This window comes from Klebsiella sp. JN_Kp126 (assembly GCF_033843325.1).
GTDB classification, from domain to species: Bacteria; Pseudomonadota; Gammaproteobacteria; order Enterobacterales; family Enterobacteriaceae; genus Klebsiella; species Klebsiella michiganensis.
This window is the reverse complement of sequence record NZ_JAWXQV010000093.1, coordinates 1-98691: the sequence shown is the minus strand read 5'-3', so window position 1 is coordinate 98691 and position 98691 is coordinate 1. Positions and strand designations below refer to the sequence as shown.

Here is a 98691-nt window from a genome sequence, read left to right as displayed (position 1 = left end):
CATCGCTGAATCCCGCTGACCCGGCGGGCTGTAAGCCGTTGTTCCGTGTCAGTGGGAGCGCATTATAGGGAGTAATTCCGAAGTGACAAGGGGAAATTTCAAAAAACTTTTCGTTCGCTCAACTTTCCATCACCAGGGTGATTTAACGCGCTATTTGCTGGTCATTTGCGCAATTTCCCGCGCAAATCTGCCCACCTGCTGCCAGTCGGTATACACCACTTCTTTAGTGACATCCGTTTCGCCGCCGGTCATCTTCATAATAAGGCGAATCATAAACCGATCGTACCAACGATAGCGTGGATAGCGGAGCGCGCCGGCAAACACCGCGCAGTGCTGCGGCTGCCACGGCGAGTTAAGCAGAAACTTGCGGGTGTAGCTGTTGGTCTGCGGCGTTCGTTTTTCTGGCTTACGCGCGACGAGGTTGACCGAGAAAAAGGCGCCCGGTAGCGCCTGCAGCGACTGAAGATGCGTTTTTACAAACCGTTCTAAGGCGGGATGAAAATGACCATAGCGGATTGATGCGCCGATGACGACACGATCGTATAAGGGCCACTCCACTTCATTGGTGCGGTTGAGATCGATCGTGTCCGCATCAATCCCCTGCTCTTTTAATTCAGATGCCAGATAGGAGGCGATTTCACGCGTCTGTCCGTCGCGGGTAGAAAAGAGAATCAAAGTTTTCACAGGCACTCCTGTTATTCGCGCCAGAAAGTCGGAGTAAATAGCACCAGCAAGGTGAACACTTCCAGACGACCAAACAGCATATTAGCAATCAAGATCCATTTTGCGACAGGGTTCATCGTCGCAAAGTTATCCGCCACCACGCCCAGCCCAGGGCCAAGGTTATTCAGCGTCGCAACGACCGAAGCAAAGGCCGAGAAATCATCCACGCCGGTGGCGATAATCGCCAGCATACTAATGATAAACACCAGCGCATAGGCGGAGAAGAATCCCCAGACGGCTTCCAGGATACGTTCCGGCAGCGCGCGGTTCCCCAGTTTAATACTGTATACCGCGTTAGGATGTACCAGCCGTTTAAGCTCACGGTTACCCTGCTTGAAAAGCAGAAGAATACGGATAACCTTCAAACCACCGCCAGTCGACCCGGCACAGCCGCCGATAAAAGCCGAACAGAGGAGGAGGACCGGTAAAAATAGCGGCCAGCGCGCAATGCTGTCGGTCGTGAAGCCCGCCGTTGTCGCCATCGATACAACCTGAAAGAACGCCTGATTCACCGTCATGAGCGCCGAACTGTAGACGTCATGCAGCCACAGCACCAGGGTACATACCACCACCAGCGTGAGCTGCACGCCGATGAACATGCGGAATTCGGGATCGCGCCAGTACACTTTCAGGCTACGCCCGCTGAGTAATGAAAAGTGCAGGCCGTAGTTACAGCCCGATATCAGCAAGAAAATCGCAATAATGGAGTTAATCGTTGGGCTATTAAAGTAGCCCACGCTGGCGTCATGGGTGGAGAATCCGCCAATCGCAATCGTCGAGAAGCTGTGCCCGATGGCGTCGAACGCCGGCATGCCGGCAAACCACAGCGCCAGCGCACAGGCCACCGTCAGTAAGACATAGATAAGCCACAGCGTTTTCGCCGTCTCAGCAATGCGCGGCCGCATCTTGTTATCTTTCAGCGGCCCGGGCATTTCCGCCCGATACAGCTGCATCCCCCCGACGCCCAGTATCGGCAGTATCGCTACCGCCAGCACGATGATCCCCATCCCGCCAAACCATTGCAGCATCTGACGATAGAAAAGAATGGCGTGGGGTAACGAATCTAACCCAACCAGCGTGGTTGCCCCGGTCGTTGTCAGACCCGAGAAGGATTCAAAGAAGGCATCCGTAATGCTCAGGTTGGGCTGTTCAGAGAAGATAAAGGGCAGCGAACCGACGCTTCCGAGCACCGTCCAGAACAGCACGACGATGAGAAACCCTTCGCGGGATTTCAGTTCCCCCTTCTCACGACGGTTGGGCCACCACAGCAGCGAACCGATCGCCAGGGCAACGAAAAAGGTCTGGGTAAACGCCCGCCCCGCACCATCGCGATATATCAGGGCTATTAATCCCGGGAGGATCATTGTCCCCGAAAACAAAATGACCAGCAGTCCAACGATTCGGGTTATCGCGCGAAAATGCATCTCTGGCGCTTCCTTTGATATGCAAAAAAATCAGGTGGGGATTATTCGTCAATCTTCAGTAATTGCAACGAACCGCGACTAAAATCAGCCAGTTTTGCTGAAAATAGCGCCACTTCAGCCTGAGGAAGCGCCACGCGCAGCTGAACAGACGCTTGATATTCGCTTTCGACAATTTTCCCTGAGAACTGAGCCAACAGCGTTTCAATCCCGGCCAACTGCCCGTATTCACACTGCAAAGTATACGCGGTCAGCGGCGTCTTGCGCTGTGTTGTCAGCAGCGCAAGCGCCTGGTGCACGCCGCCGCCGTACGCTTTGACCAGGCCGCCGGTGCCCAGCAGAATACCACCGTAGTAGCGCACGACGACAGCGGTTATCTCGCCGACGCCGCTACCCATCAGCTGCGCCAGCATCGGTTTACCCGCCGTCCCCGCCGGTTCGCCATCGTCGGAAAACCCCAGCTGCTGCGAGTCATTCGGAGGCCCGGCGACCCACGCCACGCAGTGGTGACGGGCATCCGGGTGATCCGCCCTGACTGACTCGACAAACGCCTTTGCCGCCGCTACGCCGTCGGTGTGCGCCAACAGCGTGATAAAGCGGCTCTTTTTGATCTCTTCCACAAAGGTGGCCGGCGCGGCCGGTATCAACCAGCTTTCCATTACGCCAGTTTCAGATCGCGCGTCATGTTTTCAATACTGTTTTCGTGGATCACGACGTTGTCTTCAATACGAATACCGCCAAACGGTTTCAGCGCTTCAATTTTCTGCCAGTTGAAGTGTTTGCTGAACTGCCCTTCGCGCCACGGCGCCAGCAGCGATTCAATAAAGTAGATGCCCGGTTCAATCGTCAATACCATCCGCGGCTGCAGTACGCGCGTGCAGCGCAGGTAAGGATATTTTGCCGGCGCGGCCAGATGGGTACCCGAATCATCCTGCATAAAACCCGCGACATCATGAACCTGCAGACCCAAAGGATGACCAATGCCGTGCGGCATAAACGGTCCGGTCAGGTCGTTTTCCACCATCGCTTCTTCGCTCATATCTTTGACTATCTGATGTTTGCGCAGCAGTTTGGCAATACGCTGATGGAACTGGACATGATAATCCACGTAGCTCACGCCCGCCTTCATGGTGCTAATCAGCGCCAGCTGTTCCTCATTAACGTCTTTAATCAGTTGAGCATAGTCACTATCGCCATGCGCCGCCCAGGTACGCGTCAGATCCGCCGCATAGCCGTTATATTCCGCGCCCGCATCCAGCAGGAAGCTGCGCAATTCCGCCGGCGCGCGATGATCCAGCTTCGTATAATGCAGCACGGAGGCATGTTCGTTCAGCGCCACAATGTTGCTGTACGGTACATCGGTGTCGCGATGGCCGGTCGCGGTCAGATAGGCCTGGTTGATATCAAGCTCGCTCATCCCGGAGAGGAACGCTTCATGAGCGGCCTGATGACCGTTAACCGCTGACTTCTGCGCTTCGCGCATGCAGGCCAGCTCATAGTCAGTTTTATAAGAACGATAGTAGTGCAGATAATCGATCGCCCCTTTCGGGTTGATTTTATCCGCCGCGATATCTAACCCCAACGCACGTTCCGGCACCGGCCCGATATAGGCAATATTGCCGCGCGCGGCGGGCAGCTGGCTGCCGATACCATCCGCTTTCGGCAGGGCAATCACATCCACCTCTTCGGTCCAGAATGAGGTCGGCAGCGGTTCCACGTTATGCCAGTAGTCGACCGGCAGATAGAACCACAGTTTGGGTTTGTTGACGCCGTCCACCAGCAGCCAGCAGTTAGGGACCTGCGTAACCGGCACCCAGGCTTTGAACTGGGGATTGACCTTGAACGGATACGGATGATCGTCAAGGAAGACGTTGACCAGTTCACCGGAGTGGATCAGCAGGGCATCCAGCTTAAAGCGGGCCAGAACATCGCGGGTGCGTTCTTGTAAGGTAACGATATGATTTTTATAGAGACCGGCAAGGGATTCCATCATTTATCCTTTGATTTTATGAGATCGTGATGCTTCGCATCTTAGCACAATGACCTCAAACGGGGTGATCTCTACCGGGTGTGATCCGACCAGCATTTATTTAAAGTCTTATTTGCAATTTCTTAACATAAAATCCACACTCCGTCTCATCTGGTACGACCAGATCATATTGCTGGATTCAGGAGACTGACATGCTCTACAAAGGCGACACCCTGTACCTCGACTGGCGGGAAGACGGCATTGCCGAACTGGTATTTGATGCCCCCGGCTCGGTCAACAAGCTCGATACCGCAACCGTAGCCAGCCTCGGTGAAGCGCTGGACGTACTCGAAAAACAAAAAGATCTGCAAGGGCTGCTGCTACGCTCCGAGAAAGCCGCTTTTATTGTCGGCGCGGATATCACCGAATTTCTTTCTCTGTTCCTGGTTCCCGAAGAACAGCTCAGCCAGTGGCTGCATTTCGCTAATAGCGTATTTAATCGCCTGGAAGATTTGCCGGTTCCGACCATCTCCGCCGTCAACGGCTATGCGTTGGGCGGCGGCTGCGAATGCGTGCTGGCGACCGATTATCGCCTGGCGACGCCGGATCTGCGCATTGGTCTGCCGGAAACGAAGCTGGGCATCATGCCGGGCTTTGGCGGCTCGGTGCGGATGCCGCGGATGCTTGGCGCGGACAGCGCGCTGGAAATCATTGCCGCCGGTAAAGACGTTGGCGCCGAACAGGCCTTAAAAATCGGCCTCGTCGATGGCGTGGTTAAGCATGAAAAACTGATCGATGGCGCGGTCGCGATTCTTCGTCAGGCTATTAAAGGCGACCTGGACTGGAAGGCGAAGCGCCAGCCGAAGCTGGAGCCGCTGCATCTGAGTAAAATTGAAGCCGCGATGAGTTTTACCATCGCCAAAGGCATGGTGGCGCAAACCGCCGGGAAGCACTACCCGGCCCCGATTACCGCCGTTAAAACCATCGAAGCCGCCGCCCGCTTTGGTCGCGAAGAAGCGCTGGATCTGGAAAATAAAAGTTTCGTCCCGCTGGCGCATACCAACGAGGCGCGTGCGCTGGTAGGTATCTTCCTTAACGATCAGTACGTCAAAGCAAAAGCGAAGAAGCTGACGAAAGATATCGACACGCCAAAACACGCGGCCGTGCTGGGCGCGGGAATTATGGGCGGAGGCATTGCATACCAGTCAGCCTGGAAAGGCGTGCCGGTCGTCATGAAAGATATCAACGACAAATCGCTGACGCTGGGCATGACCGAAGCGGCCAAGCTGCTGAATAAACAGCTTGAGCGCGGCAAAATCGACGGTCTTAAGATGGCTGGCGTCATTTCTACTATTCAGCCAACCCTGGATTACGCCGGCTTTGAACGCGTGGACGTCGTGGTCGAAGCCGTTGTTGAGAATCCGAAAGTGAAAAAAGCGGTGCTGGCGGAAACGGAAGACAAAGTCCGCCCGGATACCGTGCTGGCTTCGAATACCTCCACCATTCCCATCAGCGAGTTGGCCAGCGTACTGAAGCGCCCGGAAAACTTCTGCGGTATGCACTTCTTTAACCCGGTGCACCGGATGCCGCTGGTCGAGATCGTTCGCGGCGAGAAAAGCTCGGACGAAACCATTGCGAAAGTGGTCGCCTGGGCCAGCAAAATGGGCAAAACGCCGATTGTGGTCAACGACTGCCCCGGTTTCTTTGTTAACCGCGTGCTGTTCCCCTACTTCGCCGGTTTCAGCCAGCTGCTGCGCGACGGCGCGGACTTCCGCAAAGTCGATAAAGTGATGGAGAAGCAGTTTGGCTGGCCGATGGGCCCGGCCTATCTGCTGGACGTCGTTGGCATTGATACCGCGCATCACGCGCAGGCGGTCATGGCGGCGGGCTTCCCGCAGCGGATGCAGAAAGATTATCGCGATGCGATCGATGCGCTGTTCGACGCTAACCGTTTCGGCCAGAAAAATGGCCTCGGCTTCTGGCGCTACAAAGAAGACAGTAAAGGTAAGCCGAAGAAGGAAGAGGATACCGCAGTCGATAGCCTGCTGGCGGAAGTCAGCCAGCCGAAGCGTGATTTCAGCGATGAAGAGATTATCGCCCGCATGATGATCCCCATGGTCAACGAAGTGGTGCGCTGTCTCGAAGAGGGCATTATCGCCACCCCGGCAGAAGCCGATATGGCGCTGGTTTATGGCCTGGGCTTCCCTCCGTTCCACGGCGGCGCGTTCCGCTGGCTGGATACGCTCGGTAGCGCAAAATATCTCGATATGGCCCAGCAGTATCAGCATCTCGGCCCGCTATACGACGTGCCGGAAGGATTGCGCAGCAAAGCGCGTCATAACGAACCGTACTATCCACCGGTTGAGCCTGCCCGTGCGCCAGGCGACCTGAAAAAGGCTTAAGGAGTCACAATGGAACAGGTTGTCATTGTCGATGCAGTTCGTACCCCGATGGGCCGTTCAAAGGGCGGCGCCTTTCGCCACGTGCGCGCGGAAGACCTCTCCGCGCACCTGATGCGTAGCCTGCTTTCACGCAACCCATCCCTTGAAGCCAGCACGATTGACGATATTTACTGGGGCTGCGTTCAGCAGACTCTGGAACAGGGTTTCAATATTGCCCGCAACGCGGCGCTGCTGGCGGAAATCCCGCATTCGGTACCCGCCACTACGGTCAATCGGCTGTGCGGTTCCTCCATGCAGGCGCTTCACGACGCGGCACGCATGATCATGACCGGCGACGCCAGCGTATGCCTGATTGGCGGCGTAGAGCATATGGGCCACGTCCCGATGAGCCACGGCGTAGATTTCCATCCGGGCCTGAGCCGTAACGTCGCCAAAGCCGCCGGAATGATGGGGCTGACGGCAGAAATGCTGGCGCGCCTGCACGGCATCAGCCGCGAGATGCAGGACCAGTTTGCGGCTCGCTCCCACGCCCGCGCCTGGGCTGCGACGCAATCCGGCGCATTCAAAGCGGAAATTGTCCCAACCGGCGGTCACGACGCCGACGGCGTGCTGAAGTCTTACAGCTACGACGAAGTGATTCGCCCGGAGACAACGGTTGAAGCGCTGGCCGCGCTTAGACCCGCTTTCGATCCGGTAACCGGAACCGTGACGGCGGGAACCTCATCCGCCCTCTCCGATGGCGCCGCAGCCATGCTGTTAATGAGCGAAAGCCGCGCCCGCGAGCTGGGCCTGAAGCCCCGCGCTCGCGTGCGTTCGATGGCTGTCGTCGGCTGCGACCCGTCAATAATGGGCTATGGTCCGGTTCCCGCGTCAAAACTGGCGCTGAAAAAAGCCGGGCTCTCCACCAGCGATATCGATGTGTTCGAAATGAACGAAGCTTTTGCCGCGCAGATCCTGCCGTGCATTAAAGATCTGGGACTGATGGAACAGATCGACGAGAAGATCAACCTCAACGGCGGCGCGATCGCCCTGGGTCATCCGCTCGGCTGTTCCGGCGCACGCATTAGCACCACATTGATCAACCAGATGGAGCGCAAAGACGCGCAGTTCGGCCTGGCGACGATGTGTATTGGTTTAGGTCAGGGTATCGCGACGGTATTCGAGCGGGTTTAATCAAAGAGTCATCTCAAAGCCATTGGTGCCAGAACAAGGCGGCAAGTGAATGAATCCCGATGAGCTTACATATAGTAAGTGATTCGGGTGAATGAATGCAGCCAACGCAGTTATGGTGACAATGGCGAAGAGAGAGGGTTTAGTTGCCGTTCTTCCCGCCTGTCAGGGGCGGGTTTTTTATTTCCGCTATTCGGTTATTATCACCGGATACGTCACGCTCATTAAGGATAATGAAGAGTCATGAAAATAATCCCCATCATTTTTTTGCTAACGACGTTCCCTGCCGCAGCGCTCGCCAGCGAACAGGATAACGCTCAGGCCTGCCTCTCATGGGGGATCGGTAAAATGGCGCAGGATCCGCAAAGCGAGCGGTTCAAGGATCTGACCGTCACCGATATCACTACCGAACGCTATGATGAGAAGATAGGCAGCCAGCATATCGCGACGCAGCTAGCCGCCACGCTGGAAAAAGAAGGGAACCCGGTAGGGAAAATGCTCTGTTTGCTGGAAAACGAGCGACCGCTGTACGTTTACTTCAGCGATGCCCGGTAACAACAGCATCCGGGCCAAAAGCCCGGATGCCGGCAGAGCGGCTATCAGATAAACGCAAAGGCATCGCCAAACAGGCGATCTTCGCGCGCGCCGCGCTCGTTGCAGAACAGGTCGCGGGCAATTTTCGCCATCTCGAAGCGGCCAGCGATATAGATATCATGCTCGCCCAGCGTACCGTAATCCTGCAGAACCGCCGTGAGTACGGTTCCGGTACGGCCACGCCACTCGGCGTCAGGCTGCTCAACAACGGGTTCGACGCGCAGGCCCGGATGCTGCAGGCTTAACGCTTCGAGCTCGGCCAGGTCATAGAGATGTTTCGCTTCGCGCCCGCCCCAGTAGATGGCGATATCGCGATTCGGATTGCGCGCCAGCGCGGTGAGCAGAATCGAACGCACGTAAGAGAAGCCCGTTCCCCCGGCGATTAAAATCAGCGGGCGTTCTTCGTCATCGCGCAGCCAGGCTTCGCCATGCGGCATATCGACCTCGATTTGACGCTCTTTCAGGATCCGATCCATCACTGCCATCGCATACAGGTTCAGTTCAGATGCACCGATATGCAGTTCGATAAACTCCTGTTCCGACGGCGTGGAGGCCATCGAGAATGGGCGCTTATCGCGTTCGTCCATCACGACCATCAGATACTGACCGGCACGGAAGGAAAACGCCGCTTCCGGCACTAATCGAACGCGATACACAGTATCGGTAATCGCCTCCACCGAGGTCACTTTACAGCTTAAGGTTGTCATGCGTCCCCTCTGTCGGGTCTATTGTGCAAAACAGCGGCGTAGCCCCGCTTACTGTTATTTGAAGATAGCCAGTTCATCCCAGATGGCGTCGACGCGCGCCGTCACCTCAGGATCTTTCTTGATCGGACGACCCCACTCGCGCTGGGTCTCTCCAGGCCATTTATTTGTGGCATCCAGCCCCATTTTTGAACCCAAACCGGAAACCGGTGAGGCAAAATCCAGATAATCAATTGGCGTATTTTCTACCAGTACCGTATCACGCGCCGGGTCCATACGGGTAGTAATCGCCCAAATCACATCATTCCAGTCGCGCGCGTTGACATCGTCATCGCAGACAATAACGAACTTGGTATACATGAACTGGCGGAGGAACGACCAGACGCCCATCATGACGCGTTTCGCGTGACCGGCGTACTGCTTCTTCATCGTGACGACCGCCAGGCGATAGGAACAGCCTTCAGGCGGCAAATAGAAATCCACGATTTCAGGAAACTGCTTTTGCAGAATGGGGACGAACACTTCGTTCAGCGCAACGCCCAGTACCGCCGGCTCATCCGGCGGACGCCCGGTATAGGTCGAGTGATAGATGGCATCTTCACGCTGAGTAATGTGGGTAACGGTAAAGACCGGGAAGTTATCCACTTCATTGTAGTAGCCAGTATGGTCGCCATAGGGGCCTTCCGGAGCCATTTCTCCGGCTTCAATATACCCTTCCAGCACGATCTCCGCGCTGGCGGGCACCTCAAGATCGTTAGAGATGCACTTCACGACTTCGGTTTTGGTGCCGCGCAGTAGCCCGGCAAAAGCGTATTCGGAAAGGGTATCCGGAACCGGAGTCACCGCCCCGAGAATGGTTGCCGGATCGGCGCCCAGCGCGACGGAGACCGGGAAACGCTCGCCAGGACGCGCCGCGCACCACTCCTGGAAGTCCAGCGCGCCGCCGCGATGCGATAGCCAGCGCATAATCAGCTTGTTCTTGCCAATCAGCTGCTGGCGATAAATGCCCAGATTCTGCCGCTCTTTATGCGGGCCGCGGGTCACCGTCAGACCCCAGGTGATCAGCGGCGCGGCATCTTCCGGCCAGCAGGTCATGATCGGGATACGGGTCAAATCAACTTCATCACCCTGAATGATTTTTTGCTGGCACGGCGCTCCGCGCAGACGCTTAGTCGGCATATTCAGCACCTGTTTGAACTGCGGCAGCTTATCAAACAGATCGCGGAAGCCTTTTGGGGGTTCCGGCTCTTTCAGGAATGCCAGAAGCTTACCCACTTCCCGCAGAGAACTGACATCCTCCTGCCCCATCCCCAGCGCGACTCGCCGCGGCGTGCCGAAAAGATTACACAGTACCGGCATGGCGTAGCCCTTGGGATTTTCGAATAGCAGCGCCGGACCGCCAGCTCGCAAAGTGCGGTCAGCAATTTCGGTGATTTCCAGGTGAGGATCGACCGGCAGGGAGATCCGTTTCAATTCCCCCTGCTGCTCCAGTAATGTCAGAAATTCGCGTAGATCGTGGTATTTCATGGAGTTGTTATTGACCTCTATACAGGCGGGTGATTATACGGCGTTCGCCGGAGCTATGCTGTATTTTTGTTAAATTAGCGTGAAAGAACGCTGAAATTTAGTTTTCACCCGCAATGATTTCGCGATCGTACCGGGCTTTTGTTATGCTTGCAGCTAGTAGCATTGGAAAGAGTCATTATGCAAGCCTGGTACTTACTTTATTGCAAACGTGGGCAGCTTGAACGAGCCCAGGAACACCTTGAACGGCAGGCCGTCAATTGCCTGATGCCAACGATCGAGCTGGAAAAAATCGTCCGCGGTAAACGCACGACGGTCAGCGAGCCCCTGTTCCCAAATTATCTGTTTATCGAGTTCGACCCGGAAGTGATTCATACCACTACCATCAGCGCCACGCGCGGTGTGAACAGTTTTGTGCGTTTCGGCGCGCTGCCCGCTATCGTGCCATCTGCCGTCATTCATCAGCTTTCCATCTACAAACCGGAAGGTATCACCGATCCTGAAACGCCGCACGAAGGCGACAGCGTGCTGATTACCGATGGCGCTTTTGAGGGTCTGCAGGCTATTTTTACCGAACCGGACGGCGAAGCCCGCTCGATGCTGCTGCTGAATCTGCTTAACAAGCAGGTGCTCCAGAGCGTTAAAAATACTGACTTTTATAAAATCTGACGGCGCTTAAAAACCCACGCCAAAAAGCCTTCTGACGTTAGCATCAGTCACGTCTTCCAGCCATTGCGCCTCCTCCCCACGCCATTGCGCGATGCGGGTCAGAATATGCGGCAGGTAGGCGGGCTCATTGCGGCGAGAAGCGGGTTTTGGCAGCATATCTCGCGGCAACAGGTACGGCGCATCGGTCTCAATCAGCAGGCGCTCTGCCGGAATATCGACCAGCAGCTCTCGCAGCTCCAGCCCCCGACGCTCATCGCATACCCAGCCGGTGATACCAATAAATAAACCGTGCTCCACGCATTCGCGCATCTCTTCGCGGCTACCGGTAAAACAATGCACAACGGCCCCCGGGAGCTTATCAAGCCAGGGCACCAGCAGGGCCAGGAAGCGCTCGTGCGCATCGCGGCAGTGCAGAAATACCGGCATCGACAGCTCCGCGGCCAGCGCCAGCTGAGCGCTAAACGCCGCTTCTTGCTCCTGAGGCGTCGAAAAATTGCGGTTGAAATCCAGCCCGCACTCACCCACCGCAACGACTTCCGGCTCGCGAGCCAGCGCATAGACCGCTGCCGCCGCCGAGTCCGTCCAGCTGCGACTGTCGTGGGGATGAACGCCGGCCGTTGACCAGCACCCGGAATAACGGCGCGCCAGCTGCTGCGCCTGCGCGCTTTCATGCAGGTTGGTTCCCGTCAATAGCATCCCGCTGACGCCCGCCGCCCGGGCCCGGGAAACCACCTCGTCGCGATCGCGGGAAAACTGCGAACTGGTCAGATTTACGCCGATATCAAACATCATCGCTCCCATACGGCAACCGCCCTGGCGGGCGGTTGAACGTTATTCTTCTTTGCCCTGCGCCTCTTCGGCAGCGGCATCCTCATCACGCGTCAGGCGTTTACCGGTATAGAACCGCGCGAAGAAGACTCCAACCTCAAACAGACAGTACATCGGAATTGCCAGCAGGGTTTGCGAGAACACGTCCGGCGGGGTCAGCAGCATCCCGATGACAAAGGCGCCAACCAGTACATAGGGGCGTTTCTTACGCAGATCTTCCGGCGTGGTGACGCCCATCCAGCACAGCAGCACGATGGCCACCGGAACCTCGAATGAGACGCCAAAGGCGATAAACAGCGCCATCACAAAGTCGAGGTAGCTGCGAATATCGGTAGAGACCTGTACACCTTCCGGCGCCGCATGGGTCAGAAAACCAAACGCCAGCGGGAAAACGACGAAGTAGGCAAAGGCCATGCCGATATAGAACAGCAGCGTACTGGAGACCAGCAGCGGCATAACCAGCCGACGTTCATGCTTATACAGCGCTGGCGCCACAAAGGCCCAGACCTGATACAAAATGACCGGGACCGACAAAATTATCGATACCATAAAGGTCAGCTTGATCGGCGTGAAGAAAGGCGAGGCCACATCCGTGGCAATCATGGTCGCACCGACCGGCATCTGCCGAATCAGCGGCGCGGAAACCAGCTGATAGATATCGTTGGCGAAATAGACTAACGCCAGGAAAATCACCAGAATCGCAAGAATGCTGTTGATCAAGCGCTTGCGCAGCTCAATCAGATGCGTAATTAGCGGTTGAGTATCGTCTACGCCCATTTTTACTGTTTATCACTCGGTACAGGGGAGGAGGAATCGGAAGCCGACACGGCAGCTTTCACTTTCGCTGCCGGGATTTCACTCTGCGAAGCGGGGAGTTCTTCAGACACGGAGTCAGGCGCATGCTCTGGCGCACTGGCCTGATGTTCAGCCGTCGCTGGCGTCACGTCCTTGCGCTGCTCTTCACTCCCTTTTACGACCGGGTTGTGAATGGTATTGGCTTCGTCGCTGGCTTTTTCAGGATCGTGGGCGGAGTAGGATCGCTTCATAGATTCAGCCGCTTCACGCAGTTCATCCATTGAAGCTTTTAGCTCGGGCGTCAGGTTGTCCAGGCTGGCCTTTTCCACCTTTTTAAGGCTTTCCTGAAACTCCTGCAGTTTTAATTCCTGGGTAATTTCATTTTGTACGGTAGCCGCAAGCGACCGCAGCGTGCGGATCCAGCTCACCACCGTCTTTACCGCTACCGGTAGTCGCTGTGGCCCCAGAACGATGAGGCCAATCACGAATACCAGCAGCAGCTCACTAAAACCGATATCGAACACGAATTATACCTGCTCTTTGTCGTGGCGTTTAGTCTCGTCTTTCTTTGCATCATCCGGCTTATCAGCAAGGGTCTTCGCCGCGAAATCTGCATCCGGCGCGGAGGATTTTTCCGGTTTCTCTTCGTCGCTCATGGCCTTTTTAAAGCCTTTGATCGACGCCCCTAAATCTGAACCGAGCGAGCTCAGCTTTTTTGTCCCAAAAAGCAGAACCACGATGACGACAACAATGAGTAACTGCCAAATACTGATACCACCCATACACATTCCCCTATGACAGATGATGAATTATTAGGACGCATTATACACATTATGCGCAGTGATAAAGGCGGCCGCCGTCAGTTCGTCTTTCGCCAGCCGATAAGCCAGGTTACGACCCCAGCGGCCATCAGCCAGCCTGGCATCATGCCCCACTCGGGACGATGAATGAATAGCAGCGTACCACTCAGTAATAAAACCGCGCCTATACCGAACAAATAGCGGGACTGACCCTGGCGCACGTGCCGCACCTGGATGTCGCGCACGATGGTATCGACGCTATTCTGCAGCTGCTTGCTTTGCTGCAGGCTCTGGTAAACCAGCTCCGGTATTTCCGGCATTCTTTCGATCCAGAACGGCGCTTTTTCTTTAAACGCCCGCACCAGAGCCGGAATGCCCACCTGATCTTTGATCCACGATTCAAGGAACGGTTTCGCCGTTTTCCACAAGTCTAACTGAGGATAGAGCTGGCGACCTACACCTTCTACGTAAAGTAATGTCTTCTGCAGCAGAACCAGCTGCGGCTGCACTTCCATATTGAAACGTCGCGCCGTATTAAACAGGTTCAACAACACGTGGCCAAACGAGATTTCCGCCAGCGGTTTTTCAAAGATAGGCTCGCAGACGGTACGAATAGCAAACTCGAACTCTTCAACGTTGGTATCCGCGGGAACCCAGCCGGAATCAACGTGCAGCTCCGCAACTTTGCGATAATCGCGGTTGAAGAAGGCAATGAAGTTCTCCGCCAGATAGCGCTTATCCTCTTTGTTCAGCGAACCGACAATACCGCAGTCAATACCAATGTACTGCGGATCTTCCGGATGATGACGACTGACAAAAATATTGCCCGGATGCATGTCGGCATGGAAGAAGCTGTCGCGGAAAACCTGCGTAAAGAAGACCTGCACGCCACGCTCGGCCAGCAGCTTCATGTTAGTCCCCTGCGCTTCCAGCGCGGCGACGTCGGACACCGGGATCCCGTAAATCCGCTCCATCACCATCATGCCTTCGCTACAGTAGTCCGAATAAACTTCCGGGACATAAAGCATTGGGCTCTCGTCGAAGTTGCGGCGAAGCTGGATAGCGTTAGCCGATTCACGCAGCAGGTTGAGCTCATCCAGCAGCGTTTTTTCATATTCGCGAACCACTTCCTGCGGGCGAAGGCGACGGCCGTCCGGTAACAGACGCGGCACCCAGCGGGCAAGACGGTAGATGAGCTTCATATCCGCTTTGATAACCGGCACGATATCCGGGCGGATCACCTTAATGACCACCTCTTTACCGTTCTCTTTCAGACGCGCGGTATGCACCTGGGCAATAGAAGCGGAAGCGAGCGGTTCAACAGAGAAGTCATCAAACCAGGCTTCTACCGGCAGGCCGCCCATGGCTTGCTCAATCTGCTTTTTGGCCTGCAGACCGTCAAAGGGCGCGACGCGATCCTGCAGCATGGCCAGCTGATCGGCAATGTGCGGCGGAAACAGGTCGCGACGGGTCGAGAGCATCTGGCCAAACTTGATCCACACCGGCCCCAGTTCTTGTAATGCGAGGCGCAGTCGCTCGCCAAGAGGACGATCTTTATGGCGGTTGGGCATCCAGAACAGCATCCGCCGCCAGATTCGCAGCGGCAGCGTGATACGCATTTTGGGAATGAGCTCATCAAGCCCGTAGCTCAAAAAGGTGTGGACGATAAAATACAGGCGCCGTAATTCTCCTGGCGTCATTTGCCCTCCAGCGTGTCCAGCCGTTTTTCCAGCGCGGCCAGGGTTCGTTCTACCGCAGCGGTTTCCTCTGCAAACCAGGCCAGCTCCAGCGGCCCCGGCGCCAGGCGCCACTCTTCGGTAATCGCTTCCGCGACATAGCGCTGCTGGCGTTGAGCGCCATGCAGAAGAAAGCGAGCGCCGCCGCGGAATACTTTACTAAAGCCTTCCGCAACCACATCACCGGTATACGGGGCGAGCAGTTCAGCCGGATCGAACTCTGCCAGATCGCACAGCGTGACGGTATTTTGCACCACCTGCAGGTCGCCCTGCACTTCAAGATCGCCGCTACGAATCAGCGCGGTAAGCTGCTGGCGATTGCGCAATTGCGGAAGCACGCTAAGGCGGGTACGTACAGTGCAATCAGCCTCACCTTCCCACGCGCCCAGCACGTCCAGCTGATGTTCGCTAAAAACCAGCACCACAGGATCGGAAAGCTCTTGCAGCTCGATGCGCAGCACTTTCCCCAGCAGGCGCTGGCGCGCGGGTTTCAGCGCCCGATCGCGCCAGAGGAAGGTGTTAAGGACCGTCTCAAGACCGGCGGTAACCAGTGGTTTGAAAGGCATAGCGTCCCTCCTGTCAGAACTTATATCCGCGGTGTAGCGCAACGATACCTGCCGTCAGGTTGTAGTAGTCGACGCTTTCAAACCCTGCGTCCTGCATCATGCCTTTCAGCGTGTCCTGATCGGGATGCATTCGAATAGATTCAGCAAGATAACGATAGCTTTCGGCATCTTTAGCAACCAGCTCACCCACGCGCGGCAGGATATGGAAGGAATAGGCGTCGTAGGCTTTACTGAGCGGCTCAATAATCGGTTTTGAGAATTCCAGCACCAGCAGGCGGCCGCCCGGCTTTAATACGCGATACATTGAGCGCAGCGCTTTTTCTTTGTCGGTCACGTTACGCAGACCGAAAGAAATCGTAATGCAATCAAAGGTGTTGTCTGCAAAAGGCAGCGCTTCAGCGTTTGCCTGGACGTATTCCACGTTGCCGACAATACCAATGTTACGCAGCTTTTCGCGGCCCATTTTCAGCATAGAGTCGTTGATGTCCGCCAGCATCACGCGGCCGGTTTCACCCACCAGGCGAGAGAATTTCGCCGTCAGATCGCCGGTACCACCAGCCAGATCCAATACGGTTTGCCCGCGGCGGACGCCGCTGCAGTCGATGGTGAAACGCTTCCACAAACGATGAATACCGAACGACATCAGGTCGTTCATTACGTCATATTTTGCGGCCACAGAATGAAATACATGCGCCACCATGTCAGCTTTCTGCTCTTTGGCGACAGTCTGAAAGCCAAAATGCGTCGTTTCTTGTGAATCCTCAACCATCTCAATGCCTGCTTGCTTATCAAGAAAATGTTCGTTGAGTGTAACAGGTTTAGCGCACTTCCCATACGCTTCAACGTGGCCGGGAGCCGCCCCCAAACATGGCAGTAGCCGTAGGATCGGATGAAATATCGTTATCTTCCGGCGGGTTACCCCCCTGCGCAAGGCGGTATTCTTCATCCTGGGCCGTCGCCTGTTCAACTAACTCAGGATTAATCTCACGCTTAACCTCCACGCCCAGCTCACGGAATGATTCCGCCTGTACCAGCAGGTTACCTCGTCCGGAGGCGAGCTTTTTCATCGCCTGGCGGTAGTTATCCTGAGCTTTATCCAGGCCCTGTCCGATGGCGGACATATCATCGACAAACAGGCGCATCTTGTCATACAGCCGCCCCGCTCTTTCGGCAATTTTCTGCGCGTTACGGCTCTGATGCTCATAGCGCCAGAGATTGGCGATAGTCCGCAGCGCCACCAGCAGCGTGGTTGGGCTCACCAGCATGATGTTGTTCTTCAGCGCTTCGCTAATGAGTTCTGGCTGACGATCGATAGCCAGCAGGAAGGCGGGCTCCACCGGGATAAACATCAGAACATAGTCGAGCGAACGCAGCCCCGGCAGCTGCTGGTAGTCTTTACGCCCCAGCAGGCGCATATGGTTGCGTACCGAAGCGATATGCTCCTGCAGCGCCGCTTCACGGGTGTAATCATCTTCGGCGTTGAAATAGCGCTCATAGGCCACCAGGGTCATCTTGGCATCGATCACCACGTCTTTCCCCTGCGGTAAACGGACAATCACATCGGGCTGCATCCGCGCGCGGTTGTCCGTTTCGATGCTGACCTGGGTCTGATATTCATATCCTTCCCGCAGTCCGGACGCTTCCAGCACGCGGGTCAACACCACCTCGCCCCAGTTGCCCTGGGTTTTGTTATCGCCTTTGAGCGCGCGCGTCAGGTTTAGCGCCTCCTGGGCCATTTGCGCATTCAGCTGCTGAAGATTGCGGATTTCATGGGCCAGAGTATGGCGCTCCCGCGCTTCCTGGCCAAAGCTATCCTGCACCTGCCGACGAAAGCCATCCAGCTGTTCGCGAAGCGGCGTCAGCAGGCCGTGCAGGCTCTGGCGATTCTGCTCATCCACCCGCCGGTTGCTGTGCTCAAAAATGCGATTTGCCAGATTCTCAAACTGTTCGCTAAGACGCTGCTCGCTGTTCACCATCTGGCGAATTTTGTCTTCCGCATGCAGCTGAGTGGCTTCAAGTCGGGTGGTCACTTCGCGAAGATCGGCTTCCAGCGAGGCGTTGATATCGCGCAGGCTGCGCAGTTCGTTATTGAGCAGTTCACACTCTTCTCGCCAGTGTGACTCCTGCACCAGACGTTGGCGGGCCGCGCTCAGCTCAATATCCAGCTCGCGCCGCTCATCGATAAGATCGGCGCGAATTTGATCGGCGTGCGCTTTGGTCGCCAGCCAGCCGACAATCAGCCCGACGGCCAGCGCCACAACGGCACTAATAATAATTGAGATATCCACAACGCCCCCTGCGGCAACGACTTACGGCACAAAATAGAATTGTGCTGTACAAACGTCCAGTTTGAAAGGGTTTTCCTGCGAGGCGCTACGCAAAAAAGAAGGGCCGGAGAGTCCGACCCCTGGCAGAAGAAAGGGTAACTACAGCAGGCGGCGCGCCGCTTCCACGACAATTTTCACCGCGTGGCTTTCGGTTTGCTTCATGGTTTCCGCGTTCGGAATTTCCTGCTGGGTACGGTTGACGATAACTCCGGCAACCATCCCGGCGCGCAGGCCCTGGCTGGCGCACATCGTCAGCAGCGTGGCGGATTCCATTTCATAGTTCATCACGCCCATCGCCTGCCACTCTTCCATCGAGCCTTTAAAGCGGCTAACAACGCGGCCGGAGAAGGTATCGTAACGTTCCTGGCCCGGATAGAAGGTGTCGGAAGAGGCGGTGACACCGATATGGGTGGTCGCGCCGATAGACTTAGCCGCTTCAACCAGCGCGGTAGTACATTCAAAGTCAGCCACCGCCGGGAACTCCATTGGCGCAAAGTGCAGGCTTGCGCCGTCCAGACGGACGGACGCGGTCGTCACCAGAACGTCGCCGACATTAATATGCGGCTGAATGGCGCCGGTGGTGCCGATGCGCAGGAAGGTACGGATGCCCAGCTGGGCCAACTCTTCCACGGCGATAGAGGTCGATGGGCCGCCGATACCGGTAGAGCAGACAATCACTGCTTTACCATCCAACTCAGCGCGCCAGGTGGTGAATTCACGGTGAGATGCCAGCTTAACCGGCTTATCCATCAGCGCGGCGATCTTTTCCACACGCTCCGGATCGCCAGGGACGATAGCCAGCGTAGCCCCTTGTAAATCGTTTTTGGTGAGGCCGAGATGAAAAACATCAGACTTGGACATAAAAAACTCCTCTGTGGGTCGAATTATCAGCAGAAGCAAAACGGTACTTTACAGAAGCTGTCGGCTCAATTTTGTGACCACAATCACCATGAATGAAATTCATTGCAATAACTTTCCATAAAAGAGTGATATACATCACATTAACAAGCTAAATCGCAGAAGCCTGAACAAAAGATAGCCTGTTTCGGGCACTGTGTTTGATTAACGTCCTGTCCAGAGCAGCTATAGTTATTGATGCGCTAATAAATTGAGGGTACGGAGAATACCATGACGACAATTAAGCAAACCGGCTTTGCACCTGCAGCCACGCCGCACGCCTCAACTGCCGTTCACACATCAGATGAGAACATCGTCTCCGGGGAGACATCCATCCCTTCACAGGGAGACAACATGCCGGCGTTCCATGCTCGCCCGCGCGGCGTCGACGGTCCGCTGCCGGTCGTTATCGTGGTCCAGGAAATTTTCGGCGTGCATGAACATATCCGCGATATCTGCCGCCGTCTGGCAAAGGAGGGGTATCTGGCTATCGCACCGGAACTCTACTTCCGCCAGGGCGATCCTAATGATTACAGCGACATCCCTTCTCTGTTCCAGGGACTGGTCAAAAAGGTGCCGGATTCTCAGGTGCTGGCCGACCTCGATCACGTGGCCAGCTGGGCCTACCGCCACGGCGGCGATGCCCATCGCTTGCTGATTACCGGCTTCTGCTGGGGCGGGCGTATTACCTGGCTGTACGCTGCGCATAATCCGCAGTTAAAAGCCGCCGTCGCCTGGTACGGCAAGCTGGTCGGCGAGAAAACGCTGAATTCGCCGAAGCATCCGGTCGATATTGCCGTCGATCTTAACGCGCCGGTGTTAGGGCTTTATGGCGCGAAAGATGACAGCATCCCGCAGGACACGGTGGAAACGATGCGTCAGGCGCTGCGGGCGGCCAACGCCACGGCGGAAATCGTGGTTTACCCGCACGCCGACCACGCTTTTAATGCCGACTATCGCGCCAGCTATCATGAAGAGTCGGCAAAAGACGGCTGGCAGCGGATGCTGGCCTGGTTTGCGCAGTATGGCGGTAAGCGCGGTTAACGATCAGCTATTGCCGATATGGCGGCTCACCATCCCGGCAATAGTACCGTCCGCTATCCAGGAAGAGAGGCGGCGGCAAATAAATTCATAGTGCTGCGTCGCATTGCGCGGTACGCATATCGCCTGGTGTATCTGGCTAAAGCTGTCGGTCAGAACGCGAAACTGCGGATTCTCCTGCGCAGCTTTCTCCAGAGGCTGGCGAATACCGGCCACCCAATCGCCTTCGCCGTTGATAAATGCCTGAATAGCCTCCTGTGAGGTGGCGTACTGGCGCATCGTCGCATGCTGCAGCGTGCGAATCAGATACAGCTCGTAGGCCGCGCCTTTGCCCACGTTAATTACCACGCCTGCGCGGTCCATCTCCTGAACCGATTGAATCTGGCTCTCTTTTTTCACCATCAGCGAGCTTTCGATAGTGACGTAGGATGGCGTAAAGCGAAGCTTATCTTCCCGCGCCGGGTCGATAGCCAGAAAGGCGATATCCCATTGATCCTGCAGCGCCGCGTCCACTACCTGCCCGGCCGTCGGCCAGGTCACAAACCGCGCTTCGCGCTGGCTCTCTGCAGCCAGTTTCTTTGCCAGCTCGACGGTAATCCCCCCCGGAGACCCATCCGGCAGCAGTGTCGTAAGCACCGGATTACCCAGATTAATGGCAAAACGCAAATACCCTTTTTGATCGTGGTGTTCAATCATCTTTCACCTCAGGAGAGTTATCACAGCTTCGGTTCAGGGAACGCTTAACTGTAGTCAAAGACATCCGTCCTGAGCAACAGCCGGGAGCGGGTGGACGTTGTCCAGACGCTGCCGCCTCACGCCGAACAGTTCTTCGCATTCGGTTTTGCCAGCGAAGAGAGGAAACCAAAAAAGGAGGCCGGGGCCTCCCACAAGTGTGATTTATATTACGCCTGGCGCAGGTTTTGCGCGGCCTTGACCATGTTGGCCAGCGCGGCGCGCGTTTCCGTCCAGCCGCGGGTTTTCAGGCCGCAGTCCGGGTTCACCCACAGGCGCTCTGCCGGGATACGCTGCGCGGCTTTTTCCAGCAGCGCTTCAATCCACTCCACGCTCGGCACGTTCGGGGAGTGAATGTCGTACACGCCCGGCCCGATTTCATTCGGGTAGTCGAACGCTTCGAACGACTCCAGCAGCTCCATATCAGAGCGCGAGGTTTCGATGGTAATCACGTCCGCATCCAGCGCGGCGATGGAATCCATGATGTCGTTGAACTCGCAATAGCACATATGGGTGTGGATCTGCGTGTCGTCTTTCGCCACCGCGGCATTGATACGGAAAGCTTCCACCCCCCATGCCAGATACGCATCCCAGTCGCTACGCTTCAGCGGCAGGCCTTCCCGCAGGGCCGGTTCGTCGATCTGGATGATACCGATACCGGCGGCTTCCAGATCCGCCACTTCATCGCGCAGCGCGAGGGCTATCTGTTTCGCAATCGTTTCACGGCTGACGTCCTCACGCGGGAAGGACCAGCAAAGAATGGTCACCGGGCCGGTCAGCATGCCTTTTACCGGTTTGTCGGTCAGGGACTGAGCATATTTTGCCCACTCGACGGTGATCGCCTCCGGGCGGCTGATATCGCCGATGACCACCGGCGGTTTGACGCAGCGGGAGCCGTAGCTCTGTACCCAGCCGTTCTGCGTGAAAATAAAGCCGTCCAGGTGTTCGCCGAAGTATTCCACCATATCGTTACGCTCGGCTTCACCGTGTACCAGCACGTCCAGCCCCAGTCGCTCCTGCTCAACGATCGCCTGCTTAATGTGTTCGGCGATGCCGGTGCGGTAGCGGTTAGCATCGAGATTGCCCTTTTTGAAGTCCAGGCGCAGGCCGCGGATCTCGGTGGTCTGGGGGAAGGAGCCGATGGTGGTGGTTGGCCAGGCCGGCAGCTTAAAGCGGGCGCGCTGCGCTTCGGCGCGAACTTCGTAGACGCTTTGACGCTGGCTGTCCTGAGCGGTAATGGCCGCCAGACGCTTCTCTACCGCAGCGTTGTGCACGCGGGTTGACTGGCGACGTGCCTGGATCGGCGCGCTCCAGTCAGCAATCGCCGCGGTGTCGCCGCTGTTCAGCGCATCGCGCAGCAGCGCCAGCTCCCGGCATTTTTGCAGGGCGAAGGCAAACCAGCTCTTCACTTCGGCATCGAGCCGCGTTTCCACGTTCAGATCGATCGGGCTGTGCAGCAGGGAGCAGGAAGAGGCTACCCACAGTTCACGTTTGCCGACGATATCTTTAACCTGCGCGTATTTCTCGCTCAGATCGGCGCGCCAGACGTTGCGGCCGTTGATCAGCCCCGCGGAGAGCAGCCAGTCGGCAGGCAGGCGCTTATGCAGTTCGGCGACATCGTCCTGGCCGTGGACCAGATCCACATGCAGGCCCTGTACCGGCAGTGCGGTAATGGTGTCGAGGTTATCGGTAATGCCTTCAAAGTAGGTAGTCAGCAGCAGCTTAAGCTGACCGCTAAGGGCCGCGTAAGCCGGTTTGAAGGCATCCAGCCACGCCTGCGGCAGCTCGAGCACCAGCGCCGGTTCATCAATCTGCACCCACTCAACGCCGCGTTTTACCAGCTCCGCCAGCACCTGCTGGTAAACCGGCAGAATATCGTTCAGCAGGTTCAGACGATCGAACGACTCGCCTTTCACCTTACCAAGCCACAGATAGGTGACTGGCCCAAGCAGGACGGGCTTCACTTTGTGGCCCAGCGCCAGCGCTTCGTCCACCTCATCCAACAGCTGGTTCCAGCTCAGTTTGAACTGCTGGCCCTTCACAAATTCCGGCACTATGTAGTGGTAGTTAGTGTTAAACCATTTGGTCATTTCCGCCGCCGCGGCCGGTTCGCCGGTCGGCGCGCGGCCGCGGCCTATGCGAAAAAGGGTATCGATATCAACGGAGCCGTCTTTGTTCTGATGACGAGCCGGCACGTTGCCAAGCCACAGGCTGGTGGTCAGAACATGGTCGTACCAGGCGAAATCGCCCACCGGTAGCAGGTCAATGCCCGCCTGCTTCTGCTGTTCCCAGTGGCGAGCGCGCAGTTCGCGGCCAACGGCCAGCAGTTCTTCGCGGCTGGTATTGCCCGCCCAGTAGCTTTCTTGCGCTTTCTTCAGCTCGCGGCGCAGGCCAATGCGAGGGAAACCGAGGGTGTGGTTAATAATTGTCATTTTTTGAGCCTCATAATTGCAATCCGAAAGATTTCGGATTTAGGGAAGGCGGCAAACTTGCTCATCCCCAGGAGCTTACTGAAGTAAGTGACTGGGGTGAGGAAGTGCAGCCAACGCTGCCATAAATTCGAAAGATAAAGGATTTAGACGTCCAGATGTTTACACATCCATAATTGGCAGTTACTGTATATTCCTCAAGCGCAAATTATTCATGCCGAAGTGAAGGACTTTCATGATCGAAATTAAACACCTGAAAACGCTCCAGGCGTTGCGGAATAGCGGCTCTCTGGCAGGCGCGGCGGCGGCCCTGCACCAGACCCAATCCGCCTTGTCCCACCAGTTCAGCGATCTGGAACAGCGCCTCGGCTTCCGTCTGTTTGTACGTAAAAGTCAGCCGCTGCGCTTTACGCCGCAGGGAGAGATCCTGCTGCAGCTGGCCAATCAGGTCCTGCCGCAAATCAGCCGCGCCCTGCAGGATTGCAATGAGCCGCAGCAAACCCGGCTGCGTATCGCCATCGAATGCCATAGCTGTATTCAGTGGCTCACTCCGGCGCTGGAGAGTTTCCGCGCCCGCTGGCCGCATGTAGAGGTGGACTTTCAGTCCGGGGTGATCTTCGACCCGCAGCCGGGCCTGCAGCAGGGCGAGCTGGATCTGGTGATGACCTCCGATATCCTGCCGCGCAGCGGCCTGCACTATTCGCCAATGTTTGATTTCGAAGTGCGCCTGGTGATGGCGCCGGATCATCCGCTGGCGACAAAGGCGCGCATCGCGCCCGAGGATTTAGCGACTGAAATGCTGCTGATTTATCCGGTCCAGCGCGCACGTCTGGATATCTGGCGTCACTTCCTGCAGCCTGCCGGGATTAGCCCGCAGCTGAAGAGCGTCGACAATACGCTGCTGTTAATTCAGATGGTGGCGGCGCGAATGGGCATCGCCGCCCTGCCGCACTGGGTCGTGGAAAGCTTTGAGCGCCAGGGCCTGGTGGTGACCAAAACCCTGGGCGAGGGACTGTGGAGCCGACTGTACGCCGCGGTGCGCGACGGCGAGCAGCGCCAGCCGGTTACCGAGGCGTTTATTCGCTCAGCGCGGAACCACGCTTGCGATCATTTACCGTTTGTGCGGAGTGCGGAGCGACCCAGCGTCGATGGACCCATAGCGAGGCCAGGATCACCAGAGCGCCAATAATAAAGCTCGGCCAGCGGGGCTGCGTCTGCCAGATGGCCAGGTTTACCAGCAGCCCGGCAGGCACGTGCATATTGTTCATGATGCCGAGCGTACCGGCATCCACCTGGGTGGCGCCGTAGTTCCACATAAAGTAACCAATCCCGGATGCCGCCACGCCAAGAAAGGCCAGGATGCCCCACTGTAGCGAAGTTTCCGGCATTTTCTGCGCGTTACCCAGCATCGACCAGGCAACCGCCGCTACCAGAAACGCCCCGATGTAGAACCAGGCGAAGGCGTTATGCTGCGGCATCGGACGCGTTTCCATCAGGCGCTTGTACCCCACCATGCCAATCGCGAAGCTGATATTGGAGAGTTGAACCAGGATCAAACCGGTCCAGAAATGGTTGGTCACCTGGTCATAACGGATGATGCCCGCGCCGATTACCGCCAGCAGCGCGCTGCAGGCGTAGCCCCAGCGCAGGCGACGGCGGCTCATCACATCGTAAATCAGCGTGATATAGAGCGGCGTCAGGACGGTAAACAGCAGAAGCTCCGATACCGTCAGGTACAGATAGGCCTGGAAACTCAGCATATACATAATGCCGAGCTGCATCGCCCCCACCAGCATATACAGGCCGATGGTTGACAGGCTCTGCCCGCGGGTGCGCAGGAAGGGCAAAAACACCAGCGCCGCCAGGCCAACGCGCGCCAGCACCGCAAAATAGCTGTCGACGTGGCCTGCCAGGTATTCGCCATACAGGCTAAAGGAAAAGGCCCACAGAATGGTGGTGATAATCAGTAGCGCCACAATGAATGTCTCATAGAGTAAAGAACACGCATTGTAGCGGAGTGATAGGTTGACGACTGCTCGTTAATTAAACAATCGTCAATCTTTTTTAGTCAAGATAGAGTTTACGCAGGTAGTGGGGAACGGCGTCATCGACGTTGCTGCCAATCACTTCCAGCTCAGGATGCAGGTCTTTCAGCCGCTGGTGCGCGTTGGCCATAATGCAGCCCTTGCCCGCCATTGACAGCATTTCCGCATCGTTCATACCGTCGCCGAAGGCGATACACTCTTTCAGGCTATAGCCGAGCATCTTCGCCACGGCCTCCAGCGCATGCCCTTTCGACACGCCGCCCGCCATCACTTCGAGGCAGGTAACGGTAGAGAAGCTCACGTTCACCCGATCGCCCCAGCGGGCGTTGATCGCCTGCTCCAGCGGCAGCAGATGCTCATGCTTATCGCAGGTGAAAAAGACTTTGCTGATCCCTTCAGGATCCAGCTCGCCCGGCTCGTACAGCTTGTAGTTAAACACCGCCTCTTTGAAGAAGCGCATCTCTTCCGGACGATGGCGATTCATATACCACTCATCTTCGCGATAGACGTTGGTCACAATCGCCGGATCGTTACGCATCATTTCGAACAGGTCGGCGGCGATATCGCGGTCAAGGTTGTGGGCGAAGATCTGCTTCCCTTCGCTATCGTGCACGCGAGCGCCGTTCGAGGTGATCATATAGGATTTAATGCCGAGATTATCGCGAATTTGCCCAACATCGATATAGTGGCGGCCGGTCGCGAACACGAAGTTGATACCGCGTGCGGTAAGCAGCTTCAGCGTCTCTTTGGCGTAAGGAGTTAAGCAGTGATCGGGAGAAAGCAGCGTGCCATCTAAATCAGACGCAACAACCTGGTACATAAAAATTTTAACCTCTAAGCAGGGCGACGAGCGTTTCGCCGGATTAAGTGTGTCGACCAAAAAAATCGACGATAGCGTTTAGCGCGACCGAGCGCATTGCGTCCTTTTCAAAAAGGATCTCATGGTATGCCCCTTCTATGACAAACGGCTTATCCCCTTCACAGGGATGACCGCCAGCGGCGCGAAGTTCACAGTAGCGATCGTGCATACGGTTATCGACCACCCGCTCTTCTTCCGCCTGGAGCAATAATGTTGGCGTGACGTCTTTCTCCGCACCGGCCAGCACCTCTTCGCCGGCGAGGATCCCCTCGCGCACCCAGTGGAACGTCGGCCCGCCGACCCGCAGCTGCGGCTCATCGGCGTAAAAGCGCAGGTTGCGGCGATAGCGTTGACGGCTGTGCGTCAGTACGTTAACCGCAAAGGGCAGCGCCCGCCAGCGGCCGGTACCGAGGGCATACTCTTCACGAATGCGCTGATGGCCCTCAGCCCAATCGAGAATATGGCGCACCATCCAGTCAGGCAGGCGCATAACGATGCCGAACATCGGCGCACAGAGCGCCATCGCGTCGCAATGCTGGTGGTAGCGCTGCAAAAATAGCGTCGCAATGGCGCCGCCCATGGAGTGGGCCAGTATAAACCGTTTCCGCCAGCGTCCGGGCGCCACCTGCTGCTGCCAGAACGCGGCGAGATCGTCGACGTAATCGCTGAAATTAACGACGTGCCCGCGGTGGGTATCTGAAAGCATGCGTCCGGAGCGCCCCTGGCCGCGATGATCGATAATCATCACGTCAAAACCGCTGCGGAAAAGATCGTAAGCCAGTTCGGCGTACTTAACGTAGCTTTCAATGCGACCCGGACAAATAACCACGACCCGGTCATGACTTTTGGCGCAGAAGCGAACAAAGCGCACCGGAACGTTATCCACGCCCGTAAATTCAGCCTCTTCCCGCTGACGCCAGAAATCGGTCAGTGGCCCCATGGTAAAGGCCGCAAACGCGTTTTCTCGTGTTTCCCAGTCCTTTTGCTGCAAAAACATCGGGCTTACACCCCTGATAACCGCTGAAAATCGTTTTTTTATCGTGCATCACACAATGCTTACACAATAGCGTATTGTGGCATAAAAACAGACAATCAGGGAGTTTCTCATGACGTTCGAGTGGTGGTTTGCCTATCTGCTGACATCTCTTATTCTCAGCCTGTCGCCGGGATCCGGGGCGATAAATACCATGACCACCTCAATCAACCACGGTTATCGCGGCGCGGCGGCTTCTATTGCCGGGCTACAGACCGGGCTCGGCATTCATATCGTGCTGGTGGGCGTTGGCCTGGGTACGCTTTTTTCCCGTTCGCTGTTGGCCTTTGAAATCCTGAAATGGGCGGGCGCCGCTTATCTTATCTGGCTCGGCATTCAGCAGTGGCGAGCCGCGGGTTCTCTCGATCTGAATACCCTTGCGCAAGCGCAGAGCCGCGGCAAACTCTTTAAGCGCGCGGTGTTCGTCAACCTGACCAACCCAAAAAGCATCGTGTTCCTCGCCGCGCTCTTCCCGCAGTTTATCGTACCGCACCAGCCCCAGGTGATGCAGTACCTCGTGCTCGGCGTCACCACCATCGTAGTCGATATTATCGTGATGATTGGCTACGCCACGCTGGCGCAGCGCATCGCCGCGTGGATCAAAGGGCCCAAACAGATGAAGGCGCTAAACAAGGTTTTTGGATCGCTGTTTATGCTGGTCGGCGCCCTGCTGGCCTCCGCGCGCCACGCCTGATGGATGGAAGCACGCTCGCAAATTATCGTTAGCTTTGCGGGTATAGCGACATCCTCAGCCGAGCAGGCGGGCAAAGAACAAAGATAATTTTTTTGCCCGCTGTTGAACTCGCAGCGCCAGTGCCAGAATGCCGCCAGATTCTCTTCTTCATGGACGAAAACGATGGCGGAAGCGGCAACCCCTCACGATGCGGTATTCAGAACTTTTCTCTCCCGTGTGGAAACCGCACGGGATTTTATCGAGATCCATCTGCCCCCCTCACTCATGCAAATTTGCAAACTGGATACCCTACGCCTTGAGTCAGGAAGCTTTATTGAAGATGATCTGCGCCCCTTCTACAGCGATATCCTCTATTCTCTGGAAACGACCAGTGGTTGCGGCTATGTTCACGTTCTGATTGAACATCAAAGTTCGCCAGATAAATTAATGGCGTTTCGTTTAATGCGCTATGCCATCGCTGCTATGCAGCGGCACATAGAAGAAGGGCATAAAACGCTACCTCTGGTGATCCCGATTCTTTTTTATCAGGGACGGCGAAGCCCCTATCCCTGGTCGCTGGACTGGCTGGAGAACTTTGCCGATCCGGATACTGCGCGCCAGATTTACTCCACCGCCTTTCCGCTGGTGGACATCACCGTTATTCCCGATGACGAAATCATGGAGCACCGGAGTATGGCGGCCCTGACGCTGGTACAAAAGCATATATGGCAGCGCGATATGGCCGAGCTCGTCGACAAGCTCACCAGCCTGCTGTTGCTGGAACAGATGAGCAGACAACAAATTACCGTACTGATAAAATATATGGCCCAGGCGGGAGAAGAGCAGGATGTTCGGCCGCTATTATATGAGCTGGCACAGCGGGTGCCGCAACATGGAGGTGTACTGATGACTCTGGCAGAAAAGTGGCTTGAGGAAGGTATGCAGAAGGGCATTAAGGAAGGCATAAAAGAGGGCATAAAAGAGGGCAAACGCGCTGCGCTTCTTAACGTCGCAAAGGCCATGCTCGAGCGGGGCATTGATACTACTGCGGTTATGGAAATGACCGGTCTGACGTCCGACGATTTGCAGCAGCTGCGTCATTAATATCCGGCCCGCCCATAACCCTTGGGCGGGCCGCAGAACGCTTAGCGCGAAATAATCAGGTGAATACCAAACCCGGCAAACAGAGTACCGGCAATGCCGTCGATCCACTTCGCCATCCGCTGATAGCCGCGGCGCATGCCCGGTAGGGCGAACAGGCTGGCGACCACCGTAAACCAGGCCAGCGTCTCCAGAACAATCAGCAGGAAAATCCCCCAGCGCGCGCCGGAACTGACGCTGTCGCCGACAAACAGCGAGAACACGGAGCCAAAATAGATAATCGCTTTTGGGTTAGCCAGATTGGTCAGCAGCCCTTTCAGGAAGCTCCGGCCGCTGCGCGCCAGTTCGACCTGAGGCTCTACCGCCGCTGCCGCTTCGCTTTTTTTCAGCGCGCCGCGCAGCATCTGGAAACCCATCCAGCACAGATACAGACCGCCGCCGACCATAATAATGGTATGCAGCCAGGCCATCTTCTCGATAATCAGGTTCAGGCCGAGCAGCGCTACGCCCGCCCATACCATTACTCCGCAGGTGATCCCCAGCACGCCCATCATCGCCTCTTTGCGGGAGCGGCTAACGGCGGTTTGTGAAACAAAGAAGAAGTCCGGGCCAGGACTCATCAGCGCAATGATATGCACCAGCGCCACGGTGAAAAAAAGCGTCAACATAATTAACTCGCAGGGAAATAGTCAGGACGAAAACTATATTTACACTTTTTCGTCTGGCTGACTACTCATCATCGCCATCCACGTGCGCGCGGATCAGGGCCATAAACTCTTTACCAAAACGCTCGAGCTTACGCGTGCCAACGCCGTTGACGCTGAGCATCTCCCCGGCCGTCAGCGGCGTTTGCTCAGCCATTTCAATTAGCGTCGCATCGTTAAACACCACGTAGGGCGGGATATTCTCTTCGTCGGCAATCGCCTTACGCAGTTTGCGCAGCTTGGCGAACAGCTTGCGATCGTAATTACCGCCAAAGGATTTCTGCATCGCTTTCGGCTTCAGCGCCACAATACGCGGCACGGCAAGCTGTAGCGTCACGTCGCCGCGCAGGACCGGACGCGCGGCCTCGGTAAGCTGTAGCGCAGAGTGCTGGGCTATATTCTGCGTAACCAGGCCTAAATGAATAAGTTGACGGATCACGCTGACCCAATGCTCGTGGCTCTGTTCGCGCCCAATGCCGTAGACCGGCAGCTTGTCGTGCCCCATATCGCGAATACGCTGGTTATTGGCGCCGCGCAGCACTTCCACCACGTAGCCCATACCAAAGCGCTGATTGACGCGGTAAATCGTCGACAGCGCCTTACGCGCGTCCATTAAACCGTCGTACTGTTTCGGCGGATCGAGGCAGATATCGCAGTTGCCGCAGGGCTCCTGGCGCCCCTCGCCAAAGTAGTTGAGCAGCACCAGACGGCGGCAGGTTTGCGCTTCGGCAAAGGCCCCCATCGCGTTGAGCTTATGGCGTTCAATGTCCTGCAGCGGCCCGGCGGGTTTCTCCTCAAGGCAGCGTCGGAGCCACGCCATATCCGCCGGATCGTAAAACAGCATCGCCTCGGCAGGCAGCCCATCGCGCCCGGCGCGCCCGGTCTCCTGGTAATAGGATTCAATATTGCGGGGGATATCGAAATGCACCACAAAACGGACGTTCGGTTTGTTGATACCCATACCGAAGGCTACCGTCGCCACCACGATTTGCAGGTCGTCGCGCTGGAATTTCTCCTGCACGTCGGCGCGGATATGGTTTTCCAGCCCGGCGTGATAGGCCGCGGCGCTGATGCCGCGGCTTTGCAGGCGAGCGGCGGTGTCTTCCACTTTTGAGCGGCTATTGCAGTAGATAATGCCCGACTTACCGCGCTGGTCCTGCACGTAGCGCATCAGCTGATCCAGCGGCTTAAACTTCTCCATCAGCATATAGCGGATGTTGGGTCGGTCGAAGCTGCTGACCTGAATGAGCGGGTCGTTTAGATCCAGCAGGCGAACAATGTCGCGACGCGTCGTGTCATCGGCGGTAGCGGTCAGCGCCATAAACGGGATTTGCGGTATCCGCTGGCGCAGCTGCCCTAACGCGGCGTATTCCGGACGGAAATCGTGCCCCCACTGGGAAATACAGTGCGCCTCGTCTACCGCCACCATCGACAGATTCCAGTGCGTAAGATGCTCAAGGAAGTTATCCAGCATCAGGCGCTCCGGGGCGATATACAGCAGGCGAATCTGCCCGCTGCGGCAGCCGGCCATCACCTCCTGCTGCTGCTCCCGGCTCTGGGTTGAGTTCAGGCACGCCGCCGCCACGCCGTTAGCCAGCAGCTGATCGACCTGGTCCTTCATCAAGGAAATAAGCGGCGACACCACGACGGTGAGACCGCCCAGTACCAGCGCCGGAACCTGATAACACAGCGACTTGCCGCCGCCGGTTGGCATCACCACCAGGCAATCGCGCCCGGCCAACGCCGTATCGATAATGGTTTCCTGGCCCGGGCGAAACTGCTGGTAGCCGAAGGTCTCTTGTAAAACCTGCTTAGCCAGCGATTCCTGATTCAATACTTCCGCCTGCGCCACGTTGACCCCATATGCCTGAAAAGAAAACAGGCGCTATTTTCAGCGCCTGAGAGCCAGAGTGCAACGATTAAAACAGATCGTTGAGCATCAGCCCGACGCCGACGCGGGTCTGATTGAAGTTATAATCGATGAGCGACTCGCCATAACCGCTATAGACCTGAGTATAGACGCGCACGTGTTTGGTGATCGGATAGCTCACCCCAAGCTCGGCGCCGCCGTAGCCGGTATTCCAGTTATATTGCCCCTGGGCGCTGAGGATGGCGTCGCCCAGCTGATAGCCCACTTTCAGCCGGTAATACCCCATATATTTGGTGATATCCGGATTATCGTCGGTGCTGCCAATCACGTACCAGGGCTTCACCTCAACCAGCCAGTTGCCGTTTTGCGCCATCAGCCGGGTATAGAGGCGGTTCCAGCTGCGGGAGGTGGGATCGGAACGGCCGTTAGAGTCGTGGTTATAACCCATCTCAACGTCGCGCAGCGTCCAGCCGGCGAACGAGTAATCGGTCGCAAACCCGAGGAACAGCTGCGGCTCATAGTTGGTTTCGCGAAACGGCGCGGACTCTTTGCTGTTGGAGAGCTGCCACCAGGATTTTTGCGTATAAGAAGCGCCCAGCAGCGAATTCTCACCGAGGATCCCTCGCCACAGCGGAAACGCCAGGCTGAGCTGGAACTTCACTTCATCTTTACGCGCATTTTCGGCCCAGTCGTAGCTCCGAATCGCTTCTTTATTGAGATCGCTGGTCCACGTATAGAGCAGATAGTTGCTCTCGTAGGGATAGAGCAGGAACGGATTATCATGGTCCTGTAACAGGTTGGCGATAATGCTCCCGCGAACGACCGGAGCGTCGTGGACCTGTTTATTCACCGGCGCGTCCTGCGCCAGAACGCCGGCCGGAAGCGCAACAAGCGCCAGCAGGCAGGCCAAAGAGATACGCATTGCTGTTCTCCTGGATGGATATTTATTATTTCTGTTTAACCCAGGCAGCATTCTACCTATTTATGCGGCATCTGACCTGTTATCCGTTCTTAAAGTAGAAATCAATATTTTAGAAGCATAAAATCAACATTTCATTAACTTATGGAAGTGTTGTTATGTCTGAACTGACCGCCGCCGCCGCCCTGAAGCTGGTGGGAGAGATCTTCGTCTACCATATGCCGTTTAATCGTGCCTTAGGGCTGGAGCTGGAGCGCTATGAAAAGGAGTTTGCCCAGCTGAGTTTCAACAATCAGCCGATGATGGTGGGCAACTGGGCGCAGAGCATTTTACATGGCGGCGTGATCGCCTCAGCGCTGGACGTCGCTGCGGGGCTGGTATGCGTCGGCAGCACGCTGACTCGCCACGACACCATCAATGAAGAAGAGCTGCGCCAGCGCCTGTCGCGGATGGGCACTATCGATCTGCGCGTCGACTACCTGCGTCCGGGCCGCGGGGAACGCTTTACCGCCACCAGCAGCCTGCTGCGAGCCGGTAATAAAGTGGCGGTGGCCCGCGTCGAGCTGCATAACGAAGAGCAGGTGTATATCGCCAGCGCCACGGCGACGTATATGGTGGGTTGATCGGCCTAAATCGAGTAACATCTCTCTCTTTGGCAATGGATTTGTACCGATGGACGCTAAACAAACGCGGGTGGGGATTCTTCTGGCCCTGGCCGCCTATTTTATCTGGGGTATCGCACCGGCGTACTTCAAGCTTATCTACTATGTTCCCGCCGATGAAATTCTGACTCACCGCGTGATCTGGTCCTTCTTCTTCATGGTCGCGCTGATCAGCATCAGCCGTCAGTGGCCGCAGGTCAAAAGGCTGCTGAAAACGCCGAAAAAGGTGTTCCTGCTGGCGCTCTCTGCGGTGCTGGTGGGCGGCAACTGGCTGCTGTTTATCTGGGCGGTGAATAACCATCATATGCTGGAAGCCAGCCTGGGCTATTTTATCAATCCGCTGGTGAATATTCTGCTGGGGATGATCTTCCTCGGGGAGCGCTTTCGCCGGATGCAGTGGCTGGCGGTGCTGCTGGCCGCCTGCGGCGTGCTGGTACAGCTCTGGACCTTCGGCTCGCTGCCGATTATCGCGCTGGGCCTGGCGTTCAGCTTCGCTTTTTACGGCCTGCTGCGTAAAAAGATCGCCGTGGATGCGCAAACCGGGATGCTGTTTGAGACGCTCTGGCTGCTGCCGGTCGCCGCGATTTATCTGTTTGGTATTGCCGATAGCCCGACCAGCCACATGGGGCAGAATCCGTGGTCGCTGAACCTGCTACTGATGGCGGCGGGCGTGGTCACCACCATCCCGCTGCTGTGCTTTACCGGCGCGGCAACCCGCCTGCGCCTCTCCACGCTGGGATTTTTCCAGTATATCGGCCCGACGCTGATGTTCCTGCTGGCGGTAACCTTCTACGGCGAAGTGCCGGGCGCGGATAAAATGGTAACCTTCGCCTTTATCTGGGTGGCGCTGGCGATTTTCGTGATGGATGCGGTTTACACAATACGCCGTACGCGTAGGGCATAAAGCCAAGCTGGTACGCAAAAAAGGAGCCGAAGCTCCTTTTTTTACAGCCAGTTTTTACGCTTAAAGTACAGATACGGCGCCAGGCCGGCGAGCATCATAAAGACAATCGCGCCGGGATAGCCAAAGCTCCAGTGCAGCTCGGGCATAAACTCAAAGTTCATCCCATAGCTGGAAGCCACCAGCGTCGGCGGCAGGAACACCACGGAGACCACCGAGAAGATCTTGATGATGCGGTTCTGCTCAATGTTGATAAAACCCATCGCCGCCTGCATCAGGAAGTTAACCTTCTGGAACAGCGACTCGTTGTGCGGCAGCAGGGATTCGATGTCGCGCAGGATCTCACGCGCCTGCTCCAGCTGACCGGCCGGAAGGCGGGCTTTGCGCACGAGGAAGTTCAGCGCGCGCTGGGTATCCATCAGACACAGGCGGACTTTCCAGCCGATATCTTCCTGCTCCGCCAGCGTCGAGAGCGCCTCGTCGTAATCATCGCCCTGACGGCCTTCCATGATCACCCGGCTGAGCTTTTCCAGGTCGCTATAGATGTTTTCAATTTCATCCGCCAGCTGCTCGATTTTGGTTTCGAACAGGTCCAGCAGCAGCTCGTAAGCGTTGCCGTCCACCATCGACTGGCTGCGGGCGCGCATGCGATACAGGCGGAAAGCGGGCAGCTCCCGTTCGCGCAGGGTGAACAGACGCCCTTCGCGGATAGTAAACGCGACGGTAGAGTTACCGGCGTGATCCTCAGCATCTTCAAAAAAGAAAAATGAGTGGATATGCAGGCCGTCTTCATCCTCAAAGAAACGCGCTGACGCTTCGATGTCTTCCAGCTCCGGGCGCGTCGCCAGGTTCTGACCCAATTCCGTTTGCACGCGGCTTCGTTCATCGTCGTCAGGCTCGACCAGATCGACCCACACCGAACTGGCGAGGTGCTTGATCTCGTCGGCTTCCAGACGTGTTAAACGATTGTTTTCCAGTTGAAATGCGCTCAGCATGACCGGGACTCCCAATGCAAAAAATTATCGGACAGTTCGGTGGGCACACAGAAACAATTTGGGTTTCAGACCATTAAGCCTGACTCAGAGCGACGGGAATAGAACGGGTCGCCGACAACCGCTAAGGCTATCAGCATAAGAGGATAGCCTTAGGAGTTGTTCCTGATGGGCAGGAAATTGAGCCAGCATCTACTGGGTGTGTCCAAGGCGAATGTCCTCTTAGCGTAATCGTGCGCGCATGTTACGCCAGCGCAAAAACGGCGTCAACACGCAACGGAACGCTAAAGAGCAAATCAAGCTCCTTAACGTATAAAGGTAGCAGAATATTACAAAATAATGATACTTTTCTTACTGTTACACTGTTTCAAGCCGGGCATACGCCGCGACCAGCCATTTAATCCCCTGCCCCTGAAACGCAACCTGCAGGCGGCTGTGTTCGCCGCTGCCTTCGAGGTTCACGATCGTGCCTTCGCCAAACTTGGCATGGCGCACGCGCTGGCCCAGCTTATAGCCGGTGTCGTTTTCCGCCATCGGCGTCCCCATCCGCTGATGGCTGACCGGACGGCTCACCGTGGCGCGCAGCCGCACCTCTTCCACGCACGACTCCGGCAGCTCGCCGATAAAGCGCGACGGACGGTGATAAACCTCTTTGCCATACAGGCGGCGGGTTTCCGCATAGGTCAGCGTGAGCTTCTGCATCGCACGGGTGACGCCGACGTAGGCCAGACGGCGTTCTTCTTCCAGGCGACCGCCCTCATCAAGCGCCATCTGGCTCGGGAACATCCCCTCTTCCACGCCGACGATAAAGACCTGCGGGAACTCCAGCCCTTTCGCCGAGTGCAGGGTCATCAGCTGTACCGCATCCTGCCAGGTATCCGCCTGCCCTTCTCCCGCTTCCAGCGCCGCATGCGAGAGGAACGCCTGCAGCGGCATCAAATCTTCATCTTCTTCGTTGTAGCTGAACTGGCGCGTTGCCGTCACCAGCTCCTCTAAGTTTTCAATGCGCGTCTGGCCTTTCTCGCCTTTCTCCTGCTCGTACATCATGCGCAGGCCGGAGTCTTTAATCACCCGATCGGTCTGCACGTGCAGCGGCATATCGGCGGTTTCCTGCGCCAGGGCGTCAATGAGCTCCATAAAACGCTGCAGGGCGCTGGCGGCGCGTCCGGCAAGCACTTTATTTTTTAACAGCTCGCGACAGGCCTGCCACAGCGTCAGCTGACGGTCGCGCGAGGTCTGGCGCACCACATCCAGCGTGCGATCGCCGATACCGCGCGTCGGGGTATTCACCACGCGCTCAAAGGCCGCGTCGTCATTACGATTGGCGATCAGGCGCAGATAGGAGAGCGCATCTTTGATCTCCTGGCGTTCGAAGAAGCGCATGCCGCCATAAATACGATACGGCATGCTGGCCTGCAGCAGCGCCTCTTCCAGCACGCGCGACTGGGCGTTGCTGCGATACAGAATCGCGCACTGCTCCAGCGCCCCGCCGTTTTCCTGCCAGGTTTTGATGCGGTTGACGACAAAGCGCGCCTCATCAAGATCGTTAAACGCGCAGTAGAGCGAAATCGGCTCGCCGTCGGCGCCGTCGGTCCACAGCTTTTTCCCCAGGCGCCCGCTGTTGTTTTCAATCAGGGCGTTGGCCGCGCTGAGGATATTGCTGGTCGAGCGATAGTTTTGCTCGAGACGGATAGTTTCCGCGCCGGGGAAATCGTTGAGGAAGCGCTGGATGTTCTCCACCTGCGCGCCGCGCCAGCCGTAAATGGACTGATCGTCATCGCCGACGATCATCACCTTGCCAGTATCGCCCGCCAGCAGGCGGATCCACGCGTACTGAATGTTGTTGGTATCCTGAAATTCGTCCACCAGGATATTGGTAAAGCGCTCGCGGTAGTGCTGAAGAATGTGCGGCTTGTTGAGCCACAGTTCGTGGGCGCGCAGCAGCAGTTCGGCGAAATCCACCAGCCCCGCCCGATCGCAGGCCTCCTGGTAGGCCTGATAAACCTTCTGCCAGGTCTGCTCAACCGGGTTACCGTAGCTCTGTATATGGTGCGGGCGCAGCCCTTCATCTTTCTGGCCGTTGATGTACCACATCGCCTGACGCGGCGGCCACTGCTTCTCATCGAGATTCATCGCCTTAATCAGACGCTTGAGCAGGCGCAGCTGGTCTTCGCTGTCGAGGATCTGGAAGTCCTGCGGCAGGTTGGCGTCAAGGTGATGAGCGCGCAGCAGCCGGTGCGCCAATCCGTGGAAAGTGCCGACCCACATACCGCCCTGGGTGGTACCCATCAGTTGGCCAATACGATGGCGCATTTCCGTCGCCGCTTTGTTGGTAAAGGTCACCGCCATAATGGAGTAAGGGGAACAGTGCTCAACGCTCAGCAGCCAGGCGATGCGGTGTACCAGTACGCGCGTCTTACCGCTGCCCGCGCCTGCCAGAACCAGCATGTTAGTACGTGATGCCGCAACGGCTTCACGCTGTTTGTCATTAAGGCTGTCGAGCAGATAAGAAACGTCCATTGGCACCGCCGGAAATGAGACGCCCGGCAACGTTCAGTCCACCGGGCTACTGTTAATTTATACAGAACTACTGACGATTATATCAGCGAGGTCAGAGATGCCAACCGTGAAATTTCGATGTGCGGTAACAGGCGGCTGTCGGCGGTGCGCATCAGGTCTGCGCCCTGCGGTTTGATCCAACAGGCCTGCATGCCGCAGCGAATGGAGCCCGCCACGTCGGTCGTCAGATCGTCACCAACGTGCAGAATCTGCCCCAGCGGCAGCGCCAGCCGTTCTGCCGCCAGATGATACATATCGGCAAAAGGTTTAGAACGCCCGTCCGGACCGGCGCGCAGCACGAAGCGGAAGTAGTCGCTCAGGCCAAAAAGTTCCGGCCGGGCATTGCCGTTGGTAATGGCCACCAGCGGCCACTTTTCCGCCAGCTGCGCCAGCGTATCGTGCGTCTCCTGCGGGACATCGACCAGGCTGCGCCAGTGGGCGAAGTTCGCCATCGCTTCCTCGGCCCCCGTTTTCGCCAGCGCCGCAGAAAGCCCGGCGTTGATCATCCCCAGCTCCAGCGCGCGGCGGCGCCACTCGGTGACATCGTGGTAAATTTCCGGCTCTGACTCCAGCAGCGTCTGGCGCAGCCGGTTGAGTTCGCTGGCGTCAAATTGACTCAGCGACGGGTGGTAGCTGCGCACAAAGCTCAGCGACTCATGCAGCGTTCGGTCAATCACCGGACGGTTGTCATAAAGGGTATCGTCCAGGTCAAATGTCAGTGCTGAAATCTGGCCCAGAGGTCGGTAAAAACGCATTATTTCCCCCGTTTGGCGCGCGGATGCGCCGCATCGTACACCGACGCAAGGTGTTGAAAATCAAGATGGGTATAAATTTGAGTGGTGGACAGATTCGCATGACCCAGCAGCTCCTGCACCCCGCGCAGATCGCCGCTCGACTCCAGCATATGGGTCGCGAAAGAGTGGCGCAGCTTATGCGGATGCACGTGGCTGTTGAGGCCCTGCTTAATGCCCCATTCGGCAAAGCGCTTTTGCACGTTACGCGCGGAAATTCGCTTACCCAGCTTTGATAAGAACAAGGCGTCTTCATCAGCGCCGAACAGGCCGCGCAGGTCGAGCCAGTGCTCAATCCACACCACCGCGTTGCGGCCAATCGGCAGGCGGCGCTCTTTGCTGCCTTTGCCCATCACCCACACCTCGCCGGATTCCAGATCGAGGTGCTTAATGTCGAGATTCACCAGCTCCGAGAGACGCAGTCCCGCGCCGTACATCACTTCCAGCATCGCCCTGTCGCGTACCGCCAGCGGATCGTTAAGATCGATATCCAGCAGTCGGTTAACGTCGTCGACGTCGATATTTTTTGGTAAATGGCGCGGTGTTTTCGGCGCCGAAATCCCCTTCGCCGGATTCGCGGCCAGTTCGCCCTGGCTCACCAGCCAGTCAAAGAAGCTGCGTAAGGCGGAGAGACGTAAAGCCAGGCTGGCTGGCCCCAGCCCCTGGCGACGGCTGCGCACCGCCAGGCTACGGACCTGGGCAGCATCGCACTGCTGCCAGCTTTTCAGCCCGGCGCTATCCGCCAGCGCGATAAGCGTCTCAAGCTGGCGGCGGTAGTTCAGCAGCGTTATCGGGCTCAGCTGACGCTCCACGCCGAGATAGCGTAAAAAGCGTTCTACGGGCGTAAACAGCGGCGAGTCGGTCATGCGCGCTCGATCCAGCGCTCCAGCAACCCCGGGAGCATCGACGCAATTTCCTGCAAAAGCTGCGTTCCCTGACCTTGCTGATAGTGCTGAGGGTCGCGACTGCTGAACAGCATCACGCCGGGCGCTTCATCCCCTCCCAGCAGCGACATCGCCACCGAACCCACGGCTTTTGCTTCCGGCAGCACCACCAGCAGTTCCGGGCCGTTTAATGGGCCAAGATAATGGCGCTGTTGCCCAAGACGCTGAATGCGAATAGGCTCAAACGCCTGACGGCTTATCGCCAGATGAGTGAATTTGGAGGGCGCGCCGAGCCGCCAGCTGTCGGGAAACAGGCGCACCGTCGCGCCCGCCAGCCCCAGCTCGCGCGCCCAGCGATGAAAGCGGTTCAGCATTTCATCAAGGCTATCGGCCGCCGCCAGCCGCGTCTGGAGATCAAACAGGCGCTGAAACAGGCTTTCGTTAGCCGTCGCCTGGGCCATCAGCAGCGTCATATTCTCTTCCAGCACGTTGATATGGTTCCGCGCCCGCGCCATGTGCCATTCCACCAGCGAGACCGAACCACGTACCGGATGCGGCACCGACATATGCTCCACCAGCGCCGCATTACGAATAAAGAATTCAGGATGTTGCAACAGATAGTCCACCACTGCGCGATCGTTCAGCTCGCTGGCGAGTTCCTGCTGTTCTTCCCCGACTTGTTTCATAAATGAATAAATCCGTCATAGACATGTGCCGCCGGGCCAGTCATATACAGCGGTTGGCCCGGACCTTTCCAGGCGATATCAAGACGCCCACCGGGTAATTCCACGCGGACCTCCTCGCCCAGTAATCCCTGCTGGATACCGACTGCCGCCGCCGCGCAGGCGCCGCTGCCGCAGGCCTGCGTTTCACCCGCGCCGCGTTCATACACGCGCAGGCGAATATGGGAGCGGCTGACCACCTGCATAAAGCCGATGTTCGCCCGCTCCGGGAAGCGCTCGTGGTTTTCCATCACCGGGCCGAGCGTTTCCACCGTCGCGGTTTCCACATCATCGACCTGAATAACGCAGTGCGGGTTGCCCATCGACACCACGCCGCACAATACTGTCTGTTCAGCGGCGCGCATGATATAGGTCTTTTCCGCTTTGTTGGCGCGGAACGGCACCTGCGACGGTTCGAAGTTTGGCTCACCCATATTCACGCGCACCAGATCGTCTTCCGTTACGCTTAATACCATACGGCCGTTCGAGGTACTGACGCGGATGTCACGTTTATTGGTCAGGCCTTTCAGGCGCACAAAGCGGGCGAAACAGCGCGCGCCGTTGCCGCATTGAGCCACCTCGCTACCGTCGGCATTGAAGATGCGATAGTGGAAGTCGAGCTCCGGATCGTAGGGCGGCTCAACCACCAGCAGCTGATCGAAGCCCACGCCAAGATGCCGATCCGCCAGACGACGAATCAGTTCCGGTGAGAAAAAAACATTCTGAGTTACCGCGTCAACAACCATAAAGTCATTGCCAAGGCCATGCATTTTAGAGAACTGCATCATCTACTCCAGCAGCGCGGAACTGTCAGTAATTCACCTGGGTCGGACCACCGCTATCACCGCGATCGTTACGATCCGGCGTAGAGCTCTGGATACCGCTATCAACCGGTTTAGTCGGCGGAGGCGCCGTTTTATCCGCTGGCGGGAAATAGAGCGGCCCTTTCAGACCACAGCCGGTGAGGCTGAGGACCGCAAATAAAACGGCAAGCGCTGGGAAAACGTTTTTCATGGATAGTAGCCCGTAATTCATTCTTTCTGTTTTCTATCATCGCAGGAGAAGACGTAAAAGCAAGCGTTTAGGGCAGCTTTATGACATCTGAAAAGCGGCTTTCCACCAGGGTTACAGCGCAAACGCGTTGGTAGATATACGCTGATGATTCATTTTAGCAGGGTCACTGCCAGCATTTTTTTAGCGCCTGTATCGACTGCACAATATCCGCTTCCATCACGCCGGCAAATCCCAGCACCACGCCGTAATGATGGCGGCTTTCAGGCGTACCGGGGATCCACAATGCGCTCAGCGGCGTAATTTCCACGCCTGCCGCCTGGGCCTGGCTAACGAGACGGGTTTCTGTTTCAGCATCATCCAGCGTAATCGCCGCATGTAGCCCCGAGGCCACTTCCGGCATCACGCCAATATGGCTCAGATGCTGATTCCACTCGGCCAGCAGCAGATCGCGACGGCTTTTACTAATTCTGCGCATTCGCCGGATATGAGGCTGGAAATGCCCCTCCGAAATAAAGCTCGCCATCACCTGCTGGTCGTTCATTGGCGGCTGGCGGGTGGATAGCGTACGCAGCAGGTTCAGCGGTTCCACCAGCTGTTGCGGAACCACCATGTAGCCCAGGCGTAGCGCGGGATACATCACTTTAGAAAACGAACCGATATAAATCACCCGATGGCGGTTATCCAGCGCGGCGAGCGGCATCAGCGGCGTGCCGTTATAGCGATACTCGCCGTCGTAATCATCCTCCATAATCCACGCCTGATGCTTTCTGGCCCACTCCAGCAGCGTCATCCGCCGCGATAGCGAGAGCGTCGCGCCCGTCGGGTACTGGCATGACGGGCTCACGTAGACCATCCGGGCGTCGGGATAATCCGTCAACTGCGCCGTCTGAAGCCCCTCATCATCAACGTTAATCGCTTTAATATTCAAACCAAGGCAGGAGAATACGCCCGCCGCCGCCCAGTGGCAGGGGTTTTCCATAATGACGTCCTGCCCGACGCGCAGCAGCAGCGCGGAACAGAGCATTATCGCCTGTTGTGCGCCAAGGGTAATAATCACCTGAGCCGGATCGCACTTCAGGCCGCGCGAGGTATGCAGATAGCTGGCGATAAGCTCGCGCAGCTGTAAATCGCCCGCCGGAACGCCGTAACCCATTTGCGCAATGGGTCGCCGCCGCCAGAAGCGGTTTTGCAGGCGCGACCAGGTATCAAACGGGAAATGGTCAATCGCGGGCATGCCGATGCGAAAAGCCTTCGGCGGGCCATCGTGCACAAAATGGCGATTAAACCGCGCCGTCAGCGGCAGGCGCGAGTCGACGCGTAAGGCAGGAATTTCAGGGACGTCGGGGCCTTCGTCAACCTCCTGCCCGCGATAACGTATATAGGTGCCGTCGCCCTGTCGGGTTTCAATTAAATCATCGGCATATAAACGCTCGTAGACCGAGACCACCGTATTGCGAGAAACCCCCAGCAGCCGCGCCAGCTCACGCGTCGCGGGTAGTTTAGCCCCGTGAAGACCGGGCGTATTCACCATCTTCTCTCTCAGGGCGCGATAAAGCTGCTCGCTACGCTTTCTGCCAGCATCCAGCTTTATTCCCGTTAAATCAAAAGGCAGAGCAACCGACAAATTGGCACCTTAATATCGTGGGTTTTTGGTCCTGTTATACATCCAATATGACAATTAGCATAGGCGCATTAATACTCATGATGAAAGCGACGCCTTTCATCGCTCTCTGAACCCTGAATGATTGAGCCTACTATGTCAGCATCAGAAATCACGATTTTTGCCGCTAAAAAAATCATTACGATGTGCCCGAACCGCCCGGAGACCACCCATGTCGCGGTGCGCGGCGACCGTATTTTAGGCACCGGCACGCTTGAAGAACTCACCGGCTTTGGCGAATACCAGCTGGACGAGACCTTTGCCGATAAAGTGTTAATGCCCGGCCTGATTGAAGCCCACTCGCACGTCACCGGCGGCGGTATGTGGCAATTCCCCTATGTGGGTTACTACGATCGCCCGGACCATACCGGTAAAGTCTGGAAAGGCTGCCGCTCTTTTGACGACGTCGTCAGCGCACTGCAGGCGGTGGAACGTGAGATGACCGATCCGCACGCGCCGCTGATCGCATGGGGCGTTGATCCCATTTATTTCGGCAGCGAAAAGCTGGGTCGCGAACATCTGGACCGCGTCTCAACCACCCGTCCGGTCGCGGTTATCCATATGAGCATCCACCTGATGGGCGCCAATACCGCCGCTCTGCACGACTGCGGAATATTTGACGACTGCCAGATCGAAGGCGTGGTGAAAAATCAGGACGGGACGCTGCACGGCGAGCTGGTGGAGTTCGCCGCCATGGGGCCAATCCTGAATAAATATGGTTTCTGGGACGAACTCACCACCGAAATCGCCATCGCCAATTTCGGCCAGGAAGCGTTTCGCGCAGGCTGCACCAGCGCAGCCGATATGGGTCTGACCGATTTCAGCAATCCCGAGCTGATGACCAACTACATCCGCATGACCCGTGAAGAGGACTTCCCGATTCGTCTGCTGGTGGCCTACGGTCCTCCTTTCGTCAAAAAACCCTTCCAGGAAGCGCTGGATTTCGCCCCGGACGTCATGCGTCACGGGCACGAAAAAATGCACTTCGGCCCGATGAAAATCTTCCTCGACGGCTCTATCCAGGGTGGGTCAGGACGGATGCTGGAGCCCTTCTATTATCTGGATGGCCACAACGGCGCGTGGAACGCCACGCCGGAAGAGGTGGAGCAGCAGGTCTACGACATCATGTCCCGCGGCTACCAGGTTCACTGCCACTGTAACGGCGACGAGGCCTCGGAAGCGTTCATTAAAGCCGTCGAGAAAACCCTGAATCGTATTCCGGCAGTGAACCACCGCGCGGTGATGCAGCACGCGCAGATGCTGCGTGAAGATCAGTTCAAACGCATCAAAGAGATGGGTATGGGCGTGAACTTTTTCAGCAACCACATCTATTACTGGGGCGATCAGCACTACAGCAAAACCATGGGCCCGGAGCGCGCAATGCGTATGGACGCCTGCGGCAGCGCGGTGCGCCACGGTATTCCTTTCGCCTTCCACAGCGATTGCGGCATCACCCCCATCAACCCGCTGTTCACCGGCTGGTGCGCGGTGAACCGCCTGACGGCATCCGGGCGCGTACTGGGCGAAGCGGAAAAAATCTCCGTCGATCAAGCGCTGCACGCGATGACCCTCGGCGCAGCGTGGACCATGAAAATGGACCATCTGATCGGCAGCATCGAATGCGGTAAATATGCCGACTTCACCGTGCTGGAAGAGGATCCGCAGGCCATCGAGCCGGTTCAGCTTAAAGATGTGAAGGTCTGGGGCACCGTGCTGGGCGGTAAGAAACAGCAAATCCAGTAAACCTGTTGCGAACATTATCCACCCGGCGGCGACGTCGGGCGGATAGCTATTGCACAAAATCATTCACATTGCATCAAGGCGGCACCTGAGAGAATCCTCGGTCACTTATTACAGTAAGCGACCGGGGTGAACGCAGGCAGCCAGCACAGAGGCAGCTAGAAGGATGATGTGTAGATTGCCTGAAATTAACCACAGAACACGATCATGACGACAAATTCAGTAATTAACTCTCCCGGCATATCGCGCAACGCGGCCGCCGATACGGCGATGAAATGGTTGCCGCTGCTGGTGCTGTGCCTCGCTCAGCTCTCGACATCCGGCGATAATGCCACGCTGAGCATCGCTACCGGCGCGCTGGTCAAAGACCTGCACGCGTCAATGGATCTCATCAGCATCGCCAACGCGATGTATTCGCTGGCCGCGGGCTCTCTGATGGTCGCCGCCGGGATGGCCGGGCTTATCGTCGGCTGGAAGAAAACCTTCCGCATCGGCTGCGCGCTGCTGTTTCTTGCCGAGCTGACCGCTTATTTCTCACCGAACATGCTGGTCTTCACCTACGGCGCCCGTCTGCTTTCCGGTATTGGCGGAAGCTTTATGATCCCTTCGGTGCTGGGGCTTATCGCCAGTAACTATAAAGGCCGCCAGCAGGCGATCGCCTTTGGCGCTATCGGCGCGGCAAGCGGCGTCTCCTTCGCCGCCGGTCCGTTGATTTGCGGCCTGCTGGTTGACCATTTCGGCTGGCGTGCGGCGTTTGCCGCTATCGCCGGCCTGTGCATCGTGATCTTCAGCGGCTCTTTCCTCGTCCCTACGCCGGCAAAACCTGAACGCAAAGTGGTGTTCGATCTGCCGGGCGTCGTCCTGACCGTAATCGGCCTGTTCAGCGTGATCCTCGGCTTCCTGAAAGTCTCGAGCTGGGGTCTGTTTACGCCGTTTAACGCGCCGTTCACCGTCATGGGTCTTAGCCCGGCGCCGTTCCTCGTCCTGTTTGGCCTGATCGTGCTGGCGATTATGCTGAAGTGGGAGCGCCATCGCGAAGCCACCACCGGCAGCGCGCTGATCCCGCTGTCGTTCCTCGCAACGCCGCAGGTGCGTAACGGTCTCTATCTGACGGCGTTTATCTTCCTCGCCTACGGTTCCGGTATTTTTGTGACCGTGAGCTTTGTACAGGTGGTTGCCGGGCTGAACGGTATTGAAACCGGCTTGCTCATTCTGCCGTTTGCGCTGGGCGTCGTGGTCTTTTCGCTGGGGCTGCCGATCGTCTGGAAAAACGCGAATCCGAAACGGATGTGCCAGAGCGCGCTGCTCATCGGCACGCTGGGCTCCGTGTTGTGCATCTTCGGCTTCGGCCCGTCCGATTTCAGCATGATCGTGCCGGTAGGGATGTGTCTGATTGGCATTAGTATGGGCATCGTTTCCGCCTATTCCAGCTATATTGTTACCAGCGCTCTGCCGGCGCGCGATGCGCAGCAGTCCGGCGGCGTGCAGGCGACTTCGCGTAACGTCGGCCAGGCAATCGGCGTGGCGGTTTGCGGTATGGTGATGCTGACGGCGATCACCATGACAGTGCAGGATATGGCCAGCCACGACGCTTCGCTGAGCCAGGATACACAGCAAAAAGTGGCGAATATCTCCGTCATTCCTTATCTCAGCGATACCGGCTTCTCAAAGCTAATGCTGGATCAAGGCGTGAATCAAAAGGATGTGACGGAACTCAACCAGGTCTATAAAACCGCCCGCCTGAAAGCTACGCGAGCGGGCATGGTCGCCACCGCGGTCATGACGCTGCTGTTTTTATTCGGGACGCGCAATCTCCCCGTCCGCGCCAAAGGGTCTGATGACGCAGCAGGAGAAGAGCCGCGTGCGAAGAAGTCGAAAATCTGAGTTAAGATCGAAAGATAACTAACAATAACGCGCCCCTCCCGCGAGGAAGGGCGCGTTTTGTCGTTTCTATCAAAAAGGAACACGCTGTGACCACCAACCCTACACCGACAAACTGGTTACCTTTGGTTGTCTTATGCTGCGCACAGTTTCTGGCTTCCGCCGATAACGTGACGTTAAGTATCGCCACGCAGGCGCTAATGAACGATCTGCACGCCACGCTTGGGCAGGTCAGTACAGCGAATACCATGTATCCGTTGATTGCGGGCACGTTTATGGTGGCAGGCGGAATGCTGGGGTGTATCTGGGGTTGGCGAATGCTGTTTCGCATCGGCTGCCTGATTTTTATCCTCGCCGAAGCCTGCGCCTTTTTTTCGCCATCGATCGCGCTCTTCACCTGGGGCGCGCGTCTGACCGCCGGGATAGGCGGTAGCCTGATGATCCCCGCCGTTTTTGGCCTGATCTCTGCCCTGTATCAGCAGCGACGACGGGTTGCCGCCTTTGGCGCTCTGGGCGCCTCCAGCGGCATTTCATTCGCCTGTGGTCCAATTGTATGCGGATATTTGCTGGACCACGTCGGCTGGCGCATCGCGTTTGCCTCGCTTGGCCTGCTGGCGCTGCTTATCCTGCTCTGCTCCGTCATCATCCCGGCATCAGAAAACAAACGCGCCGCTATCGCCTTCGATACCCCGGGCTTTCTGTTAGGCACCCTGGGGCTGTTCCTGACGATTTTCGGTATTCTGCGCATCCCGGTCTGGGGGCTGGTTATGCCCTTCGACCCGGCAGTGAGCGTTCTCGGCCTGAGCCCCGCCCCTTTCGTTATTCTCTGCGGCCTGATGGTGCTGGTGATGATGCTGCGCTGGGAACGTCATTTTGAAGCCACCACCGGCCACGCTCTGCTCCCCGCGGTTTTCCTGAAAACCCGCCTGGTGCGCCACGGGCTCTATCTCACCGGTTGGATATTTTTTGCCTACAGTTCGGCTATTTTTACCGTGGTGAGTTTTGCGCAGATTGTTAAAAGCGTATCGGCGATGGAAACAGGGCTGCTGATACTCCCTTTTGCGATATGTCTCGCCGCCTGTTCGCTGGGCCTGCCGCTGTTTATTCAGCAGCGAAACCCTCGCCGCCAGTGCCAGATGGGGCTGACGGCGGGAATCGCCGGCGCTCTGGTTGCCGCCGCGGCGCTGCACGTGACGGGGTTTACCCCTGTACTGATGGCGTCAGGGCTCTGTTTAATCGGCGCAGGGATGGGCACCATCGCGGCCAATGCCCCGATACTGGTCACCACTGGCGCAGGGAATCGGCACGCCGAACAGTCCGGCGGCGTTCAGGCCGCCTCGCGCGATATCGGGCAGGCATTAGGAATGGCGTTAATCAGTACCGTCATGCTCACGGTGTTGACCTTCCTGATGAAATATCAGGTACAGCACGACCTGGCAATGGGCCTGGCCGCCCGACAGGTCATCGGCCATCTCACGTTTATCCCCTGGACGAGCGATCGGACTTTCCATCAGCTTATCCAGACACAAAACCTGGCGCCCGGCGATCTCTCTGGCCTTCTTCAGCATTATCAACAGAGCCGGATGCTGAGCGCGCGTTACGGGCTGCTGGCGATGGCGATCTTGACGTCTCTACTGCTGATCCGCCTTCGCCATCTGCCGAAGTCATCGTAGATTGCGCTATACTGCCGCCACGATCAAAAAAGCGGGAAAGAACCATGAACGACAGTGAATTCCATCGCCTGGCCGATACCCTGTGGATGACCATCGAAGAGCGTCTCGACGACTGGGATGGCGACAGCGATATCGACTGCGAAATCAACGGCGGCGTGCTGACTATCAGCTTTGAAAACGGCAGCAAAATTATTATCAACCGCCAGGAGCCGCTGCACCAGGTATGGCTGGCGACAAAACAAGGCGGCTACCATTTCGACCTGAAAGGCGACGAGTGGGTATGCGACCGCAGCGGCGAAACCTTCTGGGATCTGCTGGAACAGGCGGCGACTGCGCAGGCCGGTGAAGCGGTGAGTTTTCGCTAAACGCGCGTGATTCGAGTTCCCCGGATTGCGGCTAACGCCGTATCCGGGCGACAAAACCCATATCACCCCGAAGCCCAGGCAAGCGAAGCGCCCCCGGGAAATTTACCTGCGCCGAATGACAGGTCTACGCGGCGGGTCATGAGTAGTGCTGCAACATCGATGATGTCGCGGAATCCTCACCTGCAGCAAGGGTCGCCGCGGCAATCACCTGGCTGCGGAACGGGATCACCTGTTCGCGGCCGTCGACGTCGACGATTTGATAAAACTGCGGCAGGTTAAAGTTGATAAAGCTGGAGCCGTAGGTAAAGCGGTCATGCGACGAAGAGTAGAAGCGGCTGACGTCGCGTACCAGCTCTTCTTTGCTGCCTTCGCAGTGGTGATACACCTCGGCGCGGTTGCTCTCATCAAGGATATAGATGTTAAATCCGTTATCGTTATCCGCATCTTCAAAGAAGAACTGAATAATCCCTTCGCTGGCAAAACCATCCACCACCTGCGGCAGCCTGACGTGGTTGGTTTCCACCTGCACCGACAGGCCGTGCAGTTTGTTATGCGAAATCGCGCCGTAGAATTCGATGGCGTTTTCCAGCTTCTGTACCGAGACGTTAAGACGCTCGAAGAAGAGTCCCCAGGTCTGCCCGGAAACGCGTAGCGCTTTAAAACGGCCGGTATCCTGGCGGGTACTGGAAAGACGCAGCTCAACGCATTCAGACACCAGCTGCTGCACGCGAGTGCGGATCAGGCCGCGCAGATGCTGGCTATAGCAGAAAACTTCCACGCTATCCGGCGGCGCGGCGTCCTGGTGCATCTTGCCAAGAATGGTTTTCAGCGCTTCGATCATCGCCTGCTCGCCGTTAAAGTGCAGCGTGCGCACCTCGTTCCACGAGTTGCGATACAGCAGATCGATGCTGCCAATCAGGCACTTTTGCTCTTCGCCGAAGCTGAAAACATCCAGCTTGCGGAAGTCGAAATGCACCACCTGATTGCGGAAGGCCGCCGTCGGGTCATATTCGAGGTTGACGATAATCGCCAGGTGGCGAATTTCGCAGGGGCTATACAGCGCTTTCGGCGTCGGAGACGGCAGGCGCAGCGGGAAGTGATGCGCCACATCGGCCACCATCTCCTGCAGTTTCGCCAGGTCGACAATCCCGTTGCCCTTAATAAACAGGCGTGTGCGTGACGTCAGCAGGCCGTTAAACCAGGCCCAGGCCACCAGCTTATTAAGATAACGGTTATATTCCAGCGGCTGATGGCTGATGATCGATTCCATGTCCGGCGCGCGGTTATAGACATACCAGCCGGTACGGTTGGCACGGCCCGGCGGCACGTGGATGAAAGTCAGATTCGGCTCAGACAGATCCGGCGAAATTTGCGGGTTTACCAGGGTCACTTTCCCCGGCAGCGCTTCAAAGGCGGCGTACAGCTTACGCGTCAGCACGCCAATATCCTGCGGGCTGGCGGAAACGCTCAGGTTATTACGGCGCGCAAAGCGAATCAGGTTGCGATAGCTCTGCATCATCGCATCAAGCAGTTCGTTGTGCGCTTTACGGACTTCGTCAATCTTCCAGTTGGCCCGGTTATCGAGCATCATCAGACGCTTTTCATCCCAGCCCCACTCTTTCACCAGGTGGCTGACGACTTCACGGCGCCAGCCGACGCAGGCGCGCTCGCGGCTCAGCTTCTCGCACACTTTTAAATAGAAACATCGACGCACCAGATCGAGGCGCGTTTCATCTTCGATGGCCTGCAGATAGAGCGTGACGCGCTCCAGCATCATGCAGTAAGGGTCAAGGCCAAACGATACGATTTCACCATCATGCAGGCGCTGCTTGATATCTTTCGCCAGCAGACGGTTGTTGGGATACTCCCAGGAGTACGCTTCCAGCAGCAGCGTCTTCAGCACCGCCTTATAGGGCGAGTCGATGCTTTTATACAGCTGCCACAGGCTGGCGCCGAAGTACTCTTCTGCCGAGAGGGAACTCAGGCCGCCGAGATCCAGCCATTCGTTCGGCGTCAGCACGCCCTGCGCGTAGAGGCTCATCACGTAATCGTCGTAATGCTCTTCTTCATCGCACGGCACCATATTCCACAGAATACGTTTCCCGGCCAGGCGCACCGCGGTACGGTAAAACTCATCCAGCAGCAGGATGTGTTGAGTTGAGCCGCAGTCTTCACCGCCCAGGCTGCCGCTTTCGTTATGGCGGAAGCGGTTTTCGTCGATCAGGAAGAAGCTGACCTCAACGCCCAGCGACGCGGCCCAGCTCTCGAGCAGGCTACATTTGCGCTGCAGCAGCTGGCGCTCTTCGCTATCCAGCCATGATTGGTGGCAAACCCAGATATCCAGGTCGGAAGAGCAGCTTTGGCCGACGGAAGAAGTACTGCCCATAGAGTAAAGGCCGGTGATCGGCAGCTCGCCTTTCGGCGGCTCTTTGGCCAGCATTCCACGGTTGAGCTCGAGTTCATCAAGATAGTGACGTTGGGTTTCATCAGGCGTGTAGAGGCAAATGCCACGGGGAACGTTACCGTCAAGGTAACCCGGCATCAGCGGATGATGATAATGTAGTAATGTCGGCAGTAGACTGTAAACCTGCTGGAAAGCGGGTCCCATGGCAGCAAGGGCGCGATCCACGCGCAATTGGTTGATGGCATCCAGTCTCTGTTTCAGTGTCTCAATATAGAGGTACAAGACATATCGCCTGATGTTCAAAAACCCGACGTACAATAGTACGGAGAGTTTCAGTATTTCAACAAAAACCGTCACCATTCGTCGTCGGTGTGGTTGTGATGAACTGCTGACTGACAAATGGTTTAAAACGTGATCAATCTAACACCTTGCTGATTGACCGTAAAGAAAGATGAGCTACATACAAGTGTAGCACCCTTTACTACGTGTAAATTCTTCACTACGTTTGCGGCAACCCGCAAACGCATGAAAGGCTAAAAAAATGGCCGCGACCCTTAACCCCACAAAACTAACATCCCTAAGACAACAATGTTAGGATGGTTAGTGGTCGACTATGACGGTAACAAGCATGTTAGACAAAGTTTTGAGAATTGCCACACGGCAAAGCCCGCTTGCGCTATGGCAGGCACATTATGTGAAAGAGCGCCTGGAGTCCTGTCATCCGGGGCTTTCCGTTGAGCTGGTGCCTATGGTCACCCGCGGCGACGTGATCCTTGATACGCCCCTTGCAAAAGTGGGCGGTAAGGGCCTCTTTGTGAAAGAGTTAGAGCTGGCCATGCTGGAAGGTCGCGCCGACATTGCCGTCCATTCTATGAAGGACGTGCCGGTGGAGTTTCCCGAAGGGCTGGGGCTGGTGACCATCTGTGAACGCGAAGATCCGCGCGATGCCTTTGTCTCGAATCACTACGCTTCCATTGATGAACTCCCCCACGGCAGCATCGTTGGCACCTCAAGTTTACGCCGTCAGTGTCAACTGGCCGCCGCGCGGCCGGATCTCACGATCCGCTCCCTGCGCGGCAACGTTGGCACGCGTCTGGGCAAGCTTGATAGCGGCGAGTACGACGCCATTATTCTGGCCGCCGCAGGGCTTAAGCGCCTGAACCTTGAGGCGCGTATTCGTCAACCGCTGTCCCCGGAGCAATCTCTGCCCGCCGTCGGCCAGGGCGCGGTCGGCATTGAGTGTCGCCTTGACGACGAATGGACCAAAACGCTGCTGGCCCCGCTGAATCATACGGAAACGGCCATCCGCGTCCGCGCTGAACGGGCGATGAACACCCGGCTTGAAGGCGGCTGTCAGGTACCTATCGGCAGCTATGCCGAACTGATCGACGGTGAGCTATGGCTGCGCGCGCTGGTTGGCGCGCCGGATGGCTCACACACGGTACGCGGCGAGCGGCGCGGTCGCCCGGAAGATGCCGAAACACTGGGCGTCGCCCTTGCCGAAGAACTTCTGGATAACGGCGCTCGCGACATTCTCGCCGTCGTCTACGCAGGAGAAGCGCCTCAATGAGCATTCTGGTTACCCGTCCGCTGCCGCAAGGCGAAGAGTTAGTCAGCCGCCTGCGCGCGCTGGGACGCGTGGCCTGGAGCTTTCCGCTCATTGAGTTTACCCCGGGCCGTCAGCTCTCTGAGCTGGGCGGCCAGCTGGCAAGCCTCGCCGCAGGCGATTTGCTCTTCGCGCTATCTCAGCATGCCGTCGAGTTTGCCCACGCTCGCCTCCAGCAGCAGGGGCTGCGCTGGCCCACGGCGCCCGACTATTTTGCCATTGGCCGCACCACCGCGCTGGCCCTGCATAAGGTCAGTAATCGACAAGTTCGCTACCCGTTAGATCGGGAAATCAGCGAAGTCTTGCTACAATTACCTGAATTACAAAACATTGCGGGGAAAAAAGCGCTCATCCTGCGCGGCAACGGCGGGCGGGAATTACTCGGTGACACGCTTCGCGAACGCGGTGCTGATGTCACTTTTTGTGAATGTTATCAACGTAGTGCAAGGCACTACGATGGCGCAGAAGAAGCAATGCGCTGGCAGTCTCGCGGGGTTTCGACGCTGGTCATCACCAGCGGCGAGATGCTGCAGCAGCTCTGGACGCTAATACCACAGTGGTATCGCGAACGTTGGCTCCTGAGCTGTCGCATTTTCGTTGTCAGTGAACGTCTGGCCGAGCAGGCCAGGGAATTGGGCTGGCAGGATATCCAGGTTGCCGATAGCGCCGACAACGATGCGCTGCTACGCGCATTACAATAACTCTCAACATTGGAAGCCATAATGACGGAACAACAGAATCAATCCGCCGTGGTTGAAGAGACCAGGGAGGCCGTGGAAACGACGCCACAGCCAGAGAAGAATGTCGAAAAGAAAAACGGCGGCAGTAAAACCAGCCTCGCCCTGAGCGCAATAGCTATCGCTATCGCCCTCGCCGCTGGCGTAGGCCTTTATGGTCTGACGAAGACTCAGGCAACCCGCCAGAGCGAAGCCAGCGCCGGGCTATCCAGCCAGATCGCCGCGCTGCAAAAAGCGCAGGAGAGCCAAAAAAGCGAGCTTGAAGGCATCATCAAGCAGCAGGCCGATCAGCTGACGGAAGCGCAGCGTCAGCAGGATTCTCTGGCGAAGAAGCTGGAAGAAGTGCAGGAGAAGGTCGCGGTCATTTCCGGCAGCGATGCAAAAACCTGGCTGCTCGCGCAGGCTGATTTCCTCGTAAAACTGGCCGGACGTAAGCTGTGGAGCGATCAGGACGTGACGACCGCCGCCGCGCTGCTGAAAAGCGCCGATGCCAGCCTCGCCGATATGAACGATCCGAGCCTGATTTCCGCCCGTCGCGCCATTACCGACGATATTGCTTCGCTTTCCGCCGTGAGCCAGGTCGACTACGACGGCATCATTCTGAAAGTGAACCAGCTCGCCAACCAGATCGATAATTTACGCCTGGCGGACAACAACGACGATGACACCCCGATGGATTCCGATAGCGATGAGCTATCCAGCTCCATTAGCGAGTGGCGGGTAAACCTGCAAAAAAGCTGGCAGAACTTTATGGACAGCTTTATTACCGTTCGCCGCCGCGATGAGACCGCCGTGCCGCTGCTGGCGCCAAACCAGGACGTCTATCTGCGCGAAAACATCCGCTCCCGTCTGCTGGTCGCGGCGCAGGCGGTTCCGCGTCATCAGGAAGAAACCTACAAACAGGCGCTGGATAACGTCTCGACGTGGGTTCGTGCTTACTACGACACTGAAGATGCCACCACCAAAGCCTTCCTTGAGGACGTGGATAAGCTCAGCCAGCAAAGCATCACCATGAACGTACCGGAGAGCCTGCAGAGCCAGGCGCTGCTTGAGAAACTGATGCAAACGCGGGTACGTAATCTGATGGCGCAGCCGGCTGAAACCCAGGCCAGCGCCCCGGCTCCCGCGCCGGCACCTGCTGCCCACGCGCCAACGCCTGCGCCACAAGGAGAGTAACGCATGTTGAAAATTCTCTTACTCTTCGCGCTGCTGCTTGCCGGGATCGTGGTCGGTCCGATGATCGCGGGTCATCAGGGCTACGTCCTGATCCAGACCGATAATTACAACATTGAAACCAGCGTCACCGGGTTAGCGATCATCATGATCCTCACCATGGTAGTGCTGTTTGCCATTGAGTGGCTGCTGCGGCGCATTTTCCGCACTGGCGCACATACCCGCGGCTGGTTCGTGGGCCGCAAGCGTCGCCGCGCGCGTAAGCAAACCGAGCAGGCGCTGCTGAAGCTGGCGGAGGGCGATTATCAGCAGGTTGAGAAGCTGATGGCGAAAAATGCCGATCACGCTGAGCAGCCCGTTGTGAACTACCTGCTGGCGGCAGAAGCCGCCCAGCAGCGTGGCGATGAAGCCCGCGCCAACCAGCATCTGGAGCGCGCGACAGAGCTCGCCGGCGACGACCTGATACCTGTCGAAATCACCCGCGTACGCCTGCAGCTGGCGCGTAATGAAAACCACGCCGCCCGCCACGGCATCGACAAGCTGCTGGAGATCACGCCGCGTCATCCGGAGGTCCTGCGCCTCGCCGAGCAGGCCTACATTCGTACCGGCGCCTGGAATTCGCTGCTGGATATCATTCCATCAATGGCGAAAGCCAACGTCAGCGATGAAGAGCACCGTGCCGAACTGGAACAGCTGGCGTGGATTGGCCTGATGGATAAAACGCTGGCCGACGGCGGCAGCGAAGGTCTGCGCGACTGGTGGAAAAGCCAGAACCGAAAAACCCGCAGCCAGGTGGCGCTACAGGTGGCAATGGCTAATCGCCTTATCGAAAGCGACGACCATGATACCGCGCAGCAGATTATTATCGAAGGTCTGAAAAAGCACTACGACGATCGTCTGGTGATGCCGATCCCGCGGCTGAAAACGAATAATCCGGAACAGCTGGAAAAGGTGCTGCGCCAGCAGATCAAAACGGTCGGCGACCGTCCGCTGCTGTGGAGTACGCTGGGACAATCGCTCATGCGTCACGGCGAGTGGCAGGAAGCCAGCATCGCGTTCCGCGCAGCGCTCAAGCAGCGCCCGGATGCGTTTGACTACGCGTGGCTGGCCGATACTCTTGACCGCCTGCATCAGCCGGAAGAAGCGGCGACGATGCGTCGCGACGGCCTGCTGTTAACCCTGCAAAACAACCCGCAGCAGTAATGCCCTTCTCGCCTCCATCGGGGGCGAGAATCTCTTCTCTTCCCGCCTGAGCGTTTCTCTATCCCTGAAAAGAAAAAAACGCCTGCTCTGAAACCAGGGCAGGCGTTAAAACAGGTCTGTTTGACAACAAATTGGGTGCTTCACTCAACGTAGTGTCCATGGTGTTTGATGAGGCTATATGGCTTCATCCTTCACGCTGTCTCTTCGTTGGCTGCACACGCTCACCCCAGTCACTTACCTTTGTAAGCTCCTGGAGATTCCCGTGCTGGCCGTCTCGACACATCATGAATGATTTAGCATATAAAATGCGACATCTGTCAGTGGACGATAAGCACCGTAAAACGGCTCTGCATCATTCCTGAGTTTATGAGGCACTAAGGCGAACATAAGAGATGGAATGAGCATCTACCCGTTTATTATCGCACAGGATCGGTAGAAAATGCATCTATCCGCACAAGGAATTGGGACTATTCTGGACAATAAATCGCATGCTGATTAGCGAGATATTTTTTGCGATATCAGGGAGATAGGAACGTTTTTGCAGAAGCGGAAAACAAAAAACCCCGCCGAAGCGGGGTTCAAAATTGGTCGGCGAGAGAGGATTCGAACCTCCGACCCACTGGTCCCAAACCAGTTGCGCTACCAAGCTGCGCTACTCGCCGATGTACTGCTTTTTTGAATTTTTAGTTCAATTCTTTATAAAGTCGTGGTGCGAGGGGGGGGACTTGAACCCCCACGTCCGTAAGAACACTAACACCTGAAGCTAGCGCGTCTACCAATTCCGCCACCTTCGCAATATCACAACTTTCTAAATAATGGGGTGGCTAATGGGATTCGAACCCACGACAACTGGAATCACAATCCAGGGCTCTACCAACTGAGCTATAGCCACCACTGCAAATCTTTTACGCGGTATTGAAACCACCGCAGCTCCAGCACCGGGTAAATGGTGCGCCCGACAGGATTCGAACCTGAGACCTCTGCCTCCGGAGGGCAGCGCTCTATCCAGCTGAGCTACGGGCGCTTAGCGCCGTTGCGGGGTCGGATAATACGGACTTCCTACCCCGCTGTCTAGTGCCTTTTTAAAGAAAATTATTGTTTGCTCATGCTTTGTGCGTTTTGTTGCTTATTGCGCCACATTATCAACATTTCCGCGTCGGCCAAGGCCAAATACCTTATAAATAAGCGTCACGGCGGCGAGGAAAATCATTCCGACAAAGAGCGACATACGCGTATCGTCGTTAAATCCCATCCCTATCAGCACGCAAATCAGGAACGCCATGGTCAAATAGTTCGCCCACGGGAACAGCAGCGAGCGAAACGGATGGCTGGCCATCGCGTCTTTATGCACGAGACGAAAACGCAGCTGGCTAATCAGAATCACAAACCACGGCACCATCCCCGGCAGCACGCTGGCGCTGTAGACGTAGACGAAAACTCGCTGTGGATTAGGGATAATGTAGTTCAGGCACGAGCCGACCAGCAGAATCAGGATCGACAGCGCCACGCCCGCTGACGGCACGCCGTTGCGCGAAACTTTGGCGATGGCCGCGGGCAGCTGACGGTTTTTTGCCAGCGCGTAGAGCATGCGGCCGCAGCTGTACATGCCGCTGTTACAGCCGGAAAGCGCCGCCGTGAGCACCACAAAGTTAATAATGCCCGCCGCCGCGGTGATGCCGATTTTGGCAAAGGTCAGTACGAACGGACTGCCGTTGGAGCCAATTTGATCCCACGGGAAAATAGTGACGATCACAAAAATCGCCCCTACATAGAAAATCAGGATTCGCCACAGCACCTTGCCAACCGCGCTACGCAGCGTAACCTGCGGGTTCTTCGCTTCACCGGCGGTAATCCCGATAAGCTCGACGCCCTGATAAGACGCGACCACGATGCACAGCGCCGTCAGGAAGCCCTTCCAGCCGCCGGCGAAGAAGCCACCGTGCTCGGTCAGATTACCAAAGCCAATGGCGTGCCCGCCGTTGCCAAAGCCAAAGAAAATAACGCCCAGCCCCACCACGATCATCACAATAATGGTGGTGACCTTAATCATGGCAAACCAGAATTCAATTTCGCCGTACAGCCGTACCGCCGCGAGGTTCGCCAGCGCCACCAGCCCGACGGCAATCAGCGCCGGTATCCACTGCGCCATATCCGGGAACCAGAACTGCACATAAACCCCGATAGCCGTAATCTCCGATATCCCGACCGCCATCCACATAAACCAGTAGGACCAGGCGGTGAGATAGCCGAAAAATGGGCTCATATAGCGGTGTGCGTAAACGGCGAACGATCCGGTTACCGGTTCGAGGAACAGCATTTCGCCCATCGAACGCATGATGAAGAAGACAAAGAGCCCGGCGATAATATACGCCAGCAGAACTGAAGGTCCGGCCCACTTCAGCGTACTGGCCGCGCCCATAAATAACCCGACGCCAATTGTCCCACCAAGAGCGATTAGCTCAATGTGCCGCGCCTCCAGTCCCCGCTGAAGTTCCGCTTTTTTCTCAGTCATATAGCCTCTTGTGTTTGCCCTGCTCCGGGTTTAAGCGCATCCCAACAGGGATGTGTCTATGCCGGTTATTTTTATTGAATGAATAGCCCTGCCTGCGCGACGGTAAACTGACCGTCGCGTTTTAAGCATGCGAATGGTTAATGAATTTGAGGGAAATGGCAAATAAAGTATCAGGCGAGTGAAGACATTACACAGAATACCCAGGTAAACCCGCCCGCTTGCAGTGGAATGTCACAGCTTATCGGTGTAATGCCAGCGTAAATAGCGCAGCAGGCGCGCCTGCCTTTTTATGCGGCTCGGCTGCGAAACCAGGCGATAGAACCACTCCAGACCCAGGTCCTGCCAGAACTTCGGTGCCCGCTGAACGTGGCCGGTAAAAACATCGTAGGTGCCGCCCACGCCCATATACAGCGCCTGCGGATAAACGTCCCGACAGTCGCGCATCAGGATCTCCTGACGCGGCGAGCCCATCGCCACCGTGACGATCTTCGCCCCGCTATCGCGGATACGCTCAAATAGCGCCTGACGCTGGTCAGCGGCAAAATAACCATCCTGGCTTCCAACGATATTCACGTTCCAGCGCTGGCGAAGCTGCTGCTCCGTCTGCGCGAGCACCTCGGGCTTGCCGCCGATCAGAAATACCGGCGTTCCCTGAGCGCCTGCGCGCGCCATCAGGGCTTCCCATAAATCGGCTCCGGCGACGCGCGACACCTGAGCCTGAGGGTATTTTTTACGTAATGAACGTACTACGCTGATGCCATCAGCGTATTTGAATTCTGCCGCTTCAATCAGCGCCCGGACCTCGGGGCTGTCTTCTACCGCCAGCATCTTCTCTGCATTAATCGCCACCAGCGTTCCCGTGCGGATCTCACCATCGGCGTACAGATAATCCAGAGCGTGTTGCATATCGCGCCAACCAATGAGTTGTAGCCCTCTCAGCAGGTACAACGGCGCGGATGTGGTCTCAGTCATGTACACCCTTATCAGACTTGAGGTTGCGTCAGCGGTTTGGCCCGCCGGTGAATCAGCCCCACGCTATCCAGGAACCAGTACAGCAGTTTTGCCGCCAGCAGGCAGATCCCAAAGATAACGAGGAAAAAAACCACGCGAGAGCCAAATGAATCCAGCCCTTCACGCGCCAGCACGATCATGTTGAAGATAGCGCCAAAACAGAAACTGTGCAGAATCGCCGCTTTATAGCGGTTCGTTTCCCGGTTGCCAAGCTCGTACAGCCAGTCAAACCATTTAATAATCAGCCCAACCGCCACCGCGCCCAGCGGGACGAACCAGACGCCGCCCATCACCACCAGCGAGCCAATCAGGGTCGGCGAAATCGCCAGACCAGAATGATTATTCAATACTTCCCAGGTGAAATAGTTCGCGGTATTGAGCACCATTGTCGGACGACCGTGCCACAACCAGCTGGGGATAAAGACGTAAAAATCCCGGATGATTGGCGCCAGCCCCTGGAACTCAATCTTGTCGTAATTTTGCAGCAACAGGGCCAGATTCTCCCACGGCGAGAAGGTGTCGCGGGTCAGATAGAGGAAAGTATAAAACGCCTCATCGCCGCTGACGTTCATGCCATAGCGCTTCAGGGCCAGCCAGAACATACCGACGATGCCCAGCACGCCCGCCGCCGCCAGCATCCACAGGCTGATCCAGCCGCGAATGATGCCGATAAACAGGAAGATGGCAAACGCGATGATGATATTCGCCCGGGTGCCGCCAACGATGGCGTAGGTCAGCAGGCCAAAGGCGACGGTGCTGACAAGGAAGAATATCCACGCTTTATAATCCTGACGCAGAAAATAGACCACCAGCATTGCCGGGATGAAAAAGTAGAAGAAGCGCTTTAGCGCCACGCCGGAGACTTCGCTGGAGAAGATCTGGCTATAGGAGTTGAGCTTGAATAACAGGAAGCCGTTATGCGCAAAGAAGATGCCGACACAAAGCAGCGCCAGCCCCAGCAAAATGCCCCAGGTGAGGTGGGTCTCCACGCGATTCATCGTAAACAGCGGACGATGCGGATGACCGTGCGTCGCCGACCGTAGCCGCGTTTTATAAGTCACGTAGTAAACCGCATAAAAGCAGACGGAAACCAGCAGGGTTTGCAGCAGAATTTCCGGCGGGGCGACCGCGACGTCAAAGCGGAACACCAGAATACTGGTCAGCGGGAAGCCAAAGAAAAACGTCAGCAGATACAGCAGCGAGAAAAAGACGTTGAAGTTGAAGCGTACGCGACGAAATTCAAAGTACGTGGCGGTGGCGATAAATAGCGTCGACAGCAGCCAGACCAGCAGCAGCCCGCTAAATTGCATTAATGTCATGCATCCACCCCCGCAGCAATTCGCAACGCTCGTCGCCAGCCCGTCAGGTAATTCGGCCGGAAGAAGGCGATTTGATTTTTATCCACGCCGGCCAGCTGGCGCTGCGCTTCACGCACAACGCTCACGTCCAGCGCATCGCTGGTAAAGAGTACCGGAATATGCTGCTCCGACATATCCTGCCAGAAGGGATTCTCCCGGTTCAGCACGCAGGGGATCCCCGCCTGAATCAGCAGGCACAGCGTGCCGATACCCTGCTGGCGGGCAAACAGGAAGTAGCCAAGATCGCAGCGGCGCAGCAGGGCAAGGTAGTCATCAAACGCCAGCTTGTCGCTCAATACCTGGAAATGCTGCGGGCTGAACAGCGCCGCGCCGGCCGCGCGGACTTCGTTGATGTAGTCGCCATTATTTGCCGGATAACCCATCGGCACGACAACGTTAACCGTATCGCCAAACTGCTGGCGAATCGCACGCAGCGCCGCAATATGCTCGTTGCTACGGTCGCCGGAATTACCCACCAGGATAGTCAGCGTGTCGCCGCGCGGCGCGCTATCGGCGAGCGAATTCAGCGCCGGATCCATGCGGGTCGGAAAGTAGAGTAGCTCTCCCGCTACGCCAGAGTGGCGGGCGGCGAACCAGCTCAGATCGCCCCGGGTCGCAAACACGCGGCCTACCCGGCCCTGCGCCAGGCGCCGCAGGGGATAAAACAGGCGAAACTTCAGGCTCGCGGAGTTCTCGTACAGATCCGCTCCCCAGATATGCCAGTTAAACTGCGCCGGGCGGATCCCGCCGCTGAGCAACGCCAGCCACAGGCCGGTATTGAACTGGCCGTGAAAGAAAAAGCGCTGCTGCCGGTTCGCCTTTGCCAGCGCGATAACCGCCTTTGCCAGCGACTTTTTCCCCGGATAGCAGCGAATGGAGAGTGCGGGATAAGCGGCGCAAATTTCTGTCGCATCACCGACGACCATAAACAGGCGAGCCTGTTCGTCATCCACGGCCAGCTCATCATTAAAGAACCGCAGCACAGTCTGGTTGTGGTGCGGGATATCCGATCCCAGTACATGTATCAGTGCTGTCATGCCCGTTTACGCCAAAGTAAAAACACGCCGCTGCAGAGGGCGAAATAAACAATATAGGTAGCCATATACGCCTGCGCCGCGCCGATTGCGCCGTGCGCCGGGATAAGCCAGTGCGAGAATGCGGTCAACAGCGTGAACTGGCTGATTTCCGTCAGAATATAAAAACGCAGCGAGGCTTTGGCGATCACCAGATAGCCATAAACATAAGCCCCGACCTTTAACACATCGCCCACCAGCTGCCAGGCAAACAGATCGCGCATTGCCGTAAAGCGGTCGGAAAACAGCAGCCAGATAGCGAAATCACGCAGCAGCCACACCGTTAAGCTCGCTGCCGCCACCGCCGGGAGGACAAATTTTAACGATTTGCCAATCTCGCGGGTGATATCCGCTTTCGCCGTCAGACGGGACAGCGTCGGTAAAAGATAAACGCTAAATGACGCGGTAATAAACTGCAAATAGGCGTCGGAGATGCTGCTCACCCCTTGCCAGATCCCCACCGCGTCCCAGCCATAGTGGGCCGCCAGCAGGTTACGCATCATCACGTAGGCGACCGGCAGCGTCACCGAGGTAATTAGCGCCATCAGGGTAAATTTCGACAGCTGCCCCGCCAGGCCGTTGTCCCAGCGCGGACGCAGCGCGCTTAGCGGAATATTGCCGCGACGCCACAGTACGATAGCAGCCGGCACCACCACCAGCGCCGGCACCAGCGCCAGCCCCAGCAATGCGCCCTGATAACCGCCAAAACGGTAGCAGGCATAGTACGCCGCCACGCCTATCAGGCTCCCGGCGATAAGCGACAGCGCATTACCCGCCGCATCGCGAAAGCCTTTCATCAGCGCTAACAGGAAATTCGCCCAGGCAATCCCCATCTGCACCAGCGCCACCAGCCGTACCAGATTCTGGTAATGTTGATGACCGAATAGCCCCTGGCTTATTGGCGCGGCCGCCAGCAGGAAGATCAGCGCCAGCAGGGTGGAGAAACCGAGTACCATCGCTGAAGCGGTGCCAACGACGTTGTTCAACTGCCGGCGATCGTCATGATGCTGCGCCACCAGCTTCGTGACGCCGTTGAATATCCCGGCCCCCGCCAGCACGCCAAGCACGGTCACCAGCTGGCGGAAGTTACCCGCCTGCCCCACGCCAGCCGGGCCGAACGACACGGCCAGCAGTTTTACCACCAGCAGACCGGCGCCGATTTTGACCAGCGTGGACGCCGCGGTCCACAGAGACGCTTTTGCCAGCGACATATCAGGAGAAATAGCTCAGCAGCGAGTTAATCACCGTGCGCTGGTTAACGTTCGACAAATTGTAGAATAACGGCAGGCGCAGCAGACGTTCGCTCTCCTGGGTCGTGTAGCGATCCGTCCCGTGGAACTCGCCGAAGTTCTCCCCGGCCGGGCAGCTGTGCAGCGGGATATAGTGGAATACCGCCAGAATTTCCGCCTCTTTCAGCCAGGCGATCAGCTTGCTGCGATCGTCAATATCGCGCAGCTTGATATAGAACATATGCGCATTTTGCCCGCAGTCGGCAGGCACGATGGGCAGATCGATACGCCCGGCGCGCGCCAGCGGCAGCAGGGCGTCGTAGTAGTTCTGCCACAGCGCCAGACGCTGCTGGTTAATCCGCTCCGCCGCTTCCAGCTGCGCCCACAGATAGGCCGCCTGTAAATCGGACATCAGGTAGCTGGAGCCGATATCGCGCCAGGTATATTTATCCACCAGGCCACGGAAAAATTGGCTGCGGTTGGTGCCTTTTTCACGAATGATCTCCGCGCGCTCTATCAGCGTGCGATCGTTAATCAGCGTTGCGCCGCCTTCACCGCCCGCGGTGTAGTTTTTGGTTTCATGGAAGCTGAAGCAGCCAATATGGCCGATAGTGCCGAGCGCCCGGCCTTTATAGGTCGACATCACGCCCTGAGCAGCATCCTCCACCACAAACAGATTATGCTTGCTGGCGATAGCCATAATGGTGTCCATCTCGCAGGCCACGCCGGCGTAGTGGACCGGTACAATCGCGCGGGTTTTCTCGGTGATGGCCGCTTCAATCAGCGTTTCATCGATATTCATGGTATCGCGACGAATATCAACGAAGACGATTTTCGCGCCGCGCAGCACAAAGGCGTTGGCGGTGGAGACGAAGGTATAGCTCGGCATAATCACTTCATCGCCCGGCTGAATATCCAGCAGCAGCGCGGCCATTTCCAGCGAAGCGGTGCAGGATGGCGTCAGCAGCGCTTTCGCGGTGCCGAAACGCTGCTCCATCCACTGCTGGCAGCGGCGGGTAAAACCGCCATCGCCGCACAGCTTGCCGCTCCCCATCGCGGACTGCATATAATCAAGCTCGGTACCCACCACCGGCGGCGCGTTAAATGGAATCATCATGTCACCTGTATAACCAGTACGCGGTGCTTTCGACATTGGCACCGCTAAGAATGTAACGTTTAAGCGCGGCGGTGTTGCCCATCTGGGTCGCCACCCGCAGTGTCGTCAGCTCGCGCAGCGCGGCCCAGCGCTGCGCCGCCTGCATTAATTCCGCTCCGGCGCCGCGTCCGGCCAGCAGGCCAATCCTCGCCTCGCGCTCGCTGAGCTGGCGCAAGGAGACAAACGCGCGAATATCGCCGTCAGGGGCGCGAAGCACCAGACACTGGTGATCGAAGGTTCCGCGCACCGCATTTTCAATCCACTGGGCATAGAAACGACCGCTGGCATCGTCGGAATACCACGGGGCGCGAAAACGGCTCTGCGCAAAGGCCAGCGCCGCCTGTTCGCGCAGCCGGGGGATATCCACCTCTGTCGCCGGCTCGGCGCCGATATCATCAGAAGCCGCGGGCGAAAGCGCAAGATCGACCTCGCCCTCCACCAGCCGGAAGCCTAATGCCTGCAGCGCATCCAGGCGCGCGGCATTATCCGCCGCGACTTTCGCCTGCACCCGCGACCATCCCGCCAGCGCTTGCACCGTCAGCGGCGGCGCATCGTCGCCAAAGCGGAGAATGGCGCTATTGACGCCGAAGAAGCGGTTTTCCCACTCAAGGGGCTCAATACTGGCGCGGGCGGGCACGGAGTAAATCCAGTAAGTATTGGCCGTAGCCGGTTTTTTCCAGTCGTTTCGCCGCTCGCTTCACGCCGTCGTCGTCCAGCCAGCCGTTGCGCCAGGCGATCTCTTCCAGGCAGGCAATCTTAAAGCCCTGACGCTTTTCCACCGTTTGCACAAACATACTGGCCTCGATCAGGCTATCGTGCGTGCCGGTATCGAGCCAGGCAAAACCGCGGCCCAGTAGCTCAACCGTTAGCGCGCCATCGTCGAGATACATTTGATTGATGGAGGTGATCTCCAGCTCGCCGCGCGCCGAGGGTTTAACCCGTTTTGCGTATTCCGCGACTTTACCGTCGTAGAAATAGAGGCCGGTTACCGCCCAGTTGGATTTGGGCTGCTTTGGCTTCTCCTCCAGCGAAATCGCGCGGAAATCGTCATCAAATTCCACCACGCCAAAGCGTTCCGGGTCCATCACCTGATAACCAAACACCGTCGCCCCGGAAGTGCGGGCCGCGACGCTGCGCAGCTTCGGGCTAAAACCCTGGCCGAAAAAGATATTATCGCCGAGCACCAGGCATGAGGGCTCACCGTTGAGGAACGCCTCGCCGATGATAAAAGCCTGCGCCAGCCCGTCCGGGCTTGGCTGCGCGGCGTAGCTTAGCTGCATGCCGAACTCCGAACCATCACCAAGCAGTCGTTGGAAATCACGCTGGTCATCCGGAGTGGTAATGATCAACACTTCGCGAATCCCGGCCAGCATCAGCACCGAGAGCGGATAGTAGATCATCGGCTTGTCGTAGATAGGTAGCAGCTGTTTTGAGACGCCGCGCGTGATCGGATGCAGGCGAGTACCCGATCCGCCTGCCAGAATAATACCTTTCATTTTTCCCCCTCAAGCGCTCAGGCATGCAGCCCCAGGCGTTCGCCCTGATAGCTGCCGTCCAGCACCTGCCGCCACCAGGATTCATTGGCCAGATACCACGCAACGGTTTTGCGCATCCCGCTGGTAAACGTTTCATCCGGCGTCCAGCCCAGCTCACGCTCTATTTTCGTCGCGTCAATGGCATAACGCAGGTCATGGCCGGGACGATCGGCAACAAAAGTGATGAGATCGCGATAGCACGCCAGGCCATCCGGCTTGTGCGGCGCCAGCTCTTCCAGCAGATCGCAAATGGTTTCTACCACCTCGATATTCTTCCGTTCATTATGGCCGCCAATATTGTAAGTTTCGCCCGGCTCACCGCGCGTTGCTACCTGATAGAGCGCCCTGGCGTGATCTTCAACGAACAGCCAGTCGCGGATCTGCTGCCCGTTGCCATAAACCGGCAGCGGTTTGCCCGCCAGCGCATTCAGGATGGTCAGCGGGATCAGTTTTTCCGGGAAATGATACGGCCCATAGTTATTCGAGCAGTTAGTGACCAGCGCCGGCAAGCCGTAGGTCCTCTGCCAGGCGCGAACCAGATGATCGCTGCTGGCTTTCGAGGCCGAATAGGGACTGCTGGGCGCATAGGCCGTTGTTTCGGTAAAAAACGCGCCGCTGTCGTGTAGATCGCCATAGACCTCATCCGTTGAGATGTGGTGGAAACGAAAGGCGGATTTTTTATCGCTCGCCAGCGTATTCCACCAGGCCCGAGCAGCTTCCAGCAGCGTATAGGTCCCGACAATGTTGGTTTCGATAAACGCCGCCGGGCCATCAATAGAGCGGTCGACGTGGCTTTCGGCAGCCAGATGCATCACCGTATCGGGCTGATAGTGGAGAAATACCCGATCCAGTTCGGCGCGATTGCAGATATCCACCCGTTCAAAAGCAAAACGCGGATCGCCGGCGACAGGCGCCAGCGACATCAGATTCCCCGCGTAGGTCAGCTTATCAATAATCACCACGTTATCGCTGGTTGCGGTAATGATTTCGCGTACCACCGCCGAACCGATGAATCCGGCGCCGCCGGTGACCAGAATCGTGCTCACCGCCACACCCCTTTGGTATCGACGATAAACTGCTGGCTAACGCTCTCCCCGCCAACCGCTTTAAATTCTTTATGATCGACCAGCATCACCAGCACATCGGCGCTCGCCAGCGCCTCGTCCAGCGACGCCAGAGCGCACAGTCCGTCGAGCTTTTTCGGCAGCTGATGAATATTTGGCTCAACGACCAGGGTTTCGCCGCCGTGCCAGCGGGCGATCTGCGCGGCAATGGCCATGGCCGGGCTTTCGCGCAGGTCATCAATATTCGGCTTAAACGCGAGGCCAAAACAGGCGATTTTTAGCTCGCTGGCGCGTTTGTTGCTGGCGGCGAGGCAGTCGGCGACCCGCGCTTTGACCTGATCGATCACCCATTCTGGTTTGTGGTCGTTGACTTCACGCGCGGTCCGGATAATCCGCGCCTGCTGCGGGTTTTGCGCCACGATAAACCACGGGTCGACCGCAATGCAGTGGCCGCCAACGCCCGGCCCCGGCTGGAGGATATTGACGCGCGGATGACGATTCGCCAGACGAATCAGTTCCCAGACGTTGATCCCCTGATCGGCGCAAATTAGCGAAAGTTCATTGGCAAAAGCGATATTAACGTCGCGGAAGCTGTTTTCAGTCAGCTTGCACATCTCGGCGGTGCGCGAGTTGGTCACCACGCATTCGCCTTCGAGGAAAATTTTATACAGCTCGCTGGCGCGGGCTGAGCAAACCGGCGACATGCCGCCAATCACGCGATCGTTTTTAATCAGCTCAACCATCACCTGCCCCGGCAACACGCGCTCCGGACAGTAGGCGATATTGACGTCCGCCGCTTCGCCAACCTGCTGCGGGAAGCTCAGATCGGGGCGCATTTCCGCCAGCCAGCCCGCCATCTGCTCGGTTGCCCCCACCGGCGAGGTGGACTCAAGGATAACCAGCGACCCTTTCTTCAGCGTCGGTGCGATAGATTTCGCCGCCGACTCGACGAAAACCATATCCGGTTCATGCAGGTCTTTAAACGGCGTCGGCACCGCAATCAGGTAAGCGTCGGCTTCTACCGGCGCGGTAGTGGCGCTCAGGTAGCCCTGCTCGACCGCCGTTTTGACGACGCTCGCCAGATCCGGCTCCACGATATGAATTTCACCACGGTTAATGGTCTCCACGGCGTGTTGATTGATATCAACGCCGACCACCCGCTTTTGCCGGGAGGCGAACGCGGCAGCGGTTGGCAGGCCAATATATCCAAGGCCAATCACTGAAATGGTAGAAAAATTCATAGCGTTACCTGATTATTTTTAAGTGCAGACAAAATACGATGACACGCATGTCCATCGCCATACGGGTTATGCGCCCGGCTCATGGCCTGATACGCGGACTCATCTTGCAGCAGGCGCGTGACCTCATTGACGATGCGCTGGCTATCGGTACCCACCAGGCACACGGTGCCCGCGCTGACCGCCTCCGGGCGCTCGGTCATTTCACGCATCACCAGCACCGGTTTCCCGAGCGAGGGAGCCTCTTCCTGGATACCGCCGGAATCGGTCAGGATCAACCACGCGCGGTTCATCAGCCAGACAAACGGCAAATAATCCTGCGGCTCAATAAGTATGACGTTCTCAACGTGGCCGAGAATGCGCTTCACCGGTTCGCTGACGTTCGGATTCAAATGCACCGGATAGACGATCTGTACGTCCGGATTGTTCGCGGCGATCTCCGCCAGCGCATGGCAGATTTGCTCGAAACCGCGGCCAAAGCTTTCCCGACGGTGTCCGGTGACCAGAATCATCTTCTTGCCGTTGGCGAGGAAGGGATAACGCTGAGTCAGCTCGTTGTGCAGGGCTCCATCGCTCAACACCCGGTCGCGCACCCAGAATAGCGCGTCAATAACCGTATTACCGGTTACCGTGATCCGATTGTCGGCGATGTTTTCCCGCAGCAGGTTCTGCCTTGAGGTTTCCGTCGGCGCAAAGTGGTACGTCGCCAGATGCCCGGTCAACGTACGGTTCCCCTCCTCCGGCCACGGCGAGCTCAGATCGCCCGTGCGCAGCCCGGCTTCCACGTGTCCTACCGGGATCCGCTGATAGAAAGCGGCCAGGCTTGCCGCCATCGTCGTGGTGGTATCACCATGCACCAGCACCACGTCTGGTTTAAACGACTCCAGCACCGGCTTTAAACCTTCAAGGATGCGACAGGTAATCTCCGTCAATCCCTGACCCGGCTGCATAATGTTAAGGTCGTATTCCGGAACAATAGAAAAAAGTTTCAACACCTGATCGAGCATCTCCCGATGCTGCGCGGTCACGCAAACTTTCGCCTCAAAATGAGGATCCTTTGCCAGCGCATGAACCAGAGGCGCCATCTTGATAGCTTCTGGTCTCGTGCCAAATACCGTTAGTACTTTCACATCGATTCTCTTCGATTAGGCGATGAAGGCGACATGTCCTTCACCACAGGCCGCATTCACTGGACACGGCGACGCGATAACGCAACGCCTGCGCCGATGAGCGCGCCCACAATCCCCCACATCACCATCAGAAACACGCGGCGCGGGCTATCGCGTTTTACCGGTTCTTCAGGCGTTCGCAAATACCTGTAAGTCTGAAAACGCGGGTCCAGGGTCGGCCCCACGTTCAACGTCGTTAACATGGCGCGGCTTTGGTCATAATCAAGATCGTACTGCGGCCCCACCGCCTGCAGATTTTCCAGCCGGGCCTGCAGCATTGGCCGCCCCAGTAAAAACAGCTCGGAATCCGGCAGCTGATCTGGTGGAATATCGGTTTCGCTGCGGGAGATGTTGTGCTGCTGCGCGACTTTCAGCGCCTGTTCCACGCTGTGCATGCGGCGATTGAAAATCTCTCGCGCCACCTCTTCCTGGCGCTTCACCTGCGCTTTCATCTGTACGGTACGCGCGGCCCAGGCGCCTTTGAGCTCATCATTCAGATGCCCTGCCGCACGCTGGCTGGCGAAAGCCACATACTGGCGCAGCAGATTGTTGGCATCAGGCGCGGTTTCTGCCGTCAGCTTCACGCTATCGTTGATGCTTTTTAGCGCATCGCCGGGCATGAACTGGATATCGTTAATCAGGTCATCCAACAGCGCGGCATCGGCGCGAGCGTTACCCGACTGGCGCTGCTTGTAGTAGTCCGTTTGCAACCAGAAGTCGCGGCGGGTATCCCACGACGCCTGCTGCATGATGAACTCTTTATATGCTTCGTCCATGACCGAAGGCTGATCGACAGAGACGAGATTGGCCTTGATATCGAGATTGCGTAAGAACTGCTGTTGTGAATAGTATCCCCCCAGCATGTTCACCGTCGGTCGGTCGGTAATCGCCGTCGCGCTCCACTCCTGACGAGCAAAAAAGGTATAAACCAGAACAATCAGTGCAAAGAGCACTGCGATACCTGCTATCCAGCTTTTTCCGGCCCATAAGGCGCGAAACAGCCCGCGAATATCCAGCTCGTTCTCAACGTTCACTGTTTGTGCTCCCGGTAATGGTTGAGTCATCACGTCCCCAGATTGACTTGGTTAATTTGGATTATTGCCGCTGTGTCGCCGTATTCTGCGTCTAATGCGCTTAACCATGCGCGCCACTTTCCAGGCGCGTTTAATGCAGTAGCCATAAAGAAAGAAGGCTAACAAAAAGAGTATTAACATCACCCATTCAGGAACAATGCGGGTGTATTCCGCCACCACGCCAACCAGGGCCAGCAGCGCGGCGGCCAGGGTGATCAGCACAAACGCCTGACGGGAAGTAAACCCGGCGCGCATGATTAAATGATGAATATGCTGACGGTCCGGGGAGAATGGGCTCATCCCTTTGCGCAGGCGACGGTACATAATCGCCACCATATCCATCAACGGAATAGCGATAATCCACAGCGCCGTGACCGGGCTGATAGGATGCGTTTTTCCCTGCGTGGTCTCCAGCAGGATCCAGATGATAGTGAAGCCAATCATGGTGCTGCCGGCATCACCCATAAAGACCTTATAGCGACGACCAAGCGCACCGAGGTTAAGTAAAATATAGGGCAAAATGGCGGCAATCATCGCAAAACACCACATCGCCAGGCTGTACTGGCCATCAAACCACAGGATAATGCCCGTTGCCGCGAAAGAGACTGACGATAGACCGCCAAGCAGCCCATCGATACCATCAACCATATTGAAGGCGTTGATCGCCGCCCAGACGGCGAACAGCGTGAGGAAGAAGCCAAAAGGGCCGAGCACCAGCTCCCATGAGCCGAATATAAAACCGAGGCTACTAAGATGAAGATTACCCACCATCATCATAATGACGGCGATAGCGGCTTGAATAACCGCGCGAATTTTTACGCTGATATCAAAGCGGTCGTCCAGCGCACCGACCAGCACGAGCACCCCGGCACATCCCAGGTATAACCGAGCGTGGGGAATGTAATAATCGGCGATAGCAAACGTAAAACAAATACCTGCGAAAACTGAAATACCACCGACTAACGGAATCAAACCCTGATGCCGTTTGCGATAGTTAGGTTTATCCACCAGCCCAACTCTTTTTGCCGCCTTGCGAGCGATAAATATAAACAGGGTGGTGAATAAGAAAATACTGATTAATTCAGTAATAGCAGTGAGTAAATTCACAACGCATGTGCTCTCAGCATAGTTAATCCGGGAAGTATAACGATGATGCCTCAACTCCAGAAGGGGCAAAGCAGAACATTACAAATTTATTGTAGAAATTTTAGACTGTTAAAGCCGTCTCTGCCTGCCATCATCCTGCGCATATCATACGTTAAGACCCATTTTGTTTTCCCTTCCTGGATCATACAAACCCGGAAAACAAAACGCCACGCAATAGCGTGGCGTTCTCTGGCGTTTTTAGCTTACGAGCGCTTCATCATGTCGAAGAAGTCATCGTTAGTTTTAGTCATCGCCAGTTTATTGATGAGGAATTCCATCGCGTCGATCTCACCCATCGGGTGAATGATTTTACGCAGGATCCACATCTTCTGCAGCTCTTCCTGAGTGGTGAGCAGCTCTTCTTTACGGGTACCGGAACGGTTGTAGTCGATAGCCGGGAAGACGCGTTTTTCTGCGATCTTACGAGAGAGGTGAAGCTCCATGTTACCGGTGCCTTTAAACTCTTCGTAGATAACTTCGTCCATTTTAGAACCGGTATCGATCAGCGCCGTAGCGATAATCGTCAGGCTGCCGCCCTCTTCCACGTTACGCGCGGCACCGAAGAAACGCTTCGGACGATGCAGGGCGTTGGCGTCCACACCACCGGTCAACACTTTACCGGAAGCCGGGACGACGGTGTTGTAGGCACGCGCCAGACGGGTAATGGAGTCGAGCAGGATGATAACGTCTTTCTTATGCTCAACCAGACGCTTCGCTTTCTCGATAACCATCTCGGCAACCTGAACGTGGCGAGATGCCGGCTCGTCAAAGGTAGAAGCGACAACTTCACCTTTAACCAGACGCTGCATCTCGGTCACTTCTTCCGGACGTTCGTCGATCAGCAGTACCATCAGAACGCAATCAGGATGGTTGTACGCAATGCTCTGCGCGATGTTCTGCAGCAGCATGGTTTTACCGGCCTTCGGCGGCGCAACAATCAGACCACGCTGGCCGCGGCCGATCGGCGATGCCAGATCCAGGACGCGAGCGGTTAAGTCTTCCGTTGAGCCGTTACCACGCTCCATACGCAGACGTGAATTTGCGTGCAGAGGGGTTAAGTTCTCGAACAGAATCTTGTTACGCGCGTTTTCCGGCTTATCGTAGTTAACTTCGTTAACTTTCAACAACGCAAAGTAACGCTCACCCTCTTTAGGAGGACGAATCTTACCGGAAATGGTGTCACCAGTGCGGAGGTTGAAGCGGCGGATTTGGCTGGGGGATACGTAGATGTCGTCGGGACCGGCGAGGTAGGAGCTGTCTGCTGAACGGAGGAAACCAAATCCATCCTGCAGTATCTCCAGTACGCCATCGCCAAAGATATCCTCGCCACTCTTCGAATGCTGCTTGAGGATGGCAAAAATAATATCCTGCTTACGCATACGGGCCAGGTTTTCCAGCCCCATATTTTCGCCGAGAGTAATCAGCTCAGAAACCGGCGTATTCTTTAATTCGGTAAGATTCATAATGGTGTGGGTTCTTAAACTCGGGGTAATTCTCGAACTTAATGTTGTGAATGGTATGGCAGGAACATCCATGCCTGTTAACGGCCTTCATCTCGTGTCTGTACGTTGCCTGGTCACAGGAAAGAACGCAGAACTGAAACGACTAAACGGAATGAGTGATAAGCCCGGATTATAAGCCTCACGCGCATTTTTGCGGGACGCTTTGGGTAAAACAAGATTCAAACAAAGGTATGTTTAAAACGAAGTCTGAGATTAACTTAGCACGACTCTCGCCGGGCGTCCAGAGATCCGCAAAAAATTGGACGCTGGACGCCGGGAGAACAAGCCGCTTACGCCAGGTTGGCGTCGAGGAACTCTTTCAGCTGTCCTTTGGACAGCGCGCCAACTTTGGTCGCTGCCACTTCGCCATTTTTGAACAGCAGCAGGGTCGGGATGCCGCGAATGCCGTATTTCGGCGCAGTACCCGGGTTCTGATCGATGTTCAGTTTCGCAATGGTCAGTTTGCCCTGATACTCTTCAGCGATCTCATCCAGAATCGGGGCGATCATTTTGCACGGACCACACCACTCTGCCCAGAAATCGACGAGGGTTAGCCCGTCAGCCTTGAGTACGTCCGTGTCAAAACTGTCGTCAGTCAGGTGAATAATTTTATCGCTCATATTTAACTCCACAGGAATAAGCCTGGTGTGTTGGTGTCGCGGCCATCAACGACGTGTCGATGCTACGTTATGCACGCTGTTCTTCAGAATGCCTCTTTTATCTCTCTGCATCACAATGCCCATCATGAACTTTGCCCCGCAAAAGATAAAGCAACCAGCGTTCAAACCGGCTTATCGCAGATTTGTCACCCTCGCCTCGCTTAGTAGTCTAAGCTTTCGAAGATTCGTTCAGTTGCCGCAGACGCACCTTGAATAATTTCATACATAGCCAACGAAAGGTTGACGTTATTTCACCGGATACGCTTTCTTAATGCAATAGTTAGCTGATATTCTACCACACTATGAGCAAAACACATTTAACAGAACAGAAGTTTTCCGACTTCGCCCTGCACCCGGCAGTGATTGAAGCCCTTGAAAAGAAAGGGTTTCATAATTGTACACCCATTCAGGCACTCGCCCTCCCGCTTACGCTGGAAGGTCGCGATGTCGCCGGGCAGGCGCAAACCGGTACCGGTAAAACGATGGCGTTTCTGACGTCAACGTTTCATTATCTTCTCACTCACCCGGCGATCGCTGACCGCCAGGTCAACCAGCCGCGCGCGCTGATCATGGCGCCGACGCGTGAACTGGCGGTTCAGATCCACGCTGACGCCGAACCGCTGGCGCAGGCTACCGGTCTGAAACTCGGCCTGGCTTACGGCGGCGACGGCTACGATAAGCAGCTGAAAGTGCTGGAAAGCGGCGTGGATATTCTGATCGGTACCACCGGTCGCCTTATCGACTACGCCAAACAGAACCATATTAACCTCGGCGCCATTCAGGTTGTCGTGCTTGACGAAGCCGATCGCATGTACGATCTCGGCTTTATTAAAGATATCCGTTGGCTGTTCCGCCGTATGCCGCCAGCGAATCAGCGCCTGAACATGCTGTTCTCTGCCACCCTTTCTTATCGCGTCCGTGAACTGGCGTTCGAACAAATGAACAACGCCGAGTACGTCGAAGTTGAGCCTGAGCAGAAAACGGGCCACCGTATTAAAGAAGAGCTGTTCTATCCTTCCAACGAAGAAAAAATGCGCCTGCTGCAGACGCTGCTGGAAGAAGAGTGGCCGGATCGCGCGATTATTTTCGCCAACACCAAACATCGTTGTGAAGATATCTGGGGTCACCTGGCGGCGGACGGCCATCGCGTTGGTCTGTTAACCGGCGACGTTGCGCAGAAAAAACGCCTGCGCATTCTCGATGAATTTACCCGCGGCGATATCGACATTCTGGTCGCAACCGACGTTGCCGCCCGCGGTCTGCATATTCCGGCCGTTACGCACGTCTTTAACTACGACCTGCCGGACGATTGCGAAGACTACGTTCACCGTATTGGCCGTACCGGCCGCGCTGGCGCCAGCGGTCACTCCATCAGCCTGGCCTGTGAAGAGTACGCGCTGAATCTGCCGGCAATTGAAACCTACATCGGTCATTCAATTCCGGTCAGCAAATACAATTCGGACGCGCTGATGACTGAACTGCCCAGACCGCTACGTCTTACGCGCCCGCGCCCGGGCAACGGCCCGCGTCGTAACGGTCCGCCACGTAATCGTCGTCGTTCAGGTTAAAGCACTATGCCATACACAAAATCATTCAAGTTGCATCAAGGCCGCAGGAAAGCGAATCGCGGCAAGCTGACGCTGGTAAGTGATTCGGGTAAGAGAACGCAGCCTACACAGAGGCAACTTGAAGGATGAAGTGTATGAGCTCCACCTCGCTCTATGCCGCTATCGATCTTGGCTCCAATAGCTTTCATATGTTGGTTGTACGCGAGGTTGCCGGAAGCATCCAGACCCTGAGTCGTATCAAACGCAAAGTCCGTCTGGCCGCTGGACTCAGCGGCGACAATACGCTCTCGGCGGAAGCCATGGAGCGCGGCTGGCAATGTTTACGCCTGTTTGCCGAGCGTTTGCAGGATATCCCCCCGACGCAAATCCGCGTGGTCGCCACAGCGACGCTGCGCCTGGCGGTTAACGCCGGTGACTTTCTGGAGAAAGCGCGGGAAATCCTCGGCTGCGCGGTTCAGGTTATCAGCGGTGAAGAGGAAGCGCGCCTGATTTATCAGGGCGTTGCGCATACAACAGGCGGCGCAGATCAGCGTCTGGTCGTGGATATTGGCGGCGCCAGCACCGAACTGGTTACCGGTACCGGTGCGCAAACCACCTCGCTTTTCAGCCTGTCCATGGGCTGCGTGACCTGGCTGGAACGCTACTTTGCCGATCGCAGCCTGACCAAAGAGAACTTTGACCAGGCCGAAACCGCCGCGCGTGAAGTTTTGCGTCCCGTCGCCGATGTGCTGCGCTATCACGGCTGGAAAGTGTGCGTCGGGGCATCCGGTACGGTTCAGGCGTTACAGGAAATCATGATGGCGCAGGGGATGGATGAACGCATCACCTTAGCCAAGCTACAGCAGCTCAAACAGCGCGCCATTCAGTGCGGTCGTCTGGAAGAGCTGGAGATCGAAGGCCTGACGCTTGAACGGGCGCTCGTCTTTCCCAGCGGGCTGGCGATTCTTATGGCCATCTTCAGCGAGCTGAATATTCAGTGTATGACGCTCGCCGGCGGCGCGCTGCGTGAAGGTCTGGTCTATGGCATGCTGCACCTGTCGATCGATCAGGATATTCGCAGTCGTACCTTACGCAATATTCAGCGCCGGTTTCTGGTTGATACTGAACAGGCACAGCGCGTTGCCCAACTGGCCGCCCATTTCGTTCATCAGGTGGAAAACAGCTGGGAAATTGAGCCGCTATGCTTCGATTTGCTGCAAAGTGCCTGCCAGCTGCATGAAATTGGTCTGAGCGTGGAGTACAAGCAGGCCCCCCTGCACGCCGCCTGGCTGGTGCGCAATCTTGACCTGCCCGGCTTTACCCCCGCACAAAAGAAGCTGCTGGCAACGCTGCTGTTAAACCAAACCAACGCCGTCGACCTTTCATCCATTCATCAACAAAACGCGGTGCCTCCGAGAGTCGCGGAGCATATGTGCCGTCTGCTGCGTCTGGCGATTCTGTTTGCCAGCCGCCGACGCGACGATCTGCTGCCGATGCTTACGCTGGCTGCCGAAGATGAAAATTTGACGTTAACGCTGCCGCAGGGCTGGCTGGAGAATCATCCGCTGGGCCGGGAAATGGTCGAACAGGAGTGCCAGTGGCAGAGCTACGTTCACTGGCCGCTGCGGCTTAACGAGCAGTAGTCGGCTACGATCCGCTCTCGCATAAAGCGATGGCGGGTTTTATACACCGGCCATGCCAAAGCGCTTATTGCAGCTTCACTCTGAAATCAAAATTAAAGTAATTGCTCAGGCAGAATGCGGTTCCGTACTCAAGCACCTCTCCCTGAGCATTGCGGCTTTTCAGCGTAATTTTCATCAATGGCACGCCTTGCGGCAGGTCGAGCAAATTCAGCTCTTCCGCCGAAGGAATATGCACCGTCAGTGAGTAATCCTGAAGATCGGGATAAATATCATTTTCCGCCCAGTGCGCGTACAGCGAACCTTCAAGTAGATCCGGGCGGGGTAAGAAACGCTCGGGGATAAACATGGTTTCGAGAGACACCGGGAGGGCATCGACCAGACGGACGCGTTTGATTTTCGCCACCCGATCGCCGACCGCGATCTCCAGCTCACGGGCCAGAAAATCATCCGCCGCCAGCTTTTCCCTCACCAGCCATCGGTTGGACACCGTGCCTGAATTTTGTAGCTGGGCAGAAAATCCGCCGCTGGCAAGGTTATAACTTACCGGCAGATTCACCTCGGTCCCTTTTCCGTGGCGTTTAATAACCAGCCCGGCCTCCAGCAGCGCATCAAGCGCCTTCACGACCGTCACGCGCGATAGCTCAAGCGTCTGCGACATTTTGCGTTCGGAAGGCAGGATGCTGCCGTGCGTCAGCAACCGCTCGGTCATTGCCGCTTCAATAGCTTGTTTAAGTTGAATATAAAGCGGCGCGGGAGCCTCTGCATTCAGACGCCCTTTTATATACTCAAGCAGCGATTGCGGCATAATGTCGTAGTCTTCCGGAATTCAGTGGCAGTGGATTTATCATAGTGGATCCATACTGGAATCAATAGCCCCTCATAACGTCTCCCCACCCTTTTTTAGCTTCTCACTTTTCTTTCAGAATGCGTCTTCGATCACAGCATGGCCACAAAGGACTTTAACTGGACTTAATCTGGATCTACTTTTAGTATAACTTTTATTTATTTCTTCCAGGGAGCCGATGATGTCTGCTATTCACCCTACCTATACCACCGAAAACCGCATCCTCGGCTGCCTTTATGGGCAAGCCATTGGTGATGCGATGGGTATGCCTTCCGAACTGTGGCCTAAGCGCCGAATTATCAACCATTTTGGCTGGATTGAGCGCTTCCTCCCCGGACCGAAAGAGAATATTGCGGCCTGCGAATTTCGCGCCGCTGAGTTCACCGATGATACCCATCAGTGCATCGCACTCATGGATGCCCTGAATGAAACCAACGGCGTGACCGATCCACTGGTCATCGCCAGGCATATTCTGCTGTGGGCCAGACGCTGTCAGGCCTTTGAAAAAAATATTCTTGGCCCGACCTCGAAGGCTTCCCTGATCGCGCTTGAACAGGGGCAGCCGCTGGAGGAGATCGCGGCCAACGGCGTAACCAACGGCGCGGCAATGCGCGTGGCGCCGATGGGCTGTCTACTGCCCACCGGGGACAGAACGTTTTTCATTGAGCAAGTGCGGCTATCCTGCCTGCCGACGCATAAATCAGACATCGCTATCGCCGGCGCGGTGGTCATTGCATGGGCGATCGGCCGCGCTATTGAAGGGGCCGAATGGCCGTTAATCAAAACGGAGCTGGCGTCGCTCGCCAATGAGACGCAGCGCCATTATGAGTCCACTTTTAGTCCACTGCTGGGAAACCGTATCCACCTGGCGCTGGAAACGATCGCCGGGGAGACTGACCATCTGACGGGTATTGAACGGATTTATGAGGACATCGGCGCCGGTATGGATATTATCGAGTCCGTCCCCGCAGCGATTGCTCTGGTTGAGCTGGCAAAAACGCAGCCTATGAAATGCGCTATGCTGGCAGCCAATTTAGGCGGCGACACCGACACCATTGGCGCGATGGCCACCGCCATCTGCGGCGCGCTTCATGGCATAGAGGCTTTTCCTGAAGAACATATACAACGGATTAAGCAGGCCAACAGCATCGACTTCGCGCCTTACGCACAGCGGCTTGCAGGCTACCGCTTCGCATAATTCACAGAGGGTATCACTATGGACAGCAAAGCTTCATACGATGGAAATATCCAGGCGGCAGATCCCGGAATGGCAGAATTAGGGATCGGTCTGGTCCCCCCGGTCCACCAGACCCAGAAACCGGTCCAGCTGTTTTTCGTCTGGTGCGCCGCGAATATTGGCATTCTTGGCGTCGTTTACGGCGCGGTGATAGTGTCGTTCGGCCTCTCATTCTGGCAGGCGATTCTGGCCGCCGTGGCGGGCGTCGCCTCCTTTGCGCTGGTCGGCATCACCAGCATCGCCGGGAAAATTGGTCGTACGACGACGCTAACCCTCTCCCGCGTCATTTTTGGCAAACGCGGTAATATCGCCCCCACCAGCTTCTGTTGGGTGAATCTGATGGGCTGGGAAGCAGTCAATATCATTACCGGCACGCTCACCCTCGTCGCGCTGTTTGCCGCCATGGGTTTTGAAGAGAGTCTGACCACCACCGCGCTGTCGCTTTTCTTGTTTGGCGGGCTGACCGTACTGGTCAGCGTGCTCGGGCAAAACGCCGTGCTGATGATGCAAAAATGGATCACCCGGATCTTTGGCGCCATGACGCTGCTGGTGGTGATCTATTTACTCTTCACCGCGGACTGGCAGGCCATCCTCGCGCTGCCTTCAGGCAGCTGGCTGACCGGCTTTCTGCCGGCCGTGTCTATTATTGCTGCGGGCACAGGTATCAGCTGGGCTATCGCCGGCGCCGACTATAGTCGCGATCAGCGCCCTGACTCCGGGGAAAAGCCTATTTTTCTCGCCGTGGTCAGCGGCGCCGCCCTCCCGCTGCTGTTGCTGATGCTCACCGGAATACTGCTTACCGCGCAGATCCCCGATCTGGCCTCCAGCGAGAACCCCATTTCAGCGATCGGTAAACTGCTGCCTTCGTGGATGGCAATCCCCTATCTGGCCGCGGCTACCGCCGGGGTCGTGACCATCGCCGTGTTGAGCCTCTATTCCGCCAGCCTTAACCTGTTAAGCATGGGGATTAAGCTACAGCAGCGTTCCGCCGTGGCCCTCGACGCCGTGCTGGTGCTGGGGATTGCCCTCTACGTGCTGTTTGTCTCGAAAGATTTTCTCGGGCCGTTCATCGCGTTTTTGATTTTCTGCGGCGTATTTCTGGCCGCCTGGGCCGCCATCTTTATGGTCGATTTTTATCGGCTGCGCCGCCGTGCCGGATATCCTGAAGCTGATTTATTCAGGGAGAGCGGCGCAAACCGTACCGCGCTGGGCTGCTGGATTGTCGGTGCGCTGGCAGGATTGATGGTCTCTAAAACCGGTTTTATCGACGGACCTTTCGCGGTCGGTATTTTCGCGGACTCCAGCCTCGGGTTATTCGTCTCTTTTATTCTGAGCCTGGCGCTGTATCTCGCCTTCGGAACGAGAAAGGGGGCCTGCCGTGACAATCAGCGCTGACCTGCTATCGCCTCAGCGGCCGATCGTGGTTATCGGCGCCGCTTTTGGCGACATTATTCTCCATCTCGATGCGCTGCCGCAAAGCGGTAGCGATGTCTCCGCCCGCGACGGCGGACGGCAGATTGGCGGCTGTGCGTTCAACGTCGCCCGCGCGCTCTCGCGCCTCGAACTGTTTCCCATTAACGCCATACCGGTAGGCAATGGCGATTGGGGGCAGGCCGTTGCGCAAAAAATGGCGCTGGAAAACTTGCCCGTCCTCTTGCGCCATCCCACCCACGATAACGGCTGGTGTCTGGCTCTTGTCGAAGCCAGCAAAGAGCGGACGTTTATCACCATTGAGGGCTGCGAACAGCACTGGACTGATGAACTATTAGCGCAAATACCGCTGCCGAAGGAGGCAATTATTTACGTCTCGGGATACGAACTGGCCAGCGAAGCGCTGCGCCAGTGGATCCTTGCCCAGACGGAAGATAAAACGCTGTTCGTCGATTTTGGCCCGCGTCTGTGCGACCTGGATATTCACTTTATCCAGGCGCTGCTGCGCAAACGCCCCCTGCTCACCCTGAATCGCGATGAACTCAGCGTGCTGTGCGCGCGTTTATACGATTTGGATAGCGCGACCCTTGATGCCGCCTCACGGCTCGCCAGCGACTGGCATATTCGGGCGATCTGTCGGTTTGATAAGGATGGCGCATGGGTGGTTGAACCTGACGCAGCACCGCAGCATATTCCGGCCTGCCGCGTGAAGGTCCACGACACGATTGCCGCAGGAGACAGCCACTGTGCCGGTACGATCGCCGGGCTGGCCTGCGGGATGGATCTGCAGCAGGCAACGCGGCTGGGCAATGAAGTGGCGGCCATTGTCGTCAGTCAACCCGGTTCAGACGGCGCGCCCGGTCGCAAAGCGCTACGTCAGTTCCAGATTCAACAGCAAAACAGCCGCTAGCCGCTATTTACGCGCTTTCGCCAGCATCGCCCTGATGTTGGCGACGTTCGCCTGGCCTTTATGCATGCGCTCTTCCGGCGAAATCACTTTGCGCTCCTGCTCCCAAATCAGGTCGTCCTGCGGCAGTTCCAGCAGAAAACGGCTCGGCTCCGGCCGCACCAGCTCGCCGTACTGACGGCGCTCTTTGCACAGGGTAAAAGTCAGCTCTTTCTGCGCGCGGGTGATACCTACGTAGGCAAGACGGCGCTCTTCATCGACGTTGTCTTCATCAATGCTGCTCTGGTGCGGCAGCAGCCCCTCTTCCATACCAACCAGGTAGACGTAGGGGAACTCCAGCCCCTTTGACGCGTGAAGCGTCATCAGCTGCACCTGATCCGTCTCCTCATCCGACTCGCCGCGCTCCATCATATCGCGCAGGGTAAAGCGGGTAACGACCTGAGTAAGCGTCATCGGTTCATCGATCTCGCTGCCTTCGAGCATTTCGGTCATCCACGTGAACAGCGTATTGACGTTTTTCATCCGCATTTCGGCGGCTTTCGGGCTGGGCGAGGTCTCATAGAGCCAGGATTCATAATCCACGCCGCGGATCAGATCGCGGACGGCGGCAATCGGTTCACGCTCTGAAAGCTGCTGGATCTCCCGCAGCCAGTGGGTAAAGCGGGTCAAAGACTCATAGCCGCGTCCGTTCAGGGTCTGGGTCAGGCCCATATCGAAGCTGGCGGTAAACATGCTTTTATTGCGCCCCATCGCCCATTCACCCAGCTTTTTCAGCGTCGCCGAACCGATTTCACGCTTTGGCGTATTAACGATGCGCATGAAAGCGCTGTCATCATCGGGATTAGTCAGCACGCGCAGATAGGCCAGCAGGTCTTTAATTTCCGGGCGGGAAAAGAACGACGTGCCGCCGGAAATTTTGTACGGGATGCGGTTCTGCATCAGCATCTTTTCAAAAACCCGCGACTGATGGTTACCGCGATACAGGATCGCGTAGTCCTTATAGGCGGTTTTATTAATAAAGTGATGCGCGATGAGTTCACCGGCAACGCGCTCCGCCTCATGGTCTTCGTTATTGGCAGAGAGCACCTTCAGCTCTACGCCATAGCCCAGTTCGGAAAACAGACGCTTCTCGAAAACGTGTGGGTTATTGGCAATCAGGATGTTAGCCGCCTTCAGGATGCGCCCGGAAGAACGGTAGTTTTGCTCCAGCTTGATCACCTGCAGCGCCGGGAAATCCTGGCTTAGCAGGACCAGGTTCTGCGGCCGCGCGCCGCGCCAGGAGTAGATCGACTGATCGTCATCGCCGACCACGGTAAAGCGCGCCCGCTGTCCCACCAGCAGTTTCACCAGCTCGTACTGGCTGGTGTTGGTGTCCTGGTATTCATCCACCAGCAGATAGCGAATCTTATTCTGCCAGCGCTCCCGCACCTCTTCGTTGCGCTGCAGCAGCAGCGTTGGCAGCAGGATCAGATCGTCAAAGTCGAGTACGTTGCAGGCTTTCATGTGCGCGTCGTACAGCCCGTAGCAGTGAGCAAAGATCCGATCCCGCTCCCCTTTCGCCCCAGCGGCGGCCTGAGCAGGGGTTTGCAGATCGTTTTTCCAGTTGGAGATCGTCGAGATCAGCTGCTGAAGCACCACTTTATCGTCTTCGATCAGCCCTTCGGTGAGCTCTTTTAACAGCGCCACCTGGTCGGTATCGTCGAACAGCGAGAAGTTTGATTTCATCCCTAACGCGGCGTATTCGCGTTTGATGATATCCAGCCCCAGCGTGTGGAAGGTGGAAATCATCAGGCCGCGCGCCTCTTTGCGTCCCAGCGTTTGCCCGACGCGCTCTTTCATTTCGCGCGCCGCCTTGTTGGTAAAGGTGACCGCCGCGATATGACGCGCCTGATAGCCGCAGCCGCGGATCAGGTGGGCGATTTTATTGGTAATCACGCGGGTCTTACCGGAACCGGCACCCGCCAGCACCAGGCACGGTCCGGTAACGAATTCGACGGCTTGTTGTTGGCCAGGATTTAAACGCATGGGAGTCTTTTGCTCAATCTTCGAACGGGGTGGGGATTGTAGCAGAAAGAGGGGCACAGAGAGCAACAGGCTGCCCATTCAGGCAGCCTGGAAATCGGTCAATCAGGATGCGGCCGAGGCAAGCGGCGTATAGCCGTTACGCTGTGCGCTTTTGATCCAGCTGTATGAACCCATTACCGCGATCGCCGTCAGCAGGACATACTCAAGCGACATGGCGTAAACGCCCTGTACCGCGTAGATAACCACGCTAATCACGTCGATAACCACCCACAGCAGCCAGTTTTCGACGAATTTACGCGTCATCAGCACCATGGCGGCAATCGACAACACCAGCATGGTGGAATCCCAGAACGGGAAGGCGTCTGGCTGGAGGTCGGGCATCGCGACCTGCATACCGAACGTTTGCAGCAGAGCAATCATGATACGAGTGAGCGTCGCGAACACCGGATCGATAAACAGCGTCATCAGCACAATCGCCACCGCGCAGACGCCGCCCAGCGCCAGCGTTTGCTGACGGGAAAGCCAGCGTACCTTGAGCGCGGCCTCCTGCGCCTCGTTTTGCCGGCTCCACGCGTACCAGCCGTAAATATTGGCAGCGAAGAAAAAGACCTGCAGCAGCAGGCTGGCATAGAGCTGGATCTGGAAAAAGATCGCCGCAAACAGCGTGACGTTAATCAGGCCAAACAGATAGTTGATGATTTTTTCCCGGCTGGCGCACCAGATGCACAGCAGGCCGAATACGGTACCGATAGCCTCAATCCACGATAGCGCATAGCCGCCTTCGCCAAGAGGAATGTTGACCATCACATTGTTAATGCTAAAAAAGTCCATCACAAACCTCCTTGCTGGCTAGCGGAATAAATGGCGCGCAGCGCCAGGGTAATTTGCCGTTCTTCGCCCTGCTGGCACAGCGCCTCCTGCTGGACATAATCATTGATGCTGCTATCCAGGCAACCGTTGTGGGCAACAACCACGTTGAGTAATGATGCCGTACGTAGGCCGCGCAGCGCGCCGATAGTCATCAGGGCGGCGCTCTCCATATCCGCGCCCAGAACGCCTCGCGCCGACCACTGCGCATCCAGTTCCGCCTCACGATCGGTATAGAAACTGTCGTGGCTGCGCACCAGCCCGCACGCGGCGGGGATGTTCATTTGCCGCGCCTGCGCCACCAGTTCCCAGGTCAGCAGCGGGTCGGCGCAGGCCGGATAGCCCGCCGGCGCATAGGTTCGGCTGGTACCATCATCCATCACCGCAGCGTGAGCGATAATCACATCGCCGAGCGCAAGATTATCCTGCAATGCGCCGCAGCTGCCGATACGAATCAGGGTTGTTACGCCAATCTGGCGCAGCTCTTCAATGGCGATCGCCGTGGAGGGTCCGCCGATACCGGTGGAGAGCACCAAAATCTCGATGCCCTGATACCAGCCGCGCGCGGCGCGAAACTCCCGGTTCTGACCGAGCAGCTGTGGATTATCAAGAAACTTGACGATGCGGTCGACCCGCTGCGGGTCGCCCGGCAGCAGCGCGTACCGCGCGCCGGTCATCTCTTTGCTTAACTGGATATGGGGTTGCAGCGACATTCTCCCGCCTCCTTACTCTTGCGGTTATCCGATATCAGCCTCCTGCTTCAGTTTTTCAGGAGCTAACAACACAATGCGTTCACCATCGGTATCAATAATCTGTAGTGCTTTCAGGTCATGCAAAATACGGTTAATGCTGCGGGTCGTCGCCGCGAACTCCTGACTGAGATTCTGCTTATCCAGCAAGATTTCATTCGCGCCATCCTGTTGATAACGCAGCCATAGCGCCTGACACACCCGCTGATGCAGCGAGTAAAGATTGTCGCTACTGGCCTTTTTCGACAGCTGATAATATTGCTGGCTAAAGAAGCGCAGCATCCGCTGGTTAAAGTGGTTATCCAGCGCCAGCCAGCGGCAGAAATGTTCCTGCGACAGGCTCAGGAGCTGCACATGGTCCACCGCCACCACCGAGCAGATGTAATGACGCGACTCAAAGATCTCGAGTTCGCCCACCATGTCGCCTTTACGGTAGCGGGCCTGACGGTAGCGGCGCCCGTCTTCAGCCTCATAGAAAACGTCCACCTCACCGGCGATAATCAGAGAAAAACGCTGGCACACTTCCCCCTGTCGGCAGATAAAATCACCGCGCGGAATGTCTTCGAAGCGCCAGCGCCGCATGATCTCCAGAGGACAATATTTCAGTAATTCATAGAGCAGCGGATCGCGCACAATCTCGCTCAGCCCGGAAAGCCAGCCGACTGAAAATTCAGGTTTTTTCATTGTATCCATGTTATCTCGCTCCACGACGATAAGGACAGGACGGCTGTCCCCGGCCAGAGGGAAAACGCCGAAGAAAAGTGTTGCCCATCTCCCGCTTCCGTCTATCAGGCGAGACACCTGTCCCGCGATGGCGAAGAGTATAGGTCCGCGACCAAAGCGGATGGTAAAGTAACGGGATATCTTTGAGACATGAGAGCAAAATAATGGCAAAGAGCGCAGCGGCCCTGCATATCCTGGTAAAAGAAGAGAAGCTAGCACAAGAGATCCTCGCCAAACTGGAACGTGGCGTGAGCTTCGATCATCTGGCAAAGCGCTATTCAAAGTGCCCATCCGGACGCAACGGCGGCGATCTCGGGGAGTTTAATCAAGGCGTTATGGTCGGGCCGTTCGATAAGGCGGTCTTCAGCTGCCCGCTGCTCAAGCCTTACGGACCGGTCAAAACCAAATTCGGCTACCACATCATTAAGGTGCTGTATCGCCGCTAGCCCATGCTACTATTGCGCCCTGATTCATCTCCTATTCCATCAAGGTACGATCATGGCAAAAACGGCAGCAGCACTGCATATCCTGGTTAAAGAAGAGCAGCTGGCACTGGATCTTCTGGAGCAAATTAAAAACGGCGCCGATTTCGGTAAACTGGCGAAGAAGCACTCGATCTGCCCGTCAGGCAAACGCGGTGGCGATTTAGGTGAATTCCGCCAGGGCCAGATGGTGCCGGCGTTTGATAAAGTCGTCTTCTCCTGCCCGGTGCTGGAGCCGACCGGCCCGCTACACACCCAGTTTGGTTATCACATCATCAAGGTGCTGTACCGCAATTAAAAAAACCGGTGTCTTATTGCACCGGTTTTTTATCTCACAGCTTTCCCCTAAGGATTTCAGCTTGCAGGAAGGCGGCAAGTGAGTACAGCCCCAGGAGCATAGATAACTATGTGACTGGGGTGTACGAACGCAGCCAACGCATCTGCAAGTTGAAAGACGACGGGGAATTAGCCCGCTACCGCAATGCGTTTCATGTCGGTCATATAGCCGCGCAGTTTCTTACCAACCTGCTCGATAGCGTGGCTGCGAATGGCTTCGTTCACGTCGCGCAGCTGAGCGTTGTCTACCGCGCCTTCGGCAATCGCTTTGCCCAGGTCGCCGGTCTGCAGGGTGGTCATGAACTCTTTCAGCAGCGGTACGCAGGCGTAAGAGAACAGGTAGTTACCGTATTCAGCGGTATCGGAGATAACCACGTTCATTTCGTACAGACGCTTACGAGCGATGGTGTTGGCGATCAGCGGCAGCTCGTGCAGTGATTCGTAGTAAGCGGACTCTTCGATGATGCCGGAATCCACCATGGTTTCAAACGCCAGCTCAACGCCCGCTTTCACCATTGCGATCATCAGAACGCCTTTATCGAAGTACTCCTGCTCGCCAATTTTACCTTCAAACTGCGGTGCGGTTTCGAACGCGGTTTTGCCGGTCTCTTCACGCCAGGTCAGCAGTTTTTTATCGTCGTTGGCCCAGTCAGCCATCATGCCGGAGGAGAATTCACCGGAGATGATGTCATCCATATGCTTCTGGAACAGCGGCGCCATAATCTCTTTCAGCTGTTCGGACAGCGCGTAAGCACGCAGCTTAGCCGGGTTAGACAGACGATCCATCATCAGGGTGATACCGCCCTGCTTCAGCGCTTCGGTGATGGTTTCCCAGCCGAACTGAATCAGTTTTTCGGCGTATGCCGGGTCGGTACCCTCTTCCACCAGCTTATCGAAGCACAGCAGAGAACCGGCCTGCAGCATACCGCAGAGGATGGTCTGCTCGCCCATCAGGTCGGATTTCACTTCGGCAACGAAGGACGATTCCAGCACGCCCGCACGGTGACCGCCGGTCGCCGCAGCCCAGGCTTTAGCGATGGCCATACCTTCGCCTTTCGGATCGTTTTCCGGGTGAACCGCGATCAGGGTCGGAACGCCGAAACCGCGTTTGTACTCTTCACGTACTTCGGTACCCGGGCACTTCGGCGCCACCATCACGACGGTGATATCTTTACGGATCTGCTCGCCAACTTCCACGATGTTGAAGCCGTGAGAGTAGCCCAGCGCCGCGCCGTCTTTCATCAGCGGCTGAACGGAACGTACAACGTCAGAGTGCTGTTTGTCCGGCGTCAGGTTAACCACCAGATCGGCCTGCGGGATCAGCTCTTCGTAGGTACCCACCTTGAAGCCATTTTCGGTTGCTTTGCGCCATGATGCGCGCTTTTCGGCAATCGCTTCTTTACGCAGCGCGTAGGAGATATCCAGACCGGAGTCGCGCATGTTCAGACCCTGGTTCAGGCCCTGAGCGCCACAGCCGACGATGACCACTTTTTTACCCTGAAGGTAGCTTGCGCCATCGGCGAATTCGTCGCGACCCATAAAGCGACATTTGCCCAGCTGCGCCAGCTGCTGGCGCAGGTTCAGTGTATTAAAGTAGTTAGCCATGGTGATACCTCGTGATGTTGTGTGTCTTATTTTGTTCGGTTCGCCTTTCAGCGAGAATGTACCCACATTACAACAGGAAATTTATTGCGGAAATTGATATATTCACAACGTCACGTTGCAATTTCTGCAATGTAAAATCGTGGAGTGCCGCCGGTGGATTTACGCGATCTGAAAACCTTCCTGCATCTGGCTGAAAGCCGCCATTTTGGCCGCAGCGCGCGGGCGATGCACGTCAGCCCCTCCACGCTTTCCCGACAAATTCAGCGCCTGGAGGAAGACCTCGGGCAGCCGCTGTTTGTCCGTGATAACCGCACGGTAACGCTTACCGAAGCGGGAGAAGAGCTACGAACGTTTGCCCAGCAGACGCTGTTGCAGTATCAGCAGCTGCGCCACACTATCGATCAGCAAGGTCCGTCGCTGTCGGGCGAACTGCATATCTTCTGTTCGGTGACGGCCGCTTATAGCCATCTGCCACCGATTCTCGATCGTTTCCGCGCCGAGCATCCCTCGGTGGAAATAAAGCTCACCACCGGCGATGCCGCTGATGCGATGGAAAAAGTGGTGACGGGTGAGGCCGATCTGGCGATTGCCGGGAAACCGGAAACGCTGCCCGGCGCGGTGGCTTTTTCCATGCTGGAGAATCTGGCGGTGGTGCTGATCGCCCCGGCGCTGCCTTGTCCGGTTCGTAACCAGGTCTCAGTGGAGAAGCCTGACTGGGCAACGGTACCCTTTATTATGGCCGACCAGGGCCCCGTGCGTCGCCGCATTGAGCTATGGTTTCGCCGCCATAAAATCAGTAATCCGTCAATTTACGCCACGGTGGGCGGGCATGAAGCCATGGTCTCCATGGTGGCGCTCGGCTGCGGCGTCGCGCTGCTGCCGGAGGTGGTGCTGGAAAACAGCCCTGAGCCAGTGCGCAATCGCGTGATGATTCTGGAGCGTAGCGACGAGAAAACCCCGTTTGAGCTGGGCGTCTGCGCGCCAAAAAAGCGGCTGCATGAGCCGCTGATTAATGCGTTCTGGAATTTGCTGCCTGGCCACTAATGCCGGGCCTGCTCAGGCCTACAGCCCGACCGCAGGCCTGACAAGCACAGCGCTTCTTAACCGGCGAGGAAGAACCTGAACGCTGGATTATTGCTTTCATCATGGCAATCGTAGCCCAGCTCATGCAAGCGGGTTTCGAAGTCAGGCTCATGATCGCCCAGTTCGAATGCCGCCAGCACGCGGCCGTAATCGGTACCGTGACTGCGATAGTGGAACAGAGAGATGTTCCAGTGGGTGCCCAGCGTATGCAGGAACTTCAGCAGCGCGCCGGGCGATTCCGGAAACTCGAAGCTGAACAAACGCTCCTGCAGCGGCTGAGACGGACGCCCGCCGACCATGTAGCGCACGTGTAGCTTGGCCATTTCATCGTCGGAGAGATCCACTACGCTGTAGCCACCGTCGTGCAGCAGGTTGAGGATCTCTTTCCGCTCTTCCAGCCCCCGGCTCAGGCGCACGCCGACAAAAATGCAGGCATTTTTCGCATCCGCGAAGCGGTAGTTGAACTCGGTCACCGAACGGCCGCCCAGCAGCTGGCAGAACTTGAGGAAGCTGCCCTTCTCTTCCGGAATGGTGACCGCCAGCAGCGCTTCGCGCTGTTCTCCCAGCTCGCAGCGTTCGGAAACGTAGCGCAGGCCGTGGAAGTTGACGTTCGCGCCGGAAAGCACGTGCGCCAGGCGTTCGCCGCGAATATTATGCTGAGCGATATATTTTTTCATCCCCGCCAGCGCCAGCGCCCCGGAAGGTTCTGCTACCGCACGCACATCTTCAAACAGGTCTTTCATCGCCGCGCAGATGGCATCGCTATCGACGGTAACGATGTCGTCGAGATACTCCTGGCACAGACGGAAAGTCTCATCGCCGATGCGTTTCACCGCCACGCCTTCGGCAAAAAGCCCAACGCGGGGTAAATCGACCGGATGACCCGCATCCAGCGCGGCTTTCAGACAGGCAGAATCCTCGGCCTCAACCGCAATGACTTTGATCTGCGGCATCAGCTGTTTGATCAGCACCGCCACGCCGGCCGCGAGACCGCCGCCGCCGACCGGGACAAATACGCGATCGATATGGGCATCCTGCTGCAGCAGCTCCAGCGCCAGCGTCCCCTGCCCGGCAATCACCATCGGATGGTCGAAAGGCGGAACCCAGGTGAACCCCTGCTGCTGCGCCAGTTCGATGGCTTTGGCCTTGGCTTCATCGAAATTCGCGCCGTGCAGCAGCACTTCGCCGCCGAAGCCTCGCACCGCATCAACTTTGATATCCGCGGTGGCGGTTGGCATAACGATGAGCGCCTTCACGCCCAGGCGAGATGCCGAGAAAGCCACGCCCTGCGCATGATTACCCGCCGAAGCGGTAATCACGCCATGCGATTTTTGCTCTTCCGTCAGGCCCGCCATCATCGCGTAGGCTCCGCGCAGCTTAAAGCTGTGCACCGGCTGACGATCTTCACGCTTCACCAGCACAACGTTATCGAGGCGCGACGAGAGCTTTTCCATTTTTTGCAGCGGCGTGATCTGCGCGGCTTCGTATACCGGCGCGCGCAGTACCGCTCTGAGGTATTCCGCCCCCTCGGGGGCGGCGGAGAGGGGTTGAGACTCGGCCATCATTAACCCCCAAGTTTCGATTTATCGCGCACCGCGCCTTTGTCGGCGCTGGTTGCCAGGCTGGCATAGGCGCGAAGGGCAAAGGAAACCTGACGCTCGCGATCTTTCGGCGTCCATGCTTTATCACCGCGCGCTTCCTGAGCTTCGCGGCGCGCCGCAATCTCGGCATCGCTTAGCTGCAGCTGAATGCCACGGTTCGGGATATCGATAGCAATCATGTCGCCATCTTCAATGATCGCGATATTGCCACCGCTGGCCGCTTCCGGAGAAACGTGACCAATAGAGAGACCCGAGGTACCGCCGGAGAAGCGTCCGTCGGTAATCAGCGCACAGGCTTTACCCAGGCCCATTGATTTCAGGAAGGTCGTCGGGTAGAGCATCTCCTGCATCCCCGGCCCGCCTTTCGGCCCTTCATAGCGGATGACGACTACGTCACCGGCGACCACCTTGCCGCCGAGGATCGCATCCACAGCCGCGTCCTGGCTTTCGTATACCTTCGCCGGGCCGGTAAACTTGAGGATACTGTCGTCAACGCCGGCGGTTTTCACGATACAGCCGTTCTCGGCAAAGTTGCCGTACAGAACCGCCAGACCGCCGTCCTTGCTGTAAGCATGTTCCAGCGAGCGGATACAGCCTTCTGCGCGATCGTCATCCAGGGTGTCCCAACGGCAGTTCTGAGAGAAAGCCTGCGTTGTGCGGATACCCGCAGGGCCAGCGCGGAACATCTTCTTAACCGCTTCATCCTGCGTGACGGTGATATCGTACTGCTCCAGCGTCTGCGGCAGGGACAAACCAAGCACGTTTTTCACATCGCGGTTCAGCAGCCCGGCACGATCCAGTTCACCTAAAATACCCAATACGCCGCCCGCGCGATGCACGTCTTCCATATGATATTTCTGCGTACTTGGCGCGACCTTACACAGCTGCGGCACTTTGCGGGAAAGTTTATCGATATCGCTCATGGTGAAGTCGATTTCCGCTTCCTGCGCCGCCGCCAGCAGATGCAGTACGGTATTGGTGGAACCGCCCATGGCGATATCCAGCGTCATGGCGTTTTCAAACGCCGCCTTATTGGCGATATTACGCGGCAGCGCAGAGGCATCGTCCTGCTCGTAATAGCGTTTAGTCAGCTCAACGATACGTGAGCCCGCATTGAGGAATAGCTGTTTACGATCGGCGTGAGTCGCCAGCAGCGAGCCGTTGCCCGGCTGCGACAGGCCCAGCGCTTCGGTCAGGCAGTTCATGGAGTTCGCGGTGAACATTCCCGAACAAGAGCCGCACGTCGGGCAGGCGGAACGCTCAACCTGATTACTCTGATCGTCGGAGACTTTCGGGTCAGCGCCCTGAATCATCGCGTCAACGAGGTCGAGTTTAATGATTTGATCGGACAGTTTGGTTTTCCCGGCTTCCATCGGGCCACCGGAAACAAAAATGACCGGAATATTCAGGCGCAGAGACGCCATTAACATCCCCGGGGTGATTTTGTCGCAGTTGGAGATACAGACCATCGCATCAGCACAGTGGGCGTTAACCATATACTCAACCGAGTCGGCGATCAGTTCGCGGGATGGCAGTGAATAAAGCATACCCCCGTGGCCCATCGCGATCCCATCATCCACCGCAATGGTGTTGAATTCTTTGGCGACGCCGCCAGCGGCCTCGATTTGCTCAGCAACCAGTTTGCCGAGATCGCGCAGGTGAACGTGGCCCGGCACGAACTGGGTGAAAGAGTTCACCACGGCGATAATCGGCTTACCGAAATCATCGTCGGTCATTCCAGTGGCGCGCCACAGCGCGCGGGCACCCGCCATATTACGGCCGTGAGTGGTTGTGGCGGAACGGTACTTAGGCATGCTTTAGTTACTCCCAGTTTCGGTGAAATGGGGCGTTGCGTGTCGCCCCATTTTTTTATGCTTATTGATTAACCTGATCCAACCAGCCCCATTTATCCTCGGTTTCACCGGTGAAGAGGCCAAAGAATGCTTGCTGAATGCGCTTGGTGATCGGGCCGCAGCGGCCTTCGCCCACCTGAATACCATCAACGCTGCGTACCGGCGTGATCTCTGCGGCAGTACCGGACATAAACACTTCGTCGGCCAGGTACAGGGACTCGCGGGACAATACCTGCTCGCGGACTTCGAGGCCGAGATCTTTCGCCAGCTTGATGATAGCGTCGCGGGTGATGCCAGGCAGCGCGGAAGAGGTGAACGGCGGGGTAAACAGCACGCCATCCTTCACTTCAAACAGGTTTTCACCGGCGCCTTCAGAGATGTAGCCGTTCACGTCCAGCGCGATACCTTCCTGATAGCCATGGCGACGCGCTTCGCTGCCGACCAGCAGCGAAGAGAGATAGTTACCGCCGGCTTTGGCCGCGGTCGGAATAGTGTTTGGCGCCGCGCGATTCCAGGAAGAAACCATCGCATCGATCCCCTGATCCAGCGCTTCGGCGCCCAGGTAGGCGCCCCACGGGAACGCCGCGATGATCACGTCAGTGTTATAGCCCGGAGGCGGGTTGACGCCCATGCCCACGTCGCCGACGAAGACTAACGGGCGGATATAGGCGCTGGTCAGACTGTTTTTACGAATGACTTCACGGCAGGCTTCCATCAGCTCATCAACGCTCTGAGAAACCGGGAAACGATAGATTTTTGCTGAGTCATGCAAACGCTGCATATGTTCACGGTGACGGAACACCACCGGTCCCTTGTGAGAGTCGTAGCAACGGATGCCTTCAAATACGGAAGTCCCGTAGTGCAGCGCATGGGACATCACGTGAACCTTCGCCTCGCCCCACGGAACCATCTCACCATTGAACCAAATGTAATCAGCTTTTTTCGTCGTCATTGTTCTTCCTTTGCGCTCAGGCGCGAATTTGTTGTGATGTAGGCTGCTGGATCTCGACGCAGGCGACGTCCACCAGTTTGCTTAATTGACTAAACAGTAATTCGACGGGCCGCTGGCTGGCAACGGTCAGTTCAATATTAATATTCCGGGCATCGGCGGCGGTTGCCATATTCATCGCGCAAATCTGGAACCCGCGATGGCGCACGACGCGCAGCACGCGTTCTAACGTTTCAGGATTAGAGCGAGCCTGCAAGGCGACCTGATGTTGCATCATGATAATTTCTCCAGCATTTCTGCATTACTGGCACCGGGCGGCACCAACGGCCAGACGTTCTCAAGTTCGTCGATTGAGACATGAAGCAGGTAAGGCCCCTGGCTCGAAAGCATGGTGTCGAGTGCCGCTTCAACCTGGTCTTTACGGGTGATGTGTTGACCAGGGATGCCGAAGGCGCTGGCCAGAGTAAGGAAATCGGGGTTATCGGTAAGGGTGGTTTCGCTATAACGTTCCTGAAAAAACAGCTGTTGCCATTGTCGAACCATTCCTAAACGCTGGTTGTCCAGTAAGACTATCTTCAGCGGCAGCTGCTTGCGTTTTACGGTGCCCAGCTCCTGCACGTTCATCATGAAGGAGCCGTCACCGGAGATACAGATAACCGTATCGTCTGGACGGGCCACCTGCGCGCCTACCGCTGCGGGCAAGCCGAAACCCATAGTGCCTAATCCGCTGGAAGTGATGAAATTCTCCGGGCGCGTATAGTTCATATGCTGCGCTGACCACATCTGATGCTGGCCCACATCGGTTGTCACGACGCAGTCTGCGGGTTTGCGATCGGAAAGCTGCTTCAGCAGCAGCGGGGCATAGATAGCGTCTCCCGGATGATCGTAGCGCCAGGCATGCTCGGCGCGCAGCTGCGCATTACGTTGGCGCCAGGCGTCGATAGACAGCGGCTGCTGGAGCGCGGGCAGCATCACATTCAAATCGCCGGTCAGGCCGATATGTGCCTGACGGAGCTTGTTCAGTTCTGCCGGATCGATATCCATATGGATAACTTTGGCGTGCGGGGCAAACGTATTCAGCTTGCCGGTGACGCGATCGTCAAAACGGGCGCCTACCGCGATCAGCAGGTCACATTCCTGTACTGCAAGGTTGGCCGCTTTAGTACCGTGCATCCCCAGCATGCCCAGATAGTAGGGATAATCCGCCGCTACCGCACCCAGCCCTTTCAGGGTAGACGTCACGGGCATTTGCGTAACGGCAAGAAATTCGCGCAGCGCCGGTACCGCCTGCGCCATCCCCACGCCGCCGCCAACGTATAACATCGGCTTCTGCGACTGGGTCAGCATCTGCAAAGCGTATTCGATATCCGCATATGGAAAATCAACGTCGTCGGCTACCATGGAAAAATGCGGATCGAGATCGCCCTGAGCCAGCTGGATATCCTTTGGGATATCGACCAGCACGGGACCGGGACGCCCGGAGTTTGCTACGTGGAAAGCTTCGGCAATGATGCGCGGCAGTTCTTCCAGCGACTGCACCAGGAAACTATGCTTGGTGCATGCCAGCGATAAACCGAGGACATCAACTTCCTGGAATGCGTCGGTGCCAATGAACGGGGCCGCAACCTGGCCGGTGATAGCAACAACGGGAACGGAATCAAGCAGCGCGTCGGCGAGGCCGGTGATCAGGTTGGTTGCGCCAGGCCCCGAAGTGGCGATACACACCCCGGTTTTGCCGGTAGCCCTGGCATAGCCGATAGCCGCCATAGCCGCGCCCTGTTCATGCCGGCACAGTAGGTGTTCCACGCCGCCGTCATACAATGCATCGTAAACCGGCATAATTGCTCCACCCGGATAGCCAAAAACGGTATCGACTCCCTGTGCTCGCAAAGCATGTACTACCCACCGCGCCCCATTCATAGTTACTTCCCCGTCGTAGATCGAGAGAAACAGAATTTTATGCTACCAGCCATCGTCTGCTCCTCTTTTCTGTTTTTAAGTTATAAAAAAACCCCCGGACCTTTCGGTGCGGGGGTCTTAGTTCGTTAAGGCTTGTTTTTTAAGCCTTTCCTCGTCCAAGTGCAGCCCCGCACGGTGGGATAATAATCACCACCACGCTAATCACGACCAGGCTAATCACTCGTAGAAGGGCTGTCATTTTATGTTCTTTCTGGCTTCATGTTCGAAGGAATACCTAAAGAGTTACCACAGACTTCGCGTTAAACACAAGATTTTTTTATGACCTCATTTCTTACCTTGCTAACCATTTAAGAAAAAACAATTGTTTTTAATGGGAAAAATATGAAATGAAAATATTTCAATTTGTGGCGTGCTCCACAGCACTTTCTCATCTTGTTGCCTGATGACAGCATTTTACGAGCCGGCATCCAACACCAGTGCAAAGCGGAAATTGCCGGAAAATTGGCTGGGAGCAAGCATGCAGAATTTAATATTGCCGAATTACTCAACAGCAAATCCCCGACATAATCCCGGTACTCAGGAGGTGTTATGTCACTCGCCATTGTTTACACCCGCGCCGCTCTCGGGATCGGTGCCCCGCTTATCACGGTTGAAGTTCATATCAGCAACGGGCTCCCAGGTCTGACAATGGTAGGACTGCCTGAAACAACGGTTAGAGAAGCGCGTGACCGGGTACGTAGTGCGATTATCAACAGCGGTTACGCTTATCCGGCGAAAAAAATCACCATCAATCTGGCCCCGGCCGATCTACCAAAAGAAGGGGGAAGATATGATTTACCTATCGCTCTCGCGCTTCTGGTGGCCTCAGAGCAGCTAAAGGCCCCCAGGCTAAATCAATATGAGTTTGTCGGCGAGCTGGCGCTTACAGGCGCTCTGCGTGGCGTTCCTGGGGCCATATCCAGCGCCATGGAGGCCATAAAAGCGGGGCGGAAGATTGTTATCTCTAATGAGAATTCTCCAGAGGTGGGGTTAATCGGCGGCAGTGACTGCCTTATCGCCACCGATCTCCAGGAAGTCTGCGCTTTTCTCGAAGGTCGACATACCCTGGCTAACCCCCTTCCAGAAGGGGAATATTCGGATGAAACATCGGTTGATCTGCGTGATGTTATTGGCCAGCGGCAGGGGAAACGAGCGCTGGAAATCATCGCTGCAGGTGGTCACAACCTGCTGATGATAGGCCCGCCCGGCACAGGAAAAACGATGCTCGCCAGTCGATTACCGGGACTACTGCCGCCGCTGAGTAATCAGGAAGCGCTGGAAAGCGCGGCAATACTTAGCCTGGTCGATTCCAGGCATGCCATGAAAAATTGGCGCCGCAGGCCCTTTCGTGCCCCGCATCATAGCGCCTCCCTGGCGGCCATGGTGGGCGGAGGCTCAATTCCGGCACCGGGAGAGATCTCCCTTGCCCATAACGGAGTCCTGTTCCTGGATGAGCTGCCTGAATTCGAACGCAGGGTGCTGGATGCGTTACGCGAACCCATTGAGTCAGGGGTTATCCATATCTCACGCACGCGCGCCAAAATCGATTATCCAGCCCGTTTCCAGCTTATTGCAGCGATGAATCCCAGCCCGACAGGACACTATCAGGGCCAGCATAATCGCGCTTCACCGGAACAGACGCTACGCTACCTGGGTCGTTTATCCGGCCCGTTTCTTGACCGATTTGATCTCTCCCTGGAGATCCCGCTTCCGCCGCCGGGGGTGCTCAGCCAGGGAACAAACGAAGAGGAAAGTAGCGCCTGCGTACGCCAACGTGTTCTGGCCGCACGCGAAAGGCAGCTATCGCGGCAGAAAAAACTTAACGCGCATCTGGGAAATGATGAGATGAAAATCTGCTGCCGGCTTCATAAAGATGACGCTGTCTGGCTGGAGCAGACGCTAATACAGCTCGGTCTTTCAATCCGCGCCTGGCAGCGCCTGATTAAAGTTTCCCGAACTATTGCCGATATTGAGGCAGTCGAACGCATCGAACGTCATCATTTGCAGGAGGCTCTCGGCTATCGGGCAATAGACAGAATGTTGAGCCATCTACAAAAAATGATGGCGTAAAAAAAGGGCTTACGCCCTTTTTCTTAATCATCGCTTTCTGTGTAATCTTCCGTACCTTCCACCTGCGGCTTGCCGCCGGACAGGGTATGGAAACGCTTCGGACGCTTAATGCGCGCCATGTACTTAATCCAGACGCGTTCTGCTTCCGTTGCGGGCTCACGTTCACCACGGCATACCGAAACAAACTGTTTTTCATCGTCGGTGACAGGCTCGCGTTTACCTAGTTCGAGTTCATTAAAGGCATAACCATGACGTTCCAGCAGTTGCGCCTCTTTGATGGTGAAATCTCCATGACGGGAAAACCCGCGCGGATAATTTTTATTGTCGAAAAAACGATTAGTTGTCGTAAAGCTTTCCGCCATCCTACACGCTCCTGATTCTTTGGCCGAGCTAATTATGGCGCGGAGTATTAGTTACGCTTGACAGAGCGTCAAACAAAACATTTAAATCATCACGACAAATAATTTTGCGGAGAAGAGTGTGGATACGGAATTGCTCAAGACTTTCCTTGAGGTGAGCAGAACTCGCCACTTTGGCCGAGCCGCAGAGGCGCTTTATCTGACGCAGTCAGCAGTTAGCTTTCGTATTCGTCAGCTGGAGAACCAGCTGGGGGTAAATCTTTTTACCCGTCATCGTAATAATATCCGTCTGACCTCAGCCGGAGAGAAACTGCTACCCTACGCCGAAACCCTGATGAATACCTGGCAAGCTGCGCGCAAGGAGGTCGCGAATGCTTCCCGCCATAATGAATTTTCGATCGGTGCCAGCGCTTCTCTGTGGGAATGCCTGCTTAATGGATGGCTGGGAAAGCTCTATACAGAGCCCTATAACCTACAGTTTGAGGCGCGGATTGCGCAGCGGCAATCGCTGGTCAAACAGCTGCACGAACGTCAGCTTGATCTCTTGATCACGACAGAATCGCCGAAGATGGATGAACTAAGCAGCCAGTTGCTGGGTAATTTTACCCTGGCGCTTTATTGTGCCTCTCCGGCTAAATACACAAATGAATTGAATTATTTACGCCTGGAATGGGGGCCCGATTTCCAACAAAACGAAGCGGGATTGATCGGAAATGATGATATTCCTCTGCTGACCACCAGTTCTGCCGAGTTAGCTTACCAACAGCTCAGCGCGCTTAAGGGCTGTACATGGCTGCCCGTGCTCTGGGCACAGGGGAAAAATAATCTGCATACGGTGACCGACAGTGCGACGCTTTCAAGGCCTCTCTATGCGATTTGGCTACAGAACAGCGATAAACAAGCGCAGATTCGGGAGATCCTGAAGCACAATATATTAGGATAAACGCGCTCCTCCAGGGATGGAGGACGATCGGCGGGAAATTTAAAGCAAAAAAAATCCTTTGCCTGAGCAAAGGATTATATATGGCAGGGGCGGAGAGACTCGAACTCGCGACACCCGGTTTTGGAGACCGGTGCTCTACCAACTGAGCTACGCCCCTAAAGTTTCTTATCATTAAGCCTGCTTAATCAGCAGGCTTAATTTTTTAATAAGTGGCGGAACGGACGGGACTCGAACCCGCGACCCCCTGCGTGACAG

At 56.6% G+C, this 98691-nt stretch carries 89 protein-coding genes and 5 tRNA genes; 28 read left to right on the top strand and 66 right to left on the bottom strand.

Features of this window, described 5'->3' with window-relative positions:
- Positions 1-150: 150 nt before the first annotated feature.
- Genes hemG through pepQ form a run of 4 tightly spaced genes read right to left on the bottom strand, consistent with a single transcriptional unit; the run spans position 151 to position 4134 of the window.
- A complete protein-coding gene (gene hemG / locus SIK97_RS26115) occupies positions 151-684 on the bottom strand; it encodes a menaquinone-dependent protoporphyrinogen IX dehydrogenase (protein ID WP_025108385.1) in 534 nt (177 codons plus the stop codon).
- An 11-nt stretch (positions 685-695) separates the two neighbouring features.
- Positions 696-2147, bottom strand: coding sequence for a Trk system potassium transporter TrkH (trkH, locus tag SIK97_RS26110; protein ID WP_004097624.1), 1452 nt, complete (start codon positions 2145-2147; stop codon positions 696-698).
- A 41-nt stretch (positions 2148-2188) separates the two neighbouring features.
- Entirely contained in the window at positions 2189-2803 is a 615-nt protein-coding gene (locus SIK97_RS26105) for an IMPACT family protein (RefSeq protein WP_014227487.1), read from the bottom strand.
- A complete protein-coding gene (gene pepQ, locus SIK97_RS26100; protein WP_057173982.1) occupies positions 2803-4134 on the bottom strand; it encodes a Xaa-Pro dipeptidase in 1332 nt (443 codons plus the stop codon). The genes SIK97_RS26105 and pepQ overlap by 1 nt, the downstream gene beginning before the upstream one ends.
- 191 nt (positions 4135-4325) lie before the next feature.
- Here pepQ and fadB point away from each other — a divergent pair, with 191 nt between their 5' ends.
- The 3 genes from fadB to SIK97_RS26085 all read left to right on the top strand — a co-directional run bounded on the left by fadB (position 4326) and on the right by SIK97_RS26085 (position 8240).
- Entirely contained in the window at positions 4326-6515 is a 2190-nt protein-coding gene (gene fadB, locus SIK97_RS26095) for a fatty acid oxidation complex subunit alpha FadB (RefSeq protein WP_042944072.1), read from the top strand.
- Between the two features lie 9 nt (positions 6516-6524).
- Positions 6525-7688, top strand: a complete 1164-nt coding sequence (gene fadA, locus SIK97_RS26090) for an acetyl-CoA C-acyltransferase FadA (RefSeq protein WP_004097616.1) — start codon at positions 6525-6527, stop codon at positions 7686-7688.
- A 240-nt stretch (positions 7689-7928) separates the two neighbouring features.
- Positions 7929-8240 (top strand): hypothetical protein, encoded by a 312-nt coding sequence (locus tag SIK97_RS26085; protein ID WP_025108389.1) that lies wholly within the window; start codon positions 7929-7931, stop codon positions 8238-8240.
- A gap of 44 nt (positions 8241-8284) precedes the next feature.
- Here the strand turns inward: SIK97_RS26085 and fre are convergent, their stop codons facing one another.
- Entirely contained in the window at positions 8285-8986 is a 702-nt protein-coding gene (fre, locus tag SIK97_RS26080) for an NAD(P)H-flavin reductase (RefSeq protein WP_014227484.1), read from the bottom strand.
- A gap of 54 nt (positions 8987-9040) precedes the next feature.
- Positions 9041-10510 (bottom strand): 4-hydroxy-3-polyprenylbenzoate decarboxylase, encoded by a 1470-nt coding sequence (gene ubiD / locus SIK97_RS26075; RefSeq protein WP_014227483.1) that lies wholly within the window; start codon positions 10508-10510, stop codon positions 9041-9043.
- A 177-nt stretch (positions 10511-10687) separates the two neighbouring features.
- Here ubiD and rfaH point away from each other — a divergent pair, with 177 nt between their 5' ends.
- The gene (gene rfaH, locus SIK97_RS26070; protein ID WP_004097595.1) at positions 10688-11176 is read left to right on the top strand and encodes a transcription/translation regulatory transformer protein RfaH; all 489 of its coding nucleotides are present in this window, start codon (positions 10688-10690) and stop codon (positions 11174-11176) included.
- Positions 11177-11182: 6 nt separating this feature from the next.
- Here the strand turns inward: rfaH and tatD are convergent, their stop codons facing one another.
- The 9 genes from tatD to udp all read right to left on the bottom strand — a co-directional run bounded on the left by tatD (position 11183) and on the right by udp (position 19089).
- Entirely contained in the window at positions 11183-11977 is a 795-nt protein-coding gene (gene tatD / locus SIK97_RS26065) for a 3'-5' ssDNA/RNA exonuclease TatD (RefSeq protein ID WP_162934418.1), read from the bottom strand.
- 30 nt (positions 11978-12007) lie between these two features.
- Positions 12008-12781, bottom strand: a complete 774-nt coding sequence (tatC, locus tag SIK97_RS26060) for a Sec-independent protein translocase subunit TatC (protein WP_032747388.1) — start codon at positions 12779-12781, stop codon at positions 12008-12010.
- Between the two features lie 2 nt (positions 12782-12783).
- Positions 12784-13323: a Sec-independent protein translocase protein TatB gene (tatB, locus tag SIK97_RS26055; RefSeq protein ID WP_014227481.1), complete on the bottom strand. Its 540-nt coding sequence runs from the start codon at positions 13321-13323 to the stop codon at positions 12784-12786.
- A 3-nt stretch (positions 13324-13326) separates the two neighbouring features.
- Complete coding sequence (gene tatA / locus SIK97_RS26050) at positions 13327-13581, bottom strand: Sec-independent protein translocase subunit TatA (RefSeq protein WP_025108391.1); 255 nt, start codon at positions 13579-13581, stop codon at positions 13327-13329.
- 77 nt (positions 13582-13658) lie between these two features.
- Positions 13659-15299, bottom strand: a complete 1641-nt coding sequence (ubiB, locus tag SIK97_RS26045; RefSeq protein ID WP_025108392.1) for a ubiquinone biosynthesis regulatory protein kinase UbiB — start codon at positions 15297-15299, stop codon at positions 13659-13661.
- Complete coding sequence (ubiJ, locus tag SIK97_RS26040; protein WP_032747384.1) at positions 15296-15901, bottom strand: ubiquinone biosynthesis protein UbiJ; 606 nt, start codon at positions 15899-15901, stop codon at positions 15296-15298. The genes ubiB and ubiJ overlap by 4 nt, the downstream gene beginning before the upstream one ends.
- Before the next feature lie 13 nt (positions 15902-15914).
- Complete coding sequence (ubiE, locus tag SIK97_RS26035; protein ID WP_004097585.1) at positions 15915-16670, bottom strand: bifunctional demethylmenaquinone methyltransferase/2-methoxy-6-polyprenyl-1,4-benzoquinol methylase UbiE; 756 nt, start codon at positions 16668-16670, stop codon at positions 15915-15917.
- A 70-nt stretch (positions 16671-16740) separates the two neighbouring features.
- Positions 16741-18189: a DNA recombination protein RmuC gene (gene rmuC, locus SIK97_RS26030; RefSeq protein ID WP_032747382.1), complete on the bottom strand. Its 1449-nt coding sequence runs from the start codon at positions 18187-18189 to the stop codon at positions 16741-16743.
- A 138-nt stretch (positions 18190-18327) separates the two neighbouring features.
- Entirely contained in the window at positions 18328-19089 is a 762-nt protein-coding gene (udp, locus tag SIK97_RS26025) for a uridine phosphorylase (RefSeq protein ID WP_004097583.1), read from the bottom strand.
- A 267-nt stretch (positions 19090-19356) separates the two neighbouring features.
- Between udp and SIK97_RS26020 the strand changes: the two genes are divergently transcribed.
- A complete protein-coding gene (locus SIK97_RS26020; protein ID WP_004097582.1) occupies positions 19357-20169 on the top strand; it encodes a dienelactone hydrolase family protein in 813 nt (270 codons plus the stop codon).
- A gap of 3 nt (positions 20170-20172) precedes the next feature.
- Here the strand turns inward: SIK97_RS26020 and SIK97_RS26015 are convergent, their stop codons facing one another.
- Both SIK97_RS26015 and metE read right to left on the bottom strand, forming a co-directional pair.
- Complete coding sequence (locus SIK97_RS26015) at positions 20173-20862, bottom strand: transporter substrate-binding domain-containing protein (protein WP_032747379.1); 690 nt, start codon at positions 20860-20862, stop codon at positions 20173-20175.
- 206 nt (positions 20863-21068) lie between these two features.
- Positions 21069-23330, bottom strand: a complete 2262-nt coding sequence (metE, locus tag SIK97_RS26010) for a 5-methyltetrahydropteroyltriglutamate--homocysteine S-methyltransferase (protein ID WP_047722753.1) — start codon at positions 23328-23330, stop codon at positions 21069-21071.
- A 232-nt stretch (positions 23331-23562) separates the two neighbouring features.
- Here metE and metR point away from each other — a divergent pair, with 232 nt between their 5' ends.
- The gene (gene metR, locus SIK97_RS26005; RefSeq protein ID WP_004097578.1) at positions 23563-24516 is read left to right on the top strand and encodes an HTH-type transcriptional regulator MetR; all 954 of its coding nucleotides are present in this window, start codon (positions 23563-23565) and stop codon (positions 24514-24516) included.
- On the opposite strand, the gene SIK97_RS26000 is transcribed toward metR, so the two are convergent.
- The 3 genes from SIK97_RS26000 to pldB form a co-directional block, all read right to left on the bottom strand.
- Positions 24404-25303 (bottom strand): carboxylate/amino acid/amine transporter, encoded by a 900-nt coding sequence (locus SIK97_RS26000; RefSeq protein WP_025108396.1) that lies wholly within the window; start codon positions 25301-25303, stop codon positions 24404-24406. The two genes, metR and SIK97_RS26000, sit on opposite strands and share 113 nt — an antisense overlap.
- Before the next feature lie 88 nt (positions 25304-25391).
- Entirely contained in the window at positions 25392-26192 is an 801-nt protein-coding gene (yigL, locus tag SIK97_RS25995; protein ID WP_025108397.1) for a sugar/pyridoxal phosphate phosphatase YigL, read from the bottom strand.
- A gap of 43 nt (positions 26193-26235) precedes the next feature.
- The gene (gene pldB / locus SIK97_RS25990; protein WP_004097574.1) at positions 26236-27228 is read right to left on the bottom strand and encodes a lysophospholipase L2; all 993 of its coding nucleotides are present in this window, start codon (positions 27226-27228) and stop codon (positions 26236-26238) included.
- Positions 27229-27337: 109 nt separating this feature from the next.
- On the opposite strand from pldB, the gene rhtB reads away from it, so the two are divergent.
- Both rhtB and SIK97_RS25980 read left to right on the top strand, forming a co-directional pair.
- Positions 27338-27958, top strand: a complete 621-nt coding sequence (rhtB, locus tag SIK97_RS25985) for a homoserine/homoserine lactone efflux protein (protein WP_014227472.1) — start codon at positions 27338-27340, stop codon at positions 27956-27958.
- A gap of 162 nt (positions 27959-28120) precedes the next feature.
- Complete coding sequence (locus SIK97_RS25980; RefSeq protein WP_047722755.1) at positions 28121-29041, top strand: Rpn family recombination-promoting nuclease/putative transposase; 921 nt, start codon at positions 28121-28123, stop codon at positions 29039-29041.
- Positions 29042-29082: 41 nt separating this feature from the next.
- Here SIK97_RS25980 and rhtC read toward each other — a convergent pair whose 3' ends face one another.
- From rhtC to pldA, 3 genes are all read right to left on the bottom strand, one after another.
- Positions 29083-29706 carry a threonine export protein RhtC gene (gene rhtC / locus SIK97_RS25975; RefSeq protein WP_004097571.1) on the bottom strand — a complete coding sequence of 208 codons (624 nt, stop codon included), beginning with the start codon at positions 29704-29706 and terminating at the stop codon, positions 29083-29085.
- A 61-nt stretch (positions 29707-29767) separates the two neighbouring features.
- Positions 29768-31594: an ATP-dependent DNA helicase RecQ gene (recQ, locus tag SIK97_RS25970; protein WP_004097570.1), complete on the bottom strand. Its 1827-nt coding sequence runs from the start codon at positions 31592-31594 to the stop codon at positions 29768-29770.
- Between the two features lie 67 nt (positions 31595-31661).
- On the bottom strand, positions 31662-32534 hold the full coding sequence (pldA, locus tag SIK97_RS25965) for a phospholipase A (RefSeq protein WP_004097569.1): 873 nt from the start codon (positions 32532-32534) through the stop codon (positions 31662-31664).
- A 155-nt stretch (positions 32535-32689) separates the two neighbouring features.
- Here pldA and yigI point away from each other — a divergent pair, with 155 nt between their 5' ends.
- Positions 32690-33154 carry an acyl-CoA thioesterase YigI gene (gene yigI, locus SIK97_RS25960; RefSeq protein WP_004097567.1) on the top strand — a complete coding sequence of 155 codons (465 nt, stop codon included), beginning with the start codon at positions 32690-32692 and terminating at the stop codon, positions 33152-33154.
- Between the two features lie 49 nt (positions 33155-33203).
- Complete coding sequence (gene rarD, locus SIK97_RS25955; protein WP_014227470.1) at positions 33204-34097, top strand: EamA family transporter RarD; 894 nt, start codon at positions 33204-33206, stop codon at positions 34095-34097.
- Between the two features lie 41 nt (positions 34098-34138).
- Here rarD and corA read toward each other — a convergent pair whose 3' ends face one another.
- The 9 genes from corA to SIK97_RS25915 all read right to left on the bottom strand — a co-directional run bounded on the left by corA (position 34139) and on the right by SIK97_RS25915 (position 42680).
- Complete coding sequence (gene corA / locus SIK97_RS25950) at positions 34139-35089, bottom strand: magnesium/cobalt transporter CorA (RefSeq protein ID WP_004097564.1); 951 nt, start codon at positions 35087-35089, stop codon at positions 34139-34141.
- Positions 35090-35238: 149 nt separating this feature from the next.
- Positions 35239-35295, bottom strand: coding sequence for a YsgD/CorL family protein (gene ysgD / locus SIK97_RS29750; RefSeq protein ID WP_349817343.1), 57 nt, complete (start codon positions 35293-35295; stop codon positions 35239-35241).
- A 148-nt stretch (positions 35296-35443) separates the two neighbouring features.
- Positions 35444-37606, bottom strand: a complete 2163-nt coding sequence (gene uvrD / locus SIK97_RS25945) for a DNA helicase II (protein ID WP_032747365.1) — start codon at positions 37604-37606, stop codon at positions 35444-35446.
- A gap of 77 nt (positions 37607-37683) precedes the next feature.
- Positions 37684-38400: a 5-amino-6-(5-phospho-D-ribitylamino)uracil phosphatase YigB gene (yigB, locus tag SIK97_RS25940; RefSeq protein ID WP_032747362.1), complete on the bottom strand. Its 717-nt coding sequence runs from the start codon at positions 38398-38400 to the stop codon at positions 37684-37686.
- Positions 38400-39302 (bottom strand): tyrosine recombinase XerC, encoded by a 903-nt coding sequence (xerC, locus tag SIK97_RS25935; protein ID WP_009651718.1) that lies wholly within the window; start codon positions 39300-39302, stop codon positions 38400-38402. The genes yigB and xerC overlap by 1 nt, the downstream gene beginning before the upstream one ends.
- Positions 39299-40006: a DUF484 domain-containing protein gene (locus tag SIK97_RS25930; RefSeq protein WP_025108404.1), complete on the bottom strand. Its 708-nt coding sequence runs from the start codon at positions 40004-40006 to the stop codon at positions 39299-39301. The genes xerC and SIK97_RS25930 overlap by 4 nt, the downstream gene beginning before the upstream one ends.
- Positions 40003-40827 carry a diaminopimelate epimerase gene (dapF, locus tag SIK97_RS25925; protein WP_004127458.1) on the bottom strand — a complete coding sequence of 275 codons (825 nt, stop codon included), beginning with the start codon at positions 40825-40827 and terminating at the stop codon, positions 40003-40005. Before dapF ends, SIK97_RS25930 begins: the two co-directional genes overlap by 4 nt.
- 25 nt (positions 40828-40852) lie before the next feature.
- On the bottom strand, positions 40853-41056 hold the full coding sequence (gene lptM, locus SIK97_RS25920; protein WP_009651708.1) for an LPS translocon maturation chaperone LptM: 204 nt from the start codon (positions 41054-41056) through the stop codon (positions 40853-40855).
- A gap of 163 nt (positions 41057-41219) precedes the next feature.
- The gene (locus tag SIK97_RS25915) at positions 41220-42680 is read right to left on the bottom strand and encodes a PLP-dependent aminotransferase family protein (RefSeq protein WP_014227466.1); all 1461 of its coding nucleotides are present in this window, start codon (positions 42678-42680) and stop codon (positions 41220-41222) included.
- 132 nt (positions 42681-42812) lie between these two features.
- Between SIK97_RS25915 and SIK97_RS25910 the strand changes: the two genes are divergently transcribed.
- The 4 genes from SIK97_RS25910 (at position 42813) to cyaY (ending at position 48375) form a co-directional block, all read left to right on the top strand.
- Positions 42813-44459 carry an amidohydrolase gene (locus SIK97_RS25910; RefSeq protein ID WP_025108406.1) on the top strand — a complete coding sequence of 549 codons (1647 nt, stop codon included), beginning with the start codon at positions 42813-42815 and terminating at the stop codon, positions 44457-44459.
- Between the two features lie 204 nt (positions 44460-44663).
- Complete coding sequence (locus tag SIK97_RS25905) at positions 44664-46340, top strand: MFS transporter (protein WP_032747359.1); 1677 nt, start codon at positions 44664-44666, stop codon at positions 46338-46340.
- Positions 46341-46426: 86 nt separating this feature from the next.
- Positions 46427-48010, top strand: coding sequence for an MFS transporter (locus tag SIK97_RS25900; protein ID WP_057173030.1), 1584 nt, complete (start codon positions 46427-46429; stop codon positions 48008-48010).
- Between the two features lie 44 nt (positions 48011-48054).
- Entirely contained in the window at positions 48055-48375 is a 321-nt protein-coding gene (gene cyaY, locus SIK97_RS25895; protein WP_004097546.1) for an iron donor protein CyaY, read from the top strand.
- Between the two features lie 136 nt (positions 48376-48511).
- Here cyaY and cyaA read toward each other — a convergent pair whose 3' ends face one another.
- Positions 48512-51061, bottom strand: coding sequence for a class I adenylate cyclase (gene cyaA, locus SIK97_RS25890; RefSeq protein ID WP_009651720.1), 2550 nt, complete (start codon positions 51059-51061; stop codon positions 48512-48514).
- A gap of 346 nt (positions 51062-51407) precedes the next feature.
- Between cyaA and hemC the strand changes: the two genes are divergently transcribed.
- Genes hemC through hemY form a run of 4 tightly spaced genes read left to right on the top strand, consistent with a single transcriptional unit; the run spans position 51408 to position 55498 of the window.
- Positions 51408-52349 (top strand): hydroxymethylbilane synthase, encoded by a 942-nt coding sequence (gene hemC / locus SIK97_RS25885; RefSeq protein WP_025108409.1) that lies wholly within the window; start codon positions 51408-51410, stop codon positions 52347-52349.
- Positions 52346-53086, top strand: coding sequence for a uroporphyrinogen-III synthase (gene hemD / locus SIK97_RS25880; protein WP_032747353.1), 741 nt, complete (start codon positions 52346-52348; stop codon positions 53084-53086). Before hemC ends, hemD begins: the two co-directional genes overlap by 4 nt.
- 21 nt (positions 53087-53107) lie before the next feature.
- Positions 53108-54298, top strand: a complete 1191-nt coding sequence (hemX, locus tag SIK97_RS25875; RefSeq protein WP_004097536.1) for a uroporphyrinogen-III C-methyltransferase — start codon at positions 53108-53110, stop codon at positions 54296-54298.
- A gap of 3 nt (positions 54299-54301) precedes the next feature.
- Positions 54302-55498: a protoheme IX biogenesis protein HemY gene (gene hemY / locus SIK97_RS25870; protein ID WP_004097533.1), complete on the top strand. Its 1197-nt coding sequence runs from the start codon at positions 54302-54304 to the stop codon at positions 55496-55498.
- A 585-nt stretch (positions 55499-56083) separates the two neighbouring features.
- On the opposite strand, the gene SIK97_RS25865 is transcribed toward hemY, so the two are convergent.
- The 19 genes from SIK97_RS25865 to trxA all read right to left on the bottom strand — a co-directional run bounded on the left by SIK97_RS25865 (position 56084) and on the right by trxA (position 73184).
- Positions 56084-56160, bottom strand: a tRNA-Pro gene (locus SIK97_RS25865).
- Between the two features lie 45 nt (positions 56161-56205).
- Positions 56206-56292: transfer RNA gene (locus SIK97_RS25860), tRNA-Leu, on the bottom strand.
- Positions 56293-56314: 22 nt separating this feature from the next.
- Positions 56315-56390, bottom strand: a tRNA-His gene (locus SIK97_RS25855).
- A gap of 55 nt (positions 56391-56445) precedes the next feature.
- Positions 56446-56522 (bottom strand) — tRNA-Arg (locus SIK97_RS25850).
- Between the two features lie 102 nt (positions 56523-56624).
- Positions 56625-58010, bottom strand: coding sequence for a bifunctional threonine/serine APC transporter ThrP (gene thrP, locus SIK97_RS25845; protein WP_032720763.1), 1386 nt, complete (start codon positions 58008-58010; stop codon positions 56625-56627).
- A 231-nt stretch (positions 58011-58241) separates the two neighbouring features.
- Positions 58242-58982 (bottom strand): lipopolysaccharide N-acetylmannosaminouronosyltransferase, encoded by a 741-nt coding sequence (gene wecG / locus SIK97_RS25840; RefSeq protein ID WP_014227460.1) that lies wholly within the window; start codon positions 58980-58982, stop codon positions 58242-58244.
- A gap of 11 nt (positions 58983-58993) precedes the next feature.
- Positions 58994-60340, bottom strand: a complete 1347-nt coding sequence (gene wzyE / locus SIK97_RS25835; RefSeq protein ID WP_014227459.1) for an ECA oligosaccharide polymerase — start codon at positions 60338-60340, stop codon at positions 58994-58996.
- A complete protein-coding gene (locus SIK97_RS25830; protein ID WP_049102521.1) occupies positions 60337-61416 on the bottom strand; it encodes a TDP-N-acetylfucosamine:lipid II N-acetylfucosaminyltransferase in 1080 nt (359 codons plus the stop codon). The genes wzyE and SIK97_RS25830 overlap by 4 nt, the downstream gene beginning before the upstream one ends.
- Positions 61413-62663: a lipid III flippase WzxE gene (gene wzxE, locus SIK97_RS25825; RefSeq protein ID WP_014227457.1), complete on the bottom strand. Its 1251-nt coding sequence runs from the start codon at positions 62661-62663 to the stop codon at positions 61413-61415. Before wzxE ends, SIK97_RS25830 begins: the two co-directional genes overlap by 4 nt.
- A gap of 1 nt (position 62664) precedes the next feature.
- On the bottom strand, positions 62665-63795 hold the full coding sequence (rffA, locus tag SIK97_RS25820; RefSeq protein WP_004097526.1) for a dTDP-4-amino-4,6-dideoxygalactose transaminase: 1131 nt from the start codon (positions 63793-63795) through the stop codon (positions 62665-62667).
- A 4-nt stretch (positions 63796-63799) separates the two neighbouring features.
- Positions 63800-64474: a dTDP-4-amino-4,6-dideoxy-D-galactose acyltransferase gene (rffC, locus tag SIK97_RS25815; protein ID WP_057173031.1), complete on the bottom strand. Its 675-nt coding sequence runs from the start codon at positions 64472-64474 to the stop codon at positions 63800-63802.
- A complete protein-coding gene (gene rfbA, locus SIK97_RS25810) occupies positions 64452-65333 on the bottom strand; it encodes a glucose-1-phosphate thymidylyltransferase RfbA (protein WP_032747344.1) in 882 nt (293 codons plus the stop codon). The genes rffC and rfbA overlap by 23 nt, the downstream gene beginning before the upstream one ends.
- Before the next feature lie 17 nt (positions 65334-65350).
- Positions 65351-66418 carry a dTDP-glucose 4,6-dehydratase gene (gene rffG, locus SIK97_RS25805; protein WP_032747342.1) on the bottom strand — a complete coding sequence of 356 codons (1068 nt, stop codon included), beginning with the start codon at positions 66416-66418 and terminating at the stop codon, positions 65351-65353.
- Positions 66415-67677, bottom strand: a complete 1263-nt coding sequence (gene wecC, locus SIK97_RS25800; RefSeq protein ID WP_032747340.1) for a UDP-N-acetyl-D-mannosamine dehydrogenase — start codon at positions 67675-67677, stop codon at positions 66415-66417. Before wecC ends, rffG begins: the two co-directional genes overlap by 4 nt.
- On the bottom strand, positions 67674-68804 hold the full coding sequence (wecB, locus tag SIK97_RS25795) for a non-hydrolyzing UDP-N-acetylglucosamine 2-epimerase (RefSeq protein ID WP_071846046.1): 1131 nt from the start codon (positions 68802-68804) through the stop codon (positions 67674-67676). The genes wecC and wecB overlap by 4 nt, the downstream gene beginning before the upstream one ends.
- A gap of 56 nt (positions 68805-68860) precedes the next feature.
- Entirely contained in the window at positions 68861-69907 is a 1047-nt protein-coding gene (wzzE, locus tag SIK97_RS25790) for an ECA polysaccharide chain length modulation protein (RefSeq protein ID WP_014227454.1), read from the bottom strand.
- Between the two features lie 21 nt (positions 69908-69928).
- Entirely contained in the window at positions 69929-71023 is a 1095-nt protein-coding gene (gene wecA / locus SIK97_RS25785; RefSeq protein ID WP_004097511.1) for a UDP-N-acetylglucosamine--undecaprenyl-phosphate N-acetylglucosaminephosphotransferase, read from the bottom strand.
- Positions 71024-71265: 242 nt separating this feature from the next.
- Entirely contained in the window at positions 71266-72525 is a 1260-nt protein-coding gene (gene rho / locus SIK97_RS25780) for a transcription termination factor Rho (protein ID WP_002883293.1), read from the bottom strand.
- A gap of 329 nt (positions 72526-72854) precedes the next feature.
- The gene (gene trxA, locus SIK97_RS25775) at positions 72855-73184 is read right to left on the bottom strand and encodes a thioredoxin TrxA (RefSeq protein WP_004097507.1); all 330 of its coding nucleotides are present in this window, start codon (positions 73182-73184) and stop codon (positions 72855-72857) included.
- 341 nt (positions 73185-73525) lie between these two features.
- Between trxA and rhlB the strand changes: the two genes are divergently transcribed.
- Together rhlB and gppA are read left to right on the top strand one after the other, a co-directional pair.
- Positions 73526-74791: an ATP-dependent RNA helicase RhlB gene (gene rhlB, locus SIK97_RS25770; RefSeq protein ID WP_004127388.1), complete on the top strand. Its 1266-nt coding sequence runs from the start codon at positions 73526-73528 to the stop codon at positions 74789-74791.
- 125 nt (positions 74792-74916) lie between these two features.
- Complete coding sequence (gene gppA / locus SIK97_RS25765) at positions 74917-76413, top strand: guanosine-5'-triphosphate,3'-diphosphate diphosphatase (protein ID WP_162934416.1); 1497 nt, start codon at positions 74917-74919, stop codon at positions 76411-76413.
- Positions 76414-76477: 64 nt separating this feature from the next.
- Here the strand turns inward: gppA and SIK97_RS25760 are convergent, their stop codons facing one another.
- Positions 76478-77218 (bottom strand): GntR family transcriptional regulator, encoded by a 741-nt coding sequence (locus SIK97_RS25760; RefSeq protein ID WP_032720758.1) that lies wholly within the window; start codon positions 77216-77218, stop codon positions 76478-76480.
- A gap of 220 nt (positions 77219-77438) precedes the next feature.
- On the opposite strand from SIK97_RS25760, the gene SIK97_RS25755 reads away from it, so the two are divergent.
- From SIK97_RS25755 to SIK97_RS25745, 3 genes are read left to right on the top strand one after another with little or no spacing between them, the layout of a single operon-like run.
- Complete coding sequence (locus SIK97_RS25755) at positions 77439-78455, top strand: ADP-ribosylglycohydrolase family protein (protein WP_014227452.1); 1017 nt, start codon at positions 77439-77441, stop codon at positions 78453-78455.
- Positions 78456-78473: 18 nt separating this feature from the next.
- Positions 78474-79889: a purine-cytosine permease family protein gene (locus SIK97_RS25750; RefSeq protein ID WP_014837065.1), complete on the top strand. Its 1416-nt coding sequence runs from the start codon at positions 78474-78476 to the stop codon at positions 79887-79889.
- Positions 79873-80835 carry a PfkB family carbohydrate kinase gene (locus tag SIK97_RS25745; protein WP_025108416.1) on the top strand — a complete coding sequence of 321 codons (963 nt, stop codon included), beginning with the start codon at positions 79873-79875 and terminating at the stop codon, positions 80833-80835. Before SIK97_RS25750 ends, SIK97_RS25745 begins: the two co-directional genes overlap by 17 nt.
- A gap of 3 nt (positions 80836-80838) precedes the next feature.
- Here SIK97_RS25745 and rep read toward each other — a convergent pair whose 3' ends face one another.
- The 4 genes from rep to SIK97_RS25725 all read right to left on the bottom strand — a co-directional run bounded on the left by rep (position 80839) and on the right by SIK97_RS25725 (position 85166).
- Positions 80839-82857 carry a DNA helicase Rep gene (rep, locus tag SIK97_RS25740; protein WP_014227450.1) on the bottom strand — a complete coding sequence of 673 codons (2019 nt, stop codon included), beginning with the start codon at positions 82855-82857 and terminating at the stop codon, positions 80839-80841.
- A 102-nt stretch (positions 82858-82959) separates the two neighbouring features.
- On the bottom strand, positions 82960-83688 hold the full coding sequence (pnuC, locus tag SIK97_RS25735; protein ID WP_032747333.1) for a nicotinamide riboside transporter PnuC: 729 nt from the start codon (positions 83686-83688) through the stop codon (positions 82960-82962).
- Positions 83688-84437, bottom strand: coding sequence for a nucleoside phosphorylase (locus SIK97_RS25730; protein WP_032747332.1), 750 nt, complete (start codon positions 84435-84437; stop codon positions 83688-83690). Before SIK97_RS25730 ends, pnuC begins: the two co-directional genes overlap by 1 nt.
- Before the next feature lie 24 nt (positions 84438-84461).
- A complete protein-coding gene (locus SIK97_RS25725; RefSeq protein WP_004097483.1) occupies positions 84462-85166 on the bottom strand; it encodes a Crp/Fnr family transcriptional regulator in 705 nt (234 codons plus the stop codon).
- A gap of 194 nt (positions 85167-85360) precedes the next feature.
- Here SIK97_RS25725 and ppiC (SIK97_RS25720) point away from each other — a divergent pair, with 194 nt between their 5' ends.
- Positions 85361-85642 carry a peptidylprolyl isomerase PpiC gene (ppiC, locus tag SIK97_RS25720; RefSeq protein ID WP_004127352.1) on the top strand — a complete coding sequence of 94 codons (282 nt, stop codon included), beginning with the start codon at positions 85361-85363 and terminating at the stop codon, positions 85640-85642.
- Between the two features lie 52 nt (positions 85643-85694).
- A complete protein-coding gene (ppiC, locus tag SIK97_RS25715) occupies positions 85695-85976 on the top strand; it encodes a peptidylprolyl isomerase PpiC (protein ID WP_004097481.1) in 282 nt (93 codons plus the stop codon).
- Positions 85977-86143: 167 nt separating this feature from the next.
- Here the strand turns inward: ppiC (SIK97_RS25715) and ilvC are convergent, their stop codons facing one another.
- Positions 86144-87619, bottom strand: coding sequence for a ketol-acid reductoisomerase (gene ilvC / locus SIK97_RS25710; protein WP_003018001.1), 1476 nt, complete (start codon positions 87617-87619; stop codon positions 86144-86146).
- Positions 87620-87772: 153 nt separating this feature from the next.
- Between ilvC and ilvY the strand changes: the two genes are divergently transcribed.
- Positions 87773-88663 carry an HTH-type transcriptional activator IlvY gene (ilvY, locus tag SIK97_RS25705; RefSeq protein WP_004097479.1) on the top strand — a complete coding sequence of 297 codons (891 nt, stop codon included), beginning with the start codon at positions 87773-87775 and terminating at the stop codon, positions 88661-88663.
- Between the two features lie 56 nt (positions 88664-88719).
- Here ilvY and ilvA read toward each other — a convergent pair whose 3' ends face one another.
- From ilvA to ilvL, 6 genes are all read right to left on the bottom strand, one after another.
- Complete coding sequence (gene ilvA, locus SIK97_RS25700; protein WP_014227448.1) at positions 88720-90264, bottom strand: threonine ammonia-lyase, biosynthetic; 1545 nt, start codon at positions 90262-90264, stop codon at positions 88720-88722.
- 2 nt (positions 90265-90266) lie between these two features.
- Positions 90267-92117, bottom strand: coding sequence for a dihydroxy-acid dehydratase (gene ilvD, locus SIK97_RS25695; protein ID WP_004097475.1), 1851 nt, complete (start codon positions 92115-92117; stop codon positions 90267-90269).
- Between the two features lie 61 nt (positions 92118-92178).
- Positions 92179-93108, bottom strand: a complete 930-nt coding sequence (locus tag SIK97_RS25690; RefSeq protein ID WP_004097473.1) for a branched-chain amino acid transaminase — start codon at positions 93106-93108, stop codon at positions 92179-92181.
- Between the two features lie 16 nt (positions 93109-93124).
- Positions 93125-93382 carry an acetolactate synthase 2 small subunit gene (ilvM, locus tag SIK97_RS25685; protein WP_004097471.1) on the bottom strand — a complete coding sequence of 86 codons (258 nt, stop codon included), beginning with the start codon at positions 93380-93382 and terminating at the stop codon, positions 93125-93127.
- Positions 93379-95025, bottom strand: coding sequence for an acetolactate synthase 2 catalytic subunit (ilvG, locus tag SIK97_RS25680; RefSeq protein ID WP_032747330.1), 1647 nt, complete (start codon positions 95023-95025; stop codon positions 93379-93381). The genes ilvM and ilvG overlap by 4 nt, the downstream gene beginning before the upstream one ends.
- Before the next feature lie 139 nt (positions 95026-95164).
- Positions 95165-95263 (bottom strand): ilv operon leader peptide, encoded by a 99-nt coding sequence (ilvL, locus tag SIK97_RS25675; protein ID WP_001311244.1) that lies wholly within the window; start codon positions 95261-95263, stop codon positions 95165-95167.
- 350 nt (positions 95264-95613) lie between these two features.
- Here ilvL and SIK97_RS25670 point away from each other — a divergent pair, with 350 nt between their 5' ends.
- On the top strand, positions 95614-97134 hold the full coding sequence (locus SIK97_RS25670; RefSeq protein WP_025108421.1) for a YifB family Mg chelatase-like AAA ATPase: 1521 nt from the start codon (positions 95614-95616) through the stop codon (positions 97132-97134).
- 23 nt (positions 97135-97157) lie between these two features.
- On the opposite strand, the gene SIK97_RS25665 is transcribed toward SIK97_RS25670, so the two are convergent.
- Positions 97158-97496, bottom strand: a complete 339-nt coding sequence (locus SIK97_RS25665; protein WP_004097464.1) for a DUF413 domain-containing protein — start codon at positions 97494-97496, stop codon at positions 97158-97160.
- Positions 97497-97614: 118 nt separating this feature from the next.
- Between SIK97_RS25665 and hdfR the strand changes: the two genes are divergently transcribed.
- Positions 97615-98436: an HTH-type transcriptional regulator HdfR gene (gene hdfR / locus SIK97_RS25660; protein ID WP_004097454.1), complete on the top strand. Its 822-nt coding sequence runs from the start codon at positions 97615-97617 to the stop codon at positions 98434-98436.
- Positions 98437-98517: 81 nt separating this feature from the next.
- Here the strand turns inward: hdfR and SIK97_RS25655 are convergent.
- Positions 98518-98593: transfer RNA gene (locus tag SIK97_RS25655), tRNA-Trp, on the bottom strand.
- Positions 98594-98691 lie beyond the last annotated feature (98 nt).

Coding starts and splice junctions, on each gene's coding strand:
- udp (WP_004097583.1), bottom strand. CDS start 19,089: ATGTCCAAGTCTGATGTTTTTCATCTCGGCCTCACCAAAAACGATTTA.
- tatC (WP_032747388.1), bottom strand. CDS start 12,781: ATGGGCGTAGACGATACTCAACCGCTAATTACGCATCTGATTGAGCTG.
- ilvA (WP_014227448.1), bottom strand. CDS start 90,264: ATGGCCGAGTCTCAACCCCTCTCCGCCGCCCCCGAGGGGGCGGAATAC.
- SIK97_RS25930 (WP_025108404.1), bottom strand. CDS start 40,006: ATGAAACAAGTCGGGGAAGAACAGCAGGAACTCGCCAGCGAGCTGAAC.
- corA (WP_004097564.1), bottom strand. CDS start 35,089: ATGCTGAGCGCATTTCAACTGGAAAACAATCGTTTAACACGTCTGGAA.
- SIK97_RS25725 (WP_004097483.1), bottom strand. CDS start 85,166: ATGGATACAATGAAAAAACCTGAATTTTCAGTCGGCTGGCTTTCCGGG.
- rarD (WP_014227470.1), top strand. CDS start 33,204: ATGGACGCTAAACAAACGCGGGTGGGGATTCTTCTGGCCCTGGCCGCC.
- SIK97_RS25750 (WP_014837065.1), top strand. CDS start 78,474: ATGGACAGCAAAGCTTCATACGATGGAAATATCCAGGCGGCAGATCCC.
- ubiJ (WP_032747384.1), bottom strand. CDS start 15,901: ATGCCTTTCAAACCACTGGTTACCGCCGGTCTTGAGACGGTCCTTAAC.
- rhtC (WP_004097571.1), bottom strand. CDS start 29,706: ATGTTGACGCTTTTTTTCACCGTGGCGCTGGTGCATATCATTGCGCTG.
- pldB (WP_004097574.1), bottom strand. CDS start 27,228: ATGTTTTTGCAGCAAAAGGACTGGGAAACACGAGAAAACGCGTTTGCG.
- SIK97_RS25670 (WP_025108421.1), top strand. CDS start 95,614: ATGTCACTCGCCATTGTTTACACCCGCGCCGCTCTCGGGATCGGTGCC.
- uvrD (WP_032747365.1), bottom strand. CDS start 37,606: ATGGACGTTTCTTATCTGCTCGACAGCCTTAATGACAAACAGCGTGAA.
- dapF (WP_004127458.1), bottom strand. CDS start 40,827: ATGCAGTTCTCTAAAATGCATGGCCTTGGCAATGACTTTATGGTTGTT.
- SIK97_RS25980 (WP_047722755.1), top strand. CDS start 28,121: ATGGCGGAAGCGGCAACCCCTCACGATGCGGTATTCAGAACTTTTCTC.
- ilvD (WP_004097475.1), bottom strand. CDS start 92,117: ATGCCTAAGTACCGTTCCGCCACAACCACTCACGGCCGTAATATGGCG.
- rfaH (WP_004097595.1), top strand. CDS start 10,688: ATGCAAGCCTGGTACTTACTTTATTGCAAACGTGGGCAGCTTGAACGA.
- ubiD (WP_014227483.1), bottom strand. CDS start 10,510: ATGAAATACCACGATCTACGCGAATTTCTGACATTACTGGAGCAGCAG.
- hemY (WP_004097533.1), top strand. CDS start 54,302: ATGTTGAAAATTCTCTTACTCTTCGCGCTGCTGCTTGCCGGGATCGTG.
- wzyE (WP_014227459.1), bottom strand. CDS start 60,340: ATGACATTAATGCAATTTAGCGGGCTGCTGCTGGTCTGGCTGCTGTCG.
- hemC (WP_025108409.1), top strand. CDS start 51,408: ATGTTAGACAAAGTTTTGAGAATTGCCACACGGCAAAGCCCGCTTGCG.
- SIK97_RS25730 (WP_032747332.1), bottom strand. CDS start 84,437: ATGTCGCTGCAACCCCATATCCAGTTAAGCAAAGAGATGACCGGCGCG.
- tatD (WP_162934418.1), bottom strand. CDS start 11,977: ATGGGAGCGATGATGTTTGATATCGGCGTAAATCTGACCAGTTCGCAG.
- ppiC (WP_004097481.1), top strand. CDS start 85,695: ATGGCAAAAACGGCAGCAGCACTGCATATCCTGGTTAAAGAAGAGCAG.
- xerC (WP_009651718.1), bottom strand. CDS start 39,302: ATGACCGACTCGCCGCTGTTTACGCCCGTAGAACGCTTTTTACGCTAT.
- SIK97_RS25755 (WP_014227452.1), top strand. CDS start 77,439: ATGTCTGCTATTCACCCTACCTATACCACCGAAAACCGCATCCTCGGC.
- wecC (WP_032747340.1), bottom strand. CDS start 67,677: ATGAATTTTTCTACCATTTCAGTGATTGGCCTTGGATATATTGGCCTG.
- SIK97_RS25910 (WP_025108406.1), top strand. CDS start 42,813: ATGTCAGCATCAGAAATCACGATTTTTGCCGCTAAAAAAATCATTACG.
- ppiC (WP_004127352.1), top strand. CDS start 85,361: ATGGCAAAGAGCGCAGCGGCCCTGCATATCCTGGTAAAAGAAGAGAAG.
- rfbA (WP_032747344.1), bottom strand. CDS start 65,333: ATGAAAGGTATTATTCTGGCAGGCGGATCGGGTACTCGCCTGCATCCG.
- gppA (WP_162934416.1), top strand. CDS start 74,917: ATGAAGTGTATGAGCTCCACCTCGCTCTATGCCGCTATCGATCTTGGC.
- rep (WP_014227450.1), bottom strand. CDS start 82,857: ATGCGTTTAAATCCTGGCCAACAACAAGCCGTCGAATTCGTTACCGGA.
- ilvL (WP_001311244.1), bottom strand. CDS start 95,263: ATGACAGCCCTTCTACGAGTGATTAGCCTGGTCGTGATTAGCGTGGTG.
- ilvC (WP_003018001.1), bottom strand. CDS start 87,619: ATGGCTAACTACTTTAATACACTGAACCTGCGCCAGCAGCTGGCGCAG.
- trkH (WP_004097624.1), bottom strand. CDS start 2,147: ATGCATTTTCGCGCGATAACCCGAATCGTTGGACTGCTGGTCATTTTG.
- SIK97_RS25665 (WP_004097464.1), bottom strand. CDS start 97,496: ATGGCGGAAAGCTTTACGACAACTAATCGTTTTTTCGACAATAAAAAT.
- SIK97_RS26085 (WP_025108389.1), top strand. CDS start 7,929: ATGAAAATAATCCCCATCATTTTTTTGCTAACGACGTTCCCTGCCGCA.
- yigI (WP_004097567.1), top strand. CDS start 32,690: ATGTCTGAACTGACCGCCGCCGCCGCCCTGAAGCTGGTGGGAGAGATC.
- SIK97_RS26020 (WP_004097582.1), top strand. CDS start 19,357: ATGACGACAATTAAGCAAACCGGCTTTGCACCTGCAGCCACGCCGCAC.
- thrP (WP_032720763.1), bottom strand. CDS start 58,010: ATGACTGAGAAAAAAGCGGAACTTCAGCGGGGACTGGAGGCGCGGCAC.
- rffA (WP_004097526.1), bottom strand. CDS start 63,795: ATGATTCCATTTAACGCGCCGCCGGTGGTGGGTACCGAGCTTGATTAT.
- tatA (WP_025108391.1), bottom strand. CDS start 13,581: ATGGGTGGTATCAGTATTTGGCAGTTACTCATTGTTGTCGTCATCGTG.
- rhtB (WP_014227472.1), top strand. CDS start 27,338: ATGACGTTCGAGTGGTGGTTTGCCTATCTGCTGACATCTCTTATTCTC.
- wecG (WP_014227460.1), bottom strand. CDS start 58,982: ATGACTGAGACCACATCCGCGCCGTTGTACCTGCTGAGAGGGCTACAA.
- ubiB (WP_025108392.1), bottom strand. CDS start 15,299: ATGACGCCAGGAGAATTACGGCGCCTGTATTTTATCGTCCACACCTTT.
- yigL (WP_025108397.1), bottom strand. CDS start 26,192: ATGTACCAGGTTGTTGCGTCTGATTTAGATGGCACGCTGCTTTCTCCC.
- pldA (WP_004097569.1), bottom strand. CDS start 32,534: ATGCGTATCTCTTTGGCCTGCCTGCTGGCGCTTGTTGCGCTTCCGGCC.
- rhlB (WP_004127388.1), top strand. CDS start 73,526: ATGAGCAAAACACATTTAACAGAACAGAAGTTTTCCGACTTCGCCCTG.
- ilvG (WP_032747330.1), bottom strand. CDS start 95,025: ATGAATGGGGCGCGGTGGGTAGTACATGCTTTGCGAGCACAGGGAGTC.
- yigB (WP_032747362.1), bottom strand. CDS start 38,400: ATGCGTTTTTACCGACCTCTGGGCCAGATTTCAGCACTGACATTTGAC.
- wzzE (WP_014227454.1), bottom strand. CDS start 69,907: ATGACTCAACCATTACCGGGAGCACAAACAGTGAACGTTGAGAACGAG.
- trxA (WP_004097507.1), bottom strand. CDS start 73,184: ATGAGCGATAAAATTATTCACCTGACTGACGACAGTTTTGACACGGAC.
- SIK97_RS25760 (WP_032720758.1), bottom strand. CDS start 77,218: ATGCCGCAATCGCTGCTTGAGTATATAAAAGGGCGTCTGAATGCAGAG.
- pnuC (WP_032747333.1), bottom strand. CDS start 83,688: ATGGACTTTTTTAGCATTAACAATGTGATGGTCAACATTCCTCTTGGC.
- hemD (WP_032747353.1), top strand. CDS start 52,346: ATGAGCATTCTGGTTACCCGTCCGCTGCCGCAAGGCGAAGAGTTAGTC.
- SIK97_RS25830 (WP_049102521.1), bottom strand. CDS start 61,416: ATGACAGCACTGATACATGTACTGGGATCGGATATCCCGCACCACAAC.
- cyaY (WP_004097546.1), top strand. CDS start 48,055: ATGAACGACAGTGAATTCCATCGCCTGGCCGATACCCTGTGGATGACC.
- metR (WP_004097578.1), top strand. CDS start 23,563: ATGATCGAAATTAAACACCTGAAAACGCTCCAGGCGTTGCGGAATAGC.
- rho (WP_002883293.1), bottom strand. CDS start 72,525: ATGAATCTTACCGAATTAAAGAATACGCCGGTTTCTGAGCTGATTACT.
- ubiE (WP_004097585.1), bottom strand. CDS start 16,670: ATGGTTGAGGATTCACAAGAAACGACGCATTTTGGCTTTCAGACTGTC.
- SIK97_RS25905 (WP_032747359.1), top strand. CDS start 44,664: ATGACGACAAATTCAGTAATTAACTCTCCCGGCATATCGCGCAACGCG.
- ilvM (WP_004097471.1), bottom strand. CDS start 93,382: ATGATGCAACATCAGGTCGCCTTGCAGGCTCGCTCTAATCCTGAAACG.
- SIK97_RS26105 (WP_014227487.1), bottom strand. CDS start 2,803: ATGGAAAGCTGGTTGATACCGGCCGCGCCGGCCACCTTTGTGGAAGAG.
- wzxE (WP_014227457.1), bottom strand. CDS start 62,663: ATGTCGCTGGCAAAAGCGTCTCTGTGGACCGCGGCGTCCACGCTGGTC.
- fadB (WP_042944072.1), top strand. CDS start 4,326: ATGCTCTACAAAGGCGACACCCTGTACCTCGACTGGCGGGAAGACGGC.
- SIK97_RS26015 (WP_032747379.1), bottom strand. CDS start 20,862: ATGATTGAACACCACGATCAAAAAGGGTATTTGCGTTTTGCCATTAAT.
- fre (WP_014227484.1), bottom strand. CDS start 8,986: ATGACAACCTTAAGCTGTAAAGTGACCTCGGTGGAGGCGATTACCGAT.
- hemX (WP_004097536.1), top strand. CDS start 53,108: ATGACGGAACAACAGAATCAATCCGCCGTGGTTGAAGAGACCAGGGAG.
- pepQ (WP_057173982.1), bottom strand. CDS start 4,134: ATGGAATCCCTTGCCGGTCTCTATAAAAATCATATCGTTACCTTACAA.
- fadA (WP_004097616.1), top strand. CDS start 6,525: ATGGAACAGGTTGTCATTGTCGATGCAGTTCGTACCCCGATGGGCCGT.
- SIK97_RS25690 (WP_004097473.1), bottom strand. CDS start 93,108: ATGACGACGAAAAAAGCTGATTACATTTGGTTCAATGGTGAGATGGTT.
- metE (WP_047722753.1), bottom strand. CDS start 23,330: ATGACAATTATTAACCACACCCTCGGTTTCCCTCGCATTGGCCTGCGC.
- lptM (WP_009651708.1), bottom strand. CDS start 41,056: ATGAAAAACGTTTTCCCAGCGCTTGCCGTTTTATTTGCGGTCCTCAGC.